General features: G+C 66.4%; 103 protein-coding genes and 1 pseudogene (2 of these 104 cut by a window edge). 46 read left to right on the forward strand and 58 right to left on the reverse strand.

The window, feature by feature from the left end; translation table 11 throughout:
• Window positions 1-934, forward strand: the 3' portion of a protein-coding gene (locus MasN3_RS23535; protein WP_281910662.1) for an SAM-dependent methyltransferase. Its footprint begins 278 nt before the window's first position; 934 of the gene's 1,212 nt are visible here — the last part of the coding sequence; the start codon falls outside the window, past its left edge; it ends in the stop codon at window positions 932-934.
• Window positions 935-1,092: 158 nt separating this feature from the next.
• Here MasN3_RS23535 and msrA read toward each other — a convergent pair whose 3' ends face one another.
• Window positions 1,093-1,632, reverse strand: a complete 540-nt coding sequence (gene msrA, locus MasN3_RS23540; protein WP_281910663.1) for a peptide-methionine (S)-S-oxide reductase MsrA — start codon at window positions 1,630-1,632, stop codon at window positions 1,093-1,095.
• A gap of 124 nt (window positions 1,633-1,756) precedes the next feature.
• Here msrA and MasN3_RS23545 point away from each other — a divergent pair, with 124 nt between their 5' ends.
• The 3 genes from MasN3_RS23545 (at window position 1,757) to MasN3_RS23555 (ending at window position 5,902) form a co-directional block, all read left to right on the forward strand.
• Window positions 1,757-2,263, forward strand: coding sequence for a flavin reductase family protein (locus MasN3_RS23545; RefSeq protein WP_281910664.1), 507 nt, complete (start codon window positions 1,757-1,759; stop codon window positions 2,261-2,263).
• Window positions 2,264-2,434: 171 nt separating this feature from the next.
• On the forward strand, window positions 2,435-3,628 hold the full coding sequence (locus tag MasN3_RS23550) for an acyl-CoA dehydrogenase (protein ID WP_027865478.1): 1,194 nt from the start codon (window positions 2,435-2,437) through the stop codon (window positions 3,626-3,628).
• Between the two features lie 174 nt (window positions 3,629-3,802).
• Window positions 3,803-5,902 carry a putative bifunctional diguanylate cyclase/phosphodiesterase gene (locus tag MasN3_RS23555; protein ID WP_281910666.1) on the forward strand — a complete coding sequence of 700 codons (2,100 nt, stop codon included), beginning with the start codon at window positions 3,803-3,805 and terminating at the stop codon, window positions 5,900-5,902.
• Here MasN3_RS23555 and MasN3_RS23560 read toward each other — a convergent pair.
• From MasN3_RS23560 to MasN3_RS23585, 6 genes are all read right to left on the reverse strand, one after another.
• Window positions 5,874-6,794, reverse strand: coding sequence for a cupin-like domain-containing protein (locus MasN3_RS23560; RefSeq protein ID WP_281910668.1), 921 nt, complete (start codon window positions 6,792-6,794; stop codon window positions 5,874-5,876). The genes MasN3_RS23555 and MasN3_RS23560 overlap by 29 nt on opposite strands.
• A 58-nt stretch (window positions 6,795-6,852) precedes the next feature.
• Window positions 6,853-7,740 carry an SMP-30/gluconolactonase/LRE family protein gene (locus tag MasN3_RS23565; RefSeq protein ID WP_281914584.1) on the reverse strand — a complete coding sequence of 296 codons (888 nt, stop codon included), beginning with the start codon at window positions 7,738-7,740 and terminating at the stop codon, window positions 6,853-6,855.
• An 8-nt stretch (window positions 7,741-7,748) separates the two neighbouring features.
• Entirely contained in the window at window positions 7,749-9,158 is a 1,410-nt protein-coding gene (locus MasN3_RS23570) for an MFS transporter (RefSeq protein ID WP_281910670.1), read from the reverse strand.
• A 115-nt stretch (window positions 9,159-9,273) separates the two neighbouring features.
• Complete coding sequence (locus tag MasN3_RS23575; RefSeq protein WP_281910673.1) at window positions 9,274-10,854, reverse strand: aldehyde dehydrogenase (NADP(+)); 1,581 nt, start codon at window positions 10,852-10,854, stop codon at window positions 9,274-9,276.
• Window positions 10,855-10,856: 2 nt separating this feature from the next.
• Complete coding sequence (kdgD, locus tag MasN3_RS23580; RefSeq protein WP_281910676.1) at window positions 10,857-11,774, reverse strand: 5-dehydro-4-deoxyglucarate dehydratase; 918 nt, start codon at window positions 11,772-11,774, stop codon at window positions 10,857-10,859.
• A gap of 161 nt (window positions 11,775-11,935) precedes the next feature.
• Window positions 11,936-12,664 carry a FadR/GntR family transcriptional regulator gene (locus MasN3_RS23585; protein WP_281910678.1) on the reverse strand — a complete coding sequence of 243 codons (729 nt, stop codon included), beginning with the start codon at window positions 12,662-12,664 and terminating at the stop codon, window positions 11,936-11,938.
• A gap of 190 nt (window positions 12,665-12,854) precedes the next feature.
• On the opposite strand from MasN3_RS23585, the gene MasN3_RS23590 reads away from it, so the two are divergent.
• From MasN3_RS23590 to MasN3_RS23625, 8 genes are all read left to right on the forward strand, one after another.
• On the forward strand, window positions 12,855-13,571 hold the full coding sequence (locus MasN3_RS23590) for a rhamnogalacturonan acetylesterase (protein WP_281910680.1): 717 nt from the start codon (window positions 12,855-12,857) through the stop codon (window positions 13,569-13,571).
• Complete coding sequence (locus MasN3_RS23595) at window positions 13,568-16,765, forward strand: pectinesterase family protein (protein ID WP_281910682.1); 3,198 nt, start codon at window positions 13,568-13,570, stop codon at window positions 16,763-16,765. The genes MasN3_RS23590 and MasN3_RS23595 overlap by 4 nt, the downstream gene beginning before the upstream one ends.
• Window positions 16,766-16,871: 106 nt before the next feature.
• On the forward strand, window positions 16,872-17,261 hold the full coding sequence (locus tag MasN3_RS23600; protein WP_281910684.1) for a BlaI/MecI/CopY family transcriptional regulator: 390 nt from the start codon (window positions 16,872-16,874) through the stop codon (window positions 17,259-17,261).
• Complete coding sequence (locus MasN3_RS23605; protein ID WP_281910685.1) at window positions 17,248-17,667, forward strand: hypothetical protein; 420 nt, start codon at window positions 17,248-17,250, stop codon at window positions 17,665-17,667. The genes MasN3_RS23600 and MasN3_RS23605 overlap by 14 nt, the downstream gene beginning before the upstream one ends.
• Window positions 17,668-17,776: 109 nt before the next feature.
• On the forward strand, window positions 17,777-18,475 hold the full coding sequence (locus MasN3_RS23610) for a FadR/GntR family transcriptional regulator (RefSeq protein ID WP_281910688.1): 699 nt from the start codon (window positions 17,777-17,779) through the stop codon (window positions 18,473-18,475).
• 382 nt (window positions 18,476-18,857) lie between these two features.
• Complete coding sequence (locus tag MasN3_RS23615; RefSeq protein ID WP_281910690.1) at window positions 18,858-21,665, forward strand: TonB-dependent receptor plug domain-containing protein; 2,808 nt, start codon at window positions 18,858-18,860, stop codon at window positions 21,663-21,665.
• 90 nt (window positions 21,666-21,755) lie between these two features.
• Window positions 21,756-23,597: a glycoside hydrolase family 28 protein gene (locus MasN3_RS23620; protein WP_281910692.1), complete on the forward strand. Its 1,842-nt coding sequence runs from the start codon at window positions 21,756-21,758 to the stop codon at window positions 23,595-23,597.
• A gap of 73 nt (window positions 23,598-23,670) precedes the next feature.
• A complete protein-coding gene (locus MasN3_RS23625; RefSeq protein WP_281910693.1) occupies window positions 23,671-24,510 on the forward strand; it encodes a YdcF family protein in 840 nt (279 codons plus the stop codon).
• Here the strand turns inward: MasN3_RS23625 and MasN3_RS23630 are convergent.
• From MasN3_RS23630 to garD, 8 genes are all read right to left on the reverse strand, one after another.
• Entirely contained in the window at window positions 24,470-24,826 is a 357-nt protein-coding gene (locus tag MasN3_RS23630) for a translation initiation factor Sui1 (RefSeq protein ID WP_281910695.1), read from the reverse strand. The two genes, MasN3_RS23625 and MasN3_RS23630, sit on opposite strands and share 41 nt — an antisense overlap.
• A gap of 56 nt (window positions 24,827-24,882) precedes the next feature.
• Entirely contained in the window at window positions 24,883-26,196 is a 1,314-nt protein-coding gene (locus MasN3_RS23635; RefSeq protein WP_281910696.1) for a TonB family protein, read from the reverse strand.
• 65 nt (window positions 26,197-26,261) lie between these two features.
• On the reverse strand, window positions 26,262-26,645 hold the full coding sequence (locus tag MasN3_RS23640) for a cupin domain-containing protein (protein ID WP_281910697.1): 384 nt from the start codon (window positions 26,643-26,645) through the stop codon (window positions 26,262-26,264).
• Window positions 26,646-26,701: 56 nt separating this feature from the next.
• A complete protein-coding gene (locus MasN3_RS23645; RefSeq protein WP_281910699.1) occupies window positions 26,702-27,400 on the reverse strand; it encodes a hypothetical protein in 699 nt (232 codons plus the stop codon).
• Window positions 27,401-27,466: 66 nt separating this feature from the next.
• Complete coding sequence (locus MasN3_RS23650; protein WP_281910702.1) at window positions 27,467-29,137, reverse strand: alpha/beta fold hydrolase; 1,671 nt, start codon at window positions 29,135-29,137, stop codon at window positions 27,467-27,469.
• On the reverse strand, window positions 29,134-30,009 hold the full coding sequence (locus MasN3_RS23655; protein ID WP_281910704.1) for an aldose 1-epimerase: 876 nt from the start codon (window positions 30,007-30,009) through the stop codon (window positions 29,134-29,136). The genes MasN3_RS23650 and MasN3_RS23655 overlap by 4 nt, the downstream gene beginning before the upstream one ends.
• Window positions 30,010-30,024: 15 nt before the next feature.
• A complete protein-coding gene (locus MasN3_RS23660; protein ID WP_281910705.1) occupies window positions 30,025-30,843 on the reverse strand; it encodes an NAD-dependent epimerase/dehydratase family protein in 819 nt (272 codons plus the stop codon).
• A gap of 144 nt (window positions 30,844-30,987) precedes the next feature.
• Window positions 30,988-32,529 (reverse strand): galactarate dehydratase, encoded by a 1,542-nt coding sequence (gene garD, locus MasN3_RS23665; protein ID WP_281910708.1) that lies wholly within the window; start codon window positions 32,527-32,529, stop codon window positions 30,988-30,990.
• A gap of 165 nt (window positions 32,530-32,694) precedes the next feature.
• Between garD and MasN3_RS23670 the strand changes: the two genes are divergently transcribed.
• The 4 genes from MasN3_RS23670 (at window position 32,695) to MasN3_RS23685 (ending at window position 40,233) form a co-directional block, all read left to right on the forward strand.
• Window positions 32,695-34,110, forward strand: a complete 1,416-nt coding sequence (locus MasN3_RS23670; protein WP_281910710.1) for a glycoside hydrolase family 88/105 protein — start codon at window positions 32,695-32,697, stop codon at window positions 34,108-34,110.
• 23 nt (window positions 34,111-34,133) lie between these two features.
• The gene (locus MasN3_RS23675) at window positions 34,134-35,348 is read left to right on the forward strand and encodes a DUF4861 family protein (protein WP_281910712.1); all 1,215 of its coding nucleotides are present in this window, start codon (window positions 34,134-34,136) and stop codon (window positions 35,346-35,348) included.
• A 7-nt stretch (window positions 35,349-35,355) separates the two neighbouring features.
• Window positions 35,356-37,182: a glycoside hydrolase family 28 protein gene (locus tag MasN3_RS23680; protein WP_281910713.1), complete on the forward strand. Its 1,827-nt coding sequence runs from the start codon at window positions 35,356-35,358 to the stop codon at window positions 37,180-37,182.
• A 123-nt stretch (window positions 37,183-37,305) separates the two neighbouring features.
• On the forward strand, window positions 37,306-40,233 hold the full coding sequence (locus tag MasN3_RS23685; protein ID WP_281910715.1) for a TonB-dependent receptor: 2,928 nt from the start codon (window positions 37,306-37,308) through the stop codon (window positions 40,231-40,233).
• A gap of 79 nt (window positions 40,234-40,312) precedes the next feature.
• Here MasN3_RS23685 and MasN3_RS23690 read toward each other — a convergent pair whose 3' ends face one another.
• The 12 genes from MasN3_RS23690 to MasN3_RS23745 form a co-directional block, all read right to left on the reverse strand.
• On the reverse strand, window positions 40,313-41,050 hold the full coding sequence (locus MasN3_RS23690) for a nidogen-like domain-containing protein (RefSeq protein WP_281910717.1): 738 nt from the start codon (window positions 41,048-41,050) through the stop codon (window positions 40,313-40,315).
• Between the two features lie 199 nt (window positions 41,051-41,249).
• Window positions 41,250-41,933, reverse strand: a complete 684-nt coding sequence (locus MasN3_RS23695) for an OmpW/AlkL family protein (protein WP_281910720.1) — start codon at window positions 41,931-41,933, stop codon at window positions 41,250-41,252.
• Window positions 41,934-42,002: 69 nt separating this feature from the next.
• On the reverse strand, window positions 42,003-43,370 hold the full coding sequence (locus MasN3_RS23700; RefSeq protein ID WP_281910722.1) for an SGNH/GDSL hydrolase family protein: 1,368 nt from the start codon (window positions 43,368-43,370) through the stop codon (window positions 42,003-42,005).
• A gap of 241 nt (window positions 43,371-43,611) precedes the next feature.
• On the reverse strand, window positions 43,612-44,655 hold the full coding sequence (locus MasN3_RS23705) for an L-threonylcarbamoyladenylate synthase (RefSeq protein WP_281910724.1): 1,044 nt from the start codon (window positions 44,653-44,655) through the stop codon (window positions 43,612-43,614).
• A gap of 2 nt (window positions 44,656-44,657) precedes the next feature.
• Window positions 44,658-45,842 carry a 5-(carboxyamino)imidazole ribonucleotide synthase gene (locus MasN3_RS23710; protein WP_281910725.1) on the reverse strand — a complete coding sequence of 395 codons (1,185 nt, stop codon included), beginning with the start codon at window positions 45,840-45,842 and terminating at the stop codon, window positions 44,658-44,660.
• A complete protein-coding gene (purE, locus tag MasN3_RS23715; protein ID WP_281910727.1) occupies window positions 45,835-46,344 on the reverse strand; it encodes a 5-(carboxyamino)imidazole ribonucleotide mutase in 510 nt (169 codons plus the stop codon). Before purE ends, MasN3_RS23710 begins: the two co-directional genes overlap by 8 nt.
• 4 nt (window positions 46,345-46,348) lie before the next feature.
• A complete protein-coding gene (locus MasN3_RS23720) occupies window positions 46,349-47,245 on the reverse strand; it encodes a phosphoribosylaminoimidazolesuccinocarboxamide synthase (protein ID WP_281910728.1) in 897 nt (298 codons plus the stop codon).
• Between the two features lie 144 nt (window positions 47,246-47,389).
• Window positions 47,390-48,454: a class II fructose-bisphosphate aldolase gene (fba, locus tag MasN3_RS23725; protein WP_281910730.1), complete on the reverse strand. Its 1,065-nt coding sequence runs from the start codon at window positions 48,452-48,454 to the stop codon at window positions 47,390-47,392.
• 19 nt (window positions 48,455-48,473) lie between these two features.
• Entirely contained in the window at window positions 48,474-49,934 is a 1,461-nt protein-coding gene (gene pyk / locus MasN3_RS23730) for a pyruvate kinase (RefSeq protein ID WP_281914586.1), read from the reverse strand.
• A 78-nt stretch (window positions 49,935-50,012) separates the two neighbouring features.
• A complete protein-coding gene (locus tag MasN3_RS23735; RefSeq protein WP_281910731.1) occupies window positions 50,013-51,218 on the reverse strand; it encodes a phosphoglycerate kinase in 1,206 nt (401 codons plus the stop codon).
• 51 nt (window positions 51,219-51,269) lie between these two features.
• Window positions 51,270-51,605: an AzlD domain-containing protein gene (locus tag MasN3_RS23740; protein ID WP_281910734.1), complete on the reverse strand. Its 336-nt coding sequence runs from the start codon at window positions 51,603-51,605 to the stop codon at window positions 51,270-51,272.
• Window positions 51,598-52,359: an AzlC family ABC transporter permease gene (locus MasN3_RS23745; RefSeq protein ID WP_281910735.1), complete on the reverse strand. Its 762-nt coding sequence runs from the start codon at window positions 52,357-52,359 to the stop codon at window positions 51,598-51,600. Before MasN3_RS23745 ends, MasN3_RS23740 begins: the two co-directional genes overlap by 8 nt.
• A 213-nt stretch (window positions 52,360-52,572) precedes the next feature.
• Here MasN3_RS23745 and MasN3_RS23750 point away from each other — a divergent pair, with 213 nt between their 5' ends.
• From MasN3_RS23750 to MasN3_RS23760, 3 genes are read left to right on the forward strand one after another with little or no spacing between them, the layout of a single operon-like run.
• Window positions 52,573-52,767 carry a zinc-finger domain-containing protein gene (locus tag MasN3_RS23750; protein ID WP_027865446.1) on the forward strand — a complete coding sequence of 65 codons (195 nt, stop codon included), beginning with the start codon at window positions 52,573-52,575 and terminating at the stop codon, window positions 52,765-52,767.
• Between the two features lie 33 nt (window positions 52,768-52,800).
• Window positions 52,801-53,799, forward strand: a complete 999-nt coding sequence (locus MasN3_RS23755) for a YheT family hydrolase (RefSeq protein ID WP_281910739.1) — start codon at window positions 52,801-52,803, stop codon at window positions 53,797-53,799.
• A gap of 4 nt (window positions 53,800-53,803) precedes the next feature.
• The gene (locus MasN3_RS23760) at window positions 53,804-54,391 is read left to right on the forward strand and encodes a DUF2946 family protein (RefSeq protein WP_281910741.1); all 588 of its coding nucleotides are present in this window, start codon (window positions 53,804-53,806) and stop codon (window positions 54,389-54,391) included.
• A 126-nt stretch (window positions 54,392-54,517) separates the two neighbouring features.
• On the opposite strand, the gene MasN3_RS23765 is transcribed toward MasN3_RS23760, so the two are convergent.
• Complete coding sequence (locus MasN3_RS23765) at window positions 54,518-56,062, reverse strand: M48 family metalloprotease (RefSeq protein ID WP_281910743.1); 1,545 nt, start codon at window positions 56,060-56,062, stop codon at window positions 54,518-54,520.
• Between the two features lie 125 nt (window positions 56,063-56,187).
• On the opposite strand from MasN3_RS23765, the gene moaC reads away from it, so the two are divergent.
• On the forward strand, window positions 56,188-56,691 hold the full coding sequence (gene moaC / locus MasN3_RS23770) for a cyclic pyranopterin monophosphate synthase MoaC (protein WP_281910745.1): 504 nt from the start codon (window positions 56,188-56,190) through the stop codon (window positions 56,689-56,691).
• Between the two features lie 13 nt (window positions 56,692-56,704).
• Here moaC and MasN3_RS23775 read toward each other — a convergent pair whose 3' ends face one another.
• The gene (locus MasN3_RS23775) at window positions 56,705-57,676 is read right to left on the reverse strand and encodes a MerR family transcriptional regulator (RefSeq protein WP_281910760.1); all 972 of its coding nucleotides are present in this window, start codon (window positions 57,674-57,676) and stop codon (window positions 56,705-56,707) included.
• A 126-nt stretch (window positions 57,677-57,802) separates the two neighbouring features.
• Here MasN3_RS23775 and MasN3_RS23780 point away from each other — a divergent pair, with 126 nt between their 5' ends.
• The 3 genes from MasN3_RS23780 to MasN3_RS23790 all read left to right on the forward strand — a co-directional run bounded on the left by MasN3_RS23780 (window position 57,803) and on the right by MasN3_RS23790 (window position 61,297).
• On the forward strand, window positions 57,803-58,258 hold the full coding sequence (locus tag MasN3_RS23780; RefSeq protein WP_281910762.1) for a fasciclin domain-containing protein: 456 nt from the start codon (window positions 57,803-57,805) through the stop codon (window positions 58,256-58,258).
• Between the two features lie 171 nt (window positions 58,259-58,429).
• Entirely contained in the window at window positions 58,430-59,131 is a 702-nt protein-coding gene (locus tag MasN3_RS23785; protein WP_281910763.1) for a flagellar brake protein, read from the forward strand.
• 96 nt (window positions 59,132-59,227) lie between these two features.
• Complete coding sequence (locus MasN3_RS23790; protein WP_281910765.1) at window positions 59,228-61,297, forward strand: S9 family peptidase; 2,070 nt, start codon at window positions 59,228-59,230, stop codon at window positions 61,295-61,297.
• A gap of 75 nt (window positions 61,298-61,372) precedes the next feature.
• Here MasN3_RS23790 and MasN3_RS23795 read toward each other — a convergent pair whose 3' ends face one another.
• From MasN3_RS23795 to recA, 6 genes are all read right to left on the reverse strand, one after another.
• Entirely contained in the window at window positions 61,373-61,855 is a 483-nt protein-coding gene (locus MasN3_RS23795; RefSeq protein ID WP_281910767.1) for a pilin, read from the reverse strand.
• A gap of 321 nt (window positions 61,856-62,176) precedes the next feature.
• Window positions 62,177-63,058, reverse strand: a complete 882-nt coding sequence (gene sucD / locus MasN3_RS23800) for a succinate--CoA ligase subunit alpha (RefSeq protein ID WP_027865436.1) — start codon at window positions 63,056-63,058, stop codon at window positions 62,177-62,179.
• A gap of 18 nt (window positions 63,059-63,076) precedes the next feature.
• Window positions 63,077-64,246: an ADP-forming succinate--CoA ligase subunit beta gene (sucC, locus tag MasN3_RS23805; RefSeq protein ID WP_281910769.1), complete on the reverse strand. Its 1,170-nt coding sequence runs from the start codon at window positions 64,244-64,246 to the stop codon at window positions 63,077-63,079.
• A gap of 70 nt (window positions 64,247-64,316) precedes the next feature.
• Window positions 64,317-64,892 (reverse strand): DUF2889 domain-containing protein, encoded by a 576-nt coding sequence (locus MasN3_RS23810; protein WP_281910771.1) that lies wholly within the window; start codon window positions 64,890-64,892, stop codon window positions 64,317-64,319.
• Window positions 64,893-65,387: 495 nt separating this feature from the next.
• The gene (gene recX / locus MasN3_RS23815; RefSeq protein ID WP_281910772.1) at window positions 65,388-65,846 is read right to left on the reverse strand and encodes a recombination regulator RecX; all 459 of its coding nucleotides are present in this window, start codon (window positions 65,844-65,846) and stop codon (window positions 65,388-65,390) included.
• Window positions 65,847-65,869: 23 nt separating this feature from the next.
• Window positions 65,870-66,952 carry a recombinase RecA gene (recA, locus tag MasN3_RS23820; protein ID WP_281910773.1) on the reverse strand — a complete coding sequence of 361 codons (1,083 nt, stop codon included), beginning with the start codon at window positions 66,950-66,952 and terminating at the stop codon, window positions 65,870-65,872.
• A gap of 238 nt (window positions 66,953-67,190) precedes the next feature.
• On the opposite strand from recA, the gene MasN3_RS23825 reads away from it, so the two are divergent.
• The 5 genes from MasN3_RS23825 to MasN3_RS23845 all read left to right on the forward strand — a co-directional run bounded on the left by MasN3_RS23825 (window position 67,191) and on the right by MasN3_RS23845 (window position 74,027).
• Entirely contained in the window at window positions 67,191-67,892 is a 702-nt protein-coding gene (locus MasN3_RS23825; RefSeq protein ID WP_281910774.1) for a response regulator transcription factor, read from the forward strand.
• Entirely contained in the window at window positions 67,889-69,487 is a 1,599-nt protein-coding gene (locus MasN3_RS23830; protein WP_281910775.1) for a sensor histidine kinase, read from the forward strand. The genes MasN3_RS23825 and MasN3_RS23830 overlap by 4 nt, the downstream gene beginning before the upstream one ends.
• A complete protein-coding gene (locus tag MasN3_RS23835; protein ID WP_281910776.1) occupies window positions 69,477-69,782 on the forward strand; it encodes a DUF4212 domain-containing protein in 306 nt (101 codons plus the stop codon). The genes MasN3_RS23830 and MasN3_RS23835 overlap by 11 nt, the downstream gene beginning before the upstream one ends.
• Window positions 69,779-71,839: a sodium:solute symporter family protein gene (locus MasN3_RS23840; protein ID WP_281910777.1), complete on the forward strand. Its 2,061-nt coding sequence runs from the start codon at window positions 69,779-69,781 to the stop codon at window positions 71,837-71,839. Before MasN3_RS23835 ends, MasN3_RS23840 begins: the two co-directional genes overlap by 4 nt.
• 142 nt (window positions 71,840-71,981) lie before the next feature.
• Window positions 71,982-74,027 carry an alpha/beta hydrolase family protein gene (locus MasN3_RS23845; RefSeq protein ID WP_281910779.1) on the forward strand — a complete coding sequence of 682 codons (2,046 nt, stop codon included), beginning with the start codon at window positions 71,982-71,984 and terminating at the stop codon, window positions 74,025-74,027.
• Between the two features lie 108 nt (window positions 74,028-74,135).
• On the opposite strand, the gene ltrA is transcribed toward MasN3_RS23845, so the two are convergent.
• Both ltrA and purM read right to left on the reverse strand, forming a co-directional pair.
• A complete protein-coding gene (ltrA, locus tag MasN3_RS23850) occupies window positions 74,136-75,497 on the reverse strand; it encodes a group II intron reverse transcriptase/maturase (RefSeq protein ID WP_370662375.1) in 1,362 nt (453 codons plus the stop codon).
• A gap of 438 nt (window positions 75,498-75,935) precedes the next feature.
• Complete coding sequence (gene purM / locus MasN3_RS23855) at window positions 75,936-76,979, reverse strand: phosphoribosylformylglycinamidine cyclo-ligase (protein ID WP_281910781.1); 1,044 nt, start codon at window positions 76,977-76,979, stop codon at window positions 75,936-75,938.
• Window positions 76,980-77,205: 226 nt separating this feature from the next.
• On the opposite strand from purM, the gene hda reads away from it, so the two are divergent.
• The 7 genes from hda (at window position 77,206) to thpR (ending at window position 82,198) form a co-directional block, all read left to right on the forward strand.
• Window positions 77,206-77,889, forward strand: a complete 684-nt coding sequence (gene hda / locus MasN3_RS23860; protein WP_281910782.1) for a DnaA regulatory inactivator Hda — start codon at window positions 77,206-77,208, stop codon at window positions 77,887-77,889.
• Entirely contained in the window at window positions 77,886-78,560 is a 675-nt protein-coding gene (locus MasN3_RS23865; RefSeq protein WP_281910784.1) for an HAD family hydrolase, read from the forward strand. The genes hda and MasN3_RS23865 overlap by 4 nt, the downstream gene beginning before the upstream one ends.
• On the forward strand, window positions 78,553-79,938 hold the full coding sequence (gene pcnB, locus MasN3_RS23870) for a polynucleotide adenylyltransferase PcnB (protein ID WP_281910786.1): 1,386 nt from the start codon (window positions 78,553-78,555) through the stop codon (window positions 79,936-79,938). Before MasN3_RS23865 ends, pcnB begins: the two co-directional genes overlap by 8 nt.
• Complete coding sequence (gene folK / locus MasN3_RS23875; RefSeq protein WP_281910789.1) at window positions 79,935-80,408, forward strand: 2-amino-4-hydroxy-6-hydroxymethyldihydropteridine diphosphokinase; 474 nt, start codon at window positions 79,935-79,937, stop codon at window positions 80,406-80,408. Before pcnB ends, folK begins: the two co-directional genes overlap by 4 nt.
• Window positions 80,409-80,410: 2 nt before the next feature.
• The gene (locus MasN3_RS23880; protein ID WP_231056248.1) at window positions 80,411-80,758 is read left to right on the forward strand and encodes a DMT family protein; all 348 of its coding nucleotides are present in this window, start codon (window positions 80,411-80,413) and stop codon (window positions 80,756-80,758) included.
• A gap of 66 nt (window positions 80,759-80,824) precedes the next feature.
• Entirely contained in the window at window positions 80,825-81,673 is an 849-nt protein-coding gene (gene panB / locus MasN3_RS23885; RefSeq protein ID WP_281910792.1) for a 3-methyl-2-oxobutanoate hydroxymethyltransferase, read from the forward strand.
• A gap of 9 nt (window positions 81,674-81,682) precedes the next feature.
• Window positions 81,683-82,198 (forward strand): RNA 2',3'-cyclic phosphodiesterase, encoded by a 516-nt coding sequence (thpR, locus tag MasN3_RS23890; RefSeq protein ID WP_281910794.1) that lies wholly within the window; start codon window positions 81,683-81,685, stop codon window positions 82,196-82,198.
• A gap of 3 nt (window positions 82,199-82,201) precedes the next feature.
• Here thpR and MasN3_RS23895 read toward each other — a convergent pair whose 3' ends face one another.
• From MasN3_RS23895 to MasN3_RS23910, 4 genes are read right to left on the reverse strand one after another with little or no spacing between them, the layout of a single operon-like run.
• Window positions 82,202-82,732, reverse strand: coding sequence for a dihydrofolate reductase family protein (locus MasN3_RS23895; RefSeq protein WP_281910795.1), 531 nt, complete (start codon window positions 82,730-82,732; stop codon window positions 82,202-82,204).
• A gap of 30 nt (window positions 82,733-82,762) precedes the next feature.
• Window positions 82,763-83,029: a hypothetical protein gene (locus MasN3_RS23900; RefSeq protein WP_281910797.1), complete on the reverse strand. Its 267-nt coding sequence runs from the start codon at window positions 83,027-83,029 to the stop codon at window positions 82,763-82,765.
• Window positions 83,030-83,038: 9 nt separating this feature from the next.
• A complete protein-coding gene (locus tag MasN3_RS23905) occupies window positions 83,039-84,196 on the reverse strand; it encodes an MFS transporter (RefSeq protein ID WP_281910799.1) in 1,158 nt (385 codons plus the stop codon).
• Window positions 84,193-84,969, reverse strand: coding sequence for a DeoR/GlpR family DNA-binding transcription regulator (locus tag MasN3_RS23910; protein WP_281910801.1), 777 nt, complete (start codon window positions 84,967-84,969; stop codon window positions 84,193-84,195). Before MasN3_RS23910 ends, MasN3_RS23905 begins: the two co-directional genes overlap by 4 nt.
• Window positions 84,970-85,200: 231 nt before the next feature.
• On the opposite strand from MasN3_RS23910, the gene MasN3_RS23915 reads away from it, so the two are divergent.
• The 3 genes from MasN3_RS23915 to MasN3_RS23925 are packed head-to-tail and all read left to right on the forward strand — an operon-like array spanning window position 85,201 to window position 86,766.
• Window positions 85,201-85,569, forward strand: coding sequence for a hypothetical protein (locus MasN3_RS23915; protein ID WP_281910802.1), 369 nt, complete (start codon window positions 85,201-85,203; stop codon window positions 85,567-85,569).
• Complete coding sequence (locus MasN3_RS23920; RefSeq protein WP_281910804.1) at window positions 85,569-86,282, forward strand: sensor histidine kinase; 714 nt, start codon at window positions 85,569-85,571, stop codon at window positions 86,280-86,282. Before MasN3_RS23915 ends, MasN3_RS23920 begins: the two co-directional genes overlap by 1 nt.
• 7 nt (window positions 86,283-86,289) lie before the next feature.
• Window positions 86,290-86,766 carry a LytR/AlgR family response regulator transcription factor gene (locus MasN3_RS23925; RefSeq protein WP_281910806.1) on the forward strand — a complete coding sequence of 159 codons (477 nt, stop codon included), beginning with the start codon at window positions 86,290-86,292 and terminating at the stop codon, window positions 86,764-86,766.
• A 17-nt stretch (window positions 86,767-86,783) separates the two neighbouring features.
• On the opposite strand, the gene MasN3_RS23930 is transcribed toward MasN3_RS23925, so the two are convergent.
• The 6 genes from MasN3_RS23930 to MasN3_RS23955 all read right to left on the reverse strand — a co-directional run bounded on the left by MasN3_RS23930 (window position 86,784) and on the right by MasN3_RS23955 (window position 95,199).
• Entirely contained in the window at window positions 86,784-88,079 is a 1,296-nt protein-coding gene (locus MasN3_RS23930) for a hybrid sensor histidine kinase/response regulator (protein ID WP_307730427.1), read from the reverse strand.
• The gene (locus MasN3_RS23935) at window positions 87,989-89,113 is read right to left on the reverse strand and encodes a response regulator (protein ID WP_281910808.1); all 1,125 of its coding nucleotides are present in this window, start codon (window positions 89,111-89,113) and stop codon (window positions 87,989-87,991) included. Before MasN3_RS23935 ends, MasN3_RS23930 begins: the two co-directional genes overlap by 91 nt.
• A complete protein-coding gene (locus MasN3_RS23940; protein WP_281910810.1) occupies window positions 89,106-90,593 on the reverse strand; it encodes a sensor histidine kinase in 1,488 nt (495 codons plus the stop codon). The genes MasN3_RS23935 and MasN3_RS23940 overlap by 8 nt, the downstream gene beginning before the upstream one ends.
• A 10-nt stretch (window positions 90,594-90,603) precedes the next feature.
• Window positions 90,604-91,092, reverse strand: coding sequence for a response regulator (locus tag MasN3_RS23945; protein ID WP_281910812.1), 489 nt, complete (start codon window positions 91,090-91,092; stop codon window positions 90,604-90,606).
• A 14-nt stretch (window positions 91,093-91,106) separates the two neighbouring features.
• Window positions 91,107-93,614 carry a PAS domain S-box protein gene (locus MasN3_RS23950; protein ID WP_281910813.1) on the reverse strand — a complete coding sequence of 836 codons (2,508 nt, stop codon included), beginning with the start codon at window positions 93,612-93,614 and terminating at the stop codon, window positions 91,107-91,109.
• Between the two features lie 97 nt (window positions 93,615-93,711).
• The gene (locus tag MasN3_RS23955; RefSeq protein WP_281910815.1) at window positions 93,712-95,199 is read right to left on the reverse strand and encodes an aldehyde dehydrogenase; all 1,488 of its coding nucleotides are present in this window, start codon (window positions 95,197-95,199) and stop codon (window positions 93,712-93,714) included.
• Window positions 95,200-95,339: 140 nt separating this feature from the next.
• On the opposite strand from MasN3_RS23955, the gene MasN3_RS23960 reads away from it, so the two are divergent.
• From MasN3_RS23960 to MasN3_RS23970, 3 genes are all read left to right on the forward strand, one after another.
• Complete coding sequence (locus MasN3_RS23960) at window positions 95,340-96,803, forward strand: sodium:solute symporter family protein (protein ID WP_281910816.1); 1,464 nt, start codon at window positions 95,340-95,342, stop codon at window positions 96,801-96,803.
• A gap of 252 nt (window positions 96,804-97,055) precedes the next feature.
• A complete protein-coding gene (locus MasN3_RS23965; RefSeq protein WP_281910817.1) occupies window positions 97,056-97,763 on the forward strand; it encodes a hypothetical protein in 708 nt (235 codons plus the stop codon).
• 15 nt (window positions 97,764-97,778) lie between these two features.
• Window positions 97,779-98,249, forward strand: a complete 471-nt coding sequence (locus MasN3_RS23970) for a hypothetical protein (RefSeq protein ID WP_281910818.1) — start codon at window positions 97,779-97,781, stop codon at window positions 98,247-98,249.
• Between the two features lie 4 nt (window positions 98,250-98,253).
• On the opposite strand, the gene MasN3_RS23975 is transcribed toward MasN3_RS23970, so the two are convergent.
• The 3 genes from MasN3_RS23975 to MasN3_RS23985 form a co-directional block, all read right to left on the reverse strand.
• Complete coding sequence (locus tag MasN3_RS23975; protein WP_281910820.1) at window positions 98,254-99,696, reverse strand: aspartate aminotransferase family protein; 1,443 nt, start codon at window positions 99,694-99,696, stop codon at window positions 98,254-98,256.
• Window positions 99,697-99,723: 27 nt separating this feature from the next.
• The gene (locus MasN3_RS23980) at window positions 99,724-101,094 is read right to left on the reverse strand and encodes a glutamine synthetase family protein (RefSeq protein ID WP_281910821.1); all 1,371 of its coding nucleotides are present in this window, start codon (window positions 101,092-101,094) and stop codon (window positions 99,724-99,726) included.
• Between the two features lie 131 nt (window positions 101,095-101,225).
• Window positions 101,226-101,987, reverse strand: a complete 762-nt coding sequence (locus tag MasN3_RS23985) for a gamma-glutamyl-gamma-aminobutyrate hydrolase family protein (RefSeq protein ID WP_281910825.1) — start codon at window positions 101,985-101,987, stop codon at window positions 101,226-101,228.
• 300 nt (window positions 101,988-102,287) lie between these two features.
• Here MasN3_RS23985 and MasN3_RS23990 point away from each other — a divergent pair, with 300 nt between their 5' ends.
• From MasN3_RS23990 to MasN3_RS24010, 5 genes and pseudogenes are all read left to right on the forward strand, one after another.
• The gene (locus MasN3_RS23990; RefSeq protein WP_281910826.1) at window positions 102,288-102,929 is read left to right on the forward strand and encodes a beta/gamma crystallin-related protein; all 642 of its coding nucleotides are present in this window, start codon (window positions 102,288-102,290) and stop codon (window positions 102,927-102,929) included.
• 232 nt (window positions 102,930-103,161) lie between these two features.
• Window positions 103,162-103,398 (forward strand): MCP four helix bundle domain-containing protein, encoded by a 237-nt coding sequence (locus MasN3_RS23995; protein ID WP_281910828.1) that lies wholly within the window; start codon window positions 103,162-103,164, stop codon window positions 103,396-103,398.
• On the forward strand, window positions 103,398-103,625 hold the full coding sequence (locus MasN3_RS24000) for a hypothetical protein (protein ID WP_281910829.1): 228 nt from the start codon (window positions 103,398-103,400) through the stop codon (window positions 103,623-103,625). The genes MasN3_RS23995 and MasN3_RS24000 overlap by 1 nt, the downstream gene beginning before the upstream one ends.
• Window positions 103,621-104,505, forward strand: a pseudogene (locus tag MasN3_RS24005) (methyl-accepting chemotaxis protein); the annotation flags it as partial. The gene MasN3_RS24000 and the pseudogene MasN3_RS24005, both read left to right, overlap by 5 nt.
• A gap of 93 nt (window positions 104,506-104,598) precedes the next feature.
• Window positions 104,599-106,053: an NAD-dependent succinate-semialdehyde dehydrogenase gene (locus MasN3_RS24010; RefSeq protein WP_281910831.1), complete on the forward strand. Its 1,455-nt coding sequence runs from the start codon at window positions 104,599-104,601 to the stop codon at window positions 106,051-106,053.
• A 6-nt stretch (window positions 106,054-106,059) separates the two neighbouring features.
• Here MasN3_RS24010 and MasN3_RS24015 read toward each other — a convergent pair whose 3' ends face one another.
• The 8 genes from MasN3_RS24015 to MasN3_RS24050 form a co-directional block, all read right to left on the reverse strand.
• The gene (locus MasN3_RS24015; protein WP_370662314.1) at window positions 106,060-106,428 is read right to left on the reverse strand and encodes a nucleotide pyrophosphohydrolase; all 369 of its coding nucleotides are present in this window, start codon (window positions 106,426-106,428) and stop codon (window positions 106,060-106,062) included.
• Window positions 106,406-107,101, reverse strand: a complete 696-nt coding sequence (gene can, locus MasN3_RS24020; RefSeq protein WP_281910834.1) for a carbonate dehydratase — start codon at window positions 107,099-107,101, stop codon at window positions 106,406-106,408. Before can ends, MasN3_RS24015 begins: the two co-directional genes overlap by 23 nt.
• A gap of 195 nt (window positions 107,102-107,296) precedes the next feature.
• Entirely contained in the window at window positions 107,297-108,421 is a 1,125-nt protein-coding gene (dnaJ, locus tag MasN3_RS24025) for a molecular chaperone DnaJ (protein ID WP_281910835.1), read from the reverse strand.
• Between the two features lie 141 nt (window positions 108,422-108,562).
• On the reverse strand, window positions 108,563-110,503 hold the full coding sequence (dnaK, locus tag MasN3_RS24030) for a molecular chaperone DnaK (protein ID WP_281910836.1): 1,941 nt from the start codon (window positions 110,501-110,503) through the stop codon (window positions 108,563-108,565).
• Between the two features lie 90 nt (window positions 110,504-110,593).
• Window positions 110,594-111,205, reverse strand: a complete 612-nt coding sequence (gene grpE, locus MasN3_RS24035) for a nucleotide exchange factor GrpE (RefSeq protein ID WP_281910838.1) — start codon at window positions 111,203-111,205, stop codon at window positions 110,594-110,596.
• A 380-nt stretch (window positions 111,206-111,585) separates the two neighbouring features.
• A complete protein-coding gene (gene hemH, locus MasN3_RS24040; protein ID WP_281910840.1) occupies window positions 111,586-112,689 on the reverse strand; it encodes a ferrochelatase in 1,104 nt (367 codons plus the stop codon).
• Window positions 112,690-112,771: 82 nt separating this feature from the next.
• The gene (locus MasN3_RS24045; RefSeq protein ID WP_281910841.1) at window positions 112,772-113,200 is read right to left on the reverse strand and encodes an organic hydroperoxide resistance protein; all 429 of its coding nucleotides are present in this window, start codon (window positions 113,198-113,200) and stop codon (window positions 112,772-112,774) included.
• Window positions 113,197-113,888, reverse strand: the 3' portion of a protein-coding gene (locus MasN3_RS24050) for an MFS transporter (RefSeq protein ID WP_281910842.1). 556 nt of this gene lie beyond the right edge of the window; the window shows 692 of its 1,248 coding nt (coding positions 557-1,248); its start codon lies beyond the right edge, outside the window; its stop codon occupies window positions 113,197-113,199. The genes MasN3_RS24045 and MasN3_RS24050 overlap by 4 nt, the downstream gene beginning before the upstream one ends.

Raw genomic sequence — 113,888 nt, forward strand, 5'->3', positions numbered from 1 at the left:
GGGAGGCAGCCGCATCGGCGACATGCTGCGCCGCGCGGTCCCGCACACGCGCGAGAGCGATGCCGAAGCGATCCGCTACCACTACGACGTTTCCAACGATTTCTACGCGGCATGGCTCGATCCGGCCATGGTGTATTCCTGCGCCTACTTCGAGAACGGCAACGAAGACCTGGCGACGGCGCAGCAAAAGAAAATCGACCACATCCTGCGCAAGATCGACCTGCGGCCCGGCCAGTTGCTCCTTGACATCGGCTGCGGCTGGGGCGCGCTGGTGCTGCGCGCGGCCCAGGCCTTCGGTGCGCGCTGCGTCGGCGTCACGCTGTCCGAGAACCAGGCCCGGCTCGCGCGCGAACGGGTCGAACGGGCCGGACTGCAGGGGCAGGTCGAGATCCGCCTGCAGGACTACCGCGACGTCGAAGGCAGTTTCGAGCGCATCACCAGTGTCGGCATGTTCGAGCACGTCGGCGTGCGGCACCTGCCGGAATACTTTTCACGCGTGAACCGGCTGCTGGCCCCGGGGGGCGTGGTCATGAACCACGGCATCACGACCGCCAATGTCGACAACAGCGCCACGCCCTACGGCGGCGGCGACTTCATCGACCAGTATGTGTTTCCTCACGGCGAGCTGGCCCACCTGTCCACGGTGGTGCGGACGATGCAGGAAGGCGGGCTGGAGGTGCGCGACGTGGAAAACCTGCGGCGCCACTATGCGCAGACCTGCGCGATCTGGACCGACAATTTCGAAAGCAATGCCGAGCACATCCGGACGCTGACCGACGAGAAGCGCTTCCGCATCTGGCACGTCTACCTGGCGGGCTGCGCTTATGCCTTCGCGCACGGAAGGATTAGCCTGTACCAGATCGTGTGCGGAAAGGCGGATGGGGATGTGGCGCAGCTGCCGTGGTCGCGGCGGTATATGTACCTCGGCACATGAATACCGTTACACCGTAGGGGTGGTCCAGTCCAGTGGACTGGACCACGCTCCGCCGGCCGCGCGTTCAAATCACGGCATTGCTGCCCGCGCGGCTATTCTGTTGCTGGTTGAACGCGCGGTCGGCAGAGCGTGATCTGGTCCACTGGACCAGATCACCCCTACTTGAGCCGCTCCGTGAAAGTCTTGCGGAACTTCGCCACCTTCGGCGCCACCACGAAGGCGCAGTAGCCCTGCAGCGGATGCTGCGCGAAGTAATTCTGGTGGTAGTCCTCGGCCTTGTACCAGGTCTCCTGCGGCAGCAGCTGGGTCACGATCGGCGCATCCCACACCGCCGCCATCTCGGCCATCACCTTGCGCGCCGTCGCCTCCTGCTCCGGCGAGGTGGTGAAGATCACCGAGCGGTATTGCGGACCGACATCATTGCCCTGGCGGTCAGGCGTGGTCGGATCGTGGATCGTGAAGAAGATCTCGAGGATGTCGCGGTAGCTGATCACCGCCGGATCGAACTCGAGCCGCACCACCTCGGCATGGCCGGTCGTCCCGGCGCACACCTGTTCGTAGCTGGGTTGGTCGACGTGGCCGCCCATGTAGCCCGATTCCACGCGCGTCACGCCGCGCGCCTCCTGGTAGACCGCTTCCAGGCACCAGAAGCATCCGCCGCCCAGGATGGCTACCTCGCTCCCGCTGTGTTCGCTCATTGCACCCACCTTTGCTATTTCGTCAGATTCGATAGATCTTAATGTAACGCAAAGCGCACTTTCGTGCAGTGCGCTTGGGATCAAAACCCGGCTGAGCGCCCGACAGTGGCATAATGGCGGTCCAATGAATACACGCTCTCCCCGCGCCACGGCACGCGGTTTCGATTCGGCGCATTTCCGCCATGCCCTGTCGCAATTCGCCACCGGCGTCACCGTCATCACCACGCGCCTTGCCGACGGCTCGTTCCGCGGGCTGACCGCCAGTTCCTTCAACTCGGTCTCGCTCGAGCCTCCGCTCGTCCTGTGGAGCCTGGGCGCCGGCGCCAACAGCATGCCCATCTTCAGCGGCAACTCGCATTACGTCATCAACGTGCTGGCGGCGGGCCAGCAGGACCTGGCGCTGCGCTTTTCGCGCCGCGGCACCGACGATCCCTTCACCGGCGTCGACTACGAACTGTCGCGCACCGGCCTGCCGATCCTGAAAGGCGTCTCGGCCTGGTTCGAATGCCACAACCGCAGCCGCTATCCGGAAGGCGACCACGTCATCTTCGTGGGCGAAGTCGAGGAATGCGCCGTGCATCCGCAGTCGGCGCTGCTGTTCCACGGCGGACGCTTCGGCCATACTGGATAAGCGGCGCAATGCCGGCCCGTCATTGCCGATCGGGCAAAAATGAAAATGCCTGTCGCAGATTCAAAAGATGCGGCGCTGCGTCATTCCTATAATGGTCAGGCTATGGCGCGGCCCAGGGACGGGTGTGCGCTTCGTTTTCGTGAGAAAAAACCCTATCGAGACAGGACTACCATGAGCCATTCCGATTCGCCCCGCAAAGCCGCCTTCCACTGGGACGACCCCCTGCTGCTGAACAGCCAGCTCACCGACGAAGAACGCATGGTGCGCGAGGCTGCCGCGAGCTACTGCCAGGACAAGCTGAAGCCGCGCATCCTCGAGGCCTTCCGCCACGAGCGCATGGACAACGCGATCTTCCGCGAAATGGGCGAACTCGGCCTGCTCGGCCCGACCATCCCGGAACAATACGGCGGCCCCGGCCTGAACTACGTCTCGTATGGCCTGATCGCGCGCGAAGTCGAGCGCGTCGACTCCGGCTACCGCTCGATGATGAGCGTGCAGTCCTCGCTGGTGATGGTGCCGATCTTCGAATTCGGCAACGAGGAAACCAAGCAGAAATACCTGCCGAAACTGGCCACCGGCGAATGGATCGGCTGCTTCGGCCTGACCGAGCCGAACCACGGTTCCGACCCGGCCTCGATGGTCACCCGCGCCCGCAAGGTCGAGGGCGGCTATAGCCTGAGCGGCTCCAAGATGTGGATCACCAACTCTCCGGTCGCCGACGTGTTCGTGGTCTGGGCCAAGGACGACGAAGGCGCGATCCGCGGCTTCGTGCTGGAAAAGGGCTGGAAAGGCCTGTCCGCGCCGGCGATCCACGGCAAGTTCGGCCTGCGCGCCTCGGTCACCGGCGAAATCGTCATGGACGAGGTGTTCTGCCCGGAAGAAAACGCCTTCCCGGACGTGCGCGGCCTGAAGGGCCCGTTCACCTGCCTGAACTCGGCCCGCTACGGCATCGCCTGGGGCGCGCTGGGTGCGGCCGAAGACTGCTGGCACACCGCGCGCCAGTACGTGCTGGACCGCAAGCAATTCGGCAAGCCGCTCGCCGCCAACCAGCTGGTGCAGAAGAAGCTGGCCGACATGCAGACCGAAATCACCCTCGGCCTGCAGGGCTGCCTGCGCCTGGGCCGCATGAAGGACGAAGGCACCGCTGCCGTCGAGATCACCTCGATCATGAAACGCAACTCCTGCGGCAAGGCACTGGATATTGCCCGTACGGCACGTGACATGCTGGGCGGCAACGGTATCTCGGACGAGTTCGGCATCGTGCGCCACATGGTCAACCTCGAAGTGGTCAACACCTACGAGGGCACCCACGACATCCACGCGCTGATCCTCGGCCGCGCACAGACCGGCATCGCCGCGTTCTGATCCAACAAGGCGCGCCGTCCCGCGGCGCGCCTTCCCCTGCAACACTGGTTTTGGTACAACAAACTTTTCCAATTTCAATCGTGCTGCGTCAATACAACGCGGTTTTGCGTTAGGATAGTTACTTAACTCTTATAACTAAAAATAGCGGTATCTCAGACCATTTCGCGAGGTTGGATGAGCGCCCTTGACGGACCGCAATTGCCCGCTCCTGGCGACGCACAGACGTTGTCGCTCGAGCTACTGCTCCAAAACTTACCTGGAGTCGCCTACCGCTGTCGCTACGATGCCAACTGGACGATGGAGTTCATCAGCGCCGGCGTCGAAAAGTTGACCGGCTATCCTGCAGCCGCATTCCTGGCGCGCTCAGGTATGAATTTCGCCAGCCTCATCCATCCTGAAGACCGTGCCAGTACCGAACGCAGCGTTGCCCTCGCGCTGCAGCAGGAACGCTCTTTCAAGCTGACCTACCGCATCCGCTGCGCCAACGGCGAAACCCGATGGGTCTATGAACAAGGAGCAGCTCCGCCTCGAGGTCGCGGCAAGATTCTTGAAGGCTTCATGTTCGACTACACGGAACTGCGCAATGCAAGCCTGCTGGTGCAGGAACAGGCGTCCTACCTGCAGCAGGCGCGCGATGCGATCATCGCGATGGACCTGAATTCGCGCATCACCTACTGGAACAATGGCGCCGAACGGCTCTACGGCTGGAGCGCCCTTGAAGCGCGCGGCAAGAAGTTTTCCGAGCTGCTGTGCGAGAACCTGCCGGCCTACCATGCGGCCTATGAGAACACCCTCGCCAACGGCGAGTGGGCCGGCGAGCTGTCGCACCTGCGCCGCGACGGCGCCTGCATCGAGACCGACACCCGCTGGACGCTGATGACCACCGACCGCGAGTCGGGCGCGCAGCAGAAGATCCTGGTGATCAGCACCGACATCAGCGAGCGCAAGCACAATGAAGCGAAGATCTACCATCTTGCCTTCTTCGACCCGCTGACCGACCTGCCCAACCGCGCCAGCCTGCTCGACCACCTGCGCCGCGCCCTGCTGGGCAGCGCGCGCACGCGCAAGTGCGGCGCCCTGATGTTCTGCGACCTCGACAACTTCAAGTACCTGAACGACTCGCAGGGCCACGCTGCCGGCGACATGCTGCTGCAGGCGGTAGCGCGCCGCCTCGAGCACTGCGTGCGCGAAGCCGACATGGTGGCGCGCCTGGGCGGCGACGAATTCGTGATCCTGATCCAGCCGGTGGAAGACACGCGCGAGGGCGCGGCGGCCCAGGCCGAAACGGTGGCCGGCAAGGTGGTGGCCGCGATGGCGGCGCCCTTCCAGCTGGCCGACATGATGTATTCGCTCTCGGTCAGCGTCGGCGTGACCACCCTGTGCGGCACCGTCGACACGGTCGAATCGACCCTGCGCCAGGCCGATGCCGCGATGTACCAGGCCAAGGCCTGCGGACGCAACACCTACCGCTTCCACGATCCGGCGGTGCAGGCGGCGTGGTCGGCCAGGGCCGAGCTGGAAGGCGCGATGCGGCGCGCGCTGCGCGACGAGGAGTTCGTGCTGCATTACCAGCCGCAGCTGGACCGCAGCAGCCGCGTGATCGGCGCCGAAGCGCTGATGCGCTGGCGCCTGCCGGACGGCCGGCTGCTGTATCCGGCCGAGTTCATCCAGGCTGCCGAAGAGAGCGGCCTGATCATCGACATCGGACGCTGGGTGCTGCGCACCGCCTGCGCCGAACTGGCGCGCTGGCAGCGCTATCCCGACACCGCCGGGCTGACCATGTCGGTCAACGTCAGCGCCGGCCAGTTCATCGAGCCGGATTTCGTGCCGATGCTGCAGCAGGTGTTCGAAGAGACCGGGGTGCAGCCCTCCAGCCTCAAGCTCGAGCTGACCGAAAGCCTGGTGGTGAGCGACTTCACCCACACCGCGCACACCATGGCCACCCTCAAGCAGCGCGGCATCAGCTTCTCGCTCGACGACTTCGGCACCGGCTACTCGTCGCTGGCCTACCTGCGCAAGCTGCCGCTCGACCAGCTCAAGATCGACCAGTCCTTCATGCGCGACGTGCTCACCGACCAGAACGACGCGTCGATCGTCCGCTCGATCATCGCGCTGGGCGAGAGCCTGGGCCTGCAGGTGATCGCCGAAGGCGTCGAGACGCCGGGCCAGCGCCAGTTTTTATCGGACGCCGGCTGCTACATCTACCAGGGCTTCCTGTACCAGCACGCGCTCAGCGCCGAGCATTTCACGCAGTACGCGCGCACGGTGCATTAAGCCCGAGCGCCAGCGGCACGCCGCGCGCCCAGCGGTTCGAGGACAAGGAGAATTCCAGCGCCCGCACCTGGTGGAACCAGCCGGCCGGCACGTACAGCAGCTCGCCCGGCGCGACGGTGCACGCGACCGTGGCCGCCTGGCGCGCCAGCGGATACGCGTCGAAGTCCGGCGCCTCCGGGTCGACGGGTGAACCGAACAGGACCGGATTGGCTTCGTTCGCATACAGAAGCGCGTCGTGGTGGGGCGGCGCCAGGAAGATGCGCTTGCGGCCCCAGACCTGGGCGAAGATGTTGTCGTCGAAGTCGCAATGCAGGGGCGTCATCGTGCCGACCGGGCCGAGCCAGAACCGGGGCGGTCCCATCTTGCGAAAGTAAGCCGGCCAGTGGCACAGGCGGTTCAGCTCGCGCAGTTCCAGGTTGCCGACATAGGGCGGCGGCTCGCCGGCGCCGCGGAGGCGCTCCGGTTCCAGGTCGAGGTAGTCGCGCAGAGACATGTCGCGCATCGGGCGGTCGGCGCGGAAGGGCTGGCGGATGTAGTCGCCGACGCGGGCGCGCACCGGCAGCTCGCCGTACCGCTCGCGCAGCTCGCGCGGGGCGAGGCTGCACAGGGGCCAGCGATCGACCAGGCCGGTCATGATGAAGGGCAGGCCCTGCGCGGCGCGCGCGGCGAAGGCTTGCGCATCCAGCCGCTTGAGGCGCGGTACTTCGGACAGGATCGGCAGGCCGCGCGCATGGTCCTTGACGGCCTGGCGCATCGCCGCGATCGAGACGACGCCGCGTACCGCCGCGTCGCGCTCTTCCTGCGCGCGCTTCCTGGCTGCCGCGTCTTCCGGCGTCGCCGCCAGCGTCGGCAGCGGTGGCAGCGGGTCCTTCGGTTCTCTTCTATCCTGCATACGTCTTCAGCACTCCACACGACCGCACAGCTTATCGTGTGGAGGCTGAAAAGTCGAATCAGGCGCGCGACGTGGCGAAAGGCGTTTCGGCCACGCCGGTGACACCCGGGCGCAGCAGCACGACCGAGCCGGCGTCGCCGCCCGTGCCCGGGTCGATCGAGGTCACCAGCAGGGTATCGAGCTGCGGTCCGCCGAAAGCGCACATCGAGGGCTTGGCCATCGGCAGCGCGATCTCGCGATCCAGCTTGCCATCCGGCGTGAAGCGCTGCACCAGGCCGCCGTCGTTGGCGCAGGTCCAGTAGCAGCCATCAAGATCGACCGCGGCGCCGTCCGGACGGCCCTTCTGCCCGTTCAGGTCGAGGAAGACCCGCTTGTTGTGCGGGATGCCCTGCTCGATGTCGTAGTCGAAGGCCCACACGGTGCGGCGCTGCGGATGCGAATCCGACAGGTACATGGTGCGCCCGTCGGGCGACCAGGCCAGGCCGTTCTGCGTGAGCAGGCCGCTCACCACCGGGCCGTGCAGGCCCTCGTCCGCGCTGTAGCGGTACAAGCCGCCGACCGCGCGCGCCGCGCCCATGTCCATGAACATGGTGCCGCTCCAGAAACGGCCCTGGCGGTCGCAGCGCCCGTCGTTGAAGCGCATGCCCTCGCCCAGCTCAGGCGCGGGCGGCGCGGCCAGGCGCGTGGCCCCGGCCTTGCCGTCCTCGCCCAGGACCAGGCGATGGATGCCGGTTTCCATGCCGGCCACCAGGCTGCCATCGACGGCGCAGGCGACGCAGGCCACCATCTCGGGCGCTTCCCAGTGGCGCAGCGCGCCGCTGGCGTGGTCCATGCGCCAGACACGGCGCGCGGGGATGTCCACCCAGTACCACGCAGCTTCTTCCGCGTTCCAGGTGGGGCTTTCGCCGGTGGCGCAATGCACGCCTTCGATACGCACGATCTCCATGCCTGCCATTACAGGTCGGTGATCTCGCGGTGCGCCGGCACCAGGGCCTTCATCACCACCCAGGCCGTCAGGTAGGCCAGCGCGCAGATCGAGAACATGATCAGGTAGCCGGTTTCCAGGTGACCCAGTGCGCCGTAGTAGTCGAACAGCCAGCCGCCCAGCTTGGTGAGCAACACGCCGCCCAGGCCGCCGGCCATGCCGCCGATGCCGACCACCGAACCGACGCTGTGCTTCGGGAACATGTCGGAGACGGTGGTGAACAGGTTGGCCGACCACGCCTGGTGCGCCGAGGCGCCGATGCCGATCAGGATCACCGGGATCCAGAAGCCCAGGTAACCGAGCGGCTGGGCCAGCAGCACCACCAGCGGGAACAGGGCGATGGTGAACATGGCGCGCATGCGGCCCTGGTAGATGCTGTGGCCGCGGTCGATGAACCAGGTCGGCAGCCAGCCGCCGCCGATACTGCCCACCATGGTCATGCTGTACAGGACCGCGAGCGGCAGGACCATCTCCGGACCGGTCAGGCCATACTGCGCCGACATGTACTTCGGCAGCCAGAACAGGAAGAACCACCACACGCCGTCGGTCATGAACTTGCCGAAGGCGAAAGCCCAGGTCTGGCGGTAGGCGAGCAGCTTGAACCACGATGCCTTCGGCTTGGCCGCCGCCGCGGCCGGATTCGCGTCCGCGGGCGAACTGTCGCTGTTGATGTAGGCCAGTTCGCCGGCGCTGAGGCGCTTCTGGCGATCCGGGGTGTCGTACAGCCAGATCCAGATGCCCATCCAGATGAAGCCGATGGCGCCGACCGCGATGAAGGCGGCCTGCCAGCCCCAGTACTCGGCGATCAGGGGTACGGTCAAGGGCGCCAGGATCGCGCCGACGTTGGCGCCGGAGTTGAAGATGCCGGTGGCGAAGGAGCGCTCGCGCTTGGGGAAGTACTCCGCGGTGGCCTTGATCGCGGCCGGGAAGTTGCCCGCCTCGCCGATTGCCAGCACCGCGCGGCCCACCATGAAGCCGACGATCGAGACCGGCACCGCGGCCAGGCCGAGGGTGGTGAACACGCTGTTGACCGCGTTGCCGATGCCGATGGCGTAGGCGTGCGCGACGGCCCCGATCGACCAGACCACGATGGCGAGGACGAAGGCGCGCTTGGTGCCGAGACGGTCGATCACGCGGCCGGCGAACAGCATCGAGATGGCGTAGACGAACTGGAAGACCGCCGTGATGTTGGCGTAGTCGGTGTTCGACCAGCCGAATTCCTTGGTAAGCAGCGGGGCCAGCAGGCTGAGGACCTGGCGGTCGAGGTAGTTGATGGTGGTGGCGAAGAACAGCAGCGCACAGATCGTCCAGCGATACTTGCCCACCGTCGAGGTGAGCCCCGGGACCTGCTCCGCGCCCTGCTTCGCATTTGCGCTCATGACTTGCTGATTCATGGGATCAGTTCTTTTCAAACGAAACAGCCGGCGTCTCCTCCGGCTGGTACATCGATCGGTCGAAAAGGGGGCGCAAAGTCGAACCTTGCACCCCCTCACATTACTCTGCGACTTTCAAGTCTCCGTCCAGCACGCGCGCAAGGCGCAGTGGATTGTCGTCTCGAAGCGCTTCCGGCAGCAAGCCCTCCGGCACGTTCTGGTAGCACACCGGCCGCAGGAAGCGGTCGATCGCGCTCGCGCCCACCGAGGTCGTGCGGCTGTCGCTGGTGGCCGGGAACGGGCCGCCGTGGACCATCGCGTGCGACACTTCGACGCCGGTCGGGAAGCCGTTGAACAGCACCCGGCCCGCCTTGCGTTCCAGGACCGGCAGCAGGCGCGCTGCCAGCGCATGATCGCTTGGTGCGACGTGCACGGTCGCGGTCAGCTGGCCGTGCAGCTGCTCGGCCGCCTGCAGCATCTGCTCGGCGCTGTCGAAACGCACCACCAGCGCGGCCGGGCCAAAGATTTCGTCCTGCAGCTCCGGGTTGCCGATGAAGTCCGCAGCATCTACCTCGTACAGCGCAGCCTGGGCAGCGCAGCCGATGCCGTCAAGACCGCCCTGGGCCACCAGGCGCACGCCCGAGGTGGCGCCAAAGCGCGCGATGCCGCTGTTATAGGCGTCATGGATCCCGGCGGTGAGCATGGTGCCCGCGCCCTTGGCCGCCAGCGCCGTGGTGGCCGCCGCGGTGAAGGCGTCCAGCGCCGCGCCCTTGACCGCGAACACCAGGCCAGGGTTGGTGCAGAACTGGCCGACGCCCAGGGTCAGCGAGTCGACGAAGCCGTTCGCCAGAACCGAACCGCCCTCTTCCAGCGCTGCCGGCAACAGGAACACCGGGTTCACGCTGCTCATCTCGGCATACACCGGGATCGGCTCCGGACGAGCGGCCGCGGTGCGCATCAGCGCGGTGCCACCGCCACGCGAGCCGGTGAAGCCGACCGCCTTGATGGCCGGGTGGCTGACCAGCTGCTGGCCGATGGTGCGGCCGTCGCCGAAGATCATCGAGAACACGCCTTCCGGCATGCCGCACTCGATCGCGGCGCGCTGGACGGCGCGGCCGACCAGCTCCGAGGTGCCGAGGTGGGCGCCGTGGGCTTTCACGATGACCGGGCAGCCTGCCGCCAGGCTTGAGGCGGTGTCGCCGCCCGCGACCGAGAAGGCCAGCGGGAAATTACTGGCGCCGAAGACCACGACCGGGCCGAGGCCGATCCTGGCCAGGCGCAGGTCGGGACGCGGCGGCGTGCGTTCCGGCAGCGCGGTGTCGATCGTCGCGCCGATGAAGCGGCCGTCGCGCACCACTTTCGCGAACAGGCGCAGCTGGTTCACGGTGCGCATGCGCTCGCCTTCCAGGCGGGCTTGCGGCAGGCCGGTTTCCTGCTGGGCGCGTTCGATCAGAACCGGACCGATGGCCAGGATCTGTTCCGCGACCGCTTCCAGGAAGCGTGCGCGTTGCTCCAGCGGCAGCGAGCGATACGGGTCGAAGGCTTGGGCAGCGAGTTCGCAGGCGCGTTCCACGTCGGCGCCCGACGCCTGGCCGAAGCCAGGCTCGAACTCGCCGCGGGTGGACGGGTTGTAGGCTTTCACCTCGCCCGCGCTGCCGCGGACGAGCTGGCTGCCGATGATCATTTCACCAGTGATCTGCATGCTTACACCGGGTTCTTTTGTTTCTTGATCAGGGCCAGGAGCATCTCGTCTTCTTCCGGGGTCAGGTCGGTCAGCGGCGGACGCACCGGACCGGCGCCGTGGCCCACCAGGCGCGCACCAGCCTTGACGATGCTGACGGCGTAGCCGGCCTTGCGGTTGCGGATCTCCAGGTACGGCAGGAAGAACTCGTCCAGCAGGCGGTTGGTGGTGGCGGTGTCGCCGGCGGCAGTGGCGTGGTAGAAGTCCATCGCCAGTTGCGGCACGAAGTTGAACACGGCCGACGAGTACACCGGAGTGCCCAGTGCCTTGTAGGCGCCGGCATACACTTCGGCGGTCGGCAGGCCACCCAGGTAGCTGAAGCGGTCGCCCATCTTGCGGTAGATCGAGACCATCAGCTCGATGTCGCCGATGCCGTCCTTGAAGCCGATCAGGTTCGGGCAGCGGTCGGCCAGCTTGGCCAGCGAGTCCGCGGTCAGGCGGCAGGCGGCGCGGTTGTAGACCACGACGCCGATCTTCACCGAGCGGCACACCGCTTCGACGTGGGCGATCAGGCCGTCCTGGCTGGCTTCGGTCAGGTAATGCGGCAGCAGCAGCAGGCCCTGGGCGCCCTGGCGCTCGGCTTCCTGTGCGTGGGCGATGGCGGCGCGGATCGGGCCGCCGCAGCCGGCCAGGATCGCGACGCCGGTGCCGGCGCAGGTGTCGACCGCGGTCTTGACGATCTGGCCGTACTCTTCGCCGTGCAGCGAGAAGTATTCGCCGGTGCCGCCGGCGGCGAACAGCGCGCTCGCGCCGTACGGCGCCAGCCACTCGAGGCGGGAGCGGTAGCCGGCCTGGTTGAAGTCGCCGTTGGCGTCGAAGTCGGTGATCGGGAAGGACAGCAGGCCGTGCGACAGGACTTTTTGTAATTCGAGTGCTTGCATTGCGGAGTCTCCAGGACAGTGTTGTGAATACGGGGGTGATCAAACTTACTGCGTTAAGTTGTATGTCATCGTACAACCTAAAGCATGACCCTGCAAGCTTTAAATGCGCCTTTTTCAAGGCGCCTACAACATCCTCGACGCAAGAGGATGCTCAGGTGTCCTTAATTGATCATGGATTCGATCCGGCGCTGCGCCTGCACCAGCCGTTCGCGGCTGTTGGACAGGTGGGTGCGCATGGCCGCGCGTGCGGCCTCCGGATCGCGGCGTTCGATCGCGTGGAAGATGTCTTCGTGTTCGCGGCCGACGCGCTCGTTGAAGTTGGCCGGCTTGTCCTGCTCCAGCTCCACCGTGTTCAGGCGCGCGCGTGGAATGATCGCGTTGCCGAGCTGGGTGAGGATGTCCTCGAAATAGCGGTTGCCGGTGGCCTGCGCGATGAGCAGGTGGAAGCGCTTGTCGGCGTCCACCGCCGACCTGCCGGCCGCCATCGCTGCATGCATCTCGGCCAGGGCCGCGCCCAGCTCCTGCACCTGCTCGTCGGTGCGGCGCGCCGCGGCCAGGCCGGCCGTTTCGGTTTCGACACCGATGCGCAGTTCCAGGATCGACAGCACGTCGCGCAGGGTCAGGATGCTTTCGGCATCGATGCCCAGGCCGGCCTGCGGGCGTTCCAGCACGAAGGTGCCGATGCCGTGGCGCGTCTGCACCAGCCCGGAAGCCTGCAGGTGCGAGATCGCCTCGCGCACCACGGTGCGGCTCACGCCATGCTGCGCCATCATCGACGACTCGGTCGGCAGCTTCTCGCCGGGCTTGAGGATGCCCTGGCGGATGCTGCTGCTGATCTGTTCGACGACGCCCTGTGCGAGGTTGCGCGGCTTGCGCTGGGTGGGAATCATGGTGTGAATAAGGTGGAATGAGAGAAGATCATTATATATCACGCTAAGTTGTATGACATCTTATGACAAGACGTCTTAAATTCACTGTATCGACTGCGCTACAGCGGATATGCCTCTCCGTCCGGACTGACCGCTTGATAAATTGGTCAGGCCAAAATAAAATCTGGCGAACCTTTAGGAGTCCGCCCCCATGTCACGTCCTGCCCGTTCCCTCGCCTGCATCCTTTCCCTGCTGTTCGCCACCTGCGCCAACGCCGCCGCCCTGCCCGACCGCGTGATCCTGGTCGGCGACTCCACCATGGCCAGCACCACCGGCTATGGCGACGCCCTGTGCGCCCGCTTCACGCCGGAGACCGCCTGCCACAACCTGGCGCGCGGCGGGCGCAGCTCGGGCAGCTTCCGGGCCGAGAAACGCTGGGACGAGGTGATGGATCTGCTGCGCCAGGGCGAGGGCTTTCGCAAGACCTATGTGCTGATCCAGTTCGGCCATAACGACCAGCCGGGCAAACCGGGGCGCTCCACCGACTACGTCACAGAATTCCCCGCCAACATGCAGCGCTACGTGGAAGAAGCCCGTTCGCTTGGCGCCGAGCCGGTGCTGGTGACGCCCCTGACGCGGCGCAGCTTCAAGAACGGCTACGTGCACAACGACCTGGCGCCCTGGGCCGCCACCGTGCGCGGCATCGCGCGCGCCACCCATACGCCGCTGGTCGACCTGAACGCGCTGTCGCTGGCGGCCGTGCAGGAGATGGGATCGCAGGAAGCGGACAAGCTGGCGCGGACCGGCGCCAACTTCGACTATACCCACCTCGGTCCGCTCGGCGCGGAACGCTTCTCCGGCATCGTGGCCAGGGAACTGGCGCGCACGCTGCCGGCGCTGTCCGCATCCATGCGGGGCGCACGGTGAAGGCGCCGCTCGCCCTGATCGCGCTGGCCGCGGCCGGCGCCGTGGCGGCGCCGCTCACGCCGCCTCCATTCCGGCCGACGACGGCCGCCGTGCCGGTTCCGGCGGCCGAGCGCCAGCATGCGCCCTTCGACGGCTGGGCCGCGCAAGAAGGCGGCACCCGCGGCGGCGCCCTGGCCAGTCCCGCCCATGTCTACACCGTGCGCGACCGCGCCCAGCTGCTGGCGGCCCTGGGCGCCACCGCGCCGGCGCGCATCGTGCGCGTGGCGGCGAGCATCGACATGAGCGAGGGGCGTCCGTTCCGGAGCACCGCCGACCAGGCGCAGCGCGGCATCGTGCGCATTCCGTCGCACACCACCCTGATCGGCGTAACGCCTGGCGCCGGCTTCGTGCACGGCAGCCTGGTCGTCGCGAACGTCGAACAGGTCGTGATCCGCAACCTCGCCATCCGCAACCCCTGCGACGTCGGCCCGGTCTGGGATCCGCACGACGGCAGCAAGGGCAACTGGAATTCCCAGTTCGACGGCATCAGCGTCTCCGGCTCGCATCACGTCTGGATCGACCATAACAGCTTCACCGACGCGCCGCAGACCGACGACAGGCAGCCGGTCGAGAACGGCAAGATCAAGCAGTGCCACGATGGCGCGGTCGACATCACGCGCGGTTCCGACTTCGTCAGCGTCACCTACAACCACTTCGCCGAGCACGAAAAGAACATGCTGATCGGTGCGGGCGATGGCGCCACCGCCGACGCCGGCAAGCTGCGGGTGACCCTGAAAGGCAACCTGTTCGAGCACGTGGCCGAGCGCGCCCCGCGGGTGCGCTACGGCCAGGTGCACCTGCTGAACAACTACTATGTCGGCGACCGCCAGCGCCCGGCGTACCGCCACGGCTACAGTGTCGGCGCCGCCCACGCCGCGCGCATCATCTCGGATGCCAATGCCTTCGACGTCGCCGGCGCCACGAGCTGCAGGCAGATCGTGCGCGACCCGGCCTCCAGCCCCGGCCTGTTTGCCGACAGCGGCTCCCTGCTGAACGGCAAGCCTCTGTCGGAATGCCCGTTCGGCGCCGATGCCCGCTGGCGCGTGCCCTACCGCTATACGGCGCTGCCCGCAAGCGAGGTAGCGCGCCACGTGCGCGAGCAGGCCGGCCCGCGGCCCCTGCAGGATGCGGCGGACGGCTATGCCGAGGCGCGCTTCGTTCCGGTCGCGGGCAGTACCTTCCTGCTGCGCGCCCGCCAGGACGCGAACGGCGACTGGCAGGGCGCCAGCCTTCAGCTGAGCGAGGACCGCAAGGTCTGGATCGTGGAGCTGCTGGAGTCGCGCGGCGGCGAGGTCAAGCGCATCAAGCAGGTGCGCCGCAACGCTTCGCTGCCGGGGGTGCCGGTGGTGCTGCGCTATGCGGCCGAGCCTGGAGCGCAGGACAATGTGCTGAACGTCTCGGTGGACGGCGACCGCGCCACCTGGCTGGTGGCGCCGCCCTTCCCCGCGCTGCGACCGGTCAGCTGGGAAGCCGGCGCGAATACCCTGCTCGACCTGCGCGGCGGCCCTGCCGGCACGCCGCCCGAGCGCGTAACCGTGCACGTCGGCGCCGACCGCATCGCGCTGCAGGCCGGCGACACGCCGCAGACCGTCCGGGTCGGCGGCGCCGGTGGAAATGCGCGTATCGCCGCGGTCTCCGCCGATCCGCGCATCGTCGATGCCGGCGCCGCCGGCGGCGCCCTGCGCCTGGCGCCGCAGGCGGCCGGGCGCACCACGGTGACGGTGCGCAGCCTCGACGATCCATGGGCGCAGGCCGTGTTCACGGTCGACGTGGGCGCAGCCTTCGCCGCGCCGGCCGGCAACACCCTGCCTGCCGGCGCCGTCGCCCACCCGGCGCATGGCGAACGCGGTGTTCCGCCCGACACGTCGCTGCGCCTGGTCTTCGCCGACGAACCGGTGCTCACCGGCGAAGGCAGCGTGCGGGTCTACCGCAAGCGCGACCAGGCCCTGGTCGCGGTCATCCGCCCGGGCGAAACCGTCGTTGCGCTGGCGCCGCAAGGACGCGAGCGCCTGGTGCGCATGCATCCGCTCACGGTGCAGGGCAAGGAGCTGCGCGTGCGCATGCCGCAACTGCTCGAACGCGGCCTCGAGTACGAGGCGGTGATCGACGCCCGCCTGGTGCGCGCCAAGGGCTTCCAGGGCGCGCGCTGGTCCTTCCGCACCACCCCTTATCAGCCGGTGGGCGACAGCGTGACGGTCGACGCGCGCGGACGCGCCGACTTCCGCACCGTGCAGGGCGCGCTCGATTACGCCATGACGCTGCCGCGCGACAAGGCGGTCACGGTGAACGTGCGCGACGGGGTCTATCCCGAGCTGCTCTACCTGGTCGACAAGGACAACGTCATGCTGCGCGGCCAGAGTCGTGAAGCGAGCATCATCCGCGCCGCCAACAGCGAAACCCGCAATCCGGGTTCGGGCAGCGGTCAGCCTGAGGGAACGGCCGGCATCGATGGCGGTCGCGCCCAGTTCCTGGCCCAGGATGTCGACTTGCTGGAAATCCGCGACATTGCCCTGCACAACAGCACCCGCCGCAGCGACGGCCATTCGGCCCAGGCCGAAACGCTGTTCTTCAGGAGCGAAAATGGCCGCCTGATCGCGCGCAATGCGCACTTCGTGAGCGAGCAGGACACGCTGCAGCTGCACGGCTACGCCTGGTTCTACAAGTCGCTCATCGAAGGCAACGTCGACTTCGTGTGGGGGAACAACCGCGCCGCCCTGTTCGAAGAGAGCGAATTGCGCACCGTCGGCGACAGCGCCAACCCGCAAAGCGGCGGCTACATCGTGCAGGCGCGCACAGTGGGCAGGGACGACCCGGGCTTCGTGTTCCTGCGTTCGCGCCTGACGCGCGGCCCCGGCCCGGCGGGCAACCTGCCGCCCGATGGCGCCACCTATTTCGCGCGCTCGCCCGGCACCGCCAACACCTGGGACAACGTGGCCTTCATCGAGTGCAGCGTCGGGCCGCACATCGCCGCGGATGCCTGGTATCGCAAGCCGCTGCCGAATCCCCTGGAGGGCGGCTGGCGCGAATACGGCAACCGCGCGCACGACGAGCAGCCGCGCAACTACGGCGGCGACCAGATGGACCGGGCGCAGGCCGAGCGCCTGTCGACGCGCGCCGCGGTCTTCGCGGGGCGCGGCTGGCATCCCCAGCCTTGATGACATAACGCGCTCATCCCGGCCGCATCAACGCGCGCGCAGCGCTTGACAGTGCCGTTTACAGATGTAATCCTGAGTGAAGATTACAAATGTAAATGGTGCTGTCATGTCGAATCCTTCCCCCATCAACATCAGCGACGCCGAGTCGCACGTCATGGAAGTGCTGTGGCGCGCGCCCGGCCCGGTGGTGGCCGAACAGGTCGTCGTCGCCCTGTCCGAAAGCCAGCACTGGCAGACCGCCACGGTCAAGACCCTGCTCAACCGCCTGCTCAAGAAAGGCGCGATCGCGGCCGACAAGGATGGCCGGCGTTTCCTCTACCGCGCGGTGCTGCCGCGCGAAGCCTGGCTGGCGCGCGAAAGCGAAAGCCTGGTGCAGCGCCTGTTCGGCGGGCGCATCGCGCCCCTGGTCGCGCATTTCGGCAGCCAGAAGAAGCTGTCGCAGGCCGACATCCGGGAACTGCGCAAGCTGATCGACGAGCTCGATGATGGCAAGTGAGCTCATGCCCCTGGTGTTGCGCGCCGCGCTGCTCGCCGGCCTGGCCATCCTGATCCTGCTGGCAGTGCGCAAGCCGCTGCGGCGCTATTCGGTGGCGATGGTTATTGGCGATGCGAACAGTTCATCGGTCGCTTTCCAGGTCAATGCGGATGGCTTCGAGGGAGATGGCAAGCATTCCATTCCGCGCGTGCTGACACCGGCCGGCGAAAAGTTCAGCGTGAGCACCGGCGAATGGCGCCTCGACATGATCGTCCGCCCGACCGATACGCCCGACAAGGTCTGGCTGACCGGTAAACTCTTCAAGGGCGCGGCCCTGGTGACGGCGCCGACCTTGCTGGCCCGCGTCAGGGTCGGCGAGGGCGACAAAGCCTTCAGCATGGCGATGACGGTGACGCCACAACCGTAAACACGACGCCGTTAGCATATAATTGGTTGGTCCACTTGCAACAATACCCGCGCCAAACTAAGATTCGCTGTTTGGCATCGGCCAACCAATTATCACGACGGACCCATCGATGAAGAAAACCGCTGCGCTGAACGACAACAGCGTCAACGAGCCACGGCTGTACCGGGTGGTCTCGGCCAAGATCGAGGAGCTGATCCGCGCCGAAAACATCCGCCCTGGCGAGCGCCTGCCGGCCGAACGCGAGCTGGCCACCAAGCTCGGCGTCAGCCGCACCTCCCTGCGCGAAGCCCTGATCGCCCTGGAACTGGGCGGCACGGTCGAAGTGCGCGGCGGCTCGGGGGTGTACGTCAGCGAACAGGCCCAGCCCCAGGCCGAGGTGCCGACCGTCGGGCCGGGGCCGTTCGAAGTGCTGGCCGCGCGCCGCCTGATCGAGGTCGAAGTCGCGGCGCTGGCCGCCAAGCACGCCAGCGACTCGGCCATCGACGCCATCCTGCGCGCGGTGGAAGAGATGGAGCAGCACCACGAAGACCGCAGCGGCAACGAATCGGCCGACCGCAACTTCCACCTGGCGATCGCACGCGCCACCGGCAACAGCGCGATGGTCGGCGTGATCGAATACCTGTGGAGCCAGCGCGGCTCGCTCTGGCACAAGCTGAAGGAACACTTCCAGACCGAAGAACTGCGCCAGCAGACCCTGATCGACCACCGCAACATCTTCGCCGCCATCGCCTCGCACGACGTGGCCGGCGCCCGCACCGCGATGCGCGCCCACCTCGACCGCGTGACCCGTACGTTCTCGCGCGGCTGATTCCTCCTGTCAGGCCGGGCCCTCGGCCCGGCTCCCTCCCTTTCCCGCCTTCTCCGCACCCTGCGCTTCCAGGTCGCCGACTGTCCTGTAAGCATTATCGTTCGAATAATTGGTCCAACCAAATTGTATTTACTAACTAGCCAGAAAATAACTGGCTTGTCCAGATTGCGAAAGCGGTCAGACCAAAGTAGAATCTACTACAGACCAATCAATCATCTGCTGATCCCCCGACGCCTTCGCACGAGGATGGCCTGCCGCGGACAACAGCACTGTGCATTGGACGGCAGTGGCCTCGTCACCACCGCGCGGATACCTGGCGTATCCTTTCGCGCGATCCAGGGACACACCCGGACGCAATTCTGATTTGAGCAGGAGACTCGCAGTGAAACAAACTCGTATCACCGAACAACGCTTCCTTCTGTCGGCAATCACTGCCGCAGTGCTGACCCTGACCAACACCGCCATCGCGCAGGACGCGCCGATGCAGCGTGTCGAAGTGACCGGTTCCTCGATCAAGCGCCTCGCCACCGAGAATGCCCTTCCGCTGACCACCTACAAGGCCGAAGAACTGACCAACCAGGGCCTGACCACGATGACGGAAGTCGCCGTGGCCCTGACCGTCGCGGCGACCAACGAACCGGTCGGCGGCGGCGGCGGCGGCACCATGATCAACATGCGCGGCCTGAACACCAACCGCACCCTGGTGCTGCTGAACGGCCGCCGCCTGGCCAACGAGGCGCTGGGCGCCAGCTCGGTCAACGTCGACGTGATCCCGATGGCCGCCATCGAGCGCGTCGAAGTGCTGCGCGACGGCGCCTCGGCGCTGTACGGCACCGACGCGATCGCCGGCGTGGTCAACTTCATCACCAAGAAATCGGTGCAGGACGTGACCGTCCACGCCAGCACGGTGCAGCCGCAAAAGTCCGGGGGCGGCGACCAGAAGCGCGTGACCCTGATCGCCGGCAAGGGCGACATGGCCACCGACGGCTGGAACGTCTACACCGCCTTCAGCGCCCAGCGCCGCGAGTCGCTGATGCAGAAGGACCGCCCGCAGATCTGGGATCCGGTCAAGCTGGCTGCGCTCGGCGGCAACCCGTTCACCTCGAACACCTCGGGCGGCTCGGCATCGCCTGCGAACTACACGATCTACCGCAACGGCAAGTCGGCCAACATCACCGGCAACCCGTACTTCGCGTCCGGCTGCGTGGCGCCAGGCCTGCCGCAGACCACGGTGCCGTCGACCCGCACCAACGCCAACGGCGGCAAGACCTGCATTACCGATCCGACCATCTACCCGCAGCTGCTGCCGGAGAACCAGCAGGTCACCCTGTTCACCAAGGGCAGCCTGGCCCATGGCGACGGCGGCGTGCTGACGGTCGAACTGAACCTGTCGCGCTCGTACATCGACGCCATCAGCCCGCCGCAGCCCTTCGGCGCGAACACCAACTACGACGTGCGCACCGCCTCGCGCAAGCCCTTGATGATCACCAAGGCCAGCAAGTGGTACCCGGGCGGCAGCGGCGGCGTGCCGGCCGTGGCCGGCCTGAACGGCGAAGACCTGGCGCTGACCTGGAGCCTGGACGAGCTGGGCGCGGCCAAGCTGCACGACGTGCAGAAGAATGCCCGCCTGGTCGTGGCCGATGAAGGCCAAGTCAAGGGTTGGGATTACCGCGTCGGCGCCAACTACGGCTACAGCCACCGCGACAGCGGCTTCAAGGAAAACTTCGTGCGCACGCCCGGCGTGTACGCGGGCGTCGCCAACGGCATCCTGAATCCGTTCGGCGCACAGGACGCCGCCGGCCGCGCCTACCTCGAGAGCATCTCGGCCGACGGCGAGGACTTCCGCGTGGCCGACGTGCGCCACTACGGCATCGACTTTAACCTCTCCCGCACGCTGATGGACCTGCCGGGCGGTTCCCTGGGCCTGGCCGTGGGCGGCGACTGGCATCGCGAGACCTACGAGGAAGATGCGCGCATGATCGGCGATGAGGTGGTCTGGCGGGTCAACGGTTCGCCCGGCAACAACCCGAGCGGCGCGCGCCGTGTCGCCGCGCTGTACGCCGAACTCGACGCGCCCGTCACGAAAGAGTTGAACCTGAACTTCGCCGTGCGCGGCGACCACTTCAGCGATTTCGGCTCGACCTTCAATCCGAAAGCCAGCTTCCGCTACCAGCCGATGAAACAGCTGATGGTGCGCGGCACGGTCAGCACGGGCTTTCGCGCGCCGACCCTGCCTGAACTGTACGGTGTGCCGCGCACGCTGGCGCCGTCGACCTCGAGCTGGGACGATCCGCTGCTGTGCCCGAGCGCCACCCCGAACGTGGCCGGCTCCGGCACCCTGACCACCGATCCGCGCTTCGCCGGCCTGGGCCTGGACGCCGAGCGCGTCTGCAACACGCGCCTGACCACGCTGGTGGGCGCCAACCCGGAACTGGAACCGGAAAAATCGAAGACCTATACCGTCGGCTTCGTGATCGAACCGATCAAGAACTTCGTTGCCACCGTCGACTTCTGGAAGATCGACATGAAAGGCACCATCGCCCAGATCAACGAGGATTCCATCTTCGACAACCTGGCGCGCTACCAGGACCTGTTCGTGCGTAACCCGGACGGCACGCTGCAGTACATCACGAAGACGCGCCTGAACATGGGTGGCCTGAAGACCCAGGGCATCGACCTGAGCCTGAACTACTCGTACCCGACCAGGAACTGGGGCCGCTTCGGCTTCTCGATGGACGGCACCTACACCGACAAGTACGAAGGCCAGAACGACGTCGGCAGCCCATGGGTCGACAGCGTCGGCCGGATCGGCGCCCTGTCCACCGGTTCCACCTCGGCCAACACCTACATCTTCAAGTGGAAGCACCAGGCGCGCGTGAACTGGAACTACGGCCCGTTCTTCGCCCAGCTGACGCAGCAGTATTCCTCGACCTACGAGGATACCAACGCGCTGCCGACCCAGCAGCCGGGCCAGCCGTTCTACAACGTGATCGCACCATACCGCGTGTACAACCTGTCGACCACCTACAAGTTCTCGAAGAAGTTCAAGGTCGGCGCCGGCGTGAACAACCTGTTCGACACCGATCCGCCGCTGTCGAACCAGCGCCTGTCCTCGCGGGTCGTGTTTGCGCAGAACATCGCCAAGCCGATCGGGCGTGCCTTCACGCTGCGCGCGGACTACACGTTCTAAGCGCCTCCAGAGCGTGACCAATGCAGGGCGGACGAGCACCTCGTCCGCCCTGCGCGCGCATGCCGGCGCCTTCCAATCAAAGGAAACACCATGACAACGCGACACATCAATCCGCAACGCCGTTCGCTGCTGTATGCTGCATCGGCATCGGTGGCCGGCCTGGCTGTGGGACCGGCGCTCGCCGCAAGCGCAGGAGCGAAGGTGGCACAAGACGATCCCTGGGCGCGCGCCCAAAGCATCATCGACGGGTTCAGGAAGCCGCTCGTCTTCCCCAAGCGCGACTTCCCCATTACCGCCTATGGCGCCGAGCCCTGCGAAGCGGTCATGGTGACCGGCTATGTGGCCGACCATGAGGAAGGCAAGGTCCTCACACCGGCGCCGGGCGCGAAGGACTGCTACGCGGCCATCGCGGCGGCCATCGCCGCCTGCAGCGCGGCGGGCGGGGGCCGGGTCCTGATCCCGGCCGGTAACTGGCTGGTGAAGGGACCGATCGTCCTGAAGTCGAACGTCAACGTGCACCTGGCCAGGGGCGCCCACGTCTACTTCAGCAACGATCCGGACGATTTCGCCAAGTACGGCGACTACGACTGCGGCCCCAGAGGCAAGCTGGTGCTCTCGCGCTGGCAGAGCAACGATTGCCTGAACTATTCGCCGATGGTCTACGCCTACGGCCAGACCAACATCGCCCTCACCGGCGAAGACTGGACCAGCATCCTGGACGGCCAGGGCGGCGTGCCGCGCGCCGACGGCGAGACCTGGTGGGACTGGAAGGGCAAGCGCAAGGGCGTGGCGGGAAAGACGCCCAACCCGCAGCGCACCCAGATCGCCGTCAACCCGCTCAATCCGGGCTCGATCCGCTCGCTTGCCCCGCAGCTGAGCGACGCCCAGGTCGCGCTCATGGAAGGCAAGAACGACAAATGGCGCACCGACGAAGCCTACCTGCCGACCCTGTCGGAAGCGGGCGTGCCGGTGGCCAAACGGGTATTCGGCCGCGGCCACTACCTGCGTCCCTGCATGGTCGAGTTCATCGGCTGCACCAATGTGCTGATGCAGGGCTACCAGCTGAACCAGACGCCGTTCTGGCAGCACCATCCGGTCAACTGCAGCAAGGTCGAGATCCGTGGCGTGCACATGGACAGCATGGGGCCGAATAGCGACGGCTTCGACCCGGAAGCCTGCAACACCGTGCTGGTCGACGGCTGCACCTTCAACAGCGGCGACGACTGCATCGCGATCAAGGCCGGCAAGAACCTCGACACCCAGTTCGGCCCGACCCAGAACGTGGTGATCCAGCACTGCGTCATGAACAGCGGCCACGGCGGCGTCACGCTGGGCAGCGAGATGTCGGGCGGAATCCAGCACGTGTATGCGCAGGACATCGAGTTCCGCAACACCCACTGGGCGACCGACCCGCTCAACACCGCGATCCGCCTGAAGACCAACATGAACCGCGGCGGCTTCCTGCGCCACTTCTACGTGCGCAACGTGACCATGCCGAACGGCGTCAACCTGAAGCCGCAGTTCTATACCCCGCTGCCCGGCTCGCCGATCCAGCCCAAGTCGGTGGGCTCCGGGGCAGGCGCCGTGATCACCTTCGACTGCGACTACGCGCCGAACGCCGACAACGTGCGCACCCGCCCGCCGGTCGTGGAGCACATCCACATCTCGGGCGTCAGGGTCGGCAACGTCGCCACCAAGGATGGTCCGCGCTCGTGCTACCAGGCGCTGCTCCTGCTCGGTCCGGTCGCCTTCGACTACAACGGCGACAAGCCGGCCGAGATCCTGCCGATCCGCGACGTGACCATCACCGACTGCGACTTCGGCACCCCGGTGAACGCGGCCCAGCCCTGGTTCATCCACAACGTCCGCAACGTCAAGCTCACCAGGGTCACCATCGCGGGCAAGCAGTACGACACGACCCTGCAAGCCTGACGCCTGCAACGGTGTCGGTGCAGGATGCGCTAGGATGTCGGACCGACAGCCACCGCTTCCTGCACCGACACCGATGCTCGACCTGATCAACGCCATCCCGCGCAGCCTGATTCTTCCTCCCGCCAACCTGTTCCTGCTGATCCTGATCGGGCTGGCCCTGTGGCGCCGCTGGCCGCGCACCGGCCGCAGCCTCGCGGGAGCCGGGGTGGCGGCACTGGCCTTGCTGTCGATGCCGAAGGTGGCGGAGCTCTTCATCCGGCCGCTGGAGCGGATGACCGCGCCCCTGCACGCGCCGGAACGCGCCGGCGCCCAGGCGATCGTCGTGCTCGCGGCCGGAAGGCTGCGCGCGGCCCCCGAGTACGGCGGCCGCGACATCCCCGATGTCACCGCCCTGGCGCGCCTGCGCTACGCGGCCCACCTCCAGCGGCGCACGAAGCTGCCCGTCCTGGTCAGCGGCGGCACCGTCGGGAAGCCTGGCGCCGGTGAAGGCGCTTATTCGCTGGCCGATGCGATGGCGGCCGCCTTGCGCGAGGATTTCGGCGTGCCGGTGCAATGGATCGAGGCACGCTCGCGCGACACCGCCGAAAACGCCGCGTTCAGCGCCGCGCTGTTGCGCGAGGACGAGGTCCGGCGTGTCCTGCTCGTGACCGATGCCATGCACATGGCGCGCGCCCGCGCCGCATTCGAACGGGCCGGGCTCGAGGTGGTCGACGCGCCGACCATGTTCTTCGGCGACCAGGCCCGCAGCATCCATGCCTGGGTGCCCAGTGCCGAGGGCTTGCGCCGCTCCTGGTATGCCATGTACGAACTGATCGGCTTGGGCTGGTACCGGCTGCGCGCGGGCGGCGCGCAGGCCCCTGAGCGCTGGGCGCTCAGCCGCCGGCCCGCTTCGGCTGGTGGCCGAGCTTCCTGAGCGTTTCCATGATCAGCTCGCAATGCTCGCCCTGCACTTCGATCACTCCATCCTTCACGGTCCCGCCGGAACCGCATGCCGTGCGCAGCTGCTTGCCCAGCTGGGCCAGTGCGGCGGCATCGAGGGCGAGGCCCTTGACGACGGTCACGCTCTTGCCGCCCCGGCCCTTGGTTTGCAAGGACACGCGCACCACGCCGTCGCCCTTGATCGCGGCCTTGGCCTTGCACTCGCAGCCCGAGACGGGCTTGCGGCACTCCGGGCACATGCGGCCGCTCTCGGTGGAATAAACGAGGCCGCTGTTCGAACTGCTCTTCATGTTCTGCTCAAGAATATCTGTGAAATCGGGGGAACGAGTGTAGCAGCATCGGCCCTTCAAAGCTGGGACGGCAAGACCGGACGGGTCCTGCACCACTGCGCACGCGACTCGAACGCGGCGTCGAGCTCGCCGGTCGACGTTCCCTGGGCCGGCCGCACGTCGACATACTTCACCGTGGCATCGCAATGGCCCATTTTCGCGCCCAGCAGGAAGATGGCCCTTGCCAGCTCCAGATCGCCGCTTTGTTCCAGGATCAGTCCGTACTGGTGATAGGCCTCCGGCAGACGGCTCCGCATCGCTTTCTGGAACAGCCCGGACGCTTCGTCCGCGTCCGCAGGCACTGCGCGGCCGGATACGAGCAGCTTGCCCAGGGCGAGCTCGGCACGGCCTTCACTGCGGCCGAGCGCCTTGCGGTACAGCGTGGCCGCCTGCGCGTTGTCCTGCACGTTCCCGAGACCCAGTTCGAAACTGCGGCCGAGATGGACCTGCCCTGCCGCATCGCCCTGCGCCGCGGCCCGCGCGATCCAGGCCACTGCCGCCGTGCGCTCATCGTCCGAGACGGCGCGCCGCATGCCCAGCAGGCCAAGCCGCAGCTGCGCCGCCGCCAGTCCGCCCTCGGCGGAGCGCGTCAGCCAATGCAGCGCCTTGTCCATGTCGAGCTCTCCCGTGGTACCGTACTGGTAGGCCCATGCCAGGTTGGCCTGGGCCCAGCCGTGTCCCTGTTCCGCCGCTTTCGCATACCAGTAGACCGCCTGCTTCTGGTCATACGGCACGCCGAGGCCACGGTAGTACAGCACGCCGAGATTGTTCTGCGCGACCGCATTGCCGGCTTGCGCCGCCAGCAGGTACCAGGCCGCCGCCTGCACGGGATCGGCCTTGACATGGGTGCCGTGCTGGTACCAGGCGCCCAGGGTATTCCGGGCGACCGGATCGCCCGCTTCCGCGCTTTTCCTGATGCTGGCGAGCAGCGCCGCATCCTGCGCCTGCGTCTTCTGCGTCCCGGGGATCCAGACAAATTGCGTCTTGAGCCAACCGGTGGGCGCCTGGCCCGTGGCCAGCACCCCATGAAAATGGCAGTTGCGCACCGCGTCGAGTGCGGCCTTGTCGAGGTCTTCCCTGCCGCTGGACGTGAAGACGCGCGCATCGGTCACGCGCCCCGCTTCGCCGATCTGCACTTCGACCGTCGTCGTGCCGCCGGCGCCCCGGGCCAGGGCGGCGGCGGGATAGACCGGGCGCCCGCAGGCATTCAGGTCCATGGCCATCACCTGCTGCGGATCCTGCAGGCGGGCGGCGAACACTGGGGAGGAAAGGAGCGCCGCGGCAGCGGCCAGGGAGAGGGCGAGCATTTTCATGCCCCGACTGTACGGCATCGCGCGGCGCTACACATACACGGAATGTCACATCGTCGAACCGGGAATCTTCGGCAGCACCCGCTTTATGGCACGGCCGGCCGCGTCCCGGTCCCTTCGCCGCGCGTCACGTGCAGCATGCGGCTGGGCGCGCGTACCTTGGCGGTATGCCAGACACCGCGCGGCACCACGACCGCGCCGCTGCCCTCCAGCACGATCGTCTCCACCCCGCTGTCGCGTTCGAGCAGCAGCTCGACACTGCCGGCCAGCAGGTAGACGAACTCGTCGCCATGCGGATGCATTTCCCAGTTCGGCCAGTCTTGCGTGAACGAGAATTCGCTGACCAGCCAGCCCTTGCCGAAGGCATCGCGTTCGGCTGGCGGCAGCTTCCAGAAGGAGTCGCCCGGAACGCTCCGTGCCATGCCATCGTCGGCCAGGTGGACGTAGGTCTGCTGCGGATCGAGGGCCATGACGTCTCCAGTCTTCAAGAACGCAAGTCCGGCAATACTATCACCGCAGACCGGCATCAAGGCGTGATGCGCAGGTAATCCACGTCCGCGTAGCTACCCTCCGCCCCGGTCGCGAACAGGCCGACCTGTGCGCCGACCCAGCGGCCCATGGTGGCGTCGAAGGGCGCACCGAGCTGGGTATAGCGCAGGCCATCGGCGCTGTACCAGAAGGCGACGCGGGCGCCGGCCGTCACGTGCAGGCGCAGGTGGGCCGCAAAGCCCGGCAGTTCCGCGCCCAGTTCCTCGCTGCACTTGCCGTCTTGAGCGCAGCGCACCAGCACCATGCGCGGCTTGCCCGCCACGCGGCGCAGCCCGAACCAGTGGCTGGCCAGGCCCATCGTACCGAGGCCGACCTGGTCGCCGTCGCGCCGGGCCTGCAGTTCGAGCTTCGCGGTGAGGCCGAAGGCGGGCGCCGGGAACTTCTGGGTCAGCACCGAGGGCAGCGAGCGCACCGGCCTCTCCGGCTGCGCGAACAGGCGCAGCTGGCCCGGACGGGCATCGAGCGCATACCAGCGGGCATCCGGGTTGGCTGCCCACTGCCATTGCGGGCCCAGGGCCTTGCCGTCGAATTCGTCGCCGGTGGCAGGCGCCTGCTGCGCGAAGCCGCCGGCAAGCGGCTTGGCATGTTCGATGACCGGCTGGCCCACGCCAGGCTTGCTTGACGGCTCGCCGATCAGCGGCCAGCCGTCGTTCCAGCGCATCGGCTGCAGGTGCACCACACGCCCATAGGCGCGCCGGTCCTGGAAGTGGAAGAACCAGTCGCTGCCCTGCGGCGTCCTGACTCAGGCGCCCTGGTGCGGCCCGTTGATGCCGGTCGCGCCCTGCTCCATCACGATGCGCGACTCGTAGGGCCCGTCGATGCTGCGCGAGCGGAACACCGATTGCCAGCCATGCTCGACGCCGCCGGCCGGCGCGAACACGTAGTAATAGCCGTTCGCCTTGTACAGCTTCGGCCCTTCCAGCGTGCGGTAGCCGGGCAGCTTGTCGCCGTCGATGACCACCTTGCCCTCGGTGTCGAGCAGGCTGCGGCCGTCGGGCGCCATCTCGCGCAGCGTGAGCACGTTGTTGAAGCCGGCCCGGCTCTTGGCCCAGGCGTGGATCAGGTAAGCCTTGCCGTCTTCGTCCCACAGCGGGGCCGGGTCGATGATGCCCTTGCCGGGCAGGAGCAGGTGTGGGGCGCTCCAGGGACCGTCGAAATCTTTCGCGGTGGTGACGTAGACGCCGTTGTCGGGGTCGGGATAAAAGATCCAGAATTTGCCGTCGTGGTGGCGCAGGGACGGCGCCCATACGCCCTTGCCGTGCTGGGGCGCGGCGAACTGCGCGCCGGGCACCAGCCGGGGCAGCGCATGGCCCTTCAGCTCCCAGTTGACCATGTCTTTCGAGACCAGCAGCGGCAGGCCGGGCGCGTTGGCGAAGCTCGAGGACACCATGTAGTAGGTGTCGCCCACGCGGATCGCGTCCGGGTCGGAATAATCGGCATGCAGGATCGGGTTGCGGTAGCGGCCGTCGCCGAGGTCGGGCGACCACGGTGCGCGCGCAGGCACGGGGCCGAGCACGCGCTCGAGAAAAGCCGCCATCGCGTCGACCGTCGGCGAGACCCAGGGATCGAACAGCCAGAACGAATGCGGGGTGCCGGCCAGCGCCACGGTATCGGTATGGATGCCATGCGTAGCCAATTTCGCCGCCATTGCCTCGCGTCCCACCGAGAAGCGCGGCACGCTGCTGGTAATGAAGAGTACCGGCGGGCTGTTCTTGCCCACGTGCCCGATGGGCGACGCCGCGCGCCACAGCGCTTCCTTCTCGGCATAGCGGCCGCCGAACCAGGCGCCGGCGGCGGAGGGATGCTTGTTCGGATCGTCCTCGTGCCTGCGCGCTTCCTCCGAGGTGAAGTCGGACAGGCCGTCGATGTTCACCACCGCGCGGATGGCTTGCGGCTCCAGCATGCCGACCAGCGAGGCGATCTGGCCGCCGGCCGAGCCGCCGGCGATGGCGACCTTTGCCGGGTCGATGCCGTCATTGCCTGCGCGTTCGCGCAGCCAGCGCACTGCTTCCTTCACGTCCTCGATCGCGGCCGGGTAGCGCGCCTGTCCCGACAAACGATAGCTGACGGTGGCGGCCGCATAGCCGCGCGCGGCAAGGCGCGCCGCCAGCGGCGCCATGTTGCTGCGTTCGCCGGCGCCCCAGCCGCCGCCGTGGACCAGGATCACCAGGGGCGCCGGTTTGCCGCCCGGACCGGGCAGGTAGAGGTCGAGCGCCAATGACAGGTCGCCGCGGCGCGCATACGCGAGGTCCTTGCGTACCTGGACCGGGGCCGGCGCCTCGGCGCTGGCGATGCGGATGTCGGGATAGTCGCGGACCAGCTTGCGGTAGGTGGTGTCGGCGTTGTACGGCGCCTGGGCAAAGGCCGCGGCGGTCGCCAGTGCCAGCGCCAGGCCGAGCGAGGCCCGCCTCACAGCGCCGCTCCGCGGAATACGCAGCGCCGCCGCAGCGTGGCGCCCGGCGCCAATACCGTCAGGCCGGGATGGCCAGGCAGGTTGTGCGCATTGATCGGATGGTCCACCGGTTCGAAGCAGAAGACGTCGCGTCCCGGCGGCACGTAGAGGATGAAGTAATCCATGTCGGCCTGTACCTCCAGTGCAAGGCCGCGTTGCGGCCAGGTGATGCGGGCGGCGCCGATCCAGCCCTCGAATACGTTGTCGACGCCGCCTTGCGGCAAAGGCGCGGGGCTGTCGAAGCGCCACTCGGGCGGGATGTCCTGGCGCATCAGCGGCAGCTTGTCGGGGCCGGCCATCCAGACGCTGTTGGCCCCGGCTTCCAGCCGGGCACCTTGCGGGTCGGGCATCCACGGATGCAGGCCGATCCCGAAGGGCAGCGCGCTGCGGCCCGCGTTGCGCACGCTGAGCTCCACCACCAGCGCATCCTTGTCCAGGATGTAGTGCAGCTCGGCCGTGTAGGCGAAAGGTTGCGCATCCCAGCGGTCCAGGCTCAGGGTAAGAGCGCTATCGTGGTGGGCGGCGACGCGCCAGGGCTGCTGCCAGCCGTCGCCGTGGATCGGGCAAGGCTCCCCTTGCCGGTTCGGCGCGGGCACGTGGCGCCGGCCCTCGAAGGCAAAGCCCGAGGGCGCCATCCGGTTCGACCAGGGCAGCAGCGGGAAACAGGCCAGTTGCCCGGGCAGCGGCGTGTCCGTCGCGTCGGGCGGCAAGGCGCGCAGCAGCGGCTGCGCTTTGCCGCCGTCCAGCCAGTCCAGCCGCGCCAGGCCGCCCCCGACCTGCGGAACAATCTCGGCCAGCAGGCGCGCGTTGCGTAGCGTGAGGCGTTCCAGCACGGCTCTGGTCACCGATCAGTATTGCGGGCCGTCCAGCAGGAACTTGCCGCCCTGGTACATGGTGGTGACGTCGTCTTTGGCCGGGAACTCGGAAGTGTCCGGGAACAGGTGCGCGAACTTCGACGAGCTGTCCTTCGGCTTGTAGCCCAGGTGCGAAGCCAGGCGGTTGTCCCACCACACGCTGTCGTTGCTAGAGACGCCGTAGACGATGGTGTGGCCGACGCGCGGCGCGAACAGCGAGCAGCGCAGCATCTCGGTCAGGTCGTCGTAGGAGAACCAGGTGCTCATCATGCGCTTGTTGGCCGGCTCGGGGAAGCTCGAACCGATGCGGATGCAGACGGTCTCGATGCCGAAGCGGTCGAAGTAGTAGCGCGCGATCTGCTCGCCGAAGACCTTGGACAGGCCGTAGTAGCTGTCCGGGCGGGTCGGCGAATCCGCATCCAGCACGGTGTTGACGTGGTGGTAGCCGATCGCGTGGTTCGAGCTGGCGAAGATCACGCGGCGGGTAGAGGCCTTGTGCAGCGCCTCGTAGAGGTTGGCCACGCCCAGAATGTTGGCCTGCATGATCGGTTCGAAGGGCTTCTCGGTGGAGATGCCGCCGAAGTGCAGTACGGCGTCCACGCCCTCGAGCAGTTTCAGCACCGCTTCCTTGTCGGCCAGGTCGCACTGGACGATCTCTTCGCCCTCGCGCGCTTCGCCCATGTCGGCGACGTCGGACAGGCGCACGACCTCGGCCCAGGGCTTGATACGGTCACGCAGCACCTTGCCGAGGCCGCCGGCGGCGCCGGTCAGCAGGATGCGTTTGAAGGGTTTGCCTTTTGCGGCTTCGGTCATGCTAAAACTCCTTGATCATGTAGGGTGGTCGGCTCTGCCGACCGCGCGTTCAACGTACCAGTGCATACCACGGAGCAGGCCAGGATACGTGATTTGAACGCGCGGACGGCGAAGCCGTCCACCCTACGGGCAACAATATGTATTTCAGGTCACCGGCGCAGGATTGAACAGCGCCAGCGCATTGTGCAGTTTCCAGTGTTCGGCCCAGGTCTTGCGCCCGCTGGCCACGTCGAGGATCAGGCGGAACAGCTCCCAGCCCACGTCCTCGATGGTCGCCTCGCCGCTGGCGATGCGCCCGGCGTTCACGTCCATCAGGTCGTGCCAGCGCTTTGCCAGCTCGGTGCGGGTGGCCACCTTGATGACCGGGACCGCCGCCAGGCCGTAAGGCGTGCCGCGGCCGGTGGTGAAGATGTGCACGTTCATGCCGGCCGCCATCTGCAGGGTGCCGCAAATGAAGTCGCTGGCCGGGGTGGCGGCGTAGATCAGGCCCTTCTGCTGCAGCTTCTCGCCCGGCGACAGCACGCCAGTGATCGCCGTGGTGCCCGACTTGACGATCGAGCCCATGGCCTTTTCCACGATGTTCGACAGGCCGCCCTTCTTGTTGCCGGGTGTGGTGTTGGCGCTACGGTCGACGCCGCCGCGCACCAGGTAATCGTCGTACCACTGCATCTCGCGCACCATCGCCTGGGCCACTTCCGGAGTGGCGGCGCGCGCGGTCAGCTGGTCGATACCGTCGCGTACCTCGGTGACCTCGGAGAACATCACGGCGGCGCCGGCACGCACCAGGAGGTCGGTGGCGAAACCGACGGCCGGGTTGGCGGTGACGCCCGAGAAGGCGTCGCTGCCGCCGCACTGCACGCCGACCACCAGGTCGGACGCCGGGCAAGTGACGCGCTGGCGGGCGTTGAGCAGCGCCAGGTGTTTCTCGGCGGTCTGCATCAGGTTGTCGATCATCGACATGAAGCCGACGTGCTGCTGGTCCTGCAAAGTGACGACCGAGGGTTCGGCGTTGCCGATCGGGATAGAGCCGGCCGGGAACAGACGCGCCGGCGGCAGCTTCTCGCAGCCCAGGCTGACGACCATGACGTGGTCGCCGAAATTCGGGTTCCTGGAGAGGTTGCGGATGGTCTTGATCGGGATCTCGGCGCCCGGGGCGTCGATCGCGACGCCGCAGCCGTACACGTGCTCGAGCGCGACCACGTCCTCGACGTTCGGGTAGCGCGGCAGCAGCTCTTCCTTGATGCGCTTGACCGCGTAGTCGATCACGCCCGAGACGCACTGCACGGTGCTGGTGATCGCCATGATGTTGCGGGTCCCGACCGAGCCGTCCTTGTTGCGGTAGCCCTCGAAGGTATAGCCTTCGAGCGCTTCGCCGACCGGGCGCGCGTGGGTGCCGATCGGCAGGTCGTCGAGCGAGCGGGCGGCCGGCATGCGCAGCACGCGCTCCGACACCCAGCTGCCGCGCCGAATCGGGCCGTTGGCATAGCCGATCGTCACGCCGTAGCGGATGACCGGATCGCCGTCAGCCAAGTCCGCCAATGCCACCTTGTGCCCCTGCGGGACGCCTTCGACGAGCGTCAGGCCGTCCGGGAAAACGGTGCCCGCGGGCAGTCCGCCGTCGTTGACGACGATGGCGACGTTGTCGCTGGCCTGCATGCGGATTGTGCGCGGAACTTGGGTGTTCATGATGGTAGTGCCTTGGTCGGTAGGTTCTTTTTCAGTATGCCATACAATTTCGGGCAGTGGCTAGTCCACATTGCTATTTTGGTCGGACCAAATTAGAATGGCCTGACCAATAAAGTAGTCACAAGTAGCTGGACGTATAAGTCAGACAAATCCGACTGGAGACATATGAAGACGACCTTGATGGCAGCCTCGCTTGCCACCCTTCTTGGCTGCGCACTCGCCTGCGGCCCCGCCCTGGCCCAGGGTGGCCCCTACCGCAACACCGACAACAAGAACCTGCTGGACCATTCCGAAGGGTCTTACCCGGTGCCATACAAGAAGCCGGTGGTGGCGGAAGTAACAAGCCAGCTCAAGGCGATCCGCGGCTACATGGACCAGGCAACGCCGACCCGCATCGTCAACAGGAAGACCGGCGACCAGATCACCGACCTGAAGACCCCGAACGCCGACGCCATCTTCGAACCCAGCGCGGGCGACTACGGCATCCAGGTCTACGAGATGGGCGTGGTCCACTCGGGCCTGCTGAAGGCGGCCGAAGCGACCGGCGACCAGAGCTTCACGGCGATGAGCCAGCGCCACTTCCAGTTCTTCTCCCAGACCCTCCCCTATTTCCGCGCCCAGGAACGGAAGTTCCGCCTCGATCGGGCCAACAGCTTCGCGCGCTTCCTCGCCCCGCACTCGCTGGACGATTCCGGCTCGATGTGCGCCGCCCTGATCCGCGCGCGCCAGGCCAAGGTCGGCCCGGACCTCAAGCCCATGATCGACACCTGCAGCGACTGGGTGGTCAACAAGCAGTTCCGTTTGGATGACGGCACCATGGCGCGCAAGCGCCCGCAGGAAGTGTCGCTGTGGGGCGACGACATGTACATGAGCATCCCCCTGCTGGCCGAGATGGGCCGCATGACGGGCGAGCGCAAGTACTTCGACGATGCCGTCAACAACGTGATGGGCATGAGCAAGCGCCTGTTCAATCCGCAGAATGGCCTGTACGCCCACGGCTGGCACGCCAACCACCCGGACGCGCCGCGCTTCTACTGGGCGCGCGCCAACGGCTGGGCGGTGCTGGCCATGTCCGACCTGCTCGACGTGCTGCCGAAGGACCACCCGGGCTATGCGCCGGTGCTGAACCAGCTGCGCGCCGCGATCAAGGGCATCGCCGAACTGCAATCGGGCACCGGCCTGTGGCACCAGATGATCGACCGGAACGATTCCTACCTCGAGACCTCGGCCAGCGCCATGTTCACCTACGTGATCGCGCACGCCGTCAACCAGGGCTGGGTCAGCCCCACCACCTACGGCTCGATCGCGCAGGCCGGCTGGGCCGGCCTGTCGACCCGCATCACCCCCAAGGGTGAAGTCGAAGGCACCTGCGTCGGCACCACGCTCGCCGGCGACATGGTCTATTACTACAACCGCCCGACCAGCGTGCATGCGCTGCACGGCTACGGTCCGACGCTGCTGGCCGGCGCCGAGATCATCAAGATGATGAACAACCCGGCGATCGATATCCAGCACAAGGTGCGCACGTATCATTACGTGCCCAAAGGGGGCAAGACCGACTACAACAAGCATCAGCAATGATGCGTTCATCACCGAGCGAATCCATGAAACGACTGATCCTGAGCGCGGCATTGGCCGCATCGCTGAACGCCTACGCCGCCGAGAAACTGGCCGTCACCGTCCAGCACGACCTGTCCATCGCCCGCCCGTCCGAGACCATCTCGATCCCGTGGAGCGAGGTGAACGCGCTTCTTCCGGGCGCCCTGATCCAGAAGATCGCCGTGAAGGACGCCAAGGGCCGCGTGCTGCCCCACCAGGTGACCAACGTGGCGCCGCTGTCCAAGGATCCGGAGAACAAAGGGATCGCCTACGGCGAACTGCTGTTCCAGCACAGCTTTGCAGCGGGCGAGAAGAGCGCCAGCTTCACCGTCGAGAAGATCGACACGGTGGCGCCGGTATTCGCCCAGAAGGCCAACGCCCGCTACGTGCAGGAGCGCCTCGACGACTTCGCCTGGGAAAACGACAAGGTGGCGCACCGCACCTACGGCCCCGCACTGGCGGCGCCGTCGCCAGCCGGCATGAACAAGGAAGTCCTGGTGACGAGCGGCCTGGACCTGTGGTTCAAGCGGGTGCCGTATCCGATCATCGACCGCTGGTACAACAAGGGCCATGACCACTACCACACGGACCAGGGCGAGGGCATGGACATGTACCAGGTCGGCAAGTCGCGCGGCGCCGGCGGCACCGGCGTGTGGGACGGCAAGCAGCTCTACACCAGCGTCAACTACGCCTCCTGGAAGGTGCTGGCCAACGGCCCGGTGCGCGCGGTCTTCGAGCTGCACTACGCCGCCTGGGATGCGGCCGGCAAGCCGGTCAGCGAGACCAAGCGCTTCACCGTCGACGCCGGCCATTACCTCGACCGCATCGACTCCACCTTCCAGTACGAGGGCAATGAGCCGATCACGGTGGCGGTGGGCCTGAACAAGAACCCGAGCGACAAGGGCCAGGACCCGGTCATCACGGTCAAGCGCGAAGGCCCGGTGCTGCTCCAGTGGATCGAGCAGAAGAGCAACGGCGCGTTCGGCACCGCCGTCGTGATCCCCGGCGCCGAAGGCTTCGCCGAGGACAAGCTGAACGAACTGATCCTGGCCAAGGCCGGTTCGGGCAAGCCGCTGCGCTACTATGCCGGCGGCGCCTGGAGCCGTGGCGGCGAGATCACCACGCTCGCCAAGTGGCAGCGCCTGGCGCAGGATACCGCGGCGCGCGACGGCAATCCGGTGCGCGTGATACTCGCAAACCCGGCCAAGTCGGGCAAGTGAGATGACGATGCGCTTCCAGCCCCGCCGCCGCGCCCTGCTGCGCACCGTTCCCGCCGCCGGCCTGCTGCTCGCCGGCGCGGGCTCAGGTTGCGCAGTCTCCACCCCTTCCGCCAACAAGTCCGCCGGCGATCCATGGCAGCGCGCCGCCGACATCGCCGCGCGCTTCGCCACCCCGCTGCGCTTCCGCGAGGAAGACTTCCCGATCACCGCCTATGGCGCCAGGCCCTGCGCGATGGTCGAGGTCAAGGCACAGACCGCCTCGCTCGTGAACGGCACCCTGCGCACTCCCGCCACAGGCTCGCCCGACGCCTATCCGGCGATCACGGCGGCCATCGCGGCCTGTCACGCCAAGGGCGGCGGCCGGTTCCTGATCCCGGCCGGCGACTGGTACTGCGCCGGGCCGATCGTGCTGCGCTCGAACGTGCACGTGCACCTGGCCGCGGGCGCCCGCGTGCATTTCTCCGCCAACCCGGAGCACTACGCGCGCCACGGCGAATTCGACTGCGGTGCCAACGGCAAGCTGACCCTGTCGCGCTGGCAGGGCAACGACGTCCTGAATTACTCGCCGCTGGTCTATGCCTATAACCAGACCAATATCGCCCTCACCGGCGCCGACTGGACCAGCATCCTGAACGGCCAGGGCGGCGTGCCCTTCGAGACCAAGCCAGACGAATGCTGGTGGGACTGGAAAGGCCGCGGCGTGCCTGCACGCACCCGCACCGAGATCGCGCCGAACCCGGCCAACCAGCCGCTGGACAAGGTGGCGCCGAACCTGCCCGAGGCGCAGCGCGCCCTGATCCAGGGCGAAGGCTGGCAGACCGATTCGCGCTACCTGCCTGCCCTGTCGGAAGCCGGCGTGCCGGTGGCGCGCCGCGTGTTCGGCCATGGCCACTTCCTGCGCCCCTGCATGATCGAATTCATCGGCTGCAGCAAGGTGCTGCTGCAGGGCTACCAGGTGAATGCGGCGCCGTTCTGGCTGCACCACCCGGTGAACTGCCGCGACCTGCACATGCGCGGCGTGAACATGGAAAGCCTGGGCCCGAACAGCGACGGCTTCGACCCGGAAGCCTGCGACGGCGTGCTGGTGGAGGAATGCACCTTCAACAACGGCGACGACTGCATCGCGATCAAGGCAGGCAAGAACCGCGACACGGGGTTCGGGCCGACGCGCAACATCGTGATCCAGCGCTGCATCATGAACAGCGGCCATGGCGGCGTGACCCTGGGCAGCGAAATGGCCGGCGGCATCGAGCACGTGTATGCGCAGCAGCTCGAGTTCCGTAACATGCACTGGGCCAGGAAGCCGCTGAACACCGCGATCCGCCTGAAGACCAACATGAACCGGGGCGGCTTCCTGCGCCACCTGTACGTGCGCGACGTGACCCTGCCGAACGGCGTGCGGATCGAGCCGATGATGTACAAGCCGCTGCCGGGCGCGAAGGAAATCACGGAGCCGGTGGCCTCGACCGCGGGTGCGATCATCACCATCGACTGCGACTACGTGCCGGGCGACGACGCGGTGCGCATCCGGCCGCCGCAGGTGTCGGACATCGTCATCAGCGGCGTCCGTGCCGGCAACGTCGACACCGGCTCGGGCAGGTTCTCGTGCTATCAGGCCTTCGTGCTGCTGGGACCTGTGGCCTCCAGCTTCAACGGACCGGCCGGCACGCCGATCCTGCCGATCCAGCGCGTGCGCATCAGCGATTCGGACTTCGGCACCCCGAAGAACGGCGCCCAGCCCTGGTTCCTGCACAACGCCACCAGCATCACGCTCGACAAGGTCACGATCGGCGGCAAGCTCTACAACACGACCCTGTCTTCGCACAATCCCTAATCTGAGAGAGGTCAGGCCACTTCATGTATTTATTTGAATTGGCCTGACCAAAACTGTTAATATTGCCGTAAAATCTATAAACTGGACTGACCAGATAAAAGATAAAAACGCAATGGAGACAGCATGAAACAACCCCCACGTGCCGCCTTACGCCAACTGACCCTGTGCCTGCTCGGCACTGCCTCGGTGTCGACCCTGTCCATCGGCGCCGCCTACGCCCAGGACACCGCGCAGATCCAGACGGTCCAGGTGACCGGCCTGCGCGCCTCGCTCGAGAGCGCGCTGAACGCCAAGCGCGAGGACAATGGCATCGTCGACGTGATCAAGGCCGAAGACATGGGCAAGTTCCCGGACACGAACCTAGCCGAGTCGCTGCAGCGCGTGCCAGGCGTGGTGATCGACCGTGACGCCGGCGAAGGCCGCAACATCACGGTGCGCGGACTGGGCCAGGACTTCACCCGCGTGCGCATCAACGGCATCGAGGGCCTGGCCACCACCGGCGGCACCGACAGCTCGGGCGGCACCAACCGCGGCCGCGGCTTCGACTTCAACGTGTTCGCCTCCGAACTGTTCAGCTCCCTTACGGTGCGCAAGAGTTCTTCGGCCGACGTCGACGAAGGCTCGCTCGGCGCCACCGTCGACCTGCAGACCCTGCGCCCCTTCGACCTGAAGGGCTTCAACGCCACCATCGCGGCCAAGGGCAAGTACAATGACGGCTCCGAGAAGATCGACCCGCGCGTGGCCTTCATGCTGTCGAACACCTTCATGGACCGTACCCTCGGCGTGCTGGTCTCGGGTGCCTTTTCCAAGCGCCGCGTGCTGGAAGAAGGCTTTAGCACGGTGCGCTGGGATAACGGCCCCTCGTCGGGCGGCTGGTGCGCGCCGCAAGGCGTCGCCGCCAACCCGGCCAACTCCACCGCCACCACCTGCGGCCCCGCGGCCCAGGGTGTGCCGCGCCTGCCGGCCTCCAGCGCCGCCACGCAGGCCTACAACGCCGCCAGCAGCGCCGGCAACTTCCACCCGCGCCTGCCCCGCTATGGCCGCCTGACCCACGACCAGGACCGCCTCGGCCTGACCGCCTCGGTGCAGTGGCGCCCGCAGCGCGGCACCCTGCTCACCTTCGACATGCTGTACTCGAAACTGGATGCGACGCGCCAGGAAGACTTCCTGCAGGCGATCTCGTTCAGCCGCAGCGCCGCCCAGGGCGGCAAGCCGCAGATGAGCGTGGTCGAAGCGCAGTACGCGCCGAACGGCGCGCTCCTGTATGGCCGCTACAACGGCGTGGACATCCGTTCGGAATCGCGCTTCGATGAACTGAACACCACCTTCAGCCAGCCGACCCTGACGCTGGAACACAAGATCAGCGACACCTGGAGCATGAGCGCCAAGCTCGGCCGCGCGAACTCGAAGTTCCGCAATCCGGTGCAGACCACGGTCACGCTGGACGCGCTGAACGTGAACGGCTACACCATCGACTTCCGCGGCAACGAGCGCCTGCCGGCGATCAGCTATCCCTTCGATCCGATGGCCGCCAACGGCGCGCTGGGCATCCTCGGCGTGCCGCAGGTCGCCAGCGGCACCCAGCCGAATACGATTGCGAACACCACCACCAGCGAGATCCGCATCCGTCCGCAGGGCGCGACCAACGTCAACGACGTCGGCCAGTTCGACCTGGCCTGGGAAGCCAGCGAGCACCTCACGTTCAAGGGCGGCCTGAACCGCAAGAAGTACGCGTCGGACACCTACGAATTCCGCCGCGTGAACCAGAACGACACGATCTTCGCCCCAGCGGCAGGAACGACCGGCCTTACCACCACCGTCAGCGGCTTCGGCAAGGGCCTCGACATGCCGGCCGGGAACCCGACCGGCTGGGTGATCCCGAACCTGGGCGCCATCGCGGCCGCCTACGACATCTACTGCAACTGCATCAAGGCCGGTCCCGCCGGCGGTCCCGGTGACTTCACCCTGTCTTCGATCACCAACGGCAATGCGCGCGGCAACAACCGCACCGTCACCGAGCGCGACGACGGCTTCTACCTGATGGGCGAGTTCAAGTACGACCTCTGGGACATTCCCGTGCGCGGCAACGTCGGCGTGCGCCACGTGAAGACCGAACTGGAAGCGATCGGCTACCAGGCTGCCGGCGGCGGCACCGCGGTGAAGGTGAACCACGAGTCCAAGGACACCCTGCCCTCAATGAACATCGCGGCCAACCTGGCCCGCGACTTCATCGTGCGCTTCGGCGCGGCCAAGGTGATGACCCGTCCGCAGCTGGGCTTCCTGTCGCCGGGCGGCACCATCTCGACCACCGGCACGCTGACCATCAACACCGGCAACCCGCTGCTGAAACCCTTCCGCGCCAAGACCTTCGACTCGAGTTTCGAGTACTACTTCGGCAAGAACGCCTTTGTCGGCCTGGGCCTGTTCCAGAAGAACATCGACACCTATATCCAGTCGCTGCGCACCAATGTGGCCTTCCGCGAGACCGGCCTGCCGCTGTCGCTGCTGCCGGCGAACTTCAGCGGCGACGAGCAGTTCCAGGTGACGGCGCCGATCAACACCGATGGCGGCAAGCTGAAGGGCTTCGAGCTGAACTACCAGCAGCCGTTCACCTTCCTGCCAGGCTGGGGCCGCAACTTCGGCACGGTGCTGAACTACACCAGGGTGAGCTCGAAAATCGAGTATGCGGTCTCGCCGACCAGCAGCGAGCGCATCGTCGACGACCTGCTCAACCTGTCGCCGAAGTCCTGGAACGCGACCTTCTACTATGATGACGGCAAGTTCAGCGCGCGCGTCTCCGGCGCCAAGCGCTCGTCCTTCCTGACCCGCGTGCCGGGTCAGAACAACAACGACGTCGAGGGCAAGAACGAGACCTTCAACGTGGACGTGTCGCTCTCGTACAAGTGGAACGAGCAGCTGGAATTCACGCTGGAAGGCGTCAACCTGACCAACGAGCCGAACGACCAGTTCATCAGCCGCGCGCGCAACAGCGTGGTGGTGAACAACGTGACCGGCCGCGAGTTTCTGGCCGGGTTGCGCTACAAGTTCTGATACTTCCTCTCCTGACGGAATCCTTGACAGCCCGCGCTTGCGCGGGCTTTTTCATGCCCGTTTCGAAAAAGATGGAGGCTCAGGCGGCCATGCGGCGCCGTGCCGCCAGGCCGGCGATACCGAGTCCCAGCAGGGCGAGGCTGCCCGGCTCGGGCACGTCGACGGGCGCGCCCGCATTCAGGACGAACTGCCGCGGCGCGGCATTGCTGAGGGTCGTGCCGGGAACGAAGGAAGCGAACGCGACTTCTCCAGGGTTGACCGCCGCCATGCCATCGCCGAAACCGGCCGACACCGCACTGGTATCGCTGATGTCGCCGTAGAAAATGCCGATCTGGCTGGATGCGCCGGCGCTGACCAGCTGGTCGGAGCGCACCAGGATCTGGAAGGTGCTGCGTACGCTATAGTTCTGGCTGTAATGCCCCATCCGTTCCCAGGTGAGCACGATCTCGCCATCGGTCGCGGTATTGGCGTACACATTGGACGCATCGTCGTTGCGCGAATCGAGGTCGGTATAGAACGCGGCGATCATTGGCGCCACGCTCTGGGTGTCCAGGGGCTGGGTCGAGAAGCTGCTCTGGCCTGAGCCAAAGGTGACGTAGCCGTTCGAGCCGACAAACAGGCTGCTGTAGCTCGTGCCGAAGAAGTTGATCGATTGATTGCTGCCGCTAAAGGCGACCGGACCGGCATAGCAATCGTCGCAATTGCTCGGCCCCGTCAGCTGGGTACCGTAGTTGGTGGTGTACAAGCCGGCCTGTGCCGAGGAAATTCCAGCAAGTCCGATGAGGGCGGCGCAAATGACACGTAATGCAATTTTCATGACAATCCCTTTTATGATGGTGACTGACAATCGGTAAGCGATAAACGTGCCAACAATAAATGTTTATTAAAATCAGTTAGTTAACAAAAGTTAATATTTTCGTTTGTAAATTCTTTCGACAGGCGGTAGCGATACGAAAAAGGCCGGCGCGGGCTACATCAGCCACCCGCGCCGGCCTTGAGACACGATAAATCGCTACTTAGAACTTGTAGCCGACAGCCAGGATCACCGACACCGGATCCAATTTCATGTGCTGGGTCTGGCCGGTCGAGAAATGCACGTCGGTGCGCAGGCGGGCCTTGTTGAGGGTGACGTCGGCAAACCATTTCTCGGTGAAGTTCACGGCCATGCCGACCTGGGCAGTGTAAGTGAACTTGTTGTCGATGCTGAAGGTCGTCGGAATACCGCTGCCCGGGTTGGTGATCGCGGTCATCTTGGCCGAGCCGCGTTCCTTCATGAAGTAGGCATAGGTCGCGCCGATGCCCACGAAGGGACGGAAGGTCGCGGTCGGGGCGCCGAAGCGGTATTGCGCGAACAAGGTCGCCGGCAGCGCCTCGACGGTGCCGAGCTGGCCGGTGCCGGCGATGGCGCCCGCGCCATAGATCTTGTGCTTGTAGGGCGTGCCCAGGGCGGTTTCGAGCGAGATGTTATCGGTCAGGCCGTAGGCCAGGACCAGCACCGGCTGGATGTCCCGGTCGACGTCGCCCTTCGAGCCCGGCAGGGCCGGCGCGCCGATGTCGCCGCTTTCCACCTTCGGGGTCAGCTGGTTGAGGCCGACCTTGGCCGTGAGCTGGCCGGCCGACTGGGCCGACGCGGTCGAAGCGCAGGCCAGTGCCGCGGCGACGCCCAGCACCTTGGCGACGCTGTTGAAACGTACTTTCATGTTATCTCCTGATTCTGTGATGGGAGCCCGCCGTCGCGGCGGGCCCTCCGCTATCGTGCAGCCTGTCGATTACAGCCAGCCCTTGACCGCCATTTCCTTGAGGACAAGGCGTGCGATCAGGTTGTTCTCGAACGGCGTCGGGTGGATGTCGTCGGCGAACATGTAGCGGCTGACGTCACCGGCCACGGTATTGCTGTTGGTGCAGATCAGGGACGTGGTGCCCAGGGCGTTCGCGCCGCAGGCCGGGCTGGTGGTGTTGGTCAGGCCGTAGGGCGCCGGATTCTTCACCTGGTCATTGCTGACGCTGTACAGGTCGACGTACAGGATACGGTCGTCGGCGCCGATGCCGCTCTTGAGCTGGGTGTTGAAGGCGTTGACCATGGCGGTGATCAGTTGCTGGATATCGGCAGTGCGGGCCTTGCCGGCCGGGGTGCTAGCGACGTCGGGCAGGTTGGCGACGATCACATATTTGGCGCCCTTGGCCAGGATCTCGTTCTTCACCAGTGCGGCCATCTGCGCGCCGGCCGTGCCGAGGTCCTGGACCAGCTTCGGACCGTTCGCTGCGGCATAGTCGTTGCCGGCCTTGGCGCCGGCGGCGGTCGCATCGGCCTGGGCCTTGGCGACCATCGGGCCGTACACGGCAGGCTGGGCCACGGCGGCGTTGCCCGGCTGGCGCGCGGCGGCGCCGACTGCGACGGCGACGATGGTTTCCGACGTATTGCCCGGACGTGCGCTCTCGGTCATGATGGCCGCGCCGATCGCCTGGGCGGCGGCCTGCGGGTTGGTGGCGCCGGCCGCCAGCTGGGCGGTCAGCGAGGTGGCGAAGGTCTGCGCACCGGCGGCATTGCCGGCGGCGGTGGCCTGGGCCGACAAGGTGCTCAGCGCCATCAGCACGTCATTACCGCCCGACAGGATGGTGACCAGCTCGGTGCCGCTGAACTTGTTGCCGGTGCGGGACAGGTGGTTGGCGACCTGGGTCACCAGCGGCACCGTCATTTCGCCGATGGGCGAGCCGGTGGCCTTGTTGCCCGGGCCGATCGGGTTGGTCACGCGCGAACCACCCTGGGCATAGTTGAAGCAGTTCAGGTTGTTGCTGATCGCTACCGAGAAGCCGCGCGACGCGTCGCCTTCGAGGCCGGTCTGGGCCGCGCAAGGCGCCGGCAGTTTCAGCTCGGCTGCCAGGAATTCGACCCAGATCTTGCCGTTCAGCTCAGGATTCTTGGCGGTGCCGTCGCCGTTGATGGTGAACTTGCCGCCGCCGGCCTGCTTGACCGCGCCCACGGCGTAGGTGCCGACGTCCGACAGGCTGTCGCCGAAGGAGACCTGCTGGGTGAAGCTGAGTTTTTGCGTTTGGTCGCCGCCGCTTGGGCTGGTTCCGCCGCATGCTGCCAGCACCGCTGCCGTGAGCACGGCAAGCGCGAGTTTGGTTTGACGCATTGTGTCTCCTAAATTGGTTTTATTTGAAACGAACGGGCGTGCTATTCGTCTCGTAATAATATGCCAGTGTTCAACTTGCTTGTATAGGAATTGCTTACTCGTACGTCAGTTTTTGGTGACACGTGGCAAACAAATCGGGGGGGCCGATTATAGCCCTGCCGATCAGCCCGCACGAAGCGGTTTTTGAACGCTGTTGTATTGAAGAACGCCCGTATGTACGGGCGCTCTGCTTGACGAGGCCCTAGACAGCAGGGCTATGCGGGGTGGATTGATTCAGCAGGCCGTGGACGATGCCGGTCGAGCCGTGGGCGGCCCGGCGCAGGCGGTCGTTGACGCCCAGCCAGGCGCCGTCCTGGGGCGGCGCTTCGACCAGGATGACATCCGCGCCATGGCCGTCCATCGCACGCAGCGCGGCGTACAGGGCGTGGGCGAAGCCATCCGGCGTGGCCGGCAGGCGCAGCGCGGCATGGGTCGGCGGCATCTCCGAATAGTGGATCAGCGCGACCTTGCGTCCCGCCGCCGCCAGTTCGAGCAGGGTCCGGCGCAAGGTGGCACTGTCCTGCATCGCCACCGGCGTATGCGGCGCGTAGTGCGATTCGAGGGTGCCCGAGGCGCGCGGCGCGGCGACATCGGGGGGGCTCGGCATCTGGTCGATCACCGCGGCGATGGCTTCGGCGCTGATGTGACCCGGACGCAGCAGCACCGGGCCGTGCGTGGCCAGGCGCGACAGGTCGACGATGGTCGATTCGATGCCGACCTGCGATGCGCCGCCGTCCAGCACCATGGCCACCGTGCCGTCCTGGCCGAACTCGTCGCGCACATGCTGGGCCAGGGTCGGGCTGACGGCGCCGAACTTGTTGGCCGACGGCGCCGCCACCCCGCCGCGGCCGCCCTTGAAGGCGCGCAGCAGCGCGATCGCCACCGGGTGCGAAGGGCAGCGCAGGCCGACCGTGTCCTGGCCGCCGCTGACGGCGTCCGGGATGTTCGGCGCGCGCTTGAGGATCATGGTCAGCGGGCCCGGCCAGAAGGCATCGGCCAGCGCCCGGGCCTCGACCGGGATCTCGGCGGCCCAGTAGTCGAGCGGCGCGCCAGGGGCGAGGTGCACGATCACCGGGTGATCCTGCGGTCGGCCCTTGGCGGCGTAGATGGCCGCGACCGCGGCCGGGTTCTCGGCATCGGCGCCGAGGCCGTACACGGTCTCGGTCGGGAAGGCGACCAGCGCGCCGGCTTCCAGTGCGCGTGCGGCAGCCTCGATGGCAGCCTGGTCGATGTTCTCGCTTGCCATCCTTACTCCGGGATGCCGAGGATGGCGCAGGCCTGGCGCAGGCTGTTCTGCGCCTGTTCAAGCGTCGGCGCCACGAAGGTCACGTGGCCCATCTTGCGCGCGCGGCGCGGGTCGTCCTTGCCGTACAGGTGCAGATTGGCGCCGGGGAGCGCCAGCACGCGGTCCCAGGCCGGTTCGCGGGGGGTAGCGCCGTCGCCTTCGAACCAGACGTCGCCCAGGATGTTGAGCATGACGGCGGGCGAATGCTGGCGCACCTCGCCCAGCGGCAGGCGCGCCATCGCGCGCACCTGCTGCGCGAACTGGCTGGTGACGCAGGCGTCGATGGTGTAGTGGCCGCTGTTGTGCGGGCGCGGGGCCATCTCGTTGACCACCAGGCTGCCGTCGGCAAGCACGAAGAACTCGATGCACAGCACGCCCACATAGCCCAGCTGGGCCACGATGGCACGCGCCGCATCCTGCGCCTGTTTGGCGCAGGCCGCCGACACGTTCGGTCCCGGCACGGTGGTGCTGAACAGGATGCCGTCGCGGTGCACGTTCTCGGCGATCGGGTAGACCACCGACGCGCCGTCATGGCCGCGCGCGGTCAGCACCGAGACCTCATAGGCCAGCGGCAGCATCTTTTCCAGCAGACAGGTGACGCCCTTCATGGCATCGAAAGCGGCGCGCACGTCCTCGCGGGTGCGCACGCGCACTTGGCCCTTGCCGTCGTAGCCCATGCGCACGGTCTTCAGGATGCCGGGCAGCAGGTCGTCATCGATGGCGTCGATGTCGGCATGCGAGGCGATGGTCTTGTGCGGCGCCGGCATCACGCCGGAAGTCGGCGCGCACTCGACGAAGAAGCGTTTTTCGGCGATGCGGTCCTGGGCGATCGATACGCAGGAGGCGGCCGGCGCGACAAAAGCGCGCTCGCCCAGCCAGGCCATGCTGTCGGCCGGGACGTTCTCGAATTCGGTGGTGACGGCGACGCAGGCCTGCGCCAGTTCGGCCAGGCCGGCCGCATCGGTATAGCTGGCCTCGATCAGGCGCTCGGCGACCTGCCCTGCCGGGCAGTCCGCCGCTGGCTCGAGCACCGCGACCTTGTAGCCCATCGCCTGGGCCGCGTGGGCGAACATGCGGCCGAGCTGGCCGCCGCCCATCACGCCGAGCCAGGCCGACGGATTGGCGGATGGGAGAAACGGATCACTCATGCGTCAGGACGGGAAGGGTCATGGCCTGGGCGGCCGCGGTCTGCTCGGCGCGGAAGGCCAGCAGCTTCTGCGCCAGCGCATCGTCGGTGGCTGCCAGGATCGCCACCGCGGTCAGGGCCGCGTTGGCGGCGCCGGCTTCGCCGATGGCGAAGGTCGACACCGGCACGCCCTTCGGCATCTGCACGATGGACAGCAGCGAATCCTCGCCGCGCAGGTACTTCGAGGGCACCGGCACGCCCAGCACCGGCACGATGGTCTTGGCGGCCACCATGCCCGGCAGGTGGGCGGCGCCCCCTGCTCCGGCGATGATGGCGCGCAGGCCGCGCGCGCGTGCGGTCTCGGCATACGTGAACATCTCGTCCGGCATGCGGTGCGCGGAGATCACCTGCGCCTCGAAAGGCACGCCGAACTGCTTCAGGACGTCCACGGCATTCTTCATTACGTCCCAGTCGGACGAGGAACCCATGATGACGCCAACGACCGGTTTTGCTTGATCACTCATCTGCTTACGCCTTCAGCTTCTCGCCGGTGAGGCGTTCGATGGCTTCGAAATACTTGGCCTGGGTCTTCTCGATGACGTCTTGCGGCAGGCTTGGCGCCGGTGCGGTCTTGCCCCAGTCGGTCAGGGTTTCGAGGTAGTCGCGCACGAACTGCTTGTCGAAAGACGGCGGCGACATGCCCGGCGCGTAGGAGTCGGCCGGCCAGAAGCGCGAGGAATCGGCGGTCAGGACTTCGTCCATCAGGTGCAGCACGCCATTGTCGTCCAGGCCGAACTCGAACTTGGTGTCGGCGATGATGATGCCGCGGGTGGCGGCGTATTCGGCGGCAGCGGTGTAGAGCTGGATGCTGATGTCGCGCATCTTGGCGGCGAGTTCCTTGCCGATGCGGTTTTCCATCTCTTCGAAGGAGATGTTTTCGTCGTGCTCGCCGATGTCGGCCTTGGCGGCCGGGGTAAACAGCGGCTGCGGCAGCTTGTCGGCCTGGCGCAGGCCTTCCGGCAGCTTGATGCCGCAGATGGCGCCGCTTTCCTGATAATCCTTCCAGCCCGAACCGATGATGTAGCCGCGCACGACGGCTTCGACCATGATCGGCTTGAGGCGCTTGGCCACGACGGCGCGGCCGCGCACCTGCTCCACTTCGCCTGGCGCGACGACCGATTCCGGCGCCACGCCGGTCAGGTGGTTCGGCACGATGTGGCCGAGCTTCTCGAACCAGAAGTCGCTCATCTGGTTCAGCACCATGCCCTTGGACGGAATCGGCTCGTTCATGACCACGTCGAAGGCCGACAGGCGATCGGTGGTGACGATCAGGATCTTGTCGTCGCCGACAGCGTAGTTGTCGCGTACCTTGCCGCGGCCGAGCAGTGGCAGGGACTGGATGGTGGATTGGTAGAGGCTGTTCATAGATGGGATATCAGGAAAACAGAGCCGGAGATGGCCTCCGGTGAAGGCGTCCAGGCCGGGGATGGCCTGGACCGAATGCGTAATTTTACGTCAATTCGCATTGCACCGCCGCAGGAGGAGCGGCAGCGCATTGCGATTCACTGCTTACTGCACGATCTGGGCCAGTTCGCCAGCCTTGTAGCGCTCGGCCATTTTCTCCAGCGGCACCGGCTTGATCTTGGCGGCCATGCCTTCGCAGCCGAAGGACAGGTAGCGCGCCTTGCAGATCTCGGTGGCGGCTTCTCTAGCCGGCTTCAGGTAGTCGCGCGGGTCGAACTTCGACGGATTCTGGAACATGTACTTGCGGATCGCAGCGGTCATGGCCAGGCGGATGTCGGTGTCGATGTTGATCTTGCGCACGCCGTGCTTGATGCCTTCCTGGATTTCCTCGACCGGCACGCCGTAGGTCTCTTTCATGTCGCCGCCGAATTCGCGGATGATCGCCAGCAGGTCCTGCGGCACCGACGAGGAGCCGTGCATCACCAGGTGGGTGTTCGGGATGCGGGCGTGGATTTCCTTGATGCGGTCGATCGCCAGGATGTCGCCGGTCGGCTTGCGGGTGAATTTATACGCGCCGTGCGAGGTGCCGATGGCGATGGCCAGGGCGTCGCATTGAGTTTTGGCGACGAAGTCGGCGGCCTGGGCCACGTCGGTCAGCAGCTGCTCGCGGGTCATGGTGCCTTCGGCGCCATGGCCGTCTTCCTTGTCGCCCTTCATGGTCTCGAGGGAACCGAGCACGCCCAGTTCGGCTTCGACGGTCACGCCGATCGAGTGCGCGAACTTGACGACTTCACGCGAGACGTCCACGTTGTACTCATAGCTGGCCACGCTCTTGCCGTCGGCTTCGAGCGAGCCGTCCATCATCACCGAGGTGAAGCCCGAACGGATCGCGGCCATGCAAACCGCCGGCGACTGGCCGTGGTCCTGGTGCATCACGACCGGGATGTGCGGGTAGGCTTCGACGGCGGCGTCGATCAGGTGGCGCAGGAAGGCTTCACCTGCGTATTTGCGGGCGCCGGCCGAGGCTTGCATGATGACCGGGCTGCAGGTGGCGTCGGCGGCGGCCATGATGGCCTGCACTTGCTCCAGGTTGTTGACGTTGAATGCCGGCAGGCCATAACCGTGTTCGGCGGCGTGGTCCAGCAGTTGACGCATCGATACGAGTGCCATGGTTGATTACTCCAAACAATTAAGAAACTATTTCGTCCAGCTCGCCCACGCGCACGATCTTGAGCGCATTGGTACCGCCGGCCTGCCCCATCGGCGAGCCCCAGGTCACGACGATCAGGTCGCCCTTGCGCACCATGCCTTCGCGAATCAGGACCTCTTCGGCCTTGCGCAGCACCGCGTGGCTGCCACCTTCCTGCAGCAGGTGGAATGCTCGCACGTTCCGGTACAGCGATGCCTTGCGCTGCGTCGTCTGCAGCGGGGTCAGGGCGAAGATCGGGGTGTCGATCGAGTGGCGGCTCATCCACAGCGCGGTCGAGCCCGATTCGGTCAGCGCCACGATCGCCTTCACCTTCAGGTGATGGGCCGTGAACAGGGTGCCGTAGGCGATCGACTGGTCGATGCGGGTGAACTGGACATTCAGGAAGTCTGCATCCTGCTTGTTGTATTCGGATTGTTCTGCTTCGAGGCAAATGGCGGCCATCATTTCGACGGTCTCGACCGGGTACTTGCCCGATGCGGTCTCGGCCGAGGTCATCACGGCGTCGGTGCCGTCCAGCACGGCGTTCGCGACGTCCGAGACTTCGGCGCGGGTCGGCACGGCGTTGACGATCATCGACTCCATCATCTGCGTCGCGGTGATGGCCAGCTTGTTGGAGGCGCGCGCCATCTTGATCATGCGCTTCTGCAGCGCCGGCACGGCCGCGTTGCCCACTTCCACCGCCAGGTCGCCGCGCGCGACCATGATGCCGTCCGAGGCGTCCAGGATTTCCTGCAGCACGGGGATGGCTTCGGCGCGCTCGATCTTGGCGATCATCATCGGCTTGTGGCCGTAGGGTTCGCCGGCGATGTTGGCCAGCTGGCGCGCCATTTCCATGTCGGTGGCGTTCTTCGGGAAGGAGATCGCCAGGTAGTCGGCCTGGAAGCTCATCGCGGTCTTGATGTCTTCCATGTCCTTCGAGGTCAGGGCCGGCGCGGTCAGGCCGCCGCCCTGGCGGTTGATGCCCTTGTTGTTCGACAGCTCGCCGCCGACCTTCACGGTGGTGAAGATCTCGTGGCCCACGACCTTGTCGACGATCAGCACGATCAGGCCGTCGTTGAGCAGCAGCTTGTCGCCCGGCCGGACGTCGCGCGGCAGGGCCTTGTAGTCGAGGCCGACGCGCTCCTGGTTGCCCAGTTCGCCGTTCTCGCCCCACTTGGCGTCGAGGATGAACTTGTCGCCGTTGTTCAGGAAGATCTTGCCCTCTTCAAACTTGCCGACGCGGATCTTGGGACCCTGCATGTCGGCCATGATCGCCACCTCGACGCCGCACTCGGCGGCCGCGCGGCGCACCAGGGCGGCGCGGTCGATGTGGTCCTGCGCCTTGCCATGCGAGAAGTTCAAACGCACGACGTCGACGCCGGCGCGGATCATGCGGACGAGGATATCGAAATCGGTCGAGGCCGGTCCGATGGTGGCGACGATCTTGGTGGCGTTGTACATGGGGCGCACAGGTTGCATGTGTCTGGAATCCTTGGTTCTGAAAAGAGAAGCGCAGCCACTGGGCTGCGCTGGTACTGATTACTTGGCCTTACGCTGGAGCAGGATCTCGACTGCCGGCAGGGTCTTCCCTTCCAGGAACTCGAGGAAGGCGCCGCCGCCGGTCGAGATGTAGCCGATCTGGTCGCCGATGTCGTACTTGGCGATCGCGGCCAGGGTGTCGCCGCCGCCGGCGATCGAGAAGCCGTTCGACTTGGCGATGGCCATCGCCAGGGTCTTGGTGCCTTCGGCGAACTGGTCGAATTCGAACACGCCCACCGGACCGTTCCAGACGATGGTGCCGGCCTTGGCCACCTGCTCGGCCAGCATGGCGGCGGTCTTCGGGCCGATGTCCAGGATCATGTCGTCGTCGGCCACGTCCGCCACATCCTTGACGGTGGCAGCCGCGGTCGGGCTGAATTCCTTGGCGCAGACCACGTCCACCGGAATCGGCACCTGGGCGCCGCGCGCGGCCATCATGTCGATGATCTGCCTGGCTTCGCCGACCAGGTCGTTCTCGACCAGCGACTTGCCGATGTTCAGGCCGACGGCCTTCATGAAAGTGTTGGCGATGCCGCCGCCGACGATCAGGTTGTCGACCTTGCCGGCCAGGCTCTGCAGGATGGTCAGCTTGCTCGACACCTTCGAGCCGGCCACGATGGCCAGCAGCGGACGGGTCGGCTGGCCGAGGGCCTTGCCCAGCGCATCGAGTTCGGCGGCCAGGAGCGGGCCGGCCACGGCCACGGGTGCGAACTTGGCGATGCCGTGGGTGGTGGCTTCGGCGCGGTGCGCGGTGCCGAAGGCGTCGTTGACGTAGACGTCGCACAGCTTGGCCATCTTCTGGGCCAGCTCGTCGCTGTTCTTCTTTTCGCCCTTGTTGACGCGGCAGTTTTCCAGCAGCATGACCTGGCCTGGTGCGACCTCGACGCCGTCGACCCAGTCCTGCTTCAGTTCGACCGGCTGGCCGAGCAGCTCGGACAGGCGCGCGGCGACCGGCGCCAGGCTGTCTTCCGGCTTGAAGTCGCCCTCGGTCGGACGGCCCAGGTGCGAGGTGACCATGACGGCGGCGCCGGCCTTCAGGGCGGCCTGGATCGCCGGCACGGAGGCGCGGATACGGGTGTCTTCGGTGATATTGCCAGCGTCATCCTGCGGTACGTTCAGGTCGGCGCGGATGAATACGCGCTTGTTTTTCAGCGCGTCGCGGTCGATCAGGTCTTGCAAGCGGGTGAAACTGAGAACGTCGTCCATTGGCTAGTCAGCAGTGAGATAGTGAAAAACCGTCATTGTACATTAGCCGACCTATGCAAAAACGTGCAAGACGCGCAACAGTGTGAATACCGCCATGCCGAAGATAATCGTCATCAGCATGCTGCGGCGCCACAGGTAGAAGGCGAGCGCGGCGAGGCCGGCGATCAGTTTCGGATTGGCCGGCGTGAACTGGGCCTGGCCCTGGGCGTCGACCAGCAGGTCGGGCCCGATGATCGCCGCCAGCGCGCAGGCCGGCGCATAGCGCAGCATCTCCTGCACCCGCGGCGGGATGCTCACGCGGTGGCCGATCAGCCAGAACGAGCTGCGGGTGGCGGCGGTGGCGACGCACAGCACGCCGATCGTGACCCAGATTTCCCAATCAGCCATTGCTTGCCTTTCGTTTGGCGAAGGACTCTTCGACAATCATCGAAGTGACCATGCCGACCAGCACGGCCAGCAGCAGCCCGAGCTTGTACGGCAGGCCATAGGCCAGCACCGAGACCACGATCGCGACCGCGACCCCGCACAGCGCCGCATTGTTGATAATGAGCGGCACCATGATGCACAGGATCGCCAGCGTGCCGGCAAAACCCAGTCCCCATTCCGCCGGGATGGCGCTGCCGAGGAAAATCCCGATCAGCGAGCCGATCTGCCAGGCGAACCAGTTCGGGTACATCAGCCCCTTCAGGTAGGATAGCTTGCCAGCCACGCGTTCGGCAGTCGGATAGCGCTGCAGGAACATCGCCACGGTCAGGTCGCCGGAGACGTAGCCGAGCAGGAAGCGCTGGCGCCAATGCAGGTGCGCGAAGTGCGGCCCCAGCAGTGCGGAAAAGATCACGAAGCGCAGGTTGACGACCAGGGCGGTAGAGAAGATCACCCAGATCGGCGCGGCGGCGGCAATCAAGGGAAGTGAAGCCAGCTGGGCGGATCCGGCAAAGACCAGCAGGGTCATGCCGACCGCCTGCGCGGCGGTGAGGCCGCTCTTGACCATTGCGATGCCGACGACCAGACCCCAGGCGCCGATGCCGAACAGCGTCGGCAGGCCGGTCTTGAAGCCCTCACGCCAGGCAGCGGGGTCGTGGGCTTCGGCAGACTCCATGGGGGATACGGGTTGCTGGCCTGGCGGCGAGGCCAGGCTCATGTTGTTTTCCTGCAACGGCCGACAGCGGCGGATGCGGCGACGGGCTTGAAACGGTCGGGCATGAAACGCATTGAATGGTGCGGCGCCGGGCTGGCAGGATGTTGCCCCCGGGCTCGTTTATGATCAGCTGGTAATTCTACCGATCATTTCGATATGCAGGTTGAATCGGATAGAATCTTGTCTTTGCCATTTCCCTTTCATGGAGAAAAACAGATGAACCAAAAGACGATGCCTGTGGTGGAACTCGAGGCAAAAGACCTGCCGGCACACTGCCCGAATCCGGCAATGCCGCTGTGGTCCTCGCACCCGCGCGTCTTCCTCGATTTCGACCACCATGGCGACGCCAAGTGCCCGTACTGCGGCACCCAGTACCGCTTGGCCCCGGGCGTCGAGCTCAAGCACCACTGATTTTCCGGTGCGGCTTGCTGCCGCACCCTTCCGATGCACTACCGCGCGCCCGTGTGGCTGCCTGGCGGCCACCTCCAGACCATCTATCCGGCGACCTGCGTTGCCAAACCGCCGGTCGCCTACCGGCGCGAGCGCTGGCCAAGTGCCGACGGCGATTTCATCGATGTCGACTTCGTCGACGGCGAGCCGGGCAAGCCGCTGGTGGTGCTGTTCCATGGCCTGGAAGGTTCTTCCAACAGCCACTATGCGCGCTCCCTGATGGCGGCGCTGCGCGCACGCGGCTGGTCCGGCGCAGTGCCGCACTTCCGCGGCTGCTCGGGCGAAGCCAACCTGATGCCGCGCTTCTACCATTCCGGCGACGCCGCGGAGGTCGACTGGGTGGTGAGAAAACTCCATGCACGCGCCCCAGGTCCGCTGTTCGTGGCCGGCGTTTCCCTGGGCGGCAATGCCCTGCTGCGCTGGCTGGGCGAATCCGGCCATGCGGCGGAGATCGTCGAGGCGGCGTGCGCGGTGTCGGCGCCGCTCGACCTGGCGCGCGGCGGCGAAGCGCTGTCCTCCGGCTTCAACCTGCTGTACACGCGCATGTTCCTGCAGACGCTCAAGCCCAAGTGCCTGGCCAAGCTGGAACGCTATCCCGGCCTGTTCGACCGCGCCGCCCTGATGGCGGCGCGCGACCTGTACGCCTTCGACAACGTGGTGACCGCGCCCCTGCACGGCTACAAGGACACCGACGACTACTGGCACCGCGCCAGCGCGCGCCACGTGCTGCACGAGATCACCGTGCCGACGCTGGTGCTCAATGCCCGCAACGACCCCTTCCTGCCCGGCCGCCACTTGCCCGAGTCCGCATCGACTGCGGTGACGCTGGAGTATCCTGACGAAGGTGGGCACGTCGGTTTCGCCGTCGGCCCCTTCCCCGGACGGATCGACTGGCTGCCGCGCCGCATCCTGGCCTTCTTCGACGATGTGGCCCCAGCCGCGAAGTGTCGTACCTGCCGCGCGCCCGGCGCGCACGAACCATGCGAAGCTTGAGACTATGGACGATATCGTAAAACAGGCAATGGCCAAGTGGCCGAACGTGCCGCACTGCTACGGCTGGCTGGCCCTGGATGCGCGCGGCAACTGGCGCATGCGCGACGAGGCGGCGCAGCGCGCCGATGCTCCGGGCGACAAGCTGGCGAATGCGGCGCTGGTGGGCTTCATCAACCGTAACTACGCGCACGACGACAAGGGCCGCTGGTATTTCCAGAACGGCCCGCAACGCGTGTACGTGAACCTGGAAGCGACGCCCTTCATCGCGCGCACCGACCCGAGCCAGGGCTTCGTCCTGCAGACCGGTCAGGCGCTGGCGGCGGTGGAAGCGGCCTACCTGACCGACGCCGGCGCCGTGATCCTGCAGGCCGGCGAGATCGTCGCCCAGCTCGACGACCGCGACGTGGCCCAGGTGCTGGCGCGCGCGGAGCTCGATGGCCGGCCGGCCTCGGTGGAAGCGATCATGGCCTGGCTGGAGGACGACGCGGCCGAGCTGGCGCTGGTCTTGCCGGGCGGGCGCGTGCGCGTCGAACGGCTGGCGGCGGAAGCGCTGCAGCGCCGCTTCGGCTACGTGCAGGCGCCGGGCATGTAGGGTGGGCGGCTGCACCCGGGCCTTGGCAGGCCTGCGCATCTGGCGCCGCCCACGCGTTCAACTCTCGGACGCGTAGGCGGCGTGAACGATGCGGGCTGATGTCGATCCCGGGTAGAGCCGCCCACCCTACGGGAAGTCCTTCTCGGTTTCCTTCTCGGCCTTCTGGCGCGCCTTCAGCTCGCGCTCGCGCGCATCGATGACGGCCTGGTCGTAGAAAGACACGTCGCTCGCCTTGCGCGCCAGGTCGAGCTGCGCCACCGCCGCCGGCAGGGCGCCCGCCAGCGCATACGATTCGGCCAGCGCCATGTGCTGCAGCGCGATCTTGCCCTGCTTGGCATAGGTGCGCGCCAGCATGTCGTGCAGCTTCGGCTCCGTGCGATAGAGCTGGGTCTGGTCGCGCAGGAAGCGGGTGGCCTCCTCAAACTTGCCGGCCGCGATCAGCGCCTCGCCGTACTGGCGCGCGATGGCCCGCGACAGCGGAAAGCGCTGGCGCGCGGCATCCGCTTCCTGCACCGCCTGCTCGGCCATCGCCGGACCCTGGCCAGGCGCCAGCTTGATCTCGACGGACAGCCCGGCGAACATCGTCGCGCCGTCGCCGGCGTTCGATTCGCTGGAGAACACCCCCTCCTTCGGCTTGACGGTGGCGCGCGCCTTGTCGAGCCACTCCTGGGCCTCGCCCAGGTTCCCCTCGCGCAGCGCCAGCAGCGACAGCCCGTACTGGGCGCCGGCCTGCAGCTGGCGGTGCGATTCCTTGATCTGGATGTTGAACGCGTTCTTCGTCTCGCGGCGGCCGTTGACGCTCTCGTCCTGCAGCACGCGGGCACGCGCGCGCACCAGCTGGAAGTCGAGGTTGTCCACGCGCGGCTTCTTCGGCATCTCGCGGATGCGCGCCTGCATGTCGGTGATGCGTTCGGCCGTCAGCGGGTGGCTGCTCAGGTGGGCCAGGTTCGCGGGGATGTCGCCCGACAGCTTGGTGGCGCTCTGCAGGCGCCGGAAGAAGCCGACGATGCCGGTAACGTCGAAGCCGCCCGCACCCATGATCTGGAATCCCACGCGGTCGGCCTCGCGCTCGGCCTCGCGGCTGAAATTGAGCTGGCGCTGCACGGCCAGGCCCTGCCCGCCCATCAGCACACCCATCGCGGCATCGGAGCTTGCCTTGGCGGCAAGCGCGGCCAGGATCATCGAGGCCAGCGGCAGCAGCACGTCCTGCTTCTGCTGGCCGATCATGCGCGCGATGTGGCGCTGCGACACGTGGCCGATCTCGTGCGCCATCACGCCGGCCAGCTCCGACTCCTTCTGCGCCGCCACGATCAGGCCCGTATGGGCGCCGATGAAGCCGCCCGGCAGGGCGAAGGCGTTCAGGTTCGCGTCGCGCATGGCGAAGAAGTTGAAATCGGCATTGGTCTCGCCGCGCGCACCCGGCACCGAGGACAGCAGCGTATTGCCGAGGTTGTTCAGGTACTCGGTGATCTGGTCGTCGTCGAGATAGGCAGGGTCGCGCCGGACGTCGCGCATGATCTCTTCGCCGAGCTTGCGCTCGAGAACGGGCGAGAGGTCCTTGCGCGCGGTGTCGCCAAGCGTCGGCAGGCGCAGGTTGTTCGGCTTCTGGAGCGGCTCGGCGGGTGCGGCAATGGCGAGGGCGGCCGCCGTGCACAGGGCAATGGCGGTCAACGCAGGGCGCCAGCGGCGCGCCGGTGCTGGGCGGGGAGCGGTGTTCACAATGCTATGATAACCCTATCAGCAGCCACGTTGCTGCACGGCGAAACACTTTGTTCCACGACCTTATTGGGTTAGCAATGAGCACTTCCACCCCGTCCACCGAACACCTCACCCACTTCGACGCCACCGGCCAGGCCCACATGGTCGATGTCGGCGCCAAGCAGGACACCCACCGCATCGCCGTGGCGGCCGGGACCATCCGCATGAAGCCGGACACGCTGGCGCTGATCCAGTCGGGCAATGCGAAGAAGGGCGACGTGATCGGCATTGCCCGGATTGCCGCGATCATGGCCTCCAAACGGACCAGCGACCTGGTGCCGCTGTGCCATCCGCTGCCGATCACCCGGGTGGCAGTGGATTTCGAGGTGGACGCGGGCGCCAGCAGCGTGCATTGCCGCGCCCAGGTCGAGACCATCGGCAAGACCGGGGTCGAGATGGAAGCGCTCACCGCGGTGCAGGTCGGCCTCTTGACCATCTACGACATGTGCAAGGCGGTGGATCGCGGCATGGTGATGACGAATGTGCGGGTGCTGGAAAAGCACGGCGGCAAGAGCGGCGACTGGACCGCCGCCCTGCCCTAGCGCAGCCACTCCCTCAGCCGCCCGCCGCCCCGTTCGTCACCACGGTGAGGCCTTCGGCCAGCGCCAGCCGCTCCAGGGCGTCTTCCAGCAAGGCGCGGGCCTGGCCCGCGCTGCGTTGCAAGGCGGCGTGGAGCTCGGCGTCTTCGGGGCTGCGCACCGCGCACTGGGCGCTGTAGCGTTCGAAACTCCCGACGGTCATCAAGACTTCGGCCAGATGGCGCGGGCACTCGCACGCCAGGCGCCCGCTGGTTTGCGCCAGCATCGACAGCGTGTCGTCCGCATAGCGCGGCGCCGGCACGGGCGCCGGCGTATGCGACAGGGGAATACGCTGTCCATGCATGGCCAGCCGGCACAAGGGCGAGAGTTCGCTCAGGTCGGCAGGCAGGCGCGCCACCAGACAGCCGGCGCTGCGCAAGGCACGGATCGTCGCGCTCGACGAGAAACGGTACAAGACCAGGACGGCTAGCGGCGCGCGCGCGCGCAGGGCTTCGATGCGGGGCAGGACGGTATCGTCCAGTTCCGCCTTCTCGACAATCAGGACCTCGGCGTCACCGCCGGCATCCTGGTGGTCCAGCTCGGCCAGCGTGGCGCAGCGAACGCGCAAATCGAGCCCGATGGCGTCGGCACCGAGCGCCACCAGCCTGCGCGGCAGGCTCGCCCCCACGACCACGGCGCGTATCGGCGCCGCCGACGACGCGACATGCACCGGATTGTGCTGCTCCAGCATCAACTCCAATTGTTGACGCGACAGACTGGCCAGCAGGCCGATACCGTGCCCCTGGTCGACCAGCTGCTTGAGCAAGGCAAGGCGCTCGACCTGCTCGCTCGAATACAGGCGTTGTCCATGCGAAGAGCGCCTGGTATCCGAGATCTGGTAGCGCCGCTCCCATACGCGCAGGGTCTCGACCGGCAAGCCGGCCATGCGCGCGGCCGTGCCGGCACGATAGACAAGCGCTTGATGAACCGCATTTTCTGAAGAGTTCATGTTCATGCACCGTTTTTGAACCATTTAATTATGTGATTATAGGTTCACCACTTAGACATTTCGTCAAAATTTTCTATATTATCGGGACAAGTTCATTTCATTCACCCCCCACCCCAGGAGCACATCATGAAACGACTCTTTCTCGCAGTCCCGTTTGCTCTGGCCCTCGGCTCGGTCCAGGCGGCCGATATCGTCGATACCGCCAAGTCGGCCGGCAGCTTCAATACGCTGGTCACCGCCGTGCAGGCGGCCGGCCTGGTCGACACCTTGAAAGGCCCGGGGCCGTTCACGGTGTTCGCGCCGACCGATGCGGCGTTTGCCAAGATTCCCAAGGCGAAGCTCGACGCCCTGCTGAAGGACAAGGAGGCCTTGACCAAGGTCCTGACTTACCATGTGGTGCCAGGCAAGGTGATGGCGGCCGACGTCAAGCCGGGCATGGTCAAGACGGTCGAGGGCAAGGCGTTCAAGGTCAGCACCAGCGGCGGCAAGGTCATGGTCGACAAGGCGACCGTCACGAAAACCGACATCGCGGCGGACAATGGCGTGATCCATGTGATCGATACGGTCATCATGCCGAACTAAGCCGCCTCCCCACCGCCGGCCACGGCGCCGGCGGTGGTTTCCGTAGAGGATGTTCTGCCCATAATCTCACCAATATTCACCGCTCGAATAGGGTGCTGCCGGCATACATATAAGCTGATATGATGCCGCCTCTCGCACGTCGTCCCGACTGCGAACCATGCCCCGCCTCACATGAACACCGAACAAGCTCGCGAACTCAAGCCCCAGGAATTCGAGTTCGAGACCATGAACCTGCAGGTCGGCGTCCGGCTGCAGGTGATGACCCACCGGCACCTCAAGCCCGCCCAGTATTTCTCGACCCTGATCGGCTACCTCAAGGACGAGTACCTCATCATCAAGATCCCGACCGAAAATGGCGCGCCAATCGCGATGACGGAAGGCGACCGCCTGACGATCCGGGTGTTTTCGGGAGTGAACGTGTGCTCGTTCGCGTGCTCGGTGGAGCGGGTGTTCGCGCGGCCGCTGAACTACGTGCACCTGTCCTTCCCCACCTCGATCCAGGGCACCAGCCTGCGCGGCGCGATGCGGGTCAAGGCCGAGATTCAGGCGCGCGTGTTCAAGGCGGGCAATGCTGACGCTGCGATCGCCTGCACGCTGGCCAACGTCTCGGTGACCGGCGCCAGGATCGATTCGCCTTATCCGCTGCCGGCCGACAGCGACGTGCTCACGCTGGCGACGCCGCCCACCAACAAGGAGGTGCCGGAGCAGACCCTGGCCGCGGTCAGGAACATGACGGTGGCCAGGCCGGCGCCCGACAAGCCGGATGTCTACAGCTACGGCGTCCAGTTCGTCGACCTGGATCCGGTCCATTACACGCTGCTGCAGAACATGACCTACGAGGCGCTGTTGGCGGACCGGCTCAAGATCGTCTAGTACTCGCCTCACCCGCTCTGAATGATGTCCCATGGTAAATTGCTGGCCTGCGTAAGCGGCGCCCTGCGGCTTACCGTATGACAACAAGGATGGAGCATGAATATTCGTTTGTCGGGTTTGCTGCCAATGGCGGCGGCGGCCCTTGTCGCGACCAGCGCCACGGCGGCGCCGCGCGGCTTTACCGTGGAAGACCTGGTGAACATGGAACGGGTGGGCAGCCCGGCCGTGTCGCCCGACGCCAGCCGCGTCGTCTACACCGTGCGCAGCACGGATATGAAGAAGAACCGTGGCCACACCGAACTGTGGATGCTCGACCTGCGCACTGCCGGCGCGGCGCCGCAGCGCCTGACCAATCACGCTTCCAGCAGCACCGAACCGGAATGGTCGCCGTCCGGCGACGCCATCTATTTCCTGTCGTCCCGTTCCGGCTCGTCGCAAGTGTGGCGCCTTCCGCTGGCGGGCGGCGCGGCGGGCGAGCCGGTGAAGGTCACCGACCTCCCCCTCGACGTCGAGAGTTTCCGCATCTCGCCGGCAGGCGACCGCGTGGCGATGAGCCTGTCGGTCTTCCGCGACTGCGCGGATCTCGCCTGCACCAAACAGCGTCTCGACGCGAAGGACAAGGACAAGAGCAGCGGCAAGCTGTACGACCGCCTGTTCGTCCGTCATTGGGACACCTGGAAGGATGGACGCAACAACGTGCTGTTCTCGGCGCCGCTCGACAGCGCCGGCAAGGCGGCCGGCGGCCCGGTCGCGCTATCGGGCTCGCTCGACGGCGACGTGCCCTCGAAGCCCTTCGGCGACCGCGAAGAGTTCCGTTTCAGCCCCGACGGCAAGACTATCGTGTTCGCGGCCCGCATCGCCGGCAAGACCGAGGCCTGGTCGACCAACTTCGACCTGTATACCGTGCCGGCCGCGGGCGGCGCCCCGCGCAACCTCACGGCCGACAACCCGGCCTGGGATACCAAGGGCGTGTTTTCTCCTGACGGAAAAACCCTTGCCTACCTGGCGATGGCGCGTCCCGGCTTCGAGGCCGACCGCTATCAGGTGATGCTGATGGACGTGGCCAGCGGCGCCAAGCGCAAGCTGGCTGCCGACTGGGACCGCTCCGCCGGCAGCCTGCACTGGCGCGCCGACGGCAAGGCCCTGATCGTCGATGCCGAAGACCTGGGCCAGCACCGGCTGTTCTCGGTCGACGTCGCCAGCGGCAAGGTGACGGCGCTGACCGACAAGGGCGCGGTCGGCGCCTTCGACGTGCGCGGCAATACCTTCGTGTACACCCAGGCCAACCTGGCCTCCGGCGCGCAGCTGTTCGCCATGCAGCCCGGTGGCCGGCCAAGGCAGCTGACCCGGCTGAACACCGAGCGTTTGGCCGACGTGCGCTGGGGCGAGTACGAGCAGTTCAGCTTTGCCGGCGCCAACGGCGAGACGGTGTACGGGCACGTGATGAAACCCTGGAATGCCGAGCCGGGCAAGAAGTACCCGATCGCCTTCCTGGTGCACGGCGGGCCGCAGGGCAGCTTCGGCAACGGCTGGAGCTATCGCTGGAATCCGCAGGTGTATGCGGGCGCGGGCTATGCCACCGTGTTCATCGACTTCCATGGATCGACCGGCTACGGCCAGAAATTCACCGATTCGATCAGCGGCGACTGGGGCGGCAAGCCGCTGGTGGACCTGCAGAAGGGCCTGGACGCGGCCGTGAAGAAGTTCCCATGGCTCGACCGCGAACGCAGCTGCGCCCTCGGCGCTTCCTACGGCGGCTACATGATGAACTGGATCGCGGGGAACTGGAATGACGGCTTCCGCTGCCTGGTCAACCACGACGGCGTGTTCGACAGCCGCGGCATGGCCTACTCGACCGAGGAACAGTGGTTCACCGACTGGGAAAACGGCGGCGCCTATTTCGCGACGCCCGACAATCACGAGCGCTTCAATCCGGTCCACCACGTCAACAAGTGGAAGACGCCGATGCTGGTGATCCAGGGCGACCTCGATTTCCGCATCCCGACGGCGCAGGCGCTCGGTACTTTCACGGCGCTGCAGCGCAAGGGGATCGACAGCCAGCTGCTGGTGTTCCCGGACGAGAATCACTGGGTGCTCAAGCCGGCGAACTCGGTGCAGTGGCATCACACGGTGATGAACTGGCTGGATCGCTATCTGAAACGCTAGGCCCAAAACAAAGAGACCGCCGAGGCGGTCTCTTTTGGTGCTGGCCGAATGTTCGGCCGGTAACCCGGTCGTCGATTATTCGGCGGTGCCAGCGGTGCAGCCTGCCGGGGTGTACTTGGTGTCGTCAGACGGGAAGCCGACGGTCTTGCAGGTGTAGATGCCGTCTGCGCTGCGGGCCAGGGTGATTTTCACGCTGTCTTGCGTACCGATACGGCCAGGATTTGCAATGGTGCAAGTCAGGGCTGCGGCTGCCGCACCATCGGAGCCAGGAGCGGTTGCTTCGATCGTCTTGCAGTTGCCGGTCGAGCTAGCGAGACCAGCCTTCGCCAGGTATCCAGCAGCATCGGTTGCGCTGCCTTCGACGAAGGCCATTTCGTAGCCGGTCTTACCAGCAGCGATGTCGGCATAGGCAGCAGCTGCCTTGCCCTTGGCGATGTAGTCCTGGTAGGCCGGGATTGCCACGGCAGCCAGGATACCGATGATCGCGACAACGATCATCAGTTCGATCAGGGTGAAACCGCCTTCAGCTTTCTTGGTTTGCATTTGCTTGATGTTCATTTCTATCTCTCCAGGGTGGTGTTTCGGGTTTGGGTTACTGCTTGTTGCCACGCTTTCCTATATGCAAGGCGTGTGCCAGCCCGAAAAATGCTGATTTTATTAGTCAGGAGATAAGGAAACGCCGTGCCAGGACAGGTTTTGGCTTGATGAGTGACAAAATTTGTCACTTGAGCTCAGCAATTTTTGTCAGCTGGACAGTTTATGGAACGTAATTTGTCATGCTGACCAAGGCAGTTGGCCCTGGCATGTCAAAAATTGACCAATTGGTAAAAAAACGGGGAGCGTACGCTCCCCGTCTTTGTCGACCTTGAACTGGTCAGATTACAGCATCGCCTTCAGCAGGCGAGCCATTTCCGACGGGTTCTTGGTGACGGTGATGCCGCAGGCTTCCATGATTTCCAGCTTGGCTTGCGCGGTATCGGCGCCGCCCGAGATCAGCGCGCCGGCGTGGCCCATGCGCTTGCCCGGAGGCGCGGTGACGCCAGCGATGAAGCCGACGACCGGCTTCTTCATGTTGTCCTTGATCCACTGAGCAGCGTTCGCCTCGTCCGGGCCGCCAATCTCGCCGATCATGATGACCGCGTCGGTGTCCGGATCGTCGTTGAACATGCGCATCACGTCGATGTGTTTCAGACCGTTGATCGGGTCGCCGCCGATGCCGACTGCCGACGACTGGCCCAGGCCCAGTGCGGTCAACTGGCCGACTGCTTCATAGGTCAGGGTGCCCGAGCGCGACACGACGCCGATACGGCCCTTCTTGTGGATGTGACCCGGCATGATGCCGATCTTGATTTCGTCCGGGGTGATCAGGCCTGGGCAGTTCGGGCCCAGCAGCAGGGTCTTCGAACCGGCCTTGGCCATACGGTCCTTGACTTCCATCATGTCACGGACAGGGATACCTTCGGTGATGCAGATTGCCAGGTCCAGTTCGGCTTCGACGGCTTCCCAGATCGCGGCGGCTGCGCCTGCCGGCGGAACGTAGATGACCGACACGGTGGCGCCGGTTTCCGACTTGGCTTCCTTGACCGATGCGTAGATCGGGATGCCTTCGAAATCTTCGCCGGCTTTCTTCGGGTTCACGCCTGCCACGAAGGCTTCACGGCCATTCGCGTAGTCACGGCACATGCGGGTGTGGAACTGGCCGGTCTTGCCGGTGATACCTTGGGTGATGACTTTGGTGTCTTTGTTGATCAGAATCGACATTTTTATTTCCTTCGCGAATTAGGCTTGGCCAGCGGCAGCGGCAACGACCTGCTTCGCTGCGTCTTCCATGGTGTCGGCGGAGATGATCGGCAGGCCCGAGTCGGCCAGCATCTTCTTGCCCAGGTCTTCGTTGGTGCCCTTCATGCGGACGACCAGCGGCACTTGCAGCGACACGGCCTTCGATGCGGTGATGACGCCTTCGGCGATCACGTCGCAGCGCATGATGCCGCCGAAGATGTTGACCAGGATGGCTTTCAGGCCCGGGTTCTTCAGCATGATCTTGAATGCTTCGGTGACCTTTTCTGCGGTTGCACCGCCGCCCACGTCCAGGAAGTTGGCCGGCTCGCCGCCGAACAGCTTGATGGTGTCCATGGTGGCCATGGCCAGGCCGGCGCCGTTCACCAGGCAGCCGATGTTGCCGTCCAGCGAGATGTAGGCCAGGTCGAACTTCGATGCTTCGACTTCAGCCGGATCTTCTTCGTCCAGGTCGCGGTAGGCGACGATTTCCGGATGACGGAACAGGGCGTTCGAGTCGAAGTTGAACTTGGCGTCCAGGGCGATGACCTTGCCCGAGCCGGTCAGGATCAGCGGGTTGATTTCGGCCAGCGATGCGTCGGTTTCCCAGTAGGCTTTGTACAGGCCTTGCAGGTTGGTGCGGGCGTCGACGATCGACGCTTCCGGCACACCGATCTTGCGGGCGATGTCGTCGGCTTGCTCATCGGTCAGGCCGACCGATGGTTCGATCACGACGTTGTGGATCTTTTCCGGGTTGCTGTGCGCGACTTCTTCGATGTCCATGCCGCCTTCCGAGGAGGCCATCAGCACGACCTTCTGGGTGACGCGGTCGGTCACCAGGGAAACGTACAGTTCCTTCTTGATGTCGGCGCCTTCTTCGATCAGCAGGCGGCGGACTTTCTGGCCTTCCGGGCTGGTCTGGTGGGTGATCAGCTGCATGCCCATGATCTGGTCGGCATATTCCTTGACCTGTTCCAGCGACTTGGCAACCTTCACGCCGCCGCCCTTGCCGCGGCCGCCTGCGTGGATCTGTGCCTTGACGACCCAGACCGGGCCACCCAGCTCTTCAGCGGCCTTGACCGCCTCTTCGACGCTCATGCACGGAATGCCGCGCGGAACGGTCACTCCGAATTTTCGGAGAATTTCTTTGCCCTGATACTCATGGATTTTCATGCTGGCTTCCCTTCTTCTATTACTGAATTAGAAATACGGTTGAATTTCAAAAAATGACAAACAGCGAATCCTAACCCGACACGGCTTTGATCGACCAGCGGGGATAGTAGGTGGCCACGGCCGGTCCGTCGCTGCGCAACGCATGGCAACGGTCGAGCTCGAAGGGCCGTTCGGCCGCGCTTTTGCCAGGATCGGCGTCGGCGCCGCCGCGATCGTCGAAGACGTCGTCGGCGAAGGCCTGCAGCGCTGCGGTAGGCAGCACCTGGGCCAATTCGGTCAGGTGGGTGCAGCCGAGCACGCCGGACAGGCGGTCTTTCAGGTGCAGCCGGAAATGGTTCATGAGCGACAGGCCGACCAGCTTTTTGTAAGCAGGGCCAATGGTCTCGCAAAAACCGGGATACGGAACGGCATCGGACGCGGCTTCGGCGTCCACGATGGTCAGATTGCGGTCGATGGTGACGCGCAGTTTGAGGTCGTGCACCGGGGTGCCGCCTGGACGGGTGCCGGAAGCGAGCGGGATGTCACGGGTTTTGACGTCGCGGATACTGGCGTCCAGATCCCACAGGCCATCATCGCGCGCGTAGGCGTCGACAGTGATGGCGCGCGTATGCCGGAGCGAGCGCGATACGGGAGGAGACAGGGGCATAAAAACCAATGCCGCTTACGCGGCGGTTAGTGGTGCAGCCAGTGTGCTTCATGCACGTTGCCGTAGCTTCTACGACAACAACCGCTCATGCGGCGCTGCTTAAACCGTGAAAGTTTAGCACACGGCGTTCTCGGTTGCACTGCAACAGAAGCCTTTTTGCCGGGTTGCAGGCAAGATGAGACGGCTTTCTTGCTGCGTCGTCAATATTGCTTTGGCTGGACGGGTCTGCCGGGTGGCAAGACCAATCCCGGCCACGGCCTGGCGAGACGGACCCGGTAAACGCGCAGCGCCAGCGTGCAGCGCCATCGTCCGTTGAGGAATATGCCTGGGCATATCGGAGATGACGCTCCACGCTGGCGCCGGAGCCCTGCTTCCATACCGAGAAGCTGTACGATCTAGGTGATACATCAGGCCTGCGGCCACGCCTGGCATATCGTCGGAGCAGGCCTGGGGCCAGGCCCGCTCGTCAGGCAACAGGCTCGAACACCAGCCTGTTTACAGCTCGTCGTCGTCGGGAGCGCCCTGCATTGCGATCCGTGCAGCGCGTTGGGAGAAACCACGCTGCAGCATGAAACGCATCTGCTTGGCACGCTCAGCCGCATCGGCGGCGACGGTGCCGAACTTGCGCCGCCAGACTTCGGCGGCGCGTGCGGTTTCGCTGTCGGCGAGCGCGGCCTTGATCTCATCCAGCGCTTCGCCGTTGAGGCCGTGGCTTTGCAGCTCGGCCATCACACGGCTATTGCCGAAGCGGCTTGCCTTCCTGTTGATCAGGGATTCGGCAAAACGCTCCTGCGACAGCCAGTTGTTCTTCTCGAGGAAATCCAGGAGGGCTTCCACGTCATCGCCCGGCTCGGCATAACGGGCCAGCTTGCGCCCCAGCTCGAGCCGGCTGTGCTCGCGCATCGACAGGTAGCGAAGCGCGCGCGCTTTCAGGCTCAGCTGGGGTGCAGGCATCGACTACGTCCGCGAACCGGCGATTACTCGCCGACTGCCTTGAGCTTGTCCTTGCCGCTGTCTTCGACAGCAGCCAGGACCGGCGGCAGTTCGCGCACGCCCAGCGCAGCACGGACCTTGTTCTCGATTTCGCGTGCCAGTGCCGGACGCTCTTTCAGGAACTGACGGGCGTTGTCCTTGCCCTGGCCGATGCGTTCGCCGTTATAGCTGTACCACGAACCGGACTTCTCGACGATCTTGTTGTCGGCGCCCAGATCCAGGATTTCGCCTTCGCGCGAAGTGCCTTCTCCATACAGGATGTCGAAGTGGGCTTCCTTGAACGGCGGCGCGATCTTGTTCTTGACGACCTTGACCTTGGTTTCGTTACCGATCACTTCGTCACCCGACTTGATCGAGCCGGTACGGCGGATGTCCATGCGCACGGAGGCGTAGAACTTCAGCGCGTTACCGCCGGTGGTGGTTTCCGGGCTGCCGAACATCACGCCGATCTTCATGCGGATCTGGTTGATGAAGATGACCAGGGTGTTGGTGCGGTTGATCGAGCCGGTCAGCTTGCGCAGGGCCTGCGACATCAGTCGCGCCTGCAGGCCCGGCAGCGAGTCGCCCATGTCGCCTTCGATTTCGGCGCGCGGGGTCAGTGCCGCCACCGAGTCGATGACCACCAGGTCGACCGAGCCCGAACGCACCAGGGCGTCGGTGATCTCGAGGGCTTGCTCGCCGGTGTCCGGCTGCGAGATCAAGAGGTCGCCCAGGTTGATGCCCAGCTTCTGCGCATAGGTCACGTCGAGCGCGTGCTCGGCGTCGATGAAGGCGCAGGTGCCGCCCAGCTTCTGCATCTGGGCGATGGTCTGCAGCGTCAGCGTGGTTTTACCCGACGACTCCGGACCGTAGATCTCGACGATACGGCCGCGCGGCAGGCCACCGACGCCCAGCGCGATGTCCAGACCCAGCGAGCCGGTGGAAACAGTCTGGACTTCCTCGACCGGTGCGCTGGTGTCCATGCGCATGACCGAGCCCTTGCCGAACTGCTTTTCAATTTGCGCCAGGGCGGCGGCCAGCGCCTTGCCCTTTTCAGCGGCGTTTACTGCGGTTTTTTTGTCGTCCATGGTGTACTTTCAGCTGTGGAGTAGGCAAGGTAGGGGCGCTACCACGCAAATCAAGGTCACTACTGTATAAAAACTCAGTGGTTTGAACAAGCGAAATCAAGTCACTACTGTATATAAATCCAGTGGTTTAGGCAAGCGAAAAAAGTCGCGGTGTTGCTATCCGTAAGACTCGCATTGTTGCGATAAATCAAACACAATAGGGCCTGTCAAAGGTCTAACGAAATACTGAGGTAGCCCCATGCGAATTCTGCTCGCCGAAGATGATAGCGTACTTGCCGATGGGCTAACGCGTTCCCTGCGCCAGTCCGGCTATGCCATCGATTGCGTCAAGAACGGCCAGGATGCCGATACGGCCCTGTCCACCCAGGAGTTCGACCTCCTGATTCTCGACCTCGGCCTGCCCAAGCTGTCCGGCCTGGAAGTGCTGCGCCGCCTGCGCGCGCGCTCCTCGCTGCTGCCGGTGCTGATCCTCACCGCCGCCGACTCGGTCGAGCAGCGCGTCGAGGGCCTCGACCTCGGCGCCGACGACTACATGGCCAAGCCCTTCGCCCTGTCCGAGCTGGAGGCGCGGGTGCGCGCCCTCACCCGGCGCGGCGCCGGCGGCGGCCCCGCCGTGGTCCGGCACGGCCCGCTGGTGTACGACCAGGTCGGCCGCAGCGCCTACATCAACGACCAGATGCTCGACCTGTCGGCGCGCGAGCTGGGCCTGCTGGAAGTGCTGCTGGCGCGCACCGGGCGCCTGGTCTCCAAGGAGCAGCTGGTCGACCACCTGTGCGAATGGGGCGAGGAAGTCTCGAACAACGCCATCGAGGTCTACGTGCACCGGCTGCGCAAGAAGATCGAGGTCGGCGGCGTGCGCATCGCCACCGTGCGCGGCCTCGGCTACTGCCTCGAGAAGTACTCCGACGCCCCGCGCGCACCGGCCCCAGAAAACAAGTGAACGAGCACGAAGGCGGGCATGCCGACACGCCGCCAGGCGCGGGGCAGGACCCGTTCGCGCCCTTCCCGGCGGGCGGGCACCGGCCCTGGGTCCCGCCCAATCCCGAACCCGACGAGAACATCCGCCATTCGCTGTTCGGCGAGATCCTCGACTGGATGCTGGCCCCGCTGCTGCTGCTGTGGCCGATGAGCATCGCGATCACCTACCTGGTGGCCAAGTCGATCGCCAACCAGCCTTTCGACGACGCGCTGGAAGACCGCGTCACCGTGCTGTCGCAGCAGATCCGCACGGTGGCCGGCCGGCCCGAGGTGCAGTTGCCCGGCAGCGCGACCGACGTGCTGCGCGCCGACGACGTCGACAGCGTCTATTTCCAGATCAGCGGGCCGGACGGCGCCCACCTCGACGGCGACCGCGACCTGCCGCGCCCGCGCCGGACCGGCCCCGACGCCGACGAACGCAGCCCCAGCGGCACCGTGGTGTTCCGCAACGACAGCATCCACGGCACGCCGGTGCGGGTTGCCTATTCCTGGGTCAACCTCGATCCGCTGCGCCCACGCCCGGCGGGCGCCGCCCCCAGCCTGGCCCTGGTGCAGGTCGCCGAAACCCTGGACAAGCGCGCCCACCTGGCCAACGAGATCATCAAGGGCGTGATCCTGCCCCAGTTCATCATCCTGCCGGTGATCCTGGCGCTGGTCTGGTTCGCCCTGTCGCGCGGCCTGTCCCCGCTGGCCGAGCTGCAGGAGCGCATCCGCGCGCGCGCGCAGGACGACCTGTCGCCGATCGACCCGCGCCAGGTGCCGGAAGAGATCTCGCCGCTGGTCGGCTCCTTCAACGACATGCTCGAGCGCCTGGGCCAGACCGTCGAGATGCAGAAGCGCTTCATCGCCGACGCCGCGCACCAGATGAAGACCCCGCTGGCCGGCATGCGCATGCAGTCCGAACTGGCGCTGCGCCAGGTCGACCCGGGCGAGATCCACCGCTCGCTCGAGCAGCTGGCCAAGAGCTCGGAATCGGCCACGCGCCTGGTCAACCAGCTGCTGGCGTTGGCGCGCGCCGAGAACCAGCCGCACGCCGGCCTCGCTTTCGAAGACATCGACCTGGCCCAGCTGGCCCGCGCCACCGTGCAGGACTGGGTGCAGGCCTCGTTCGCGCACGGCATCGACCTCGGCTACGAATCGCCCGGATCGCCCGACATGCCCGCGCACGAAACCCTGCACATCGCCGGCAACGCGCTGATGCTGCGCGAACTGCTGTCGAACCTGATCGACAACGCGCTGCGCTATACCCCGCAGGGCGGCAGCGTCACGGTGCGCGTGCGGCGCGACGGCGAGCATGCCCTGCTCGAGGTCGAGGACACCGGCCCCGGCATCGCGCCGAGCGAGCGCGCCAACGTGTTCGAGCGCTTCTACCGCATCCTCGGCAGCAACGTGCAGGGCAGCGGCCTGGGGCTGGCGATCGTGCGCGAGATCGCCCAGCAGCACGGCGCCGAGATCGACATCTTCAACAATCCGCGCAGCCACTCGCCCAAGTATCCGGGCAGCCTGTTCCGCCTGACCTTCCCGCCTCCCGTCCATGAACCCATCGATGCCGACTGATTCCCCGACTGCGCCCAGCGATCCGCATGCGCGCCTGGCAGCCGCCCGCGCCGCGCACTGGCAGGCCACGCGCCGGCTGACCGCGGCGCTGCTGGTGGTGTGGCTGTGCACCGGCTTTTGCACCGTGTTCTTCGCGCGCGAGCTGTCGCGCTTCACCGTGTTCGGCTGGCCGCTGTCCTTCTACATGGCGGCGCAGGGCGCCTCCCTGGTCTCGCTCGCCGTGATCGTGTTCTACGCCTGGCGCATGCGCCGGCTCGACCGCCTGTATCCGGACGCCGCGCGGGAGCGCGCATGAGCGCGAAGAAGCCGCCCTATTTCCGCAAGCTGTCGCGCTACTACCTCTGGTACACCGCCTGCTTCGCCCTGTTCCTGGTCGCCCTGGCCCTGCTCGAGCAGGAAGGCATGCCGCGCCTGTGGATCGGCTACATCTTCATGTTCGCCACCATCGTCCTGTACGCCACCATCGGCGTGGTGGCGCGCACCTCGAACGTCACCGAGTACTACGTGGCCGGGCGCCGGGTGCCGGCCCTGTTCAACGGCATGGCCACGGCCGCCGACTGGATCTCGGCGGCCAGCTTCATCAGCCTGGCCGGCGGCCTGTATCTGTATGGCTTCGACGGCCTGGCCTACATCATGGGCTGGACCGGCGGCTTCGTGCTGGTGGCCCTGCTCATCGCGCCCTACCTGCGCAAGTTCGGGCAATACACCATTCCGGACTTCCTGGCGGTGCGCTATGGCGGCGGCGCGGGCGGGCGCGGCGGGCCGGTGCGGGCGCTGGCGGTGGCCGCCACCATCCTGGTGTCCTTCACCTACGTGGTGGCGCAGATCTATGCGGTCGGCCTGATCGCCTCGCGTTTCACCGGCGTCGATTTCTCGGTCGGGATCTTCCTCGGCCTCGCCTCGATCCTGGTGTGCTCGTTCCTGGGCGGCATGCGCGGCATCACCTGGACTCAGGTGGCCCAGTACATCATCCTGCTGGTGGCCTTCCTGATCCCGAGCATCTGGCTGGCCGCCAAGCATGCCGACAACCCCATCCCGCAGGTGGCCTACGGCTCGCTGCTGACCAAGCTGGCCGCGCGCGAACAGCAGCTGGAGAAGGACCCGCGCGAGGAACAGGTGCGGGCCGAGTTCCGGCGCCGCGCCGACGAGTACGCCGCGCGCCTGGCCGCCCTGCCGGGCTCGTGGGAGACCGGCAAGCTGGAAGCGCAGCGCAGCCTGGCAGCGGTACGCGCCAGCAATGCCTCGCTGGTCGAGGTGCGCCAGGCCGAGCGGGCCCTGAATACCTACCCGGGGTCGGCCGACGAGGCGCGCGTCCTGTGGCTCGAGCAGCGCGACGCCAACCTGGCGCGCGCCCGCCCGCCAGTGCCGCACACGGTGCCCTTCCCCGGCGCCACCGAAGAGGAATCGGACAAGCGCCGCAACAACTTCCTGGCCGTGGTGTTCTGCCTGATGTTCGGCACCGCCGCCCTGCCCCACATCCTGATGCGCGCCTACACCACGCCCTCGGTGAACGAGACCCGGGTGTCGGTGTTCTGGACCCTGTTCTTCATCCTGCTGATCTACCTGACCATCCCGGCGCTGGCGGTGCTGGCCAAGTACGACATCTATACCGCACTGGTGGGCAGCGATTTCTCGGCGCTGCCCACCTGGGTCTCGTACTGGGCCAGCGTGGACAAGGTCAACCCCCTGCTCAGCATCGCCGACATCAACCGCGACGGCGTGGTGCAGCTGGCCGAGATCGCGATCGACGCCGACGTGCTGGTGCTGGCCACGCCCGAGATCGGCGGCCTGCCCTACGTGATCTCGGGCCTGGTCGCCGCCGGCGGCCTGGCCGCGGCCCTGTCCACGGCCGACGGCCTGCTGCTGGCGATCTCCAACGCGCTGTCGCACGACGTGTACTACAAGATGGTCGATCCGGGCGCCTCGACCCAGAAGCGGGTGACGATCTCCAAATTGCTGCTGCTGGCGGTGGCCTTCATCGCCGCCTACAGCGCCTCGCAGAAGCCCGCCGATATCCTGTCCCTGGTCGGCGCGGCCTTCTCGCTCGCCGGTTCCACGCTGTTTCCGGTGCTGGTGCTGGGCGTGTTCTGGAAGCGCGCCAACCACATGGGAGCGATGGCGGGCATGGTCACCGGCTTCCTGGTCTGCCTGTGGTACATGCTGCGCGCCAGCCCGACCCTGGGCGGCAGCCTGGACCAGTCCTGGCTCGGCATCCAGCCGCTGGCGGCCGGCGTGTTCGGGGTGCCGGCCGGGCTATTGGCGACGGTGATCGGCAGCCTGCTGAGCGCGCCGCCGAGCCATGCGAGCATGGGCATGGTGGATTACATCCGGGCGCCGGAGGAGGAGCCGTAGAGCATTGCGCACTCCTGGTTGTGCGTCGGCGCGACAGCATATATGCATGGGGCATGGATCTCATCCAAAGGGTTCCGGTGAGCGGCGGCGGCTGCTATTGTTGGGTCGCCTTTTTCCGGAACGACTCACTTCACGATTTGACATGACACCATCCCTCTTGCGTGCACTGGCCGGCGCCGCGCTGGCCGCCAGCGTCGCCTGCGCCCTGCCTGGCGCCCACGCGCAAACACAGGCGCCGGTCCCGGCCGTGGCTTCCGTGCCGCCGATCGCCAGCTTCTTTTCCGGTTCTCCGGTCAGCGACGCCAAGCTGTCGCCGAACGCGCGCTACCTGGCCGCGCGCTCCAGCACACCCGACCGGCGCGACGCGCTGGTGGTAGTGGACCTGCAGTCCAACAGCGCCAAGGTCGTCGCCTCGTACACCGACGCCGGCATCGGCGAGTTCCAGTGGATCAGCAACGAGCGCCTGCTCTTCGACACCCGCGAGAAAGGCGTAGGCGAGGGCAACAGGCGCTATGCGCCCGGTCTGTACGCCGTCGACCACGACGGCGGGCGCTTCGTGGAACTGGCCGACCGCACCGGCTATCGCGCGACCCACGGCACGCGCAGCACGCGCAAGGTCCTGCCCTGGCACACCTATATGCTTGACAAGGAAGGCGCCCAGGATTCGGAGTACGTGTATGTCACCAGCAACAATCTCGACGCCGCGCGTGAGGTGCGCAGTGTCGACCTGCTGCGCCTGAATACCCTGACCGGGGCCACGCAAACCGTACCCCGCCCCGTCGCCAACGTGCGCAGCTGGACACTCGACCACAAGGGCGAACCGCGCCTGGCCACCTCGCAGGAGCGCGACACGACCACGCTGCATTACCGCGATCCGTCGAGCCAGGCGTGGCGCGTGCTGGCCAGCTTCCCGACCTTCGGCGATGGCAGCAAGGAGCTGGATCCGATCGGTTTCGCGTCGGACGGCAAGCTGTTCGTGCGGGCGCGTAGCGGCGGACGCGATACGACCTCGGTCCACGTTCTCGACCCGGCCACCGGCAAGATCGACCCGCAGCCGGTGCTGGTCACCGCCGGCTACGACTTCGACGGCAGCCTGGTGGCCAACCGCGACAAGGTGCTGGGCGTGCGCTTCCGCACCGATGCCGAGTCGAACGAATGGTTCGACCCGGGCATGAAGACGATCCAGGCCTCGGTCGACAAGCTGCTGCCGTCGACCATCAACATCGTCTCGGTCCCGGCGCAGCCCGAGTCGCCGTGGGTGCTGGTGTGGTCGTACTCGGACGTCATGCCCGGCACCTACTCGCTCTACAACACGCAGACGAAGCTGCTGAACAAGATCGCCGACGCGCGTCCGAAGATCAATCCGGGGCAGATGGGACGCCAGCAGTTCGTCCGCTACAAGGCGCGCGACGGCCTGGAGATCCCGGCCCTGCTGACGCTGCCGCCGGGCGCGAAGCGCACCGGGCTGCCGATGGTGGTGCTGGTCCATGGCGGCCCCTGGGTGCGCGGCGCCTCCTGGGGCTGGCACCCGTACTCGCAGTTCCTGGCGTCGCGCGGCTACGCCGTGCTCGAGCCGGAATTCCGCGGCAGCCTGGGGTTCGGCCTCAAGCATTTCACGTCCGGCTTCAAGCAATGGGGCCTGGCGATGCAGGACGACGTCGCGGACGGCGTGCGCTGGGCGGCGGACAAGGGCATCGTCGACATCAAGCGCGTCTGCATTGCCGGGGCCAGCTATGGCGGCTACGCCACGCTGATGGGACTGGTGAACGATCCGGACCTGTACAAATGCGGCATCAACTGGGTGGGCGTCACCGACATCAAGCTTCTGTACAACGGCGGCTGGAGCTTCGCCAACGACACTTCGGACGAGTTCAAGGCCTACGGCATGCCGGAAAGGGTTGGCGACCCGGTCCAGGACGCGGCCCAGTTCAAGGCCACCTCGCCGATCGAGCAGGCCGCCCGCATCACCCAGCCGCTGCTGCTGGCCTACGGCGGCGCCGACGAACGGGTGCCCATCAACCACGGCACCAGGTTCCGCGACGCCGTCATGAAGACCAACAAGAACGTCGAATGGGTCGAGTATCCCGAAGAAGGTCACGGCTGGTCGCTGCCGAAGAACCAGGTCGACTTCTGGGACCGGGTCGAGCGCTTCCTCGACCGTCACATCGGCGCCGGCGCGGCGAAATAGCAGGACACGACAACACCGCAATCGGGATAGGGGCAGTCAGCATGCTGACCGACCCCTCCCACACCACCCGGCATGCGGGTCCGCACCGGGCGGTTCGAGTAGTTGAGGTTAAGTGAGGCGAGGCATGCCAAGACGGTCAAAGTAGCCAATCGTCAGGACGTTGTTCAGGGCAAGCCTGCTGTTGCGCCACCAGCTGCGGTTGTTCCCCGCAACCAGAGCAGCGACTTTCGGCGTTGCCCCCAACTTTCGCAGCTCTCGATAGATGGTAGGCCCACATCGCCACTGTTTCAGGTGAATTGCACGTAGACGGTGGCGCATCCACTTGTCCAGCTCTCGCAGGGCAGTCGGGGTTTGCGCCAGTCCGAAATATGCTTTCCATCCCAATACGTAGCTACGCAGCCCATCAATTACCTCGGCAATGCTGCGTCCACCTGATCGACGAGTAAGTTGCCTGATCTTCTGCCGGAATGCCTCCAGCGCCTTCTTCGACACCGCGCGTTTCACCTCGCCTTCAGGGCCCATCCACAGCTCATAGCCCAGGAATTTGCGGCCAAACGCCCGGCTCACTGCACTTTTCGATTCGTTGATCTTCAGGTGCAGCTTGTCGTACCGGCGCTTGAGCAAGATCATTACCCGCTCGCCTGCCTTCTGGCTGCGCACGTACACGTTGCAGTCATCGGCATAGCGGGCAAAGCGATGCCCCTGTCGTTCCAGCATCCGATCCACCTCGTCGAGAAGCACGTTGGCCAGAAGCGGCGAGAGCGGTCCGCCTTGCGGCGTCCCTTCTCCCCGCTCGACCACCACGCCGCCATCCATGATCCCCGCGTTCAGGTAGGCGCGTACCAGCCGGATAACTCCGGCGTCGTTCACGCGTTTCCTTAGGCGGTCGATCAGGATGTCGTGGTTGACCCGATCAAAGAACTTCGACAGATCGACGTCGACCACGGTGCGGTAGCCTTGTTGCACGTATTGCTGTGCTGCAAGCACGGCATCACGCGCACGCCGGCCGGGCCGGAACCCGTGGCTGTGTTCACTAAAGGTGGGATCGATCAGCGGTTGCAGCACCTGCAATAGTGCCTGCTGAATCAAACGGTCGGTCACGGTGGGTATTCCCAGTTCACGCTCGCTTCCGTCCGGCTTTGGAATGCCGACGCGCCGCACCGGCATGGGTCGGTACGTGCCTTCCAACAGTTGCTTCCTGATGGCAGGCCAAGCGTGCTTCAGGTGCTGTCCGGTCTGGGCAATGTCCAGACCATCGACGCCTGCGGCTCCCTTGTTCGTCTTCACGCGTTTCCACGCGCGTTGCATGTTCTCCCTCGCGAGCGCTTGCACAAGCAAGTCTCGCCCTGTGTCTTCCAGTTCCTGTCGCGGGAGTCGTGTTTCATCGCTGGTTGCATCGGACGAGGCTTCACCCCGCCTTGCCGCGACCCGCCCCGCTGATGCGGGCATCTGATGCCGTACACGATTCATCGACAAGTTGTTCGACACTCCTACTCGTTCAGCCCTTCGCTGAAAAAAAAACTCAGCTACTATGGCCTCTGCTGACTTCTCGCTCCGTGTCGCCACGTCGCCCTTTCAGGCATGAGGCGAGATCTCCCCAAGGTAAGAACGCACTCCTTCCCTGCACAACCGCCGAATTTACGCCGCCTCGCTTTGACCACAAGAGCTTCGCGGAATGTTGCCCGCTCGCCCTGCTCGGCAGCGCCTTCTATTCGGTTCTTGTCCATCGGCTCGCAGTTTCGCTCCACGCTTCCTCCCCACGCTCGGTCGCCCTTACGCAGTTGCGCTTCACTTCGCTCGCTGTGGTCAGCTTACGGCGGGACTTGCACCCGCAAGAGTGCGCCCATGCTGGGCGCACAACAAAAACGGACGCCTCGGCGTCCGTTTTTGTTCGCATCAGAAGATCGCTTACTGCACGATCGTCTGCGCCTGGCCTTCCTCGCGCGCACGGATCTCGCCGATGCGGTACACGGTCTCGCCGGCCGCCTGCAGCTGCGCCATGGCGGCGTCGGCGTTGTCCTTCGAGACGATCACGGTCATGCCGATGCCGCAGTTGAACACGCGGTGCATCTCCGCATCCGCCACGCCGCCGTGCTGCTGCAGCCACTGGAACAGCGGCGGCATGGTCCAGGACTTGGCGTCCAGCACGGCGGTCAGCTGGTCGCCCAGCACGCGCGGGATGTTCTCGACCAGGCCGCCGCCGGTGATGTGCACCATGCCCTTCACTTCCATCGATTGCATCAGGGCCAGCAGCGGCTTGACGTAGATGCGGGTCGGGGCCATCAGCACGTCGGCCAGCTTGCGTCCGTGGAAGTCGGCTTCCAGGTCCGGCTTGGCGACCGAGATGATCTTGCGCACCAGCGAGTAGCCGTTGGAGTGGATGCCCGACGAGGCCAGGCCCAGCACCACGTCGCCCGGGACGATCTTGCTGCCGTCGATGAGCTGCGACTTCTCGACCGCGCCGACGGCGAAGCCGGCCAGGTCGTATTCGCCGTCCGGGTACATGCCCGGCATCTCGGCGGTCTCGCCGCCCAGCAGGGCGCAGCCGGACTGTTCGCAACCCTGGGCGATGCCCTTGACCACGGCGGTGGCGGTCGGCACGTCCAGCTTGCCGCAGGCGAAGTAGTCGAGGAAGAACAGCGGTTCGGCGCCCTGCACCAGGATGTCGTTGACGCTCATCGCGACCAGGTCGATGCCGACCGTGTCGTGGCGGTTCAGCTCGAAAGCGAGCTTGAGCTTGGTGCCGACACCGTCGGTACCCGACACCAGGACCGGTTCCTTGTACTTCTTGCTGATCTCGAACAGACCGCCGAAGCCGCCGATGCCGCCGAGGACACCTTCGCGCATGGTGCGCTTGGCAAACGGCTTGATCGCTTCGACCAGGGCGTCGCCCGCGTCGATGTCGACGCCGGCGTCGCGGTAGGAGAGGGAAACATTAGATGGTTGGCTCATGGTATTTGGCAGCGGAGGCGGTAAAATAGAAGGCGGCGACCCAAACCTGGTCAATCCGCTATTTTAGCAAAACAGCCTCTATCGAACTTCCGTTTCTACTTGGCTTAACAGAATAACAATATCGGCATGCCCTTTTTCCTGATCCCGGAGCCTACACAATCCACGTGCCGACTGGCGCTCCGGCTGGTGGTGCAACGATGAACTCCAGCACAGGCTTGATAACGCCATGAAACAGCTGGTGCTCGATTTAGGCGCCGAACCGGCGCACAGCCTCGACACCTTCCAGGTGGGCGAGAATGCCGAACTGGCGCACCTGATGCACCAGTTCGCGCAGCGTGCTTCGCGCGAGCATTTCGCCTACCTGTGGGGCGACACCGGCGCCGGCAAGACCCACCTGCTGCAGGCGCTGGCCGCCAGCCCGGCCTCGCGCTACATCCCCTTCGATGCGCCGGAAGACCAGTTCGTGCACAGCCCGGACGTCACCCTGTATCTGCTGGACGACACCGATCGCCTGTCGCCCCAGCGCCAGATCGACGCGTTTGCCCTGTTCAACCAGATCCGCGAGCACGGCGCCTACATGGTGAGCACCGGCCCGGTGCCGCCGGCGGTGCTGGGGGTGCGCGAAGACCTGCGTACGCGCATGGGCTGGGGCCTGGTCTACCAGATCAAGGGCCTGTCGGACGACGAGAAGATCGCCGCGCTGACCCAGGCCGCCGAAGCGCGCGGTTTGACGCTGTCGGCCAGCGTGTTACCCTATTTGTTGTCTCACTTCAAGCGCGACATGCGGTCGCTGGCGACGATGCTGGACGCCCTCGACCAGTATTCGCTCGAGACCCAGCGCCCCGTCACCGTCCCGCTGCTGCGTGATTTGTTGCTGCAAGAAAACCAGCAGTCGGAACCCAAAGAATGAAAAACCTTGCGCTGTTCGACCTCGACCACACCCTGCTTCCGATCGATTCGGATTACGAATGGGGCGAGTTCCTGGTCCGTGTCGGCGCGGTGGACGAAACCGCCTTCCGCCGCCGTAACGACGAATTTTTCGCCCAGTACAATGCCGGCGTGCTCGACCCGGTCGAATACCTCGAGTTCGCCCTCGGCACCCTGGCGCGCTTCCCGCGCGCCGAGCTCGATGCGTTGTACGCGCGCTTCATGCGCGAGGTGATCGAACCCGCGATCCGGCCGCAGGCGCTGGCGCTGGTGCGCCAACACCAGGACGCCGGCGACCTGGTGGCCATCATCACCGCGACCAACCACCACATCACGGCGCCGATCGCGGCGCGCTTCGGCGTGGAACACCACATCGGCGCCATGCCGGAGTACGACGCCGACGGCAAGCTGACCGGCAGGCTGCTCGGCACCCCGACCTCGGGCCCCGGCAAGGTCACCCACATGCATGCCTGGCTGGAGCGCCTGGGCGCGCGCTTCGAGGACTTCGAACGCTGCCACTTCTACAGCGACTCGCACAATGACCTGCCGCTGCTATCGATCGTCAGCCATCCGGTCGCCACCAACCCGAGCGCGAAGCTCGCCGCCCACGCGCAATCGCAGGGTTGGCCAACTATTCATCTCTTCAATGATTAAGAAATTCATCCGCAAGATCCTGGGCGTCAAGGACGACGGCCGCGACCCGACCCAGGCGGTTATCCTGGGTCCTGAAGAGCACAAGATCGACCCGCGCAACGTCTCGCGCAACGCGATCACGGTCACCCAGACGCTGCAGGAAGCCGGCTTCAAGGCCTTCGTCGTCGGCGGCGCCGTGCGCGACCTGCTGCTGGGCGTCAAGCCCAAGGACTTCGACATCGCCACCGACGCCACGCCCGAGCAGGTCAAGCGCCTGTTCCGGCGCGCCTTCATCATCGGCCGCCGCTTCCAGATCGTACACGTGATGTTCGGCCAGGACCTGCTGGAAGTGACCACCTTCCGCGGCAACGGCAGCGACAACGCGCCGAAGGACGAGCACGGCCGCGTCTTGCGCGACAACAACTTCGGCCCCCAGCACGAGGATGCCGCGCGCCGCGACTTCACCATCAACGCGATGTACTACGACCCGGCCACCCAGACGGTGCTGGACTACCACGGCGGCATCGAGGACATCCGCGCCAAGACCCTGCGCATCATCGGCGTGCCGGAAGCGCGCTACCGCGAAGACCCGGTGCGCATGCTGCGCGTGGTGCGCTTCGCCGCGAAACTCGGCTTCACCATCGAGCCGACCACGCGCGCCCCGATTCCCGTCATGGCGCCCCTGATCGACAATGTGCCGGCCGCGCGCGTGTTCGACGAGATGCTCAAACTCCTGCTGTCGGGCCATGCGCTGGCCTGCCTGAAGGAACTGCGCTCGGCCGGCCTGCACCACGGCTTGCTGCCGCTGCTGGACGTGGTGCTGGAACAGCCGATCGGCATGAAGTTCGTGACGCTCGCCCTGGAATCGACCGACGGCCGCGTCAAGGCCGGCAAGGGCGTCTCGCCCGGCTTCCTGTTCGCCTCGCTCCTGTGGCACCAGGTGCTGGAAAAATGGAACGCCTACCGCGCCGCCGGCGAGTCGCCGATCCCGGCCCTGCACCTGGCGGCCGACGACGTGCTCGGCACCCAAACCGAGAACCTGGCCCTGCAGCGCCGCATCGCCACCGACATGCGCGACATCTGGGCCATGCAGCCGCGCTTCGAGCGCCGCACCGGCAAGGCGCCTTTCAAGCTGCTCGAGCACCCGCGCTTCCGCGCCGGCTACGACTTCCTGCTGCTGCGCTGCGAATCGGGCGAACTGCCGGGCGAGATCGGCGAATGGTGGACCGCGTTCTACGCGGCCGAAGGCGGCGAGCGCGAAGCCCTGCTGGCCTCCGCCAGCCAGCGCGGCGAAGGCCGCGGCGAGGGCCAGAAGCGCAAGCGCCCGCCGCGCCGCGGCCCGCGCCGCCGCAACGACGGCGAGGGCGCGCCGGCCGCACAGGGCGGCGGCGAGGAATGATCGCCTACGTCGGGATCGGCGCCAACCTGGGCGACGCCCGGGCCAACGTGCTGGACGCGCTGCGCCGCCTGGCCCTGCTGGACGGTTCGACGATCATCGAAACGTCCGGCCTGTACCGCACCGCGCCGGTCGACTCGAGCGGTCCCGACTACATCAACGCGGTGGCCTGCATCGACACCAGCTTCGATCCCTTCGAGCTGTTGCAGGCACTGCAGGACATCGAACAGGCGCACGGCCGCGAGCGCCCTTACCGCAATGCGCCGCGCACGCTCGACCTCGACCTGCTGCTGTACGGCGACCAGCTCATCGCCACCGACACCCTGACGGTGCCGCACCCGCGCATGCACGAGCGCGGCTTCGTGCTGGCGCCGCTGGCCGAGATCGCCCCTGATCTCGTGATTCCCGGCGTCGGCCCCATCCGCGACCACCTGCCGCTGGTGGCCAGCCAGGCGGTCGAGAAGATAGGCTGAGCATGGGACTGCCCATCTGGTTCCAGACAGCCGGCCTCCTGGTGCTGTCGAACATCTTCATGACCTTCGCGTGGTACGGCCACCTAAAGAGCCTCAACAACCGCGCCTGGTACGTCGCGGCCCTGATCAGCTGGGGCATCGCCCTGTTCGAGTATCTGCTGCAGGTGCCCGCCAACCGCATCGGCCACACCCAGTTCAGCCTGGCCCAGCTCAAGATCATGCAGGAGGCGATCACGCTCAGCGTGTTCGTGCCCTTCGCCATGCTCTACATGAACGAACCGTTCAAGCTCGATTACGTGTGGGCGGCGCTGTGCCTGGTCGGCGCGGTGTACTTCATCTTTCGGTCCTGAGGCTGCACGTTTGCGCCCGGCGCATTACACTACGCGTTTTCGAACGACCGTTTTACAAGGATTTCCATGAGCGCTTACCTAGAGGGTCAGGAACCGTCTGCCAACGATGCCCCGAAACCCGTCCGCAAGGCCGTGACCGCGCCCGCGCTGCTGGCGATGCGCGCGGCCGGCGACAAGATCGCGATGCTCACCGCCTACGACGCCAGCTTCGCCTCGCTGATGGACCGCTGCGGCGTGGACGTGCTCCTGATCGGCGATTCGCTGGGCATGGTCTGCGCCGGCTACGATTCGACCTTGCCGGTGACGGTGCAGGATGTGGCCTACCACACCGCCTCCGTCGCGCGCGGCAACAAGCTGGCCCTGGTGCTGGCCGACATGCCCTTCGGCAGCTACACGACCCCGGTCGAGGCCTACAACAACGCGGTCACCCTGATGCGCGCCGGCGCCCAGATGGTCAAGATCGAGGGCGGCGCCTGGCTGGCCGAGACCGTGCGCTTCCTGGTCGAGCGCGGCATCCCGGTGTGCGCCCACATCGGCCTGACCCCGCAGTTCGTGCACGCCTTCGGCGGCTTCAAGGTGCAGGGCAAGACCGATGCGGCGGCCGAGCAGCTCAAGGCCGACGGCCTGGCGCTGCAGGCGGCCGGGGCCTCGCTGGTGGTGCTGGAAGCGATTCCGGCAGCGCTGGGCAAGGAAGTCACCGAACTGCTGGCCATCCCGACCATCGGCATCGGCGCCGGCCCGGACTGCTCGGGCCAGGTGCTGGTGATGCACGACCTGCTGGGCGTCTTCCCGGGCCGCAAGGCGCGCTTCGTGCGCAACTTCATGGACGGCCAGACCAGCATCGACGCTGCCGTGAGCAGCTATGTGGCGGCGGTCAAGGACGGCAGCTTCCCGGCGTCGGAACACTGCTTCTGAGAGGCACGCATGGACGGACCGGCGAGAACGCCCACCACCCGTCTGTTCCTGGCCCTGTGGCCCGAGCCGGACGTGCGCCATCTCCTGAGCGAATGGCGCGACGCCTGGACCTGGCCGGCGGGCGCCGCCCCGGTCCAGGCCGACAAGCTACACCTCACCCTGCACTTCCTCGGCAGCCTGCCGAGCGATCGACTGCCCCAACTGCTGGACGGCTTTGCCGTCCCGTTCGAACCCTTCCGCGTCGATCTCACCCGCGCCGCGCTATGGCATAACGGGATCGCCGTGCTCGAACCGACCCTGACGCCGCCGGCCCTCGCGGCCCTGCACGCGCGCCTGTCGGATGCGCTGGGCGCGCTCGGCCTGCAGCCGGAAACGCGCCGCTACCGCCCGCACGTGACCATGGCGCGCCGCGCCGCCGGCGCGACCGTGCCCGCGGACGGTGCGCCGATCGTGTGGGATGTGCGCGGCTATGCGCTGGTGGCGTCGGAGAATGGCGTCTATACGGTGCTGCGCGCGTACGCCTGAGGCTCAGGCAGGCACATAGCGCAGCCTGAGCACGTCCTCGTCGATGCGCTCGTGCGCCAGCAGGCGCAGCGGCGGCCGGGGACCGGCGAAATACGGCGTGCCGCCGCCGAGCACGACCGGGTGGAGGTAAATCCGGTATTCGTCGATCAGGCCGAGCGCGCCGAGGCTGGCGGCCAAAGCGGGACCGGCCACTTCGATCTCGCCCTCGTGCGCGGCCTTCAGCCGGCGCACCGCCTCGCCGGGATCGCCGCCCAGCAGCGTGGCATTCGGTCCCACCGAGCGCAGGGTGCGCGACACCACCCACTTCGGCTGGCGGCGCCAGGCCAGCGCGAAGGCCTGCTCGTCCGGCCCCCATTCCGGACGATCCTCGTCCCAGTAACGCATGATCTCGTAGAGCTTGCGGCCGTAGATGCTGCCCGTTTGCGCCTGCGCTTCGTCGATGAAGTGGCGAAACAGCCTGGGGCTGGGCCCGAAGGCCTCGTGGTCGACGTAGCCGTCGAGGGACTGGTTCATTCCGAATACAAGCCTGGCCATGCCTGATTCCTTTCCCTTGAATGAAGAAAGCTAGGCCGACAAGCCTTTTTGCAGCAGCTCGGCAACCAGTTCGTTCAGCTCGATGCCGCGTTCCTTGCTCAGCGCCTGCAGCTGCTTTACCAGCTCGCCGTTGAGCTTGACGGCGAAAGGCACCAGTCCCAGCGCGCGCTCGCGTTCGCGCTGCTCGCGCCGGTCGGGCACGGCATTCCTGGCGGCGCCGCCGAAGCCCGCGTTCTGCGCGCCCATCTGGTTCTTGAGTTTTTCGGCTTCCCGCTTTGCCAGGTCCGTGCGTTTCATCGTGTGCTCCTAGTTGGTAGGACCGGATTGTACCCTGATGATGCGCGCGCTCATGGCAATGACCAGCCCGGACAGCGACAGCAAGCCCAGCGCCACCATGATGCTCGCATGCGAGGCGATATAGCCCAGCACCGGCGGCGCCAGCAGCAGCCCGCCGTAGCCCAGCGTCGCCACCGCCGCCACGCCGGCGCCGGCGCTCATGCCCGGGATGCGCGACGCGGCGCCGAACAGCAGCGGCACCACGTTGGCCGCGCCGATGCCGATCAGGGCGAAGCCGGCGGCGGTCAAGAGGAAGTGGGTGCTCAGCACCGCTGTGGCCAGGCCGGCGAACATCGCCAGCCCGCCCAGCACCATCACGCGCAGCGCGCCGAAGCGCAGGATCATGCGGTCGCCGGCGAAGCGGCAGGCCGCCATCGCGATCGAGAACGCGGAAAATCCCAGCGCCGCCTGCGCCGGCGCGGCCCCGGTGCGCTCCTGCATCAAGAGCGCGCTCCAGTCGACCAGCGCGCCTTCCACCGCGAAGCACAGCAAGGCCAGCAGGCCCAGGCCGAGCGCCGCGCCGCGCGGCAGCTGGAAGTGGCTGCCCGCATCCATGGTCGGCGCGAAGGCCATCACGCGCGGCGCCGCCAACGCCAATACGGCCGCGGTCACGATGGCCATCGCCAGCGCGCCCCTGCCGTCGCCCCAGCCCTGGCCGATGAGCAGGCCGCCCAGGCCCGCGCCGATCAGGCCGCCGAGGCTGTAGAAGCCGTGGATCGACGACAGGGTCGGGATGCCGCGCGCGGCCTCGACCTCGCTGGCGTTGGCGTTCATCGCCACGTCCAGCGCGCCGTTGCTGATGCCGAAGGCGAAGGCAGCCAGGAACAGCAGGCGCGGGTCGCTCACGCCCATGAGCACGGCCAGCAGCGCGGCGAAGGCGAAGCCCGCTAGCAGCGTCATGCGGCGCGTGCCCCAGCGCGCGGTGAAACCGCCCATCAGCGGCATGGCCAGCAGGGCCCCGGCCGCGATGGTCAACAGGACCATGGACAGCGTGGCCAGGTCGATGCCGGCGCGCGCCTGCACGATCGGCACGTGCGCGGCCCACAGGCCGATGCCGGCGCCGTTGAGCAGGAAGACGGTCGAGATCGACCAGCGCGCCGCGGACAGCGCGGAAGAATCGTGGTTCATGTGCGGGCTTTCGGGGCAAGCTGGAGGTCGAGTGCCGGATGCGCCTGGCGCAGGCGGGCAATGGTGTCGGACGGCGCGTCGTCTTCGAGCACCAGGTGGTCGAGCTCGGCCAGCCGGGCAAAGGCGAAGGGCGCGCTGTCGCCCAGGCGTTCGTTCAGGAGCGCCGCCGCCCTGCGCGCGCTGCCCGTCACCATGGCGGCCTTGATGCCGGCTTCCTCGGCGTCGGAAGCGGCCAGGCCGCGTTCCGGGTCGAGCGCGCACACGCCGACGATGCACAGGTCGGCGCGCAGCTGCTGCAGCTCGGCCAGGGTGCGGGCGCCGAGCACCGCGCCGCTGGCCGCGTGGTAGGTCCCGCCCAGCAGCACGATGCGGGTGCGGCGGAAGTCGCCCAGCGCCAGCGCCAGCTGCGGGCTGTTGGTGACGATGGCCGCAGCCTGGCCGTCTTCCAGCAGGCGCGCCAGCGCCAGGTTGGTGGAGCCGGCGTCGATCAGCACCGTGTCGCCGGGGCGGATGAGCGTGCGCAGCACGTGCGCCAACGCGCTCTTCCTGGCGGGGTCGCGTTCGACGCGCTCGCCGAAGCTGGCCTCGCGCGTGCGCCGCACCGCGCCGCCGTGCACGCGGCGCAGCAGGCCGGCGGCGTCGAGCTCGCGCAGATCGCGCCGGATGGTGTCTTCCGAGGTGTCCATGCGCTGGGCCAGCTCGGCCGCCAGCACCCGCCCTTCACGCTCGACGGCCTCGATGATCGATTGCCGCCGTTCTTCTGCAAGCTGCATGTTCTCTCCCGTTCAATCCCAGGAATCCTACGCGAACACGCACAAACGCGCACATAAACGCAATAATACGGTCGAAGCCGGCGAAATCTTGCCGTCGTGCATACAGCAGTTGCCGCTTCGGCCATAGGCGGCTTACCATGGCGCGCACCCATTTCCTCATTTCGGAACATGAATCCTGCAGTTCGTGACATGGCGGACCTGTTCCGCCCCGCCGGAAGCGATACTCGGAGCATGAACACGACCGCTCCCGCGCTGATCCGTCCCAGCCTCATGTGGCGGCTCTACATCGCCGCCTGGACGACCTATGGGGTCTTCCTGTCCTTCGCCGACCAGCTGGACTGGGTGATGGAGGGCCGCTTCGATGCCGGCCGCTGGCTGCTGACCTTCGTCAGCCTGCTCCCCTCCGCCATCCTGCTGGCGCTGGCCTGGCCCCTGACCGGCTTCTTCGAACGCCGCCGCTACCGCCTCTCCAGCATCATCGGCATCCACATCCCGGCCGCCTTGGTGTTCTCGGTGGTGTCGCAGTCGCCGTTCTGGATGCTGTTCCACGCCCCCAAGCCGGCCAGCGCTGGTACGTCTGGCCGCTGCTGTACCACGTGATGACCTACCTGCTGGGCGCCGGCATCTTCCACCTGATCCGCGCCAGCGAGGCCGCGCACCGCCAGGCGCTGGCGATCAAGGACGCGCAGGGGCTCCTGATCACCTCGGAACTGAGCGCGCTGCGCAACAAGCTCAATCCGCACTTCCTGTTCAACACCCTGCACTCGATCATCGCGCTGACGCAGCGTCATCCGGCCGCCGCCGAGACCGCGCCTTTCCAGTTTTCCGACATGCTGCGCTACGTCCTCGACACCGAGCGCAGCGGCAGCGACCGCGTGACCCTCGATGCGGAACTGGATTTCGTGCGCGACTACCTAGAACTGGAACAACTGCGCCTGGGCGAGCGCCTGCACGTCGATTGGGATCTCGACCCGGACGCCGGCGACCATCCGCTGCCGGCCCTGTCGCTGCAGCCGCTGGTGGAGAACAGCATCAAGCACGCCTTCAACCCCCACAGCCGTCCGGGCATCCTGCAGATCCGCACGCGGCGCGACCCGGCAAGCGGTGCGCTGACCATGACGGTGCGCGATACCGGTCCCGGCGTCGATCCGGCCGCGCTCGCCGCGTCCTCCGGACTCGGCCTGCGCACCATCGAGCGGCGCCTGCAGCTGGACTATGGCAGCCGCGCCGCGATGCGAGTCAACAGCGCGCCGGGCGAGGGCTTCAGCGTGTCGGTCACCATCCCCGCGGTCCGTGCAGAGAGCTACGCATAACATGAACATGAGCCTGAAAACCGCCTTCTTTGCCGAAGACGAACCGCTGGCGCGCGACCTGCTGCGCGACGCCATCTACGCCAATCCCGGACTGCGCCTGGTGTGCGAGGCGGCCAACGGCGCCGAAGCGCTGGAGCGGATCACGCGGCTGCGGCCCGAAGTCGTGTTCATGGACATCCAGATGCCCGAGATGACCGGGCTGGACGTGCTGCGCCGCCTCGACTACCTGCCGCAAATCGTGTTCACCACCGCCTACGACCAGTACGCGGTGACGGCCTTCGAACTGCACGCGGTGGACTACCTGCTCAAGCCCTTCACCCAGGCGCGCTTCGTTCGCATCCACCGCTCGGCCCTGGTCAACCTCGATTTCGTGGACTCGATGCGGGCCGACGAGCAGTCGCAGCTGCAGATCCAGATGCGTGACGGGACGGTGCTGGGGGCCAACCGCGACGCCTCGAAGGTCTTGCGCGACATGGCGATCTGAACGGCGCGGATGCGCCCTCAGCGGGCCAGGTGCCTGTTAACCGCCGCCGCCACATCCTGCGGGCTGACCGGCTTGACCAGGTGATCGTCGAAGCCCGCCTCCAGCGTGGCGCTGCGGTCCTGCTGCTGGCCCCAGCCCGTCACCGCGACCAGCGCCACCTTTTCGCCCCAGTCCTGCGCCCGCACCCAGCGCGCCACCTCGATGCCGTTCGCGTGCGGCATGCCGATGTCGAGCACCAGCGCGTCCGGCCGCCATTGCTCGGCCATCTGCATGGCCTGCCTGCCGTCGTAGGCCACCTGGACCGTGTATCCCTCCAGGCGCAGCACCTCGCCCAGCAGGTCGGCGGCGTCGACGTTGTCGTCGGCCACCAGCAGCCGCAGGTCGGTACTGGCCGCCGCGCCGGCGCCGGCCGGGGGCTGCTCCTCGGCGAGGCCGGGCCCGATGCACGGCAGTTCGATGCGCACTGTGGTGCCGCGCCCGCTGCCTTCGCTGGAAGCCCGTACCGTGCCGCCATGCAGGTCGACCAGCATGCGCACCACCGCCAGGCCGATGCCCAGGCCCTCGGTGCCGCCGCTGACCTTCGACTGGCCCTGGGAGAACATGTCGAACACGGTGTCCAGCTGGTCTCCGGCGATCCCGGCGCCGTTGTCGGTGACGGCGACGACGGCCCGCCCCGCCTCGCTGGCGGCACGGACCGTGATGAGGCCGTGTGCGGGCGTGAACTTGGCGGCATTGTTCAGGACATTGCTGATCACCTGGGTCAGCCGGACCTCGTCGCCCAGCACCATGATGGGCGCGGCCGGCAGGTCGAAGCGGATGTCGTGGCCGAGCGACTCGATCAGCGCCCGCGTGCTTTCGCAGGCCTGCTCGATCGTCCGCCGCAGGTCGACCGGACGGGTATCGAGCACGACGCGGTTCAGGGTCATGCGGCTCAGGTCGAGCAGGTCGTCGAGCAGGCGGCTCATGTGGCGGGTCTGGCGCGTGATGACGTCGCGGGCCTTGCCGATGGCGGCGGGCGAGCTCGCATGACGCAGCATCTCGACCGAGTAGCCGATCGCGGCCATCGGATTGCGCAGCTCGTGCGCCAGCACCGACAGGAATTCGCTTTTCTGGCGGTTCGCCTTTTCCAGTTCGCGCTGGACGTCCTTCAGGCCGGTGACGTCCATGACCGCCGCGACCGCCCCGCGCACGCGACCCTGCGCATCGAACAGCGGCGCCGCATTCACCAGCATGGTGAGCGAACGTCCGTCGTGGAACTGCACGTCGAGCTCCTCGCCGCGCACCGGCTTGCCGAGCCGCGCCGCCACCCGCATCGGCCAGTCGGCCGGCGCGAGGGCTTGCCCGGCGCGCAGGTAGCGGTAGGGGCGCTGGTCGGTGTCGATGCGGTCGTATCCGTTGCCGTGGCCGACGCCGAGCAGCGCGGAAAAATAGGGCGTGATGCTGATGTTCTGCGCCGCGGCGTCGTGGCTGATCGCGATGCCGACCGGCAGCACGTCGATGATGGTCTGCAGCTCTTCGCGCTGCTTGCGCTGCGCTCCTTCGCCATCACCTCGGCCGTCACGTCGCGCAGCGTGCCGATGACCAGGCGCGCCCGGCTGCCGTCATGCTGCAGCAGCTTGGCGCTGCCGGCGAGCCAGCGCAGCTCGCCGTCCGCGCCGAGCACGCGGAACTCGGCGGCGACGCGGCTGGTCCCGTCCAGGACCTTGCCCCAGAGGGCGTGCAGCCCGGCGAGGTCCTCGGGATGCACCTGGGCCAGCGCCTCGGCAGGGCTGGCATGCACGAAGCCGGGCGGGTGGCCGAACATCGGGCCGGCGTCGTCCGAGCAGGACAGCTGCCCGCCGGCCAGGTCGGCCTGCCAGGTCGCCATGCCCGCCGACTGCAGCGCGACCTCGAGGCGCGCCCTGGCCAGCGATTCGCGCGCCCTCGATGCCTGCAGCCTAGCGCGGTTGCTCACCCGCTCGAAGCAGGCCAGCACGGCGAACGGCACGCGCGGATAGTGCTTGGGCGTCTTGGTGATGTAGTCGTCCAGCCCCTCTTTCATGGCATCGACGGCGACTTCCTCGTTGCCGCTTCCGGTGAACATGATGACCGGCACCTGGGGATAGCGCGCCTTGATCTCACGCAGGACCTCGGTGCCGACCGTCCAGCGCAGCCGGTAGTCGGTGACCGCGACCTCGAAGCCGCCGGCGGCGAGCGCCTCGGCCAGCGCCGCGGCGTCGCTGATGTGGCGCACCTCGACCTGTTCGATGCGCAGCCGCAGCTCGCGCTCGACCAGGGCGCGGTCGTCGGGATTGTCGTCGATGAGCAGGACCCGCAGCGGTCCCGGGTTGAAAACTTGATCAGGCATTGGGCAACTCGATCCAGAAATTCGATCCGACGCCGGGCGCGGCCTCGACGCCGACGCTGCCGTTCATGCGCTCGACGCCTTTCTTGACGATCGCCAGGCCGATGCCGGTGCCCGGATATTCCTCTTCGCCGTGCAGGCGCTCGAACACGTTGAACACACGCGCCCTGGCCTCGTCGGCCATGCCGATGCCGTTGTCCTGCACCTCGATGCGCACCGCGCGTCCGTGGGCGCGCGCCACCACCTGCACCGCGGCATGGGTGTCGGGCCGCACGAACTTGACGGCATTGGCGAGCAGGTTGGCGAGCGCCTGCACCAGCACCGGGCGGTGCGCGCGCACCACCAGGTCCTCGGGGACGTCGATCTGGATGTCGGCCGCCTGGTAGGCCGGCTCGCCCTGCAGGCTGGCGCCGGCATCGTTCACCACGTCGCGCAGCGGCAGGAGGTCGGTGCAGATCTCGGCGCGCGACAGGCGCGCGAACTCGAGCAGGTCGGACACCATCAGGTCGATGCGGCGGGCAATCGCGTTGATCCGGTCGACGTACTGCTCGAAGTTGCTGAAGTCCCGCGCCGACAAGTCCTGGCGCAGCGCCGCCGCGTAGCCCTGGATGGTGCGCAGCGGCTCGCGCAGGTCGTGCGAGACCGAGAAGCCGAAGGTTTCCAGGGCTTCGTTGGCTTCCTGCAGCTGGCGGGTGCGCTCGACGATGCGCTGCTCCAGCTCGGCGTTGAGGCGGTGGATCTCGGCGCCGGCGCGGCGCAGCGAGGCGGCGTCTTCGACGATGCCGTCGACGGCATCGTGGCCGTTGACCCGCACCCGCACCAGCTTGACCACGTAGAAGCGCCCGGCCTCGTCGCTGGCGCCCAGTTCGGCCTGCAGCTCGGCGGCGTCGGAAACCGCCTGCAGCTGCGGCAGGCGGTCCGCAACCTGGTCCAGCAACGGATGGCGCAGCGAGCCCGGCGCGCTGGGATCGCCGCCGAGCATGGTCCAGAAGGCGCGGTTGGCTTCCTCGAGCCTGCCGTCGAGCGACATGCGGAACACGCCGAGCTGGATGTTCTCCAGCAGGGCCGCCAGCCGGGTTTCGGAGCGGATCGCGCGGGCCCGGATTTCCTTGCGGTCCAGGCAGGTGCGCACGGCGACCGGCAGGCGCGCATAGTGGCGCGGGCTCTTGATGACGTAGTCGTCGAATCCGAGCTTCATGGCCTCGACCGCGATTTCCTGCGTCCCGGTGGCGGTGAACATGATGACCGGCAGTTGCGCGTCGAAGGCCTTGACTTGCTTGAGGATGTCCAGGCCGGTCACCCAGCGCATCTGGAAATCGGTGATCACGATGTCGACCCGCAGGCCGCCCTGGAGCTCGCGCTCCCAGGCGGCGCGGTCGCCGACCTCGCCGATGGCGCAGTCCGGCAGGTTGCGTTCGAGTTCGCGGCGCGCCAGGGCGCGGTCGTCCGGATTGTCGTCGAGCAGCAGGATGTTCAGTGTCATGGTAGGTGTTTCATTGCCACGCACCGACCGCCGGCGGCGGCACGCTCAGGTTGTTGCGAAACCAGTACAGGTCGAGCACGCCGAGCAGCTGGACCAGGCCGTGGAAGGCCACCGGTTTCAGGAGGTAGGAATTGGCGCCCAGCGCATAGGCCTTCTGGATGTCCTCGTCTTCGCTCGACGAGGTCAGCACGACCACGGGCGTCGTGGCCAGCGCGGGCTGGCTGCGTATCCAGCGCAACACCGCCAGGCCGGAGCGCTTCGGCAGTTTCAGGTCGAGCAGCACCAGGGCCGGGAGCGGATGGCGCCCGCGGTCGCCGAAACGCCCGCTGCCGTCGAGGTGGGCCACGGCTTCGTCGCCGTCGTGGACGACCTGCAGCGCCACCGCCAGCGCGGCCTTCCTGACGGCGCGGCGCGCCAGCAGCACATCGTCCGGGTTGTCTTCCACCAGCAGGATGAGCGGCAGGCCGGCGCCGTCATCCTCGTGGTTCACGATTTCCATTCCATGCTCCTTGTTCAGTCGGCTGCCTGCAGGGCCAGCTCGAAGGTGGTCCCGCCGCCTTCCCGATCCAGGATCGCCACCTTGCCGTCCATGCGTTCGAGGCCTTTCCTGACGATCGCCAGGCCGATGCCGGTGCCCGGATAGCGCTCGTGGCCGTGGAGGCGCTCGAACACCCCGAACACGTGTTCGCGGTGTTCCGGCGCGATCCCGATGCCATTATCGCCGATCGAGAGGCGCGCCACGCTTCCTTCGCGCACTCCGGAGATCCGGATGCGCGGCACCACGCCCGTGTCGACGAACTTGATGGCGTTCGACAGCAGGTTGCCGACGACCTGAGCCAGGATGGTGGCATTCCCGCGTACCGCCGGCAGCGGCCAGGCGATGTCGAACCGTGCGCCGCTCGCGCCGATCTCGGCCTCGAGGTCGCGCAGGGCGGTTTTCACGACGGCCCCGAGGTCGACGCGCTCCAGCTGCAGTTCGGCGCGCGACAGGCGGCTGTAGGCCAGCAGGTCGGTGATCAGGCGGTCCATGCGCACCACGGCGGCCACGATGCGGTCCGCGAACATCCTGCCCTCCGCGGACATGCGCTCGCCCTCGTCCTCGACCAGGGCGGTGGCGAATCCTTCGACGTTGCGCAGCGGCGCACGCAGATCGTGGGCCACCGTGTGGGCAAAGGCGCGCAGCTCGGCATTGGCCTCGGCGATCCGTGCGGTGCGCTCCTCGACCCGCTGTTCGAGCAGCTGGTTGGCCTCGATCAGCTGGCGCTGGGCGGCCTTGATCTGCGTGACTTCGAGCAGGGCGACGACGATGCCTCGCAGTGCGCTTCCATCCAGCACCGGATAATAGCTGGCCAGCCAGTCGCGCTGCGGCGCCGCATCCGTCCCCGGACTGCTGAACTCGACGCCGGCGACCTGGCGGCGCTCGCGCCGGACCTGCTCCAGCACCTGGCTGACCCGTTCTCCCACCGACGCCGGCAACACCTCCGCCGGCGCCCGGCCCACGATGGCGCGCTTGGGCATGCCGCTCACTTCCGCCAGCGCATCGTTGAGCTCGGCCAGGCGCAGGTCGGCGCCGACCAGGCCGAGGCCGACCGGAACGGCGCGGTAGATGGTTTCGATCTGGGCCAGCCTGCTGCTGAGCGCCAGCTCGGACTCCTTGCGCGCGTGGATGTCTTCGGTCAGGCCGTGCCAGGCCACGATGGCGCCGGTGTCGGCGCGGCGCGGGTTGGCGCGCGAGCGCATCCAGCGCACCTGGCCGCCGGCGTCGCGGATGCGGAATTCGGCGTCCCACGGTTCCCCGCTGTCCACCGCATGCGCCCAGGCCTGCAGCATCGCCGGACGGTCCTCCTCGACGACCGCGCTCGACCAGCCGCCGCCGAGGACGGTCTCGCGCGCCTGTCCCGTGAGCGCCAGCCAGCGATCCGATATGCGCTCGATGGCGCCGCCGGGCGAGGCCCGCCACGGTATCTGCGGGTTGAGCTCGATCGTGTAGCGGTAGTTGGCTTCCGACTCGGCCAGGGCGCGGGCGCGCGCATTGCGCTCGCTGACGTCGCGCAACACCAGCACCTCGCCCGCGGCCATGTCGGCCCGCGGTTCGATCGGGGCGGCGCTCAGTTCGGTGGCGTATTCGCGTCCGTTCCCGGATGCCAGCACCACGTGTTCGCCGCCGTCGGCGATGGCATCGGTCAGGTCGACCGGGCCGCCGCCCCCGCGGTCGCGAAAGCGCAACACCTGCTCCAGCCGCATGCCGACGCCACGCGCCTCGGGCATGCCGGTCAGTTCCTCCGCCACCCGGTTCATCAGGATGACATTGCCCTCCGGATCGGTCGCGATCACGCCGTCGCCGATGCTGCGCAGCGTCGCGTCGAGCCGCGCGCGTTCGGCCAGCAGGCGCGCCGCGTCGCGCGACGAGATCACCCACAGCATGACCACCAGCAGTCCGGCCACGCCGGCCGTGATCGCGAAGGCCGTGATCAGCTCGCGGCGCCCCTCCTCCACGTGCCGCTGCCGCACCTGCAGCAGGCGCTCTTCCTCGGACCGGATCAGCTGCGCCTGCGCCAGGATCCGCTGTTTGAGCGCATGCCCCGACTCCAGCACCGCCAGGTCGACCGGGCGCGCGGCGCGCCGTTCCTGCATGACACGCTCGAGCAGGTCAAGGCGCCTGCGCACCGCGTCCTCGAACGAGCGCATCGCCGCCTGCTGCCGCGGGTTGTCGAGAATCAGTGCGCGCAATTCATGGACCTCGGGCAACACGGCGTCGCGGGCCTGCCGGTAGCTGGCGATGAAGCTGTCGCTGCCGGTCAGCAGGAAACCGCGCTGGGCGGCTTCCGCTTCGCTGGTCAGCGTCAGGGCCGCCTGCACGTGCTCCAGGACTTCGCGGGTATGGACCACCCAGCGCCAGGACGCCGACTGGTTCTGGATGCCGCGGGCCAGCACGCTGAGGGCGACGTTCAGGACCAGCAGGCTGACGATGGTGGCGATCGTGACGGGCCCGCGCAGCTTGAGTTTTTTCATGGAAAACATGTCACTGCCGGTGAGGCTGGTCCGGGCAGTGACGGGATGGCGTTGCGGCTAGCATACACGAGCGGCCCGCCTGGCTGCGCTACAGAGGAGGCATGGCTCACCGGACCTGGATCCAGGTGGTCTTGAGCTCCGTATACTTGTCGAAGGCATGCAGCGACTTGTCGCGCCCGTTACCCGACTGTTTATAGCCGCCGAAGGGCACCGTGATGTCGTCGTTGTCGTACTGGTTGACGTGCACCGTGCCGGCGCGTAGCGCGCGTGAAGTGCGGATCGCCTTGCCGAGGTCGGCCGTCCACACCGCCGCCGCCAGGCCGTAGGGCGTGGCGTTGGCCTGCCGCACGGCCTCGTCGAGATCGGTAAACGACAACACCGACAGCACCGGCCCGAAGATCTCCTCGCGCGCGATGCGCATGCCGGGCTCGACGCCGTCGAACAGGGTCGGCTCGATGTACAGGCCGCCGCTGTCCGGGCGCGCCGCGCCGCCGCCCGCGAGCAGGCGCGCACCGGCCGCCTTGCCGTCCTCGATATAGCCGAGCACCGTCTTCATCTGGACCGGGTCGACGATGGCGCCCATGACGGTGTCCTCGTCCAGCGGGTCGCCCGGCGCATAGCGCGGCATCAGCGCCAGCGCCTTTTCCAGGAACGCATCCTTGATCGCGGCTTCGACGAACAGGCGCGAGGGCGCGTTGCAGCTCTCGCCCTGGTTGAAGTAGATCGATCCGATCGCGCCTTCCACCGCGGCGTCGAGGTCGGGGCAATCGGCGCACACGATGTTGGCGGATTTGCCGCCCAGCTCGGTCCAGGCGCGCTTGAGGTTGGACTGCCCCGCCATCTGCACGATCTGCTTGCCGACCCGGGTCGAGCCGGTGAAGGCGATGCAGTCGACGTCCATGTGCAGGCCGAGCGCGCTGCCGGCCTCGAGGCCATACCCAGGCAGGACGTTGAACACGCCCGGCGGCAGGCCTGCCTCCAGCGCCAGCTCGGCCAGGCGCAGACAGCTCAGGGGCGCCTTCTCGGACGGCTTCAGGACCAGGCTGTTGCCGCTTGCTAATGCCGGGCCGATCTTCCAGGCCGCCATCAGCAGCGGGTAGTTCCAGGGGATGATCGCCGCCACCACGCCAACGGGTTCGCGCGTGACCAGGGCCAGGCTGTCCGCGCCGGTCGGGGCCACCTGGTCGTAGATCTTGTCGATCGCCTCGCCATACCAGCGGATGCAGTTCTGGGCCAGCTGCACGTCCACGCTCAGGCTGTAGTGGATCGGCTTGCCCATGTCGAGGGTTTCCAGCAGGGCCAGCTCGTCGCGGTGCGCCAGCATCAGGTCGGCGAAGCGGACCAGCACCCGCTTGCGCGCGTCTGGCGCCATGCCGGACCAGCGGCCGTCCTCGAAGGCGCGGCGGGCGCTGGCTACGGCGGCATCGGCATCTGCGGCGTCGCAGCGCGCCACCTCGGCCAACTTGCGGCCGTCGATGGGAGAAAGACAATCGAAACGGGCGCCGGAACGCGCATCGACGCGCAATCCGTCGATGAAGGCGCGGCCGTCGATGGCCATTTTTGCGGCCCGTTCGTGCCATGATGGAGTCGACATGTCGGTTTCCCTTCCCTGTTGAGCAACACTTCGCTCCAAATACTAGCAAACTTGATCCAACGGCCGAATTCTGCCTTTATAATCGCGGATTTTCCGCCCGTTAACTTCGCTGCCATTTTCGCCCTCGGAGCCATGACCGCATGAACACCACTTTGATCGTTTTCGTCGCGCTTTACCTGCTCGGTACGCTGGGGCTTGGGGTGTGGGCGGGCACGCGGATCAAGAATACCGCCGACTTCGCCGTGGCCGGCCGCAGCCTGCCGCTGATCATGGTGATCACCACCACCTTCGCCACCTGGTTCGGCGCCGAGACCGTGATGGGCGTGCCGGCCAAGTTCGTGCAGGGCGGCCTGAACGCCATCATCGAGGATCCGTTCGGGGCCGGCATGTGCCTGATCCTGGTCGGCCTGTTCTTCGCCAAGAAACTGTACAAGCTGAATCTGCTCACCATCGGCGACTACTACCGCCAGCGCTACGGCAAGGGCATCGAGATTTTCTGCTCGGTGGCGATCATCCTGAGCTACCTGGGCTGGGTGGCGGCGCAGATCACCGCGCTGGGGCTGGTGTTTACGGTACTGACGGGCGGCGCCATGTCGCCGGCCATGGGCATGCTGATCGGCACCCTGGCGGTGCTGATCTACGTGGTGGTGGGCGGCTTCCTGGCCGTGGCGATCACCGACTTCGTCCAGATGATCGTGCTGGTGATCGGCCTGGCCCTGATCGCCTTCTTCGCGGCCGACCTGGCCGGCGGCGCCGACAAGGTGCTGGCGGTGGCCCAGCAGGCCGACCTGTGGCGCGTGTTGCCGGAGCCTACCTTCACCGACATGGCCTTCTTCGTGGGCGCGGCCGTCACCATGATGTTCGGCTCGATCCCGCAGCAGGACGTGTTCCAGCGCGTGATGTCGGCCAAGGACGCGCCCACCGCGCGCACCGGCGCCGTGATCGGCGGCGCCAGCTACATCCTGTTCGCCTTCGTGCCGATGTTCATCGTCACCGCGGCCGTGGTGGTGATGGGCAATTCGGCGATGGAGCTCGCCCAGAACGACTACCAGCGCCTGCTGCCGACCTTCATCATGACCAAGATGCCGCTGGTGATGCAGATCCTGTTCTTCGGCGCCCTGCTGTCGGCGATCAAGAGCACCTCCTCGGCCACCCTGCTGGCGCCGTCGACCAGCTTTGTCGAGAACATCCTCAAGAACCTGCGTCCGGGCATGAGCGACAAGCAGAACCTGCTGGCGATGCGCATCACCATCGTGATCTTCGCGGCCCTGGTGCTGACCTATGCGATCCTGATGGAAGGCACCTCGATCTACGAACTGGTATCGAGCGCCTATCAGGTGACCCTGGTGGGCGCCTTCGTGCCGCTGGTGATGGGCCTGTACTGGAAGCGCGCGACCACCCAGGGCGCGATCGTCTCGATCGGCGCGGGCATCCTGACCTGGCTGCTGTTCTTCGAAGGCGTGACCACCTGGGGCGAGCATTTCCCGGGCCAGCTGGCCGGACTGCTGGCGGCCTTCGTCGGCATGTTCGCGGGTTCGCTGGCGCCGCAGTTCGTCCGCAACGGCGGAGAGCCGACCAAGCATATCGTCGGGGCAAGCGCCTGAGTTCATACCGTTGTTCCGAACATCAGGGGGAGCAATGCCGCCGGCATTGCTCCCCCTGGTCTTTTGGGCACACGCGCAGCTAACCCATCCAGCCCCGCGCCGCGACTTCCTCCAGCGTCCAATCCAGGCGAACTCCGCTCCACCCCAAACATCTCCAGGCTACCGGCGAGCAAGTGCCTGACTTAATCCCGCTCAATTCTCTCGACCTAGGTTTCTATACGCTTCAGGCCAGTTCCGTCACAAAGGCGCGATATGGCAACGACAGAGAAAAACGAAAAGGACCGGATTGCATTTGAAGATACTATCCAGTCCTTAGAGGCACAGATAGCAAACCTTGGCGCGCATCTGACCATCGATGCACGCGCAAGAATGGCCTACACCCGTGAGATCAGAAAAATGGCGGACCAGCTACGCAACAATGCGGCTACCGGACGAATCACATGGGCGCAAGCTGCACAGGAAGCGCAGGAGACACGTAACCTCATCATGGATATCGTGCGCCACCGCAGTACACCGATTGGCCGGTCGATGGCACAGCGCCTGAAAGCGCAAGGATATTCACTGAACGAATTGATTGCCACCCAAACGAGACGCAAGTACGGCGAGAACGCTGTCTTTTCAACGCTCTCTACGGCACAGAAGAACCAGGTCTATGCAGATATCGTGACGTCTGCAGGAAAGTCGAACCCTACTGTGACCCGGGCCATGTCCCGTCTTTCTTATGCAGGCAGAGGCCTCATCCTTCTTTCCCTCGGCCTATCCGTCTATAGTATCGCCACCGCCACCAACAAGACGGCGACTGCAACGAGGGAGCTGGCCTTGACTGGCGCCGGTATTGGAGGGGGCATCGCAGGTGGCGCCATCGCTGGTCTCGCTTGCGGTCCCGGCGCTCCTGTTTGTGTGACCGTGGGAGCGTTTGTCGGCGGTGCGTTGAGCGCGCTTGGTCTCAGTTTTCTTTAAAAGCAATACCGTACTGTGAAATTACGCATCTCTTCCGACGTTTCATTGCGCCCGTCAAGTCGCTGGTCGGAGGACGCGCTTGCTCGCAGTGAGATCGTCGCTGGCGGCCAGGAAACAGGACGGGTGGTGACTGGCGAAGTACTCGAAGCGGCGGTCCGGTGGGAGGATTGCTACCTGCTGTTCGTCACCGATGCGATTCCCTTCGAGGATAGCCTGCGTATCTACCTGTTTGACGCACGCTGGCATCTGCTCGACTCCGTGAAGCTGGGCGCCATGTACTCGACCGGCGCATTCTCGGATCTCGAGTTGGTACCGCCAAATGTCGTTCGTTTCCGCTTCATCGGCGACATCACATGGACATTGGAATTGCTGGAACAGGGCGTGCCCTCGCTTCCCTTTTCCGATCCCAAGGGGGTGTCGCGGCCGTTCGGTTTCATGAAGCGTTTCAAACTTCACGGCCGCCCCCTCCCGGAAACCAGGCATTGAGCGCCTAACCCATCCAGCCCCGCGCCGCGACTTCCTCCAGCGTCAGATCCAGGCAAACCCCGATCCGCTCCACCATCTCGTCGATCTGCTCCTTCGTGATCGACAGCGGCGGCGCCACGATCATGCGGTCGCCGACCGCGCGCATGATCACCCCGTTGTCGAACATGTGCTTGCGGCACAGCATGCCCACCGCCTGCTCCGCCGGGAAGGCCTCGCAGTCGTGCACCGTGGCCCCCTTGCGCCGCACCAGGTTCAGGCCCGCCGTCATGCCGCAGGTCTCGGCATGCCCGACCAGCGGATGCATCGCCAGCGAGGCGAAGCGCGAGCCCAGGTGCGGGCCGGTCTCCAGCGCGACGCGCTCGACCAGGCCTTCGGTCTCGATGATGCGCAGGTTCTCCAGCGCCGCCGCGCAGGCCGCGGGGTGGCCGGAATAGGTGAAGCCGTGGTTGAAGTCGCCGCCCTTCTCGATCAGGACGTGCGCCACCCGCCCACCGACGAGCACCCCGCCGAGCGGCACGTAGCCCGAGGTAACGCCCTTGGCAAACGCGATCAGGTCGGGCTGGAAGCCCATCAGCTCGCAGCCGAACCAGGTGCCCAGGCGCCCGAAGCCGCAGATCACTTCGTCGGACACCAGCAGAATGTCGTACTTGTCGCAGATGCGCTGGATCTCGGGCCAGTAGGTGCTTGGGGGGATGATCACGCCGCCCGCGCCCTGCACCGGCTCGCCGATGAAGGCGGCCACCCGCTCCGGCCCCGCTTCCAGGATCTTCTCTTCCAGCCAGCCGGCGGCAAGCAGGCCGAAGGCCGCTTCGCTCATGCCGCGCCCGTGTTCGGCGTAGCTGGGCTGGCCGATGTGGACGATGCCGGGGATCGGCAGCCCGCCCTGCGCGTGCATGCCGGCCATGCCGCCCAGCGAAGCCCCGGCCATGGTACTGCCGTGGTAGGCGTTGCGGCGGCTGACGATGATGTCGCGCTCCGGCTCACCAAGCAGCTGCCAGTAGCGCCGCACCATGCGCACGATGGTGTCGTTCGCTTCCGAGCCGCTGCCGGTGAAGAACACGTGCTGGAACTGGGGAGGAGTCAGGCGCGCCAGCAGCGCCGCCAGCTTCACAGCGGGCACGTTGGTGGTGTTGAAGAAGCTGTTATAGAAAGGCAGCTGGAGCATCTGCGCGTGCACCGCATCGGCGATGCTGGCGCGGCCATAGCCGGCGTTCACGCACCACAGGCCGGCCATGCCGTCGATGATCTTCCTGCCCTCCGAATCCCACAGGTAGACGTCGTCGGCGCGCACGATCACGCGCGCGCCGCGCTCCCTCAGCGCGGCGTGGTCGGTGAAGGGGTGCAGGAAGTGCGCGCTGTCGAGGCGCTGCAGTTCCTGGGTGTCATAGGTCTCGCGCGCGTCGGGCGTGGCGACGCGCAGCGAGGCGAGCGGAGTATTGGTGGTCATGATCGGCTCCATTGTCGTGTGAACCGTCTAGACGTGCAGGAGCAGGTGTTCGCGCTCCCACGGGCTGATGACGCGCATGAATTCCTGGTGTTCGAGATCCTTCACCGCGGAATAGACGTCGATGAAGCGCTCGCCCAGCACGTCGCGCAGGCGGTCCTCCCGGCGCAGCAGGGTGATGGCTTCGGACAGGCCCTGCGGCAGCTCGACCGGCATGTCGTAGGCGCTGACGTCGACCATCCGGCCCGGTTCGACCGCATCGAGCATGCCCAGGTAGCCGCAGGCCAGGGTGACCGCCAGCGCCAGATAGGGGTTGGCGTCGGCGCCGATCACGCGGTTCTCGATGCGCCGGTCCTGGGCGCCGGACACCGGCACGCGGAAGCCCACGGTGCGGTTGTCCATGCCCCACTGCAGGTTGATCGGCGCGGCCGAGTGGCGCACGATGCGGCGGTAGGAGTTCACATAGGGCGCGATGATGGCCATCGCCGAGGGCATGTAGCGCTGCAGGCCGCCGATGTAGTGGCGGAAGCTTGATGAAGGCGAGCCGTCGGGGTTGCTGAAGATGTTGCGGCCGCTCTCAAGGTCGACCACGCTCTGGTGCACGTGCATCGCCGAACCGGGTTCGTCGGCCATCGGCTTGGCCATGAAGGTGGCGTACATCTCGTGCTTGAGCGCGGCCTCGCGCAGGGTGCGCTTGAAGTAGAACACCTTGTCGGCCAGGCCGAGCGGATCGCCGTGCAGGAAGTTGATCTCCATCTGGCCGGCGCCGATCTCGTGGATGAGGGTGTCGACGTCGAGGTTCATCAGCTCGCAGTAGTCGTAGATGTCCTCGAACAGCGGGTCGAACTCGTTGACGGCGTCGATGCTGTAGACCTGGCGGCTGGTCTCGGCGCGGCCGCTGCGGCCCACCGGCGAGGACAGCGGCAAATTCGGGTCGATGTTCTTGGCCGTGAGGTAGAACTCGAGTTCCGGCGCCACCACCGGCTTCCAGCCACGCTCGGCGTACAGCTTGAGCACGCGGCGCAGCACGCTGCGCGGCGCGTAGTCGACCAGGCTGCCGTCGGAGAAGTAGCAGTCGTGGATGACCTGGGCGGTGGGGTCGACCGCCCACGGCACCATGGTGATGGTGGTGGGGTCGGCCTTGAGGATCATGTCGCGGTCGGTGGCCGCGATGGCGCGGTTATAGGATTCGTCGCGCTCCGGGGTGTTGCCGGTGACGGTCATGCCCAGCACCACTTCGGGGATGCGCATGCCGCGGTCTTCGGTGAACTTCACGCGCGGGAGGATTTTTCCACGGGCGACGCCGGTCAGGTCGGGGACCAGGCATTCGATTTCGGTGACCCGTTTCGCGTTGAGCCACTCCTCCATGTCGGTGTAAGAAAAATTGTCGCGGATTGCCATGATTGCCTCACTGTCTGGTTCGGATCGAGTGCGCATCGCCGGCGCAAACCGGGTGCGCTCGCACATCAGGCAGGAAAGCTAGGGAACGGCGTCGCTGGCCCAGGGAAAGGCCGCCTCAAGGCCAGGGATGCTCATGCGCCGCTCCGTTGTTTCTGCTGCTGGTATTCGCGGCAGGCCTGGCCGAAGGCGCCGAACATCTTCATTGAGTACGGGTTGTGCTGGATGCGCCATTCGGGGTGCCATTGCACCGCCAGCGTGAAGCCGGGCGCGGTGGAGACCGAGAAGGCTTCGACCAGCCCGTCCTCCGCTACCGCTTCGACCGTCAGGCCGGGCGCGAGTTCGTTGACGCCCTGCCCGTGCAGCGAGTTGACCGGGATCTCCGGCACGCCCAGCATGCGCTCGAGGCAGCCGCCCGGCGTCAGGGTGACGTTGTGGGCATCGCCGTACTGCTCGTCCATGCCGAGCTCGGGATTCTCGCGGTGGTCGAACTTGCCGGCCACCGTCTGCACCGCCTGGTGCAGGCTGCCGCCCAGGGCCACGTTCATCTCCTGGAAGCCGCGGCAGATCGCGATGATCGGGATGCCGCGCTTGACCGCTTCGCGGATCAGGGGCAGCGTGGTCTGGTCGCGTGCCGGGTCCTGCGGCAGCGAGGGGTCGAGCACTTCCTCGGAGTAGTAGCTGGGGTGGACGTTCGAGGCCGAGCCGGTCAGCATGATGCCGTCGCACAGGGCCAGCATGGTTTCCAGATCCAGCGAGGCGCCCAGCGAGGGCAGGATCATGGGGGCGCAGTCGGCGCCGAGGACGACCGCGTCGACATACTTGTGCTGGGCCGCGTGATAAGGGTGTTCGCCGAAATCACGGGTGCATGCGGGGACGAGTACGATGGGGCGCATGGTCTCTACCTTGTCGTGAAGCGCACGAAACCATGATACGAGCATTCCGGTCCGGGCGCGAGTGGCCTATGACTCAGATCAACTGCGCCAGATCAATGCGGCGCGGCCGGAGCGTACTCCCTACTGCTGATCTGCCTGATATTCATAGCAAAAGCTTAACGGTAACTCGACAAGCATGCCAACACGCTAGGGCAGTAGCAAACTGTTACAGCAGCGCTGCACCGTTTCCACGTACATTTGCGTTATGGAAGGAAAGGCGGGTGCGCGTCGCGCCCGCGCCCTGTATCTCATGGAGAAACTATGAAACCCCTGCTCGCCGCCCTCGCCCTGCTGGCATCGATGACCCATGCCGCCGCCGGCGAAATCTCGCTGTTCACCGATGCGGACTTCCGCGGCCGCCCGCTGACCCTGAACGGTCCGGTCACGAACCTGGACGCGATCGGATTCAACGACCGCGCCTCCTCGGCCGTCGTGCGCTCGGGCACCTGGGAGATCTGCGAGCACAAGGATTTCGGCGGCCGCTGCATCGTGCTGGAGCCGGGCGAATACCGGATGTTCGAGGGTTTCAACGACGTGGCTTCCTCGGTGCGCGAACTGGAGCGCGGACGCGGACGCGATGGCTACCGCGACCGCGACCGGCGCTACGACGAGGGCGGCTGGGGACGGCGCGATCCGCGCAACGACGAGCGCCGCGGTGCGCCTGTCGAGCTGTTCGCCGCTCGCCAGTTCGGCGGCGAGGGCATCATGCTGGGAAGCGATGTGCACACCCTGCGTTCACGCAATTTCAACGACCGCGCGGGCTCGATGATCATCCGCGAAGGCGACTGGCAGCTCTGCGAGCATGACGACTACCGTGGGCGCTGCGTCGTCTACGGACCGGGCCGTTATCCGTCGCTGCGCGGCCTGGACGGCATGGTGTCGTCGTTGCGCAGGGTGCGCTGATCCCTGCGCGCGCGGGCTCGGCCGGATCCTTCTGCCGGTCGAGCATGGTGGGAATGTGAAATATTATTTCATTTGTGAATACGTAATGAAATTTTATTTCTGACAGGCTGCGTTGTTAGATTCCACAAAGAAAGTAACTCTTTGTTGCTATGTGGAAATTCCACTAATAAACTCACCAATTGTCACAAGGCTTCCTCAGCCTGCTCCCATCCCTCCGCATATTTCAAGAAGAATGAAGAATCTGTCTATCGGCCAGCGCCTTGCGCTCGGCTTTGGCGCCGTCCTTGCCATCCTCCTCGCTGTCCTCGCGGCCGGCCTCCACAACATGTCCACCATGAATACCCTGATCGAGGAGGGCGTCCAGGGCAATAACGTGCGCCTCGAGAAGGCCAACGCCATGCGCGATGCGCAGCGCCGCATCTCGTACAACATGCGCGACCTGATCCTGGCGACCGACGACGCAAAATAATGGAAGCCGTGGACAAGGCGATCGAGGCCGCCTGGAAAGACTACACCAGCGCCGCGGCCCAGCTCACGCAGATGGTGACGCGCGCCGAGACCCAGGCGGCGCTGGAGCGCATCGTGGTCGCGCGAACGCGCCACACCGCTGATCGAGCAGACCAGGGCCCTGGCACGCGCCAACAGCAACGAAGAGAGCCACGCCCTCCTGACCTCGAAGGCGATCCCGCGCGATGAGACCGGCCAGCTGCTGGGCGCCCTGAAGGAAATGAACGCAAGCCTGAGGAATATCGTCGGCCAGGTGCGCAGCGGCACCGAAACGATCGCAACCGCCTCGTCCGAAATTGCGACGGGCAACCTCGACCTGTCCGCGCGCACCGAGCAGCAGGCCGGCTCCCTCGAGGAAACCGCTTCGTCGATGGAGGAACTGACCAGCACCGTGCGCCAGAATGCCGAGAACGCCCACCAGGCCAACCAGATGGCGCTGACGGCGTCCGAGGCGGCCAGGCGCGGCGGCGCCGTGATCGCCGACGTGGTCGTGACGATGGGCGCGATCAAGGCCTCCGCCGACAAGATCGTCGACATCATCGGCGTCATCGACGGCATCGCCTTCCAGACCAATATCCTGGCGCTGAATGCGGCGGTGGAAGCCGCCCGCGCCGGCGAACAGGGCCGCGGCTTTGCGGTGGTGGCATCGGAAGTGCGCACGCTGGCGCAGCGCTCGGCCAACGCGGCCAAGGAGATCAAGGCGCTGATCGATACCTCGGTGGCGAACGTCGGCGCGGGCAGCCGCCAGGTGGTGCAGGCCGGCTCGACGATGGAGGAGATCGTGAGCAGCGTCCTGCGCGTGACCGACATCATGGGCGAGATCACGATGGCCAGCCGCGAACAGGAGATGGGCATCGGCCAGATCAACCAGGCCGTCAGCGAGATGGACACGGTGACCCAGCAGAATGCGGCCCTGGTGGAAGAAGCCGCGGCGGCCGCGCAAGCGCTGCGCGAGCAATCGGCGCATCTGGCGGAGGTGGTGAGCGTGTTCCGCCTGGGCGGCGCGGCGCCCGCGCGCCCGGCGCCGCCGCGCAGCGCGCATGCGGCTGCTGCGCTGGCGCTGGCCTGAACGAAACGGGCACGGCGCTTCGCGCCCGTGCGCTGCCCGGAAGGGCGAAGGTCTACCATGATGCGCTTTCCCGGAACACGTAAAGGAAATGCCATGGCACACCTGAACGACCCTTCCCTGCTGCGCCAGCAGGCCTATGTGGGCGGCGAATGGCGCGACGCCGACGATGGCGCAAGCATCGAGGTGGCCAACCCGGCCACCGGCGAACTGCTGGGCCGCGTGCCGCGCATGGGCGCGCAGGAGACGCGCCGCGCGATCCAGGCCGCCGATGCCGCCTGGCCGGCATGGCGCCGCAAGACCGCCAAGGAACGCGCCGCCATCCTGCGCCGCTGGTACGGGCTCATGATGGACAACGCCGACGACCTGGCGCGCCTGATGACGCTCGAACAGGGCAAGCCGCTGTCCGAATCGACAGGCGAGATCGCCTATGCGGCCTCGTTCTTCGAATGGTTCGGCGAACAGGCCAAGCGCATCGCCGGCGACACCCTGGAGCCGCCGGCGCGCAATCTGCGCCTCCTGGTGACCAAGGAGCCGATCGGCGTGTGCGCGGCCATCACGCCCTGGAACTTCCCGGCCGCGATGATCGCCCGCAAGGTCGCCCCGGCGCTCGCCGCCGGCTGCCCGATCGTGCTCAAGCCCGCCGAGCTGACGCCCTTCTCGGCGCTGGCGCTGGCCGAACTGGGCGAGCGCGCGGGCGTGCCCAAGGGCGTCTTTTCGGTGGTGACGGGCGAGGCCAAGGCCATCGGCGGCGAGATGTGCGCCAACCCGGTCGTGCGCAAGCTGAGCTTCACCGGTTCGACCCAGGTCGGGCGGCTCCTGATGGAGCAATGCGCGCCCACGCTCAAGAAGCTGTCGCTGGAACTGGGCGGCAATGCCTCCTTCATCGTGTTCGACGATGCCGACCTGGACGCCGCGGTCGAGGGTGCGCTCGCATCGAAATACCGCAACACCGGCCAGACCTGCGTGTGCGCCAACCGCATCTACGTGCAGGACGGGATCTACGAAGCCTTCGCACAAAAATTCACGCAGGCGGTGCAAGGGCTCAAGGTGGGCAACGGGCTCGACGAGGGCGTGACGCAGGGGCCGCTGATCGAGGAAAAGGCGGTGGCGAAGGTCGAGCAGCACATCGAGGACGCGTTGTCGAAAGGGGCGACGCTGCTGCTGGGCGGCCGGCGTCACCAGCTAGGACGCAGCTTCTTCCAGCCGACCGTGCTGGGCGACGTGACGGAGAACATGCGCATCGCGGGCGAGGAAACCTTCGGGCCGGTGGCGCCGCTGTTCCGGTTCAAGACGGAAGAGGAAGTGATCCGGCTTGCCAACGCCTCCGAATACGGCCTGGCGTCCTACTTCTATGCGCGCGACGTGGCGCGCGTGTTCCGGGTGGCGGAGCAGATCGAGACCGGCATGGTGGGCGTGAATACCGGCCTGATCTCGAACGAGATCGCGCCCTTCGGCGGCGTGAAGCAGTCGGGGATGGGGCGCGAAGGCTCGGTCTACGGCATGGACGACTACCTGGTCATCAAGTACATCTGCCTGGGCGGGATGTGAAGGTGCTTACTTCTTGTACTCGTGATATTTGCGCGCATCCCCGCGCACCTGCTCGGCCGGGTATTTCTCCCGGTTGAGCACCATCTTTTCCTGCACCGCCGCGAACAGGTCGACGTCGAGCTTGTCGGCCAGGCGCACGAGATACACCAGCACGTCGGCCATCTCGTGGCGCACTTCACGCGCCTTGTCCGGGCCGAGTTCGTCGAGCCGGCCATGCTGCAGCCACTGGAAATGCTCCAGCAGCTCGGCCGCTTCGACGCTCAGGGCCGAGGCCAGGTTCTTGGGCGTGTGAAACTGGTCCCAGTCGCGCTCGTCCACGAAGCTGCGCACCAGCGCGCGCAGCTGGATGAGGTCACTGTCCGCGGCGTTCGTCACGCACCTGGTCTCCATCGAGGTAGCCGGTGAGGACGCGCTGCAGCTTGGGCGCGATCTCATCAAAGCTGCTGACCGTGATGCCGAGGTCGCGCAGCAGGCCGTCGTGCACGCCGTAGACCCAGCTGTGGATGGTCAGCGGCTGGCCGCGTTCCCAGGCATCGCGCACGATGGTGGTCTGGGCCACGTTGATCACCTGCTCGGCCACGTTCAGTTCCACCAGGCGGTTGACGGCGGCGCGGCCGACCACGTTGCCGAGGTACTTGCCGTGCTTCTCGCGCACGTCGCGCACGTGGCCCAGCCAGTTGTCGGCCATGCCCACACGGGTGCCGGTGAGCGCCGCGCCGACGCCCGAGCAGCCGTAGTGGCCGCACAGGATGATGTGCTTCACCTTCAGCACGTCGATCGCGAACTGCAACACGCTCAGGCAATTCAGGTCGGAATGTGCGACCACGTTGGCGATGTTGCGGTGCACGAACAGCTCGCCCGGCAGCATGCCCAGCAGCTCGTTGGCGGGCACGCGGCTGTCGGAGCAGCCGATCCACAGGTATTCCGGCGCCTGCTGTTCCGACAGCGCCTTGAAGAAGTTCGGGTCTTGCGCCACCATCGAGGCGGCCCATTTGCGGTTGCGTGCAAAGAGCTCTTCGGCGCTCACGCCCGTCGTGTTGTTATCCATTGTTTTCCCTGGTTGATGCGTGCTGAATGGGCGAAAGTATACCGTAGGGTGGTCGGCTCCGCCGACCGCGCGTCCAGCTCCGGCATGTTTTGTGGCTACTCGTTCGGGCGTTGAACGCGCGCACGGCGGAGCCGTGCACCCTACGAAAAACCGCCGGGAACTTGCGTCGCCCGGCGGTTTCATGAGGATGCCTTCTTACTCGAAGAAGTCCTTGACCTTGTCCATCCAACCCTTGCTCTGCGGGCTGTGCTTGGCCCCCCCCTCGGTGGTCGAGCGCTCGAACTCGCGCAGCAGTTCCTTCTGCTTGTCGGTCAGCTTGACCGGGGTCTCGACGACCACGTGGCAGAACAGGTCGCCAGTGTAGCCCGAACGCACACCCTTGACGCCCTTGCCCTTGAGGCGGAAGGTCTTGCCGGTCTGGGTGCCTTCGGGCACCGTGAACGACACCTTGCCGGTGAGGGTAGGCACTTCGATCTCGCCGCCCAGCGCCGCCTTGGCGAAGGAGATCGGCATCTCGCAATGCAGGTCGTCGCCTTCGCGCTGGAACACCGGGTGCGGCTTGATGTGGATCTCGACGTACAGGTCGCCCGCCGGTCCGCCGTTCGTGCCCGGCTCGCCGTTGCCGGTCGAGCGGATGCGCATGCCGTTGTCGATGCCGGCCGGGATCTTCACTTCCAGGGTCTTGTTGCGCTTGATGCGTCCGGCGCCGCCGCAGGCCGCGCAGGGTTCCGGGATGATCTTGCCGCTGCCGTGGCACTTCGGGCAGGTCTGCTGGATGCTGAAGAAGCCCTGCTGCATGCGCACCTGGCCGTGGCCCGAGCAGGTGGTGCAGGTCACCGGCTGGGTGCCCGGCTTGGCGCCGCTGCCATGGCAGGTGTCGCACTTGTCCCAGCTCGGCACGCGGATGGTGGTCTCGTAGCCGTGCGCCGCCTGCTCCAGGGTGATCTCGAGGTTGTAGCGCAGGTCGGCGCCGCGGTACACCTGCGGGCCCGAGCTGCGGCCGCGGCCGCCGCCGCCGAAGATGTCGCCGAAGATGTCGCCGAAGGCATCGCCGAAGCCGCCGGCGCCGAAACCGCCGCCGCCGCCCATGTTCGGATCGACGCCGGCATGACCGTAACGGTCATAGGCCTCGCGCTTCTCCGGATTGGTCAGCATCTCGTAGGCTTCCTTGACCTCCTTGAACTTCTCTTCCGCTTCCTTGTTGTCGGGGTTGCGGTCAGGGTGGTATTTCATCGCAAGCTTGCGATAGGCCTTCTTGATGTCGTCTTCCGACGCGTTCTTGGCGACCCCGAGGATCTCGTAAAAATCACGCTTTGCCATTGGCGGCACCTTGCTTGTTGATCTGGTAAAACGGTGTGTGCAAAAAAACCGAGCCGGGGAACCATGTGGTCGCAGCGGCTCGGCGGGTCCCGTGACAGGGAGCGGACGAGTGTAACCCAGCTCGTCCGTCCCCGCAGGGAATTACTTCGCGTCTTTCACTTCCTTGAAGTCGGCATCCACGACGTCGTCCTGCTGCGGCTGCTGTTCGCCGCCATCGGCCTGGGCACCGCCCGCGCCTGCCGCGCCAGCCTGCTGCGCCTGCATGTCGGCGTACATCTTCTCGCCCAGCTTCTGCGAGGCGCTCGACAGGGCCGCGGTCTTGGCGTCGATGTCCGCCTTGTCGCCGCTCTTGATCGCGCCTTCCAGGTCGGCGATCGCCGCTTCGATCTTTTCCTTCTCGCCGGCTTCCAGCTTGTCGCCGTATTCGGTCAGGGACTTCTTGGTCGAGTGCACCAGCGCGTCGCCCTGGTTGCGGGCTTCGGCCAGTTCCTTGACCTTCTTGTCTTCTTCCGCGTTCAGCTCGGCGTCCTTCACCATCTTCTGGATTTCGTCTTCCGACAGGCCCGAGTTGGCCTTGATGGTGATCTTGTTTTCCTTGCCGGTGGCCTTGTCCTTGGCGCCCACGTGCAGGATGCCGTTGGCGTCGATGTCGAAGGTCACTTCGATCTGCGGGGTGCCGCGCGCTGCCGGCGGGATGCCTTCGAGGTTGAACTCGCCCAGGCTCTTGTTGCCCGCTGCGATTTCACGCTCGCCCTGGTAGACCTTGATGGTCACGGCCGGCTGGTTGTCGTCGGCGGTCGAGAACACCTGCGAGAACTTGGTCGGAATCGTGGTGTTCTTGTGGATCATCTTGGTCATCACGCCGCCCAGGGTCTCGATGCCCAGCGACAGCGGGGTCACGTCCAGCAGCAGCAGGTCCTTGCGCTCGCCCGACAGGACCGAGCCCTGGATGGCGGCGCCGACGGCGACGGCCTCGTCCGGGTTGACGTCCTTGCGCGGATCCTTGCCGAAGAACTCCTTGACCTTTTCCTGCACCTTCGGCATGCGGGTCATGCCGCCGACCAGGATGATGTCGTCGATGTCCGAGACCTTGATGCCGGCGTCCTTGATCGCGGTGCGGCACGGCTCGATGGTGCGGGCGACCAGTTCCTCGACCAGGGCTTCCAGCTTGGCGCGGGTGATCTTCAGGTTCAGGTGGACCGGCGCGCCGTTCGCCATGGCGATGTAGGGCTCGTTGATCTCGGTCTGCTGCGCCGACGACAGTTCGATCTTGGCGCGCTCGGCCGAGGCCTTGATGCGCTGCAGGGCGATCGGGTCTTTCGACAGGTCGAGGCCGTTGATCTTCTTGAACTCGTCGATGATGTAGTCGATCACGCGCTGGTCGAAGTCTTCGCCGCCCAGGAAGGTGTCGCCGTTGGTCGACAGCACTTCGAACTGCTTCTCGCCGTCGACGTCGGCGATCTCGATGATCGAGACGTCGAAGGTGCCGCCGCCGAGGTCGTACACGGCGATCTTGCGGTCGCCCTTGTCGGTCTTGTCCAGGCCGAATGCCAGCGCGGCCGCGGTCGGCTCGTTGATGATGCGCTTGACGTCCAGGCCCGCGATGCGGCCGGCGTCCTTGGTCGCCTGGCGCTGCGAGTCGTTGAAGTAGGCCGGCACCGTGATGACGGCTTCGGTCACTTCTTCGCCGAGGTAGTCTTCGGCAGTCTTCTTCATCTTGCGCAGGACTTCAGCCGAGATCTGCGGCGGCGCCAGCTTCTTGTCGCGCACGCCGACCCAGGCGTCGCCGTTGTCGGCGGCCAGGATCTGGTAAGGCATCAGCGAGATGTCCTTCTGGACTTCCTTTTCCTGGAACTTGCGGCCGATCAGGCGCTTGACCGCGAACAGGGTGTTCTTCGGGTTGGTCACAGCCTGGCGCTTGGCCGGCGCGCCGACCAGGATCTCGCCGTCTTCCTGGTAAGCGATGATCGACGGCGTGGTGCGCGCGCCTTCCGCGTTTTCGATGACTTTCGGCTGGCCATTTTCCATGATGGCGACGCAGGAGTTGGTGGTTCCCAGGTCAATACCGATGATCTTGCCCATGTTGTTTTCCTTTTGAATGCTGTAGTTTCGGATAGAGTCAATATTGGGAAATACCGCGTCCTTTCAAGGGCGCAGTATCCAGCTCCTGCTTTACTTCGGCGCCGCCGCCGTCACGATGGCCGGACGCAGCAGGCGGTCGGCGATCATGTAGCCCTTCTGCAGCACGGCGACCACGGTATTGGCTTCCTGCTCGGACGGCACCACGGCCACGGCCTGGTGCTTGTTCGGGTCGAGCTTCTCGCCCGCCGCCGGCATCACTTCGACCAGGCGGTTCTTCTCGAACGCGGCGGTCAGCTGCTTGAGCGTCATCTCGACGCCTTCGCGGATCGCTTCGACGGTCTGCGACTCGACCTTCAGCGCCATTTCCAGGCTGTCGCGCACCGGCACCATGGCCTCGGCGAAGCTTTCGATGGCGAATTTATGGGCCTTGCTGACGTCTTCCTGGGCGCGGCGGCGGATGTTTTCCGCGTCGGCCTTGGCACGCATGAAGGCGTCGTGCATCTCGGCCAGCTTGGCTTCGGTGGCGCTGAGCTGGGCTTCCAGTTCGGACTGCGCCGAGGTGTCGGCGCTTGGCGGCACACCAGCCTGGCCGGCGCTGGCCTGGGCCGCCTCGTTTGCGGCGGCGGCGGTAGCGGCATCAGCCGGCTGCGGCGCGGCGCCGTTGCCCTGTTGGGACAGCTCTTGGTTTTCTTGGTCTTGCATCGAAAAAACTCCTAGAATCAAGGACTTGGCTGAGTTGGTAACGTGTCCTGCCTGACACACAGGGCCCTACATGGGGCGATGTCCTACATTTTCAAGGGGCATTTCCAGGTCACCCATGAAAAAGTAGACATCATTTGTTACAAGATTTACGCTTTCCCTGAATCATTTCTCAATGAAAAGTCTTACCCTTCCTGACAAGCTTGCAGTAAACACTGCAAGCATCCGGGAGCAGACATCATGAGACTTCAACTGATCAGCGGCGCCATCGTGCTGTACACCCTCGCGGTGCTGGCATGGCTGTGCCATGTCGGCATCGGCGCAACACCCTGGCATGCCTGAGGCGGTAACCGCCTATTTTAACAGGTCGACAAGCAGCGGCTTTACGCGCCCAACTGGGCCGCGTACTGGGCGCCGACCTGGGCATCGCGGCGCCGGGCCGCGCGCTGGGCCGGCGTCAGGATGGTCGGCCAGCCGATCAGGTGCTGTTCGGCGATCTCGGCCAGGCCGGTAATCCAGGCCGGCGACACGTTCAGGCAGGGAATGTAGTGGTATTCCTTGCCGCCGGCAGACTCGAAGTCGTGCCGCACTTCCATATTGATCTCTTCCAGGGTTTCCAGGCAGTCGCTGGTGAAGCCGGGGCAGATCACGTCGATCCGCTCCACGCCCTGGCGCGCCAGTTCCTGCACCGTCGGCGCCGTATAGGGCTGCAGCCACTCGGCCTTGCCGAAGCGCGACTGGAAGGTGACGATGTATTCGTCGGCGCCCATGCCCAGCGCCACCGCCAGCAGGCGCGCGGTCTTGTGGCATTCGCAGAAATACGGGTCGCCCAGCATCAGGGTGCGCTTGGGCGTGCCGTGGAAGCTCATCACCAGCTTCTGGCCGCGGCCGTGGGCTTCCCAGTACGATTCCACCTGCGCGCGCAGCGCCTCGATATAGCCTTCGTGGTCGTGGTAGTGGCGCACCAGGCGCAGCTCGGGGATGTTGCGCACCTGCGCGTAGTGGGCATGGACGGCGTCCCAGACCGAGGCGGTGGTGGTGCCGGAATACTGGGGATAGGCCGGCAGCACCACGATGCGCTGGCAGTGCTCGGCCTGCAGGCGGTCCAGCACCTCGGGCAGCGAGGGCGAGCCGTAGCGCATCGCCATCGCCACCTTCACGCCCTCATGGCCGCGCTCGGCCAGGGTCTTTTCCAGCAGCGCCGCCTGCTTCTGGGTGTGCACCTTGAGCGGCGAGCCTTCCTTGGTCCAGATGCTGCGGTACTTGGCGGCCGACTGGCCGGAGCGGAAAGGCAGGATGAACAGGTTCAGGATGAACCACCAGATCATGGCCGGGATCTCGACCACGCGCGGATCGGACAGGAACTGCTTCAGGTAGCGGCGCACGGCCTTGCGGGTGGGCTCGTCCGGCGTACCCAGGTTGACCAGCACGATGGCGCTGGAGGACACGGTACCGTGGGGGAAAGGCGGTTCTCGTCGAAAAGGCATGGCGATATGAAGGTGAAGGACGCCCGGTATTATAAGTGGCGTCCCCCTGGCGTATCCATTTAAGGTGAACAATAGCGGGTCATCAAGTGCTGGTGTGCAGGCGCACGTCGATGTTGTTGCGGGTGGCGTTCGAGTAGGGGCAGACCACGTGGGCCTTGTCGACCAGGTCTTTGAGCTGGGCCCCGTCCATGCCGGGCGCCTTGACGCTCAGGTCGACCTCGATGCCGAAGCCGGTCGGGATCGGGCCGATGCCGACCTCGCCGGTGACGGTCAGGTCGGGCGGCAGCGTGACTTTTTCCTTGGCGGCCACGAACTTCAGCGCGCCGAGGAAGCAGGCCGAATACCCGGCCGCGAACAGCTGTTCGGGATTGGTGCCCGAGCCGCCACCGCCGCCGAGTTCTTTCGGGGTGCTCAGCTTCAGGTCAAGCACATTATCGGAACTTTTCGAGGTGCCTTCACGGCCGCCTTGCGAGGTGGCCTGGGCGCGGTACAGCACGTTGTCAATGCTCATTCGAATTCCTCCTGTGGTGGTCTGGACGCGCTCCGCGGAGCGGAGCGTTTGTCACTTTGCCACAGAATGGCGGAACGGGCAGGACGGGAGTGCGGCGGCGCCATCGCGGGGCCATAGCTGTCCGGGCTGAAGCGGGCGCTCAGCCCGGCCACCAGGCCGACACAGGCGAGGTGCCAGGACCATCCCGGCACATAGCTGGCGCTGTGCTCATGCAGCGCGGCGACGAGCCAGGGCGGCAGCGCGGCCAGGATGAAGCCGCCGCCCTGCATGAGCGCGGTCAGCGCGCCCGCCTGCGCGGGATCGGGCAGATGCTCCAGCGCCACGCCCATCGACAGGGCGAACCAGCCGCCCAGGCCGGCGCCGAGGATGGCCGCCAGGGCGTGGGGCGCCCAGCCGGGGGCCAGTGCCAGGCCGGCAAAACCGAGGGCCTGCATGCCCAGCGTGAGCCACAGCCAGGGCCGCCGGTGCGCTTGCTGTCCGGCGATGACCGGCAGCGCCAGCGCCGCCAGCGCCTGGCCCGCCGCCAGGGTCGCCAGCAGGCCCGCGCTGGCGGCGGGGCTCCAGCCCTGCGCCTGGTACGCCGGCGCGAGCCATGCCACGACCGACGAATAGCCGCCGTTGACCAGGCCGAAACAGGCCATGAGCAGCCAGGTCCGGGGCCGCGCCAGGAGCGAGCGCGTCATGCGGC

The sequence above is a fragment of the Massilia varians genome (assembly GCF_027923905.1).
Taxonomy (GTDB): Bacteria; Pseudomonadota; Gammaproteobacteria; order Burkholderiales; family Burkholderiaceae_D; genus Telluria; species Telluria varians_B.

Bases quoted from the DNA above. Each gene is read 5' to 3' on its own strand.
- msrA (WP_281910663.1), bottom strand. From the start codon at position 1,632: ATGAGCGAACACAGCGGGAGCGAGGTAGCCATCCTGGGCGGCGGATGC.
- MasN3_RS23545 (WP_281910664.1), top strand. From the start codon at position 1,757: ATGAATACACGCTCTCCCCGCGCCACGGCACGCGGTTTCGATTCGGCG.
- MasN3_RS23550 (WP_027865478.1), top strand. From the start codon at position 2,435: ATGAGCCATTCCGATTCGCCCCGCAAAGCCGCCTTCCACTGGGACGAC.
- MasN3_RS23555 (WP_281910666.1), top strand. From the start codon at position 3,803: ATGAGCGCCCTTGACGGACCGCAATTGCCCGCTCCTGGCGACGCACAG.
- MasN3_RS23560 (WP_281910668.1), bottom strand. From the start codon at position 6,794: ATGCAGGATAGAAGAGAACCGAAGGACCCGCTGCCACCGCTGCCGACG.
- MasN3_RS23565 (WP_281914584.1), bottom strand. From the start codon at position 7,740: ATGGAGATCGTGCGTATCGAAGGCGTGCATTGCGCCACCGGCGAAAGC.
- MasN3_RS23570 (WP_281910670.1), bottom strand. From the start codon at position 9,158: ATGAGCGCAAATGCGAAGCAGGGCGCGGAGCAGGTCCCGGGGCTCACC.
- MasN3_RS23575 (WP_281910673.1), bottom strand. From the start codon at position 10,854: ATGCAGATCACTGGTGAAATGATCATCGGCAGCCAGCTCGTCCGCGGC.
- kdgD (WP_281910676.1), bottom strand. From the start codon at position 11,774: ATGCAAGCACTCGAATTACAAAAAGTCCTGTCGCACGGCCTGCTGTCC.
- MasN3_RS23585 (WP_281910678.1), bottom strand. From the start codon at position 12,664: ATGATTCCCACCCAGCGCAAGCCGCGCAACCTCGCACAGGGCGTCGTC.
- MasN3_RS23590 (WP_281910680.1), top strand. From the start codon at position 12,855: ATGTCACGTCCTGCCCGTTCCCTCGCCTGCATCCTTTCCCTGCTGTTC.
- MasN3_RS23600 (WP_281910684.1), top strand. From the start codon at position 16,872: ATGTCGAATCCTTCCCCCATCAACATCAGCGACGCCGAGTCGCACGTC.
- MasN3_RS23605 (WP_281910685.1), top strand. From the start codon at position 17,248: ATGATGGCAAGTGAGCTCATGCCCCTGGTGTTGCGCGCCGCGCTGCTC.
- MasN3_RS23610 (WP_281910688.1), top strand. From the start codon at position 17,777: ATGAAGAAAACCGCTGCGCTGAACGACAACAGCGTCAACGAGCCACGG.
- MasN3_RS23620 (WP_281910692.1), top strand. From the start codon at position 21,756: ATGACAACGCGACACATCAATCCGCAACGCCGTTCGCTGCTGTATGCT.
- MasN3_RS23625 (WP_281910693.1), top strand. From the start codon at position 23,671: ATGCTCGACCTGATCAACGCCATCCCGCGCAGCCTGATTCTTCCTCCC.
- MasN3_RS23630 (WP_281910695.1), bottom strand. From the start codon at position 24,826: ATGAAGAGCAGTTCGAACAGCGGCCTCGTTTATTCCACCGAGAGCGGC.
- MasN3_RS23635 (WP_281910696.1), bottom strand. From the start codon at position 26,196: ATGCCGTACAGTCGGGGCATGAAAATGCTCGCCCTCTCCCTGGCCGCT.
- MasN3_RS23640 (WP_281910697.1), bottom strand. From the start codon at position 26,645: ATGGCCCTCGATCCGCAGCAGACCTACGTCCACCTGGCCGACGATGGC.
- MasN3_RS23660 (WP_281910705.1), bottom strand. From the start codon at position 30,843: ATGACCGAAGCCGCAAAAGGCAAACCCTTCAAACGCATCCTGCTGACC.
- garD (WP_281910708.1), bottom strand. From the start codon at position 32,529: ATGAACACCCAAGTTCCGCGCACAATCCGCATGCAGGCCAGCGACAAC.
- MasN3_RS23670 (WP_281910710.1), top strand. From the start codon at position 32,695: ATGAAGACGACCTTGATGGCAGCCTCGCTTGCCACCCTTCTTGGCTGC.
- MasN3_RS23675 (WP_281910712.1), top strand. From the start codon at position 34,134: ATGAAACGACTGATCCTGAGCGCGGCATTGGCCGCATCGCTGAACGCC.
- MasN3_RS23680 (WP_281910713.1), top strand. From the start codon at position 35,356: ATGCGCTTCCAGCCCCGCCGCCGCGCCCTGCTGCGCACCGTTCCCGCC.
- MasN3_RS23685 (WP_281910715.1), top strand. From the start codon at position 37,306: ATGAAACAACCCCCACGTGCCGCCTTACGCCAACTGACCCTGTGCCTG.
- MasN3_RS23690 (WP_281910717.1), bottom strand. From the start codon at position 41,050: ATGAAAATTGCATTACGTGTCATTTGCGCCGCCCTCATCGGACTTGCT.
- MasN3_RS23695 (WP_281910720.1), bottom strand. From the start codon at position 41,933: ATGAAAGTACGTTTCAACAGCGTCGCCAAGGTGCTGGGCGTCGCCGCG.
- MasN3_RS23700 (WP_281910722.1), bottom strand. From the start codon at position 43,370: ATGCGTCAAACCAAACTCGCGCTTGCCGTGCTCACGGCAGCGGTGCTG.
- MasN3_RS23705 (WP_281910724.1), bottom strand. From the start codon at position 44,655: ATGGCAAGCGAGAACATCGACCAGGCTGCCATCGAGGCTGCCGCACGC.
- MasN3_RS23710 (WP_281910725.1), bottom strand. From the start codon at position 45,842: ATGAGTGATCCGTTTCTCCCATCCGCCAATCCGTCGGCCTGGCTCGGC.
- purE (WP_281910727.1), bottom strand. From the start codon at position 46,344: ATGAGTGATCAAGCAAAACCGGTCGTTGGCGTCATCATGGGTTCCTCG.
- MasN3_RS23720 (WP_281910728.1), bottom strand. From the start codon at position 47,245: ATGAACAGCCTCTACCAATCCACCATCCAGTCCCTGCCACTGCTCGGC.
- fba (WP_281910730.1), bottom strand. From the start codon at position 48,454: ATGGCACTCGTATCGATGCGTCAACTGCTGGACCACGCCGCCGAACAC.
- pyk (WP_281914586.1), bottom strand. From the start codon at position 49,934: ATGTACAACGCCACCAAGATCGTCGCCACCATCGGACCGGCCTCGACC.
- MasN3_RS23735 (WP_281910731.1), bottom strand. From the start codon at position 51,218: ATGGACGACGTTCTCAGTTTCACCCGCTTGCAAGACCTGATCGACCGC.
- MasN3_RS23740 (WP_281910734.1), bottom strand. From the start codon at position 51,605: ATGGCTGATTGGGAAATCTGGGTCACGATCGGCGTGCTGTGCGTCGCC.
- MasN3_RS23745 (WP_281910735.1), bottom strand. From the start codon at position 52,359: ATGAGCCTGGCCTCGCCGCCAGGCCAGCAACCCGTATCCCCCATGGAG.
- MasN3_RS23750 (WP_027865446.1), top strand. From the start codon at position 52,573: ATGAACCAAAAGACGATGCCTGTGGTGGAACTCGAGGCAAAAGACCTG.
- MasN3_RS23755 (WP_281910739.1), top strand. From the start codon at position 52,801: ATGCACTACCGCGCGCCCGTGTGGCTGCCTGGCGGCCACCTCCAGACC.
- MasN3_RS23760 (WP_281910741.1), top strand. From the start codon at position 53,804: ATGGACGATATCGTAAAACAGGCAATGGCCAAGTGGCCGAACGTGCCG.
- moaC (WP_281910745.1), top strand. From the start codon at position 56,188: ATGAGCACTTCCACCCCGTCCACCGAACACCTCACCCACTTCGACGCC.
- MasN3_RS23775 (WP_281910760.1), bottom strand. From the start codon at position 57,676: ATGAACTCTTCAGAAAATGCGGTTCATCAAGCGCTTGTCTATCGTGCC.
- MasN3_RS23780 (WP_281910762.1), top strand. From the start codon at position 57,803: ATGAAACGACTCTTTCTCGCAGTCCCGTTTGCTCTGGCCCTCGGCTCG.
- MasN3_RS23785 (WP_281910763.1), top strand. From the start codon at position 58,430: ATGAACACCGAACAAGCTCGCGAACTCAAGCCCCAGGAATTCGAGTTC.
- MasN3_RS23790 (WP_281910765.1), top strand. From the start codon at position 59,228: ATGAATATTCGTTTGTCGGGTTTGCTGCCAATGGCGGCGGCGGCCCTT.
- MasN3_RS23795 (WP_281910767.1), bottom strand. From the start codon at position 61,855: ATGAACATCAAGCAAATGCAAACCAAGAAAGCTGAAGGCGGTTTCACC.
- sucD (WP_027865436.1), bottom strand. From the start codon at position 63,058: ATGTCGATTCTGATCAACAAAGACACCAAAGTCATCACCCAAGGTATC.
- sucC (WP_281910769.1), bottom strand. From the start codon at position 64,246: ATGAAAATCCATGAGTATCAGGGCAAAGAAATTCTCCGAAAATTCGGA.
- MasN3_RS23810 (WP_281910771.1), bottom strand. From the start codon at position 64,892: ATGCCCCTGTCTCCTCCCGTATCGCGCTCGCTCCGGCATACGCGCGCC.
- recX (WP_281910772.1), bottom strand. From the start codon at position 65,846: ATGCCTGCACCCCAGCTGAGCCTGAAAGCGCGCGCGCTTCGCTACCTG.
- recA (WP_281910773.1), bottom strand. From the start codon at position 66,952: ATGGACGACAAAAAAACCGCAGTAAACGCCGCTGAAAAGGGCAAGGCG.
- MasN3_RS23825 (WP_281910774.1), top strand. From the start codon at position 67,191: ATGCGAATTCTGCTCGCCGAAGATGATAGCGTACTTGCCGATGGGCTA.
- MasN3_RS23835 (WP_281910776.1), top strand. From the start codon at position 69,477: ATGCCGACTGATTCCCCGACTGCGCCCAGCGATCCGCATGCGCGCCTG.
- MasN3_RS23840 (WP_281910777.1), top strand. From the start codon at position 69,779: ATGAGCGCGAAGAAGCCGCCCTATTTCCGCAAGCTGTCGCGCTACTAC.
- MasN3_RS23845 (WP_281910779.1), top strand. From the start codon at position 71,982: ATGACACCATCCCTCTTGCGTGCACTGGCCGGCGCCGCGCTGGCCGCC.
- ltrA (WP_370662375.1), bottom strand. From the start codon at position 75,497: ATGAATCGTGTACGGCATCAGATGCCCGCATCAGCGGGGCGGGTCGCG.
- purM (WP_281910781.1), bottom strand. From the start codon at position 76,979: ATGAGCCAACCATCTAATGTTTCCCTCTCCTACCGCGACGCCGGCGTC.
- hda (WP_281910782.1), top strand. From the start codon at position 77,206: ATGAAACAGCTGGTGCTCGATTTAGGCGCCGAACCGGCGCACAGCCTC.
- MasN3_RS23865 (WP_281910784.1), top strand. From the start codon at position 77,886: ATGAAAAACCTTGCGCTGTTCGACCTCGACCACACCCTGCTTCCGATC.
- pcnB (WP_281910786.1), top strand. From the start codon at position 78,553: ATGATTAAGAAATTCATCCGCAAGATCCTGGGCGTCAAGGACGACGGC.
- folK (WP_281910789.1), top strand. From the start codon at position 79,935: ATGATCGCCTACGTCGGGATCGGCGCCAACCTGGGCGACGCCCGGGCC.
- MasN3_RS23880 (WP_231056248.1), top strand. From the start codon at position 80,411: ATGGGACTGCCCATCTGGTTCCAGACAGCCGGCCTCCTGGTGCTGTCG.
- panB (WP_281910792.1), top strand. From the start codon at position 80,825: ATGAGCGCTTACCTAGAGGGTCAGGAACCGTCTGCCAACGATGCCCCG.
- thpR (WP_281910794.1), top strand. From the start codon at position 81,683: ATGGACGGACCGGCGAGAACGCCCACCACCCGTCTGTTCCTGGCCCTG.
- MasN3_RS23895 (WP_281910795.1), bottom strand. From the start codon at position 82,732: ATGGCCAGGCTTGTATTCGGAATGAACCAGTCCCTCGACGGCTACGTC.
- MasN3_RS23900 (WP_281910797.1), bottom strand. From the start codon at position 83,029: ATGAAACGCACGGACCTGGCAAAGCGGGAAGCCGAAAAACTCAAGAAC.
- MasN3_RS23905 (WP_281910799.1), bottom strand. From the start codon at position 84,196: ATGAACCACGATTCTTCCGCGCTGTCCGCGGCGCGCTGGTCGATCTCG.
- MasN3_RS23910 (WP_281910801.1), bottom strand. From the start codon at position 84,969: ATGCAGCTTGCAGAAGAACGGCGGCAATCGATCATCGAGGCCGTCGAG.
- MasN3_RS23915 (WP_281910802.1), top strand. From the start codon at position 85,201: ATGAACACGACCGCTCCCGCGCTGATCCGTCCCAGCCTCATGTGGCGG.
- MasN3_RS23920 (WP_281910804.1), top strand. From the start codon at position 85,569: ATGACCTACCTGCTGGGCGCCGGCATCTTCCACCTGATCCGCGCCAGC.
- MasN3_RS23925 (WP_281910806.1), top strand. From the start codon at position 86,290: ATGAGCCTGAAAACCGCCTTCTTTGCCGAAGACGAACCGCTGGCGCGC.
- MasN3_RS23930 (WP_307730427.1), bottom strand. From the start codon at position 88,079: ATGCGGGTGGCGGCGCGGCTCGGCAAGCCGGTGCGCGGCGAGGAGCTC.
- MasN3_RS23935 (WP_281910808.1), bottom strand. From the start codon at position 89,113: ATGCCTGATCAAGTTTTCAACCCGGGACCGCTGCGGGTCCTGCTCATC.
- MasN3_RS23940 (WP_281910810.1), bottom strand. From the start codon at position 90,593: ATGACACTGAACATCCTGCTGCTCGACGACAATCCGGACGACCGCGCC.
- MasN3_RS23945 (WP_281910812.1), bottom strand. From the start codon at position 91,092: ATGGAAATCGTGAACCACGAGGATGACGGCGCCGGCCTGCCGCTCATC.
- MasN3_RS23950 (WP_281910813.1), bottom strand. From the start codon at position 93,614: ATGTTTTCCATGAAAAAACTCAAGCTGCGCGGGCCCGTCACGATCGCC.
- MasN3_RS23955 (WP_281910815.1), bottom strand. From the start codon at position 95,199: ATGTCGACTCCATCATGGCACGAACGGGCCGCAAAAATGGCCATCGAC.
- MasN3_RS23960 (WP_281910816.1), top strand. From the start codon at position 95,340: ATGAACACCACTTTGATCGTTTTCGTCGCGCTTTACCTGCTCGGTACG.
- MasN3_RS23965 (WP_281910817.1), top strand. From the start codon at position 97,056: ATGGCAACGACAGAGAAAAACGAAAAGGACCGGATTGCATTTGAAGAT.
- MasN3_RS23975 (WP_281910820.1), bottom strand. From the start codon at position 99,696: ATGACCACCAATACTCCGCTCGCCTCGCTGCGCGTCGCCACGCCCGAC.
- MasN3_RS23980 (WP_281910821.1), bottom strand. From the start codon at position 101,094: ATGGCAATCCGCGACAATTTTTCTTACACCGACATGGAGGAGTGGCTC.
- MasN3_RS23985 (WP_281910825.1), bottom strand. From the start codon at position 101,987: ATGCGCCCCATCGTACTCGTCCCCGCATGCACCCGTGATTTCGGCGAA.
- MasN3_RS23990 (WP_281910826.1), top strand. From the start codon at position 102,288: ATGAAACCCCTGCTCGCCGCCCTCGCCCTGCTGGCATCGATGACCCAT.
- MasN3_RS23995 (WP_281910828.1), top strand. From the start codon at position 103,162: ATGAAGAATCTGTCTATCGGCCAGCGCCTTGCGCTCGGCTTTGGCGCC.
- MasN3_RS24000 (WP_281910829.1), top strand. From the start codon at position 103,398: ATGGAAGCCGTGGACAAGGCGATCGAGGCCGCCTGGAAAGACTACACC.
- MasN3_RS24010 (WP_281910831.1), top strand. From the start codon at position 104,599: ATGGCACACCTGAACGACCCTTCCCTGCTGCGCCAGCAGGCCTATGTG.
- can (WP_281910834.1), bottom strand. From the start codon at position 107,101: ATGGATAACAACACGACGGGCGTGAGCGCCGAAGAGCTCTTTGCACGC.
- dnaJ (WP_281910835.1), bottom strand. From the start codon at position 108,421: ATGGCAAAGCGTGATTTTTACGAGATCCTCGGGGTCGCCAAGAACGCG.
- dnaK (WP_281910836.1), bottom strand. From the start codon at position 110,503: ATGGGCAAGATCATCGGTATTGACCTGGGAACCACCAACTCCTGCGTC.
- grpE (WP_281910838.1), bottom strand. From the start codon at position 111,205: ATGCAAGACCAAGAAAACCAAGAGCTGTCCCAACAGGGCAACGGCGCC.
- hemH (WP_281910840.1), bottom strand. From the start codon at position 112,689: ATGCCTTTTCGACGAGAACCGCCTTTCCCCCACGGTACCGTGTCCTCC.
- MasN3_RS24045 (WP_281910841.1), bottom strand. From the start codon at position 113,200: ATGAGCATTGACAACGTGCTGTACCGCGCCCAGGCCACCTCGCAAGGC.